The 115,343-nt window shown below is 41.4% G+C and carries 116 protein-coding genes, 1 tRNA gene and 1 pseudogene (1 of these 118 running past the window's edge); 23 read left to right on the top strand and 95 right to left on the bottom strand.

Annotated features, from left to right (window positions below; genetic code table 11):
• The 3 genes and pseudogenes from CWC28_RS01230 to CWC28_RS01220 form a co-directional block, all read left to right on the top strand.
• Positions 1-1,059 carry the 3' portion of a BatD family protein gene (locus CWC28_RS01230; protein ID WP_138624600.1) on the top strand. 591 nt of this gene lie to the left of the window's left edge, so only the last 1,059 of its 1,650 coding nucleotides appear in the window; the start codon falls outside the window, past its left edge; it ends in the stop codon at positions 1,057-1,059.
• Between the two features lie 335 nt (positions 1,060-1,394).
• Positions 1,395-1,949 (top strand): annotated as a pseudogene (locus CWC28_RS01225) (sigma-70 family RNA polymerase sigma factor); the annotation flags it as partial.
• Positions 1,949-2,698 (top strand): DUF3379 family protein, encoded by a 750-nt coding sequence (locus CWC28_RS01220; protein WP_063706668.1) that lies wholly within the window; start codon positions 1,949-1,951, stop codon positions 2,696-2,698. The pseudogene CWC28_RS01225 and the gene CWC28_RS01220, both read left to right, overlap by 1 nt.
• A 69-nt stretch (positions 2,699-2,767) precedes the next feature.
• On the opposite strand, the gene CWC28_RS01215 is transcribed toward CWC28_RS01220, so the two are convergent.
• The 4 genes from CWC28_RS01215 to CWC28_RS01200 form a co-directional block, all read right to left on the bottom strand.
• Positions 2,768-3,958 carry an amino acid aminotransferase gene (locus CWC28_RS01215; RefSeq protein ID WP_063706666.1) on the bottom strand — a complete coding sequence of 397 codons (1,191 nt, stop codon included), beginning with the start codon at positions 3,956-3,958 and terminating at the stop codon, positions 2,768-2,770.
• A gap of 74 nt (positions 3,959-4,032) precedes the next feature.
• Complete coding sequence (locus CWC28_RS01210) at positions 4,033-4,692, bottom strand: GAF domain-containing protein (RefSeq protein WP_138624599.1); 660 nt, start codon at positions 4,690-4,692, stop codon at positions 4,033-4,035.
• Between the two features lie 45 nt (positions 4,693-4,737).
• A complete protein-coding gene (locus CWC28_RS01205; protein WP_138624598.1) occupies positions 4,738-6,408 on the bottom strand; it encodes an ATP-binding SpoIIE family protein phosphatase in 1,671 nt (556 codons plus the stop codon).
• Positions 6,408-6,713, bottom strand: a complete 306-nt coding sequence (locus CWC28_RS01200) for an STAS domain-containing protein (protein ID WP_054562148.1) — start codon at positions 6,711-6,713, stop codon at positions 6,408-6,410. The genes CWC28_RS01205 and CWC28_RS01200 overlap by 1 nt, the downstream gene beginning before the upstream one ends.
• Before the next feature lie 133 nt (positions 6,714-6,846).
• On the opposite strand from CWC28_RS01200, the gene CWC28_RS01195 reads away from it, so the two are divergent.
• Positions 6,847-7,176, top strand: a complete 330-nt coding sequence (locus CWC28_RS01195) for an SUI1 family translation initiation factor (RefSeq protein WP_058586369.1) — start codon at positions 6,847-6,849, stop codon at positions 7,174-7,176.
• 12 nt (positions 7,177-7,188) lie between these two features.
• Here the strand turns inward: CWC28_RS01195 and CWC28_RS01190 are convergent, their stop codons facing one another.
• Positions 7,189-10,185, bottom strand: a complete 2,997-nt coding sequence (locus tag CWC28_RS01190) for a bifunctional diguanylate cyclase/phosphodiesterase (RefSeq protein WP_138624597.1) — start codon at positions 10,183-10,185, stop codon at positions 7,189-7,191.
• Between the two features lie 334 nt (positions 10,186-10,519).
• On the opposite strand from CWC28_RS01190, the gene CWC28_RS01185 reads away from it, so the two are divergent.
• The 3 genes from CWC28_RS01185 to CWC28_RS01175 all read left to right on the top strand — a co-directional run bounded on the left by CWC28_RS01185 (position 10,520) and on the right by CWC28_RS01175 (position 12,621).
• Positions 10,520-11,671, top strand: a complete 1,152-nt coding sequence (locus CWC28_RS01185) for a chorismate mutase (protein ID WP_138624596.1) — start codon at positions 10,520-10,522, stop codon at positions 11,669-11,671.
• A 129-nt stretch (positions 11,672-11,800) separates the two neighbouring features.
• Positions 11,801-12,319 carry a disulfide bond formation protein DsbB gene (dsbB, locus tag CWC28_RS01180; RefSeq protein ID WP_063706656.1) on the top strand — a complete coding sequence of 173 codons (519 nt, stop codon included), beginning with the start codon at positions 11,801-11,803 and terminating at the stop codon, positions 12,317-12,319.
• Positions 12,319-12,621, top strand: coding sequence for a DUF6170 family protein (locus CWC28_RS01175; protein ID WP_063706654.1), 303 nt, complete (start codon positions 12,319-12,321; stop codon positions 12,619-12,621). The genes dsbB and CWC28_RS01175 overlap by 1 nt, the downstream gene beginning before the upstream one ends.
• Before the next feature lie 28 nt (positions 12,622-12,649).
• Here CWC28_RS01175 and CWC28_RS01170 read toward each other — a convergent pair whose 3' ends face one another.
• A complete protein-coding gene (locus tag CWC28_RS01170) occupies positions 12,650-12,943 on the bottom strand; it encodes a ComEA family DNA-binding protein (RefSeq protein ID WP_119853479.1) in 294 nt (97 codons plus the stop codon).
• 246 nt (positions 12,944-13,189) lie between these two features.
• Here CWC28_RS01170 and CWC28_RS01165 point away from each other — a divergent pair, with 246 nt between their 5' ends.
• Positions 13,190-13,492 (top strand): YebG family protein, encoded by a 303-nt coding sequence (locus CWC28_RS01165; protein ID WP_063707201.1) that lies wholly within the window; start codon positions 13,190-13,192, stop codon positions 13,490-13,492.
• Positions 13,493-13,554: 62 nt separating this feature from the next.
• On the opposite strand, the gene putP is transcribed toward CWC28_RS01165, so the two are convergent.
• Positions 13,555-15,066 carry a sodium/proline symporter PutP gene (putP, locus tag CWC28_RS01160; protein WP_105175233.1) on the bottom strand — a complete coding sequence of 504 codons (1,512 nt, stop codon included), beginning with the start codon at positions 15,064-15,066 and terminating at the stop codon, positions 13,555-13,557.
• Between the two features lie 371 nt (positions 15,067-15,437).
• On the opposite strand from putP, the gene CWC28_RS01155 reads away from it, so the two are divergent.
• Positions 15,438-16,661: an EAL and HDOD domain-containing protein gene (locus CWC28_RS01155; RefSeq protein WP_063706650.1), complete on the top strand. Its 1,224-nt coding sequence runs from the start codon at positions 15,438-15,440 to the stop codon at positions 16,659-16,661.
• Between the two features lie 65 nt (positions 16,662-16,726).
• On the opposite strand, the gene CWC28_RS01150 is transcribed toward CWC28_RS01155, so the two are convergent.
• Genes CWC28_RS01150 through ccmA form a run of 10 tightly spaced genes read right to left on the bottom strand, consistent with a single transcriptional unit; the run spans position 16,727 to position 24,442 of the window.
• Positions 16,727-17,458, bottom strand: coding sequence for an MlaA family lipoprotein (locus CWC28_RS01150; RefSeq protein ID WP_063706648.1), 732 nt, complete (start codon positions 17,456-17,458; stop codon positions 16,727-16,729).
• A 9-nt stretch (positions 17,459-17,467) separates the two neighbouring features.
• Positions 17,468-18,730 carry a c-type cytochrome biogenesis protein CcmI gene (gene ccmI / locus CWC28_RS01145; RefSeq protein WP_063706646.1) on the bottom strand — a complete coding sequence of 421 codons (1,263 nt, stop codon included), beginning with the start codon at positions 18,728-18,730 and terminating at the stop codon, positions 17,468-17,470.
• Positions 18,731-19,192: a cytochrome c-type biogenesis protein gene (locus CWC28_RS01140; protein WP_063706644.1), complete on the bottom strand. Its 462-nt coding sequence runs from the start codon at positions 19,190-19,192 to the stop codon at positions 18,731-18,733. It abuts the gene before it with no gap.
• On the bottom strand, positions 19,192-19,761 hold the full coding sequence (locus CWC28_RS01135) for a DsbE family thiol:disulfide interchange protein (protein ID WP_063706642.1): 570 nt from the start codon (positions 19,759-19,761) through the stop codon (positions 19,192-19,194). Before CWC28_RS01135 ends, CWC28_RS01140 begins: the two co-directional genes overlap by 1 nt.
• Positions 19,758-21,713: a heme lyase CcmF/NrfE family subunit gene (locus CWC28_RS01130; protein ID WP_105175234.1), complete on the bottom strand. Its 1,956-nt coding sequence runs from the start codon at positions 21,711-21,713 to the stop codon at positions 19,758-19,760. The genes CWC28_RS01135 and CWC28_RS01130 overlap by 4 nt, the downstream gene beginning before the upstream one ends.
• 1 nt (position 21,714) lies before the next feature.
• Positions 21,715-22,194, bottom strand: a complete 480-nt coding sequence (ccmE, locus tag CWC28_RS01125) for a cytochrome c maturation protein CcmE (protein ID WP_063706638.1) — start codon at positions 22,192-22,194, stop codon at positions 21,715-21,717.
• Positions 22,191-22,394: a heme exporter protein CcmD gene (gene ccmD / locus CWC28_RS01120; RefSeq protein ID WP_063706636.1), complete on the bottom strand. Its 204-nt coding sequence runs from the start codon at positions 22,392-22,394 to the stop codon at positions 22,191-22,193. The genes ccmE and ccmD overlap by 4 nt, the downstream gene beginning before the upstream one ends.
• 2 nt (positions 22,395-22,396) lie before the next feature.
• A complete protein-coding gene (locus CWC28_RS01115; protein ID WP_063706635.1) occupies positions 22,397-23,134 on the bottom strand; it encodes a heme ABC transporter permease in 738 nt (245 codons plus the stop codon).
• A gap of 1 nt (position 23,135) precedes the next feature.
• A complete protein-coding gene (gene ccmB, locus CWC28_RS01110; protein WP_054553246.1) occupies positions 23,136-23,822 on the bottom strand; it encodes a heme exporter protein CcmB in 687 nt (228 codons plus the stop codon).
• On the bottom strand, positions 23,822-24,442 hold the full coding sequence (gene ccmA, locus CWC28_RS01105) for a cytochrome c biogenesis heme-transporting ATPase CcmA (RefSeq protein WP_105175235.1): 621 nt from the start codon (positions 24,440-24,442) through the stop codon (positions 23,822-23,824). The genes ccmB and ccmA overlap by 1 nt, the downstream gene beginning before the upstream one ends.
• A gap of 102 nt (positions 24,443-24,544) precedes the next feature.
• Between ccmA and fliK the strand changes: the two genes are divergently transcribed.
• On the top strand, positions 24,545-27,328 hold the full coding sequence (fliK, locus tag CWC28_RS01100) for a flagellar hook-length control protein FliK (RefSeq protein ID WP_249324933.1): 2,784 nt from the start codon (positions 24,545-24,547) through the stop codon (positions 27,326-27,328).
• A gap of 5 nt (positions 27,329-27,333) precedes the next feature.
• Positions 27,334-27,642, top strand: coding sequence for an EscU/YscU/HrcU family type III secretion system export apparatus switch protein (locus tag CWC28_RS01095; RefSeq protein WP_063706630.1), 309 nt, complete (start codon positions 27,334-27,336; stop codon positions 27,640-27,642).
• Between the two features lie 26 nt (positions 27,643-27,668).
• Here the strand turns inward: CWC28_RS01095 and CWC28_RS01090 are convergent, their stop codons facing one another.
• The 31 genes from CWC28_RS01090 to CWC28_RS00940 form a co-directional block, all read right to left on the bottom strand.
• A complete protein-coding gene (locus tag CWC28_RS01090; protein ID WP_055020709.1) occupies positions 27,669-28,073 on the bottom strand; it encodes a DUF2802 domain-containing protein in 405 nt (134 codons plus the stop codon).
• Between the two features lie 15 nt (positions 28,074-28,088).
• Positions 28,089-28,586, bottom strand: coding sequence for a chemotaxis protein CheW (locus CWC28_RS01085; protein WP_063706628.1), 498 nt, complete (start codon positions 28,584-28,586; stop codon positions 28,089-28,091).
• Positions 28,587-28,607: 21 nt separating this feature from the next.
• A complete protein-coding gene (locus CWC28_RS01080) occupies positions 28,608-29,366 on the bottom strand; it encodes a chemotaxis protein CheW (protein ID WP_063706626.1) in 759 nt (252 codons plus the stop codon).
• A gap of 2 nt (positions 29,367-29,368) precedes the next feature.
• Positions 29,369-30,139, bottom strand: a complete 771-nt coding sequence (locus CWC28_RS01075; protein ID WP_063706624.1) for a ParA family protein — start codon at positions 30,137-30,139, stop codon at positions 29,369-29,371.
• An 11-nt stretch (positions 30,140-30,150) separates the two neighbouring features.
• Complete coding sequence (locus tag CWC28_RS01070; RefSeq protein WP_138624595.1) at positions 30,151-31,110, bottom strand: flagellar motor protein MotB; 960 nt, start codon at positions 31,108-31,110, stop codon at positions 30,151-30,153.
• A 6-nt stretch (positions 31,111-31,116) separates the two neighbouring features.
• Positions 31,117-31,881, bottom strand: coding sequence for a flagellar motor protein (locus CWC28_RS01065; protein ID WP_063706620.1), 765 nt, complete (start codon positions 31,879-31,881; stop codon positions 31,117-31,119).
• On the bottom strand, positions 31,874-33,037 hold the full coding sequence (locus CWC28_RS01060) for a protein-glutamate methylesterase/protein-glutamine glutaminase (protein WP_063706618.1): 1,164 nt from the start codon (positions 33,035-33,037) through the stop codon (positions 31,874-31,876). Before CWC28_RS01060 ends, CWC28_RS01065 begins: the two co-directional genes overlap by 8 nt.
• Before the next feature lie 63 nt (positions 33,038-33,100).
• A complete protein-coding gene (locus CWC28_RS01055) occupies positions 33,101-35,398 on the bottom strand; it encodes a chemotaxis protein CheA (RefSeq protein ID WP_138624594.1) in 2,298 nt (765 codons plus the stop codon).
• Positions 35,399-35,413: 15 nt separating this feature from the next.
• The gene (locus tag CWC28_RS01050) at positions 35,414-36,181 is read right to left on the bottom strand and encodes a protein phosphatase CheZ (RefSeq protein WP_063706616.1); all 768 of its coding nucleotides are present in this window, start codon (positions 36,179-36,181) and stop codon (positions 35,414-35,416) included.
• 17 nt (positions 36,182-36,198) lie between these two features.
• Entirely contained in the window at positions 36,199-36,582 is a 384-nt protein-coding gene (gene cheY / locus CWC28_RS01045; protein WP_016708035.1) for a chemotaxis response regulator CheY, read from the bottom strand.
• Positions 36,583-36,622: 40 nt separating this feature from the next.
• A complete protein-coding gene (locus CWC28_RS01040) occupies positions 36,623-37,333 on the bottom strand; it encodes an RNA polymerase sigma factor FliA (protein ID WP_138624644.1) in 711 nt (236 codons plus the stop codon).
• 26 nt (positions 37,334-37,359) lie between these two features.
• Positions 37,360-38,220 (bottom strand): MinD/ParA family ATP-binding protein, encoded by an 861-nt coding sequence (locus CWC28_RS01035; RefSeq protein ID WP_036970099.1) that lies wholly within the window; start codon positions 38,218-38,220, stop codon positions 37,360-37,362.
• A complete protein-coding gene (gene flhF, locus CWC28_RS01030; protein WP_105181448.1) occupies positions 38,213-39,691 on the bottom strand; it encodes a flagellar biosynthesis GTPase FlhF in 1,479 nt (492 codons plus the stop codon). Before flhF ends, CWC28_RS01035 begins: the two co-directional genes overlap by 8 nt.
• Before the next feature lie 20 nt (positions 39,692-39,711).
• Positions 39,712-41,823 (bottom strand): flagellar biosynthesis protein FlhA, encoded by a 2,112-nt coding sequence (gene flhA / locus CWC28_RS01025; RefSeq protein ID WP_063706611.1) that lies wholly within the window; start codon positions 41,821-41,823, stop codon positions 39,712-39,714.
• A 71-nt stretch (positions 41,824-41,894) separates the two neighbouring features.
• Complete coding sequence (flhB, locus tag CWC28_RS01020) at positions 41,895-43,025, bottom strand: flagellar biosynthesis protein FlhB (protein ID WP_063706609.1); 1,131 nt, start codon at positions 43,023-43,025, stop codon at positions 41,895-41,897.
• A 9-nt stretch (positions 43,026-43,034) separates the two neighbouring features.
• Entirely contained in the window at positions 43,035-43,814 is a 780-nt protein-coding gene (gene fliR, locus CWC28_RS01015; protein ID WP_063706607.1) for a flagellar biosynthetic protein FliR, read from the bottom strand.
• Entirely contained in the window at positions 43,815-44,084 is a 270-nt protein-coding gene (fliQ, locus tag CWC28_RS01010) for a flagellar biosynthesis protein FliQ (protein ID WP_063706606.1), read from the bottom strand.
• 40 nt (positions 44,085-44,124) lie between these two features.
• Positions 44,125-44,865, bottom strand: a complete 741-nt coding sequence (gene fliP, locus CWC28_RS01005) for a flagellar type III secretion system pore protein FliP (RefSeq protein WP_063706604.1) — start codon at positions 44,863-44,865, stop codon at positions 44,125-44,127.
• Between the two features lie 4 nt (positions 44,866-44,869).
• On the bottom strand, positions 44,870-45,253 hold the full coding sequence (gene fliO / locus CWC28_RS01000; RefSeq protein WP_063706602.1) for a flagellar biosynthetic protein FliO: 384 nt from the start codon (positions 45,251-45,253) through the stop codon (positions 44,870-44,872).
• A complete protein-coding gene (gene fliN, locus CWC28_RS00995) occupies positions 45,250-45,651 on the bottom strand; it encodes a flagellar motor switch protein FliN (RefSeq protein ID WP_063706600.1) in 402 nt (133 codons plus the stop codon). Before fliN ends, fliO begins: the two co-directional genes overlap by 4 nt.
• 22 nt (positions 45,652-45,673) lie before the next feature.
• Positions 45,674-46,765, bottom strand: coding sequence for a flagellar motor switch protein FliM (gene fliM, locus CWC28_RS00990; RefSeq protein ID WP_063706598.1), 1,092 nt, complete (start codon positions 46,763-46,765; stop codon positions 45,674-45,676).
• A gap of 9 nt (positions 46,766-46,774) precedes the next feature.
• Positions 46,775-47,296 carry a flagellar basal body-associated protein FliL gene (fliL, locus tag CWC28_RS00985; protein ID WP_063706596.1) on the bottom strand — a complete coding sequence of 174 codons (522 nt, stop codon included), beginning with the start codon at positions 47,294-47,296 and terminating at the stop codon, positions 46,775-46,777.
• Positions 47,297-47,368: 72 nt separating this feature from the next.
• Entirely contained in the window at positions 47,369-49,795 is a 2,427-nt protein-coding gene (locus tag CWC28_RS00980; protein ID WP_138624593.1) for a flagellar hook-length control protein FliK, read from the bottom strand.
• 112 nt (positions 49,796-49,907) lie between these two features.
• Positions 49,908-50,363, bottom strand: a complete 456-nt coding sequence (fliJ, locus tag CWC28_RS00975; protein ID WP_063706592.1) for a flagellar export protein FliJ — start codon at positions 50,361-50,363, stop codon at positions 49,908-49,910.
• On the bottom strand, positions 50,363-51,697 hold the full coding sequence (gene fliI, locus CWC28_RS00970) for a flagellar protein export ATPase FliI (RefSeq protein WP_138624592.1): 1,335 nt from the start codon (positions 51,695-51,697) through the stop codon (positions 50,363-50,365). The genes fliJ and fliI overlap by 1 nt, the downstream gene beginning before the upstream one ends.
• A gap of 17 nt (positions 51,698-51,714) precedes the next feature.
• Entirely contained in the window at positions 51,715-52,533 is an 819-nt protein-coding gene (fliH, locus tag CWC28_RS00965) for a flagellar assembly protein FliH (protein WP_063706587.1), read from the bottom strand.
• Positions 52,534-52,536: 3 nt separating this feature from the next.
• Positions 52,537-53,577: a flagellar motor switch protein FliG gene (gene fliG / locus CWC28_RS00960; RefSeq protein ID WP_063706585.1), complete on the bottom strand. Its 1,041-nt coding sequence runs from the start codon at positions 53,575-53,577 to the stop codon at positions 52,537-52,539.
• Positions 53,570-55,285, bottom strand: coding sequence for a flagellar basal-body MS-ring/collar protein FliF (gene fliF / locus CWC28_RS00955; RefSeq protein WP_063706583.1), 1,716 nt, complete (start codon positions 55,283-55,285; stop codon positions 53,570-53,572). The genes fliG and fliF overlap by 8 nt, the downstream gene beginning before the upstream one ends.
• A 20-nt stretch (positions 55,286-55,305) precedes the next feature.
• Positions 55,306-55,638 (bottom strand): flagellar hook-basal body complex protein FliE, encoded by a 333-nt coding sequence (gene fliE / locus CWC28_RS00950; protein WP_063706581.1) that lies wholly within the window; start codon positions 55,636-55,638, stop codon positions 55,306-55,308.
• A gap of 170 nt (positions 55,639-55,808) precedes the next feature.
• The gene (locus CWC28_RS00945) at positions 55,809-57,212 is read right to left on the bottom strand and encodes a sigma-54-dependent transcriptional regulator (RefSeq protein ID WP_063706579.1); all 1,404 of its coding nucleotides are present in this window, start codon (positions 57,210-57,212) and stop codon (positions 55,809-55,811) included.
• Complete coding sequence (locus CWC28_RS00940; protein WP_138624591.1) at positions 57,209-58,321, bottom strand: sensor histidine kinase; 1,113 nt, start codon at positions 58,319-58,321, stop codon at positions 57,209-57,211. Before CWC28_RS00940 ends, CWC28_RS00945 begins: the two co-directional genes overlap by 4 nt.
• Before the next feature lie 128 nt (positions 58,322-58,449).
• Here CWC28_RS00940 and CWC28_RS00935 point away from each other — a divergent pair, with 128 nt between their 5' ends.
• Positions 58,450-59,040, top strand: a complete 591-nt coding sequence (locus CWC28_RS00935; RefSeq protein WP_063706575.1) for a DNA-3-methyladenine glycosylase I — start codon at positions 58,450-58,452, stop codon at positions 59,038-59,040.
• 28 nt (positions 59,041-59,068) lie between these two features.
• On the opposite strand, the gene CWC28_RS00930 is transcribed toward CWC28_RS00935, so the two are convergent.
• Both CWC28_RS00930 and CWC28_RS00925 read right to left on the bottom strand, forming a co-directional pair.
• Positions 59,069-60,508: a sigma-54 dependent transcriptional regulator gene (locus CWC28_RS00930; RefSeq protein ID WP_063706573.1), complete on the bottom strand. Its 1,440-nt coding sequence runs from the start codon at positions 60,506-60,508 to the stop codon at positions 59,069-59,071.
• A gap of 142 nt (positions 60,509-60,650) precedes the next feature.
• Positions 60,651-61,436 (bottom strand): flagellin N-terminal helical domain-containing protein, encoded by a 786-nt coding sequence (locus tag CWC28_RS00925; protein ID WP_138624590.1) that lies wholly within the window; start codon positions 61,434-61,436, stop codon positions 60,651-60,653.
• A 193-nt stretch (positions 61,437-61,629) separates the two neighbouring features.
• Here CWC28_RS00925 and pseB point away from each other — a divergent pair, with 193 nt between their 5' ends.
• Genes pseB through CWC28_RS00900 form a run of 5 tightly spaced genes read left to right on the top strand, consistent with a single transcriptional unit; the run spans position 61,630 to position 66,980 of the window.
• Complete coding sequence (pseB, locus tag CWC28_RS00920; protein WP_138624643.1) at positions 61,630-62,631, top strand: UDP-N-acetylglucosamine 4,6-dehydratase (inverting); 1,002 nt, start codon at positions 61,630-61,632, stop codon at positions 62,629-62,631.
• A 9-nt stretch (positions 62,632-62,640) separates the two neighbouring features.
• Positions 62,641-63,804 (top strand): UDP-4-amino-4,6-dideoxy-N-acetyl-beta-L-altrosamine transaminase, encoded by a 1,164-nt coding sequence (pseC, locus tag CWC28_RS00915; RefSeq protein WP_138624589.1) that lies wholly within the window; start codon positions 62,641-62,643, stop codon positions 63,802-63,804.
• Positions 63,801-64,685, top strand: a complete 885-nt coding sequence (locus tag CWC28_RS00910; protein ID WP_063706567.1) for an aldo/keto reductase — start codon at positions 63,801-63,803, stop codon at positions 64,683-64,685. Before pseC ends, CWC28_RS00910 begins: the two co-directional genes overlap by 4 nt.
• 60 nt (positions 64,686-64,745) lie before the next feature.
• Positions 64,746-65,894 carry a Gfo/Idh/MocA family protein gene (locus tag CWC28_RS00905; protein WP_138624588.1) on the top strand — a complete coding sequence of 383 codons (1,149 nt, stop codon included), beginning with the start codon at positions 64,746-64,748 and terminating at the stop codon, positions 65,892-65,894.
• A 3-nt stretch (positions 65,895-65,897) separates the two neighbouring features.
• On the top strand, positions 65,898-66,980 hold the full coding sequence (locus tag CWC28_RS00900; protein WP_138624587.1) for an FkbM family methyltransferase: 1,083 nt from the start codon (positions 65,898-65,900) through the stop codon (positions 66,978-66,980).
• 46 nt (positions 66,981-67,026) lie between these two features.
• Here the strand turns inward: CWC28_RS00900 and CWC28_RS00895 are convergent, their stop codons facing one another.
• From CWC28_RS00895 to CWC28_RS00760, 28 genes are all read right to left on the bottom strand, one after another.
• Positions 67,027-68,535, bottom strand: coding sequence for a class I adenylate-forming enzyme family protein (locus tag CWC28_RS00895; RefSeq protein WP_063706560.1), 1,509 nt, complete (start codon positions 68,533-68,535; stop codon positions 67,027-67,029).
• 4 nt (positions 68,536-68,539) lie between these two features.
• Positions 68,540-70,102, bottom strand: a complete 1,563-nt coding sequence (pseG, locus tag CWC28_RS00890; RefSeq protein WP_138624586.1) for a UDP-2,4-diacetamido-2,4,6-trideoxy-beta-L-altropyranose hydrolase — start codon at positions 70,100-70,102, stop codon at positions 68,540-68,542.
• Positions 70,089-70,340: a phosphopantetheine-binding protein gene (locus CWC28_RS00885; RefSeq protein ID WP_240494388.1), complete on the bottom strand. Its 252-nt coding sequence runs from the start codon at positions 70,338-70,340 to the stop codon at positions 70,089-70,091. The genes pseG and CWC28_RS00885 overlap by 14 nt, the downstream gene beginning before the upstream one ends.
• 5 nt (positions 70,341-70,345) lie before the next feature.
• A complete protein-coding gene (gene pseI, locus CWC28_RS00880; protein ID WP_063706555.1) occupies positions 70,346-71,383 on the bottom strand; it encodes a pseudaminic acid synthase in 1,038 nt (345 codons plus the stop codon).
• A gap of 1 nt (position 71,384) precedes the next feature.
• Positions 71,385-72,152, bottom strand: coding sequence for a cytidylyltransferase domain-containing protein (locus CWC28_RS00875; protein ID WP_267894591.1), 768 nt, complete (start codon positions 72,150-72,152; stop codon positions 71,385-71,387).
• A 4-nt stretch (positions 72,153-72,156) separates the two neighbouring features.
• Positions 72,157-72,645 carry a GNAT family N-acetyltransferase gene (locus tag CWC28_RS00870; RefSeq protein WP_063706554.1) on the bottom strand — a complete coding sequence of 163 codons (489 nt, stop codon included), beginning with the start codon at positions 72,643-72,645 and terminating at the stop codon, positions 72,157-72,159.
• A 1-nt stretch (position 72,646) separates the two neighbouring features.
• On the bottom strand, positions 72,647-73,966 hold the full coding sequence (locus CWC28_RS00865) for an aminotransferase class III-fold pyridoxal phosphate-dependent enzyme (protein ID WP_063706552.1): 1,320 nt from the start codon (positions 73,964-73,966) through the stop codon (positions 72,647-72,649).
• A 135-nt stretch (positions 73,967-74,101) separates the two neighbouring features.
• Positions 74,102-76,180, bottom strand: a complete 2,079-nt coding sequence (locus CWC28_RS00860) for a motility associated factor glycosyltransferase family protein (protein ID WP_063706550.1) — start codon at positions 76,178-76,180, stop codon at positions 74,102-74,104.
• 7 nt (positions 76,181-76,187) lie between these two features.
• The gene (locus CWC28_RS00855; RefSeq protein WP_063706548.1) at positions 76,188-76,487 is read right to left on the bottom strand and encodes a hypothetical protein; all 300 of its coding nucleotides are present in this window, start codon (positions 76,485-76,487) and stop codon (positions 76,188-76,190) included.
• Positions 76,477-76,905: a flagellar export chaperone FliS gene (gene fliS, locus CWC28_RS00850; protein ID WP_063706546.1), complete on the bottom strand. Its 429-nt coding sequence runs from the start codon at positions 76,903-76,905 to the stop codon at positions 76,477-76,479. The genes CWC28_RS00855 and fliS overlap by 11 nt, the downstream gene beginning before the upstream one ends.
• Before the next feature lie 38 nt (positions 76,906-76,943).
• The gene (gene fliD / locus CWC28_RS00845; protein ID WP_063706544.1) at positions 76,944-78,350 is read right to left on the bottom strand and encodes a flagellar filament capping protein FliD; all 1,407 of its coding nucleotides are present in this window, start codon (positions 78,348-78,350) and stop codon (positions 76,944-76,946) included.
• A gap of 25 nt (positions 78,351-78,375) precedes the next feature.
• Positions 78,376-78,798 (bottom strand): flagellar protein FlaG, encoded by a 423-nt coding sequence (locus CWC28_RS00840; RefSeq protein WP_063706542.1) that lies wholly within the window; start codon positions 78,796-78,798, stop codon positions 78,376-78,378.
• A gap of 86 nt (positions 78,799-78,884) precedes the next feature.
• On the bottom strand, positions 78,885-79,856 hold the full coding sequence (locus CWC28_RS00835) for a flagellin N-terminal helical domain-containing protein (RefSeq protein WP_105175247.1): 972 nt from the start codon (positions 79,854-79,856) through the stop codon (positions 78,885-78,887).
• A 162-nt stretch (positions 79,857-80,018) separates the two neighbouring features.
• The gene (locus CWC28_RS00830; protein WP_063706538.1) at positions 80,019-80,993 is read right to left on the bottom strand and encodes a flagellin N-terminal helical domain-containing protein; all 975 of its coding nucleotides are present in this window, start codon (positions 80,991-80,993) and stop codon (positions 80,019-80,021) included.
• 431 nt (positions 80,994-81,424) lie between these two features.
• The gene (locus tag CWC28_RS00825) at positions 81,425-82,396 is read right to left on the bottom strand and encodes a flagellin N-terminal helical domain-containing protein (RefSeq protein ID WP_063706536.1); all 972 of its coding nucleotides are present in this window, start codon (positions 82,394-82,396) and stop codon (positions 81,425-81,427) included.
• 347 nt (positions 82,397-82,743) lie between these two features.
• Entirely contained in the window at positions 82,744-83,976 is a 1,233-nt protein-coding gene (flgL, locus tag CWC28_RS00820) for a flagellar hook-associated protein FlgL (protein WP_063706534.1), read from the bottom strand.
• Positions 83,977-83,978: 2 nt separating this feature from the next.
• Positions 83,979-85,988, bottom strand: coding sequence for a flagellar hook-associated protein FlgK (flgK, locus tag CWC28_RS00815; protein WP_063706532.1), 2,010 nt, complete (start codon positions 85,986-85,988; stop codon positions 83,979-83,981).
• A 13-nt stretch (positions 85,989-86,001) separates the two neighbouring features.
• The gene (gene flgJ, locus CWC28_RS00810) at positions 86,002-86,970 is read right to left on the bottom strand and encodes a flagellar assembly peptidoglycan hydrolase FlgJ (protein WP_063706530.1); all 969 of its coding nucleotides are present in this window, start codon (positions 86,968-86,970) and stop codon (positions 86,002-86,004) included.
• 193 nt (positions 86,971-87,163) lie between these two features.
• Positions 87,164-88,258 (bottom strand): flagellar basal body P-ring protein FlgI, encoded by a 1,095-nt coding sequence (locus tag CWC28_RS00805; protein ID WP_054553304.1) that lies wholly within the window; start codon positions 88,256-88,258, stop codon positions 87,164-87,166.
• Positions 88,259-88,270: 12 nt separating this feature from the next.
• Complete coding sequence (gene flgH / locus CWC28_RS00800; protein ID WP_063706528.1) at positions 88,271-88,954, bottom strand: flagellar basal body L-ring protein FlgH; 684 nt, start codon at positions 88,952-88,954, stop codon at positions 88,271-88,273.
• Between the two features lie 15 nt (positions 88,955-88,969).
• Positions 88,970-89,758 carry a flagellar basal-body rod protein FlgG gene (gene flgG, locus CWC28_RS00795; protein ID WP_063706526.1) on the bottom strand — a complete coding sequence of 263 codons (789 nt, stop codon included), beginning with the start codon at positions 89,756-89,758 and terminating at the stop codon, positions 88,970-88,972.
• Between the two features lie 21 nt (positions 89,759-89,779).
• Positions 89,780-90,544: a flagellar basal body rod protein FlgF gene (locus CWC28_RS00790; protein WP_063706524.1), complete on the bottom strand. Its 765-nt coding sequence runs from the start codon at positions 90,542-90,544 to the stop codon at positions 89,780-89,782.
• Positions 90,545-90,704: 160 nt separating this feature from the next.
• Positions 90,705-92,072: a flagellar hook protein FlgE gene (flgE, locus tag CWC28_RS00785; protein WP_063706523.1), complete on the bottom strand. Its 1,368-nt coding sequence runs from the start codon at positions 92,070-92,072 to the stop codon at positions 90,705-90,707.
• A gap of 52 nt (positions 92,073-92,124) precedes the next feature.
• On the bottom strand, positions 92,125-92,808 hold the full coding sequence (locus tag CWC28_RS00780) for a flagellar hook assembly protein FlgD (protein WP_063706521.1): 684 nt from the start codon (positions 92,806-92,808) through the stop codon (positions 92,125-92,127).
• 13 nt (positions 92,809-92,821) lie between these two features.
• A complete protein-coding gene (gene flgC / locus CWC28_RS00775) occupies positions 92,822-93,253 on the bottom strand; it encodes a flagellar basal body rod protein FlgC (RefSeq protein ID WP_063706519.1) in 432 nt (143 codons plus the stop codon).
• A 2-nt stretch (positions 93,254-93,255) separates the two neighbouring features.
• Positions 93,256-93,666, bottom strand: coding sequence for a flagellar basal body rod protein FlgB (gene flgB / locus CWC28_RS00770; RefSeq protein WP_105181426.1), 411 nt, complete (start codon positions 93,664-93,666; stop codon positions 93,256-93,258).
• Between the two features lie 135 nt (positions 93,667-93,801).
• Complete coding sequence (locus CWC28_RS00765; protein ID WP_063706515.1) at positions 93,802-94,632, bottom strand: CheR family methyltransferase; 831 nt, start codon at positions 94,630-94,632, stop codon at positions 93,802-93,804.
• A gap of 21 nt (positions 94,633-94,653) precedes the next feature.
• Complete coding sequence (locus CWC28_RS00760) at positions 94,654-95,586, bottom strand: chemotaxis protein (protein WP_063706513.1); 933 nt, start codon at positions 95,584-95,586, stop codon at positions 94,654-94,656.
• Positions 95,587-95,728: 142 nt separating this feature from the next.
• Between CWC28_RS00760 and flgA the strand changes: the two genes are divergently transcribed.
• The 3 genes from flgA to flgN all read left to right on the top strand — a co-directional run bounded on the left by flgA (position 95,729) and on the right by flgN (position 97,256).
• Positions 95,729-96,433, top strand: coding sequence for a flagellar basal body P-ring formation chaperone FlgA (flgA, locus tag CWC28_RS00755; protein WP_105175248.1), 705 nt, complete (start codon positions 95,729-95,731; stop codon positions 96,431-96,433).
• A gap of 78 nt (positions 96,434-96,511) precedes the next feature.
• Entirely contained in the window at positions 96,512-96,832 is a 321-nt protein-coding gene (gene flgM / locus CWC28_RS00750; protein ID WP_063706509.1) for a flagellar biosynthesis anti-sigma factor FlgM, read from the top strand.
• Complete coding sequence (flgN, locus tag CWC28_RS00745) at positions 96,825-97,256, top strand: flagellar protein FlgN (protein WP_063706507.1); 432 nt, start codon at positions 96,825-96,827, stop codon at positions 97,254-97,256. Before flgM ends, flgN begins: the two co-directional genes overlap by 8 nt.
• Before the next feature lie 130 nt (positions 97,257-97,386).
• On the opposite strand, the gene CWC28_RS00740 is transcribed toward flgN, so the two are convergent.
• Positions 97,387-97,845 carry an LPP20 family lipoprotein gene (locus CWC28_RS00740; RefSeq protein ID WP_063706505.1) on the bottom strand — a complete coding sequence of 153 codons (459 nt, stop codon included), beginning with the start codon at positions 97,843-97,845 and terminating at the stop codon, positions 97,387-97,389.
• 110 nt (positions 97,846-97,955) lie between these two features.
• Here CWC28_RS00740 and CWC28_RS00735 point away from each other — a divergent pair, with 110 nt between their 5' ends.
• Positions 97,956-99,146: a flagellar assembly protein FlgT gene (locus CWC28_RS00735; protein ID WP_063706503.1), complete on the top strand. Its 1,191-nt coding sequence runs from the start codon at positions 97,956-97,958 to the stop codon at positions 99,144-99,146.
• Here CWC28_RS00735 and CWC28_RS00730 read toward each other — a convergent pair.
• Positions 99,129-100,028: a LysR substrate-binding domain-containing protein gene (locus tag CWC28_RS00730; protein WP_063706501.1), complete on the bottom strand. Its 900-nt coding sequence runs from the start codon at positions 100,026-100,028 to the stop codon at positions 99,129-99,131. The two genes, CWC28_RS00735 and CWC28_RS00730, sit on opposite strands and share 18 nt — an antisense overlap.
• 109 nt (positions 100,029-100,137) lie before the next feature.
• Between CWC28_RS00730 and CWC28_RS00725 the strand changes: the two genes are divergently transcribed.
• Together CWC28_RS00725 and CWC28_RS00720 are read left to right on the top strand one after the other, a co-directional pair.
• Positions 100,138-100,869 (top strand): glutathione peroxidase, encoded by a 732-nt coding sequence (locus CWC28_RS00725; protein WP_063706499.1) that lies wholly within the window; start codon positions 100,138-100,140, stop codon positions 100,867-100,869.
• A gap of 207 nt (positions 100,870-101,076) precedes the next feature.
• Complete coding sequence (locus tag CWC28_RS00720; protein WP_063706497.1) at positions 101,077-102,141, top strand: zinc-binding dehydrogenase; 1,065 nt, start codon at positions 101,077-101,079, stop codon at positions 102,139-102,141.
• A gap of 24 nt (positions 102,142-102,165) precedes the next feature.
• Here the strand turns inward: CWC28_RS00720 and CWC28_RS00715 are convergent.
• The 15 genes from CWC28_RS00715 to CWC28_RS00645 form a co-directional block, all read right to left on the bottom strand.
• Positions 102,166-102,240 (bottom strand) — tRNA-Arg (locus tag CWC28_RS00715).
• A gap of 153 nt (positions 102,241-102,393) precedes the next feature.
• On the bottom strand, positions 102,394-103,059 hold the full coding sequence (locus CWC28_RS00710) for a FlgO family outer membrane protein (protein ID WP_138624585.1): 666 nt from the start codon (positions 103,057-103,059) through the stop codon (positions 102,394-102,396).
• Positions 103,060-103,062: 3 nt separating this feature from the next.
• Complete coding sequence (locus CWC28_RS00705) at positions 103,063-103,737, bottom strand: FlgO family outer membrane protein (RefSeq protein WP_054562231.1); 675 nt, start codon at positions 103,735-103,737, stop codon at positions 103,063-103,065.
• A 14-nt stretch (positions 103,738-103,751) separates the two neighbouring features.
• Complete coding sequence (locus CWC28_RS00700; protein WP_055020737.1) at positions 103,752-104,345, bottom strand: FlgO family outer membrane protein; 594 nt, start codon at positions 104,343-104,345, stop codon at positions 103,752-103,754.
• Positions 104,346-104,399: 54 nt separating this feature from the next.
• The gene (locus CWC28_RS00695) at positions 104,400-105,002 is read right to left on the bottom strand and encodes an SPOR domain-containing protein (RefSeq protein WP_063706494.1); all 603 of its coding nucleotides are present in this window, start codon (positions 105,000-105,002) and stop codon (positions 104,400-104,402) included.
• A gap of 13 nt (positions 105,003-105,015) precedes the next feature.
• Positions 105,016-107,973, bottom strand: a complete 2,958-nt coding sequence (locus CWC28_RS00690) for a fimbria/pilus outer membrane usher protein (RefSeq protein WP_063706492.1) — start codon at positions 107,971-107,973, stop codon at positions 105,016-105,018.
• A gap of 20 nt (positions 107,974-107,993) precedes the next feature.
• Positions 107,994-108,785: a fimbrial biogenesis chaperone gene (locus tag CWC28_RS00685; protein WP_063706490.1), complete on the bottom strand. Its 792-nt coding sequence runs from the start codon at positions 108,783-108,785 to the stop codon at positions 107,994-107,996.
• 8 nt (positions 108,786-108,793) lie between these two features.
• Complete coding sequence (locus CWC28_RS00680; RefSeq protein ID WP_063706488.1) at positions 108,794-109,261, bottom strand: DUF4402 domain-containing protein; 468 nt, start codon at positions 109,259-109,261, stop codon at positions 108,794-108,796.
• A gap of 19 nt (positions 109,262-109,280) precedes the next feature.
• The gene (locus CWC28_RS00675) at positions 109,281-109,874 is read right to left on the bottom strand and encodes a DUF4402 domain-containing protein (protein ID WP_063706486.1); all 594 of its coding nucleotides are present in this window, start codon (positions 109,872-109,874) and stop codon (positions 109,281-109,283) included.
• Between the two features lie 111 nt (positions 109,875-109,985).
• A complete protein-coding gene (locus CWC28_RS00670) occupies positions 109,986-110,594 on the bottom strand; it encodes an SPOR domain-containing protein (RefSeq protein WP_082874106.1) in 609 nt (202 codons plus the stop codon).
• Between the two features lie 73 nt (positions 110,595-110,667).
• Positions 110,668-111,054 carry an SPOR domain-containing protein gene (locus tag CWC28_RS00665; RefSeq protein WP_063706482.1) on the bottom strand — a complete coding sequence of 129 codons (387 nt, stop codon included), beginning with the start codon at positions 111,052-111,054 and terminating at the stop codon, positions 110,668-110,670.
• Positions 111,055-111,664: 610 nt separating this feature from the next.
• Positions 111,665-112,546, bottom strand: a complete 882-nt coding sequence (galU, locus tag CWC28_RS00660) for a UTP--glucose-1-phosphate uridylyltransferase GalU (protein WP_105175267.1) — start codon at positions 112,544-112,546, stop codon at positions 111,665-111,667.
• Positions 112,547-112,572: 26 nt separating this feature from the next.
• Positions 112,573-113,424, bottom strand: a complete 852-nt coding sequence (locus tag CWC28_RS00655) for a thymidylate synthase (RefSeq protein ID WP_054562236.1) — start codon at positions 113,422-113,424, stop codon at positions 112,573-112,575.
• A gap of 13 nt (positions 113,425-113,437) precedes the next feature.
• Complete coding sequence (gene lgt / locus CWC28_RS00650; RefSeq protein WP_063706476.1) at positions 113,438-114,241, bottom strand: prolipoprotein diacylglyceryl transferase; 804 nt, start codon at positions 114,239-114,241, stop codon at positions 113,438-113,440.
• A gap of 14 nt (positions 114,242-114,255) precedes the next feature.
• Positions 114,256-115,065 (bottom strand): sulfite exporter TauE/SafE family protein, encoded by an 810-nt coding sequence (locus CWC28_RS00645; protein WP_138624584.1) that lies wholly within the window; start codon positions 115,063-115,065, stop codon positions 114,256-114,258.
• Positions 115,066-115,343 lie beyond the last annotated feature (278 nt).

Genomic DNA, 115,343 nt, shown 5'->3' with positions numbered 1-115,343 from the left:
ACCCGTGAGTACTTAGTACAGCCACAAAAAAGTGGCGTGAATACTATCACGGCTCCTGTGTTCAATGGCCGTATTCGTCAAAACTACCGTCAAATGGCTGTCTCAGCGATGGGCGAAGATGTTGATGTGGAAATTAAACCAATTCCAGATAACTACACAGGCGCTTGGTTACCGAGTGAGTTGGTCAATCTTGATGAGCAATGGCAGCCAAAAGATGACACTGTTGAAGTTGGCACCCCTATCACTCGCACCATTACTTTGACTGCGTTAGGTGTGACAAAAGAGCAACTTCCAGATATCGATATGCCACAGGTGCAAGGCTTTAGAAGCTACCCTGATGCGAAAGAAAATAACCACTTAGTACGTGATGGTCGTGTTATTTCTCAGCAAACAGCTTCTTATGCTTTATTACCGCAAACACCGGGTACTTACACATTGCCTGAAATAAAGCTGCCTTGGTTTAATACTAAAATCAATCGTATTAGCTATGCCACCATTCCAGCACGTACATTAACCGTTGTGCCAAGTACAAATCCACTTACTCCCACAGCCCCTGCCATCACTGCCCCGCAAAACAATAGTTCAAGCATGGTGAGTGAAGGTCCTGCGGATGTACAAACCGTTACGCAAGTCACTACGCCTTTATGGCTTATTATCGTGGCAATTGTCGGCTATGGACTTTGGTTAATCACCTTAGTGCTTTACATTAAAAAGCGCCCTCAACAATCGACCTCGGAAGCATTACCTACGAGCGTGTCGTCGGCGTCATTAAATGAGCTCAAGCAGTTAGCAAAACAAAATAATTGCTCAGCGTTTTATAATGCCTTAAGTCGTTATGCTAAGCAGCAAACAGGTAAAAATGCTGCGGCCATCGAGTGTTTGCAAGCATCACTCAAAAATACACAACTTAATGATGAAATTGCTAAATTACGCACTAAACTTTATAGTTCAGCAGAAGAACACGTTGATTTAAGTTTAATCGTCAACTTGCTAAGCCAAGCAACAAAGCACGCTAAATCGACAAGTAATGCTACTGAATTAAAAAATCTTTACGATTAACTAGGGCGTGCTGACCTTTTATGATTGATTTTGCAGCAGTGTGTTTGGTATTTAGGCAAGGCAGAGCCTATGTAGTGTGGTTGTTCCACATAAATAGGTGATAACGCAGCATCAATGCCAAACACGCGCTGCCCTTCGGGTTCTTCCTAGGGGCGATTAACTCTTTGTTGCTCGATTTTTACTTAGCCCACTAGGTTACAAATCTCGCGCCGCGATTAAATCGCCCCTAGAGTGAACAAATTTCAATCAACATAGGTCAGCACGCCATAATCTAATAGATTGAATATAAACGGCTAATCTTGAATTAGCCGTTTTTTTAAGAAAAAAATAATAATTTCAGAAAGTTTTTTTCTGATAGGCAGGTCTTAGTTACTATGACAGAAAAACAAAAGCGATATGAAGCGCTGGTTCATGTCTACCACAGTGAGCTTTTTCGCTTTGCATATTGGTTGTGTCGTGATCAGAACATTGCTGAAGACTTAGTGCAGGAAACCTTCCTGAGGGCTTGGCGTGCCCTCGATTCACTGCAAGATCAACAAGCGGTAAAACCTTGGCTGTTGACGATTTTACGCCGTGAAAATGCACGCCGCTTTGAACGTAAACAATTTGATTACGCCGATGTTGAAAACGACACCCTTGTGGATGAACAAAGTACAACTCTTGATGCTGAAATGGAACAAACAGTGATTCAACGACAAATTGGAAAGTTATCTGAAGAGTATCGAGAGCCCTTGCTGCTGCAAGTGGTAATGGGTTGCTCTGGCGATGAAATCGCCCAGATCCTCGATTTAAATAAAAATACTGTCATGACACGACTTTTCCGTGCCAGAAACCAGCTTAAAGAGGCTTTAAGCAGTGATGATGACCAACTTAGAGGAGCATCAAATTAATGGATGAACTCGAGTTTCGCCGCCGCATCCTCGCCGAGCCAAGCACTATTGATAAGGAACTTGAAGCGTTTGCCGAGCAGGACACAGATAAACAGGCGTTTATTGATGATGTACGTGCCTTTGACGATGATCTTAGCAAGGCACTTAACATTCCTGTGCCTGAAAATTTAGCGAAGCGAATTATTGATAATACTTATGACGCTGAAGACGCGCCTTCAGAGCAGCCGCTAGACACCATTATAGAGGCTAAGTCGCGCTTTGCCTTTAATCGCCTGTATTTAGCCGCTGCAGCGTCGTTTTTAGTGGCAATTAGTGTGTTCTTTGTTACTAACAAACAACATACGTTATACAGTGTCGGTGAGCATGCTTTTGCGCACCTTTACCATGAGATTGGCTCGCTGGATAAACATGAAGCAATAGACCTTGCCTATGTGAACGAAAAGTTTGCCACCATTGGCGGACATTTAGATGAGCTACCAGGTAAAGTAACTTATTTAATGTTTTGTGACTTTCAAGGCAAAAAAGGTCTGCACTTGGTGTTTGAGTCTGATTTTGGCCCGATGACGGTATTCATTGTGCCTTCTGACGAGCAACCATTTGGTACCGGCTCTGACGATTTCAATGATGAGCGTTTCGCGGGTCACATCAACCGCGGTGAGCGAGCGGATACTATCTTAATAGCGAGTATTGGCGCTCCGCTTGATAGCTACAACAGTATGATCAATGATGCCATTCGCTGGCTGCATTAATAGCAACCGTAATAATACAGGCATAAAAAAACCGCAGTCACTGCGGTTTTTTTATCGCTATAAAGCAGGTTACTTACAAACGTCTGCTACTGCATTTGCAAAGTAATCAATGTTTGCATCACTGATACCCGCTACGTTTACACGGCTAGAACCAACAATGTAGATTGAGTACTCTTTTTGTAAGCGTTCGATTTGCTCTTTATTAATACCTAGGAATGAGAACATACCATTTTGACGGTCAATAAATGAGAAATCTTGGTCAATGCCTTTTGCTGCTAAGCTTTCTTTGATTAAAGTACGTAAACCATTAATACGGTTACGCATTTCATCAAGCTCGTCATGCCACATTTGCGTCAGCTCAGTGCTGCCTAAAATCGTGCTTACAATGTCAGCACCGTGTGCAGGCGGCATTGAGTAGATGCTACGTACAACGCTTAATAATACTGAGTTAGAGATATCAGCAGTTGCTGCATCTTTAGCAATGATTGAACATGCACCGATACGCTCGCGGTATAAACCGAAATTCTTCGAACATGAAGAACAGATGATTAACTCATCAACCGCTGCTGCTAATTTACGTAGACCCGCTGCGTCTTCTTCAAGGCTTGAACCAAAACCTTGGTATGCAATATCAACAAGTGGTGTGAAACCAACTTCAACAGCAAGATCAGCAACTGTGCTCCATTGCTCAGCGTTTAAATCCATACCGCTTGGGTTATGACAACATGCGTGGAATAACACAACATCACCTTTAGGCACTTGCTTAAGGGTGTTAATCATGTCATCAAACAAAAGGTCTTTATTTTCGTAATCGTAGTAAGGGTATTCTTTTACTGTTAAGCCTGCCGCTTCAAATAAGCTAATATGGTTTGCCCACGTTGGTGTTGTTACCCATACCGTCGCATCTTTGTTGCAACGCTTAATGAATTCAGCTGCAACACGAAGTGCACCTGTACCACCTGGTGCTTGTGCAGTGCGAACACGGTTTGCTAATAACGCAGGATGCTCACCCAGTAATAGGTTTTCCATTTTTTGACAGTAATCAAGGTTACCTGCCAAGCCAATGTACGATTTACTGGTTTCGTTTTCTAAACGAAACGCTTCCGCTTTTTTAACCGCTTTTAATACCGGCGTATTGCCTTGCTCATCCTTATAAACACCTACACCCAAATCAATTTTCTTTGGGTTTGTATCTTGTTTAAAGGCCGCCATTAGGCCAAGAATTGGATCTGTTGGTAATGGTTTTAATTCTGAGAACATTGACTATCTCTTTTTTATAGGGGTTGGCGTTGCCACTAGCTTAACATAAAAACCCAGCCTGATTACTAGTTAAATTAGACCAAGAGTTGAGGAATTTTAATACAACAAGCCACAAGTAATGCAAGGGTTTGCTGATCAAAGAAATCATTATTAAATGCTTCTGCATCTATAATACCTAAGCATTCATTTTTGTCTGACAACAGTGGTAAGCACGTCTCTGCTTTCACTTTAGGATCGCAGGTATAATACTCACCACCTTGTGCAAGGTAATCGGCTACGTTATTAATCACGCGGCCTTGCTTAGAAAGCGCAACTTGAACATTGTTACTGCCTTTAGCAAACGCTTCAGTAAGCGGGAATAAAGGACGACTCGGTGCACCGTGATAAACCAATTTTAGTAACTGACGACCTTCCTCTGTCTCTGTTGCTTGATAAATGCCGAACCAATCAACGTGAGTCTGAGCAACAACAAAATCGATAATTTGTTGAAGCTTAGCCAGTTTTTCAGTATTGGTAGCATCATCGGCAACATAATCATTTAATTTGAATGGTTCATCTTGTAAGTAGCCAAACAAGCTACACGCACCACCCTCGCCTAGCTCAGGAATTTGATACTCCCAACGCACTGCTGGTAAAGCTGACTCTGCAAGATAATGTTCAAGGTTTGATAATTGCTCAGCAACCAAATTTTCTGGTAATTCAAGCTGAGCTGTCGATAAGTAGTTAGAAATCATTTAGCCATCCAAACATCTATAATGCCAGAATGATAACATGCGATTTTAGTGTGAGCTAGTACTGCTTGCTGTTAATTGATAATAAATTTCGACTTGGTTGCCTGCACTATTGAAGGTCACTTTTGAAGCTACTTCCCCAAGCAAACACAAGCCTCTACCATGCTCTCTTGCAAGGCTTTGTTGATTTGCCTGTTCTTTGCTAAAACCATTTCCTGAGTCGCAAACAGTAAAATATAAAGCAAGTTCTTCTGGGCAATAGCGAATATCAATAATAATTAAGGCATCGGTTAAATTTGCGAGTGCCTCTTCACGCTGCTGATAATAAATTAAAAAGCCATCTTCTTGATTTTTTACCTCTGAGTCGAGGCCTAACACCCCGTGGTCTAAGGCATTATTGTAGGCCTCTGAGAGTATCAAAAAGATATTAGCGCGATGTGCATTTAACCCTGCTACTTTGCTTATTACATCAACGACTTCCAGCACCGGATCGGTGCTTTTGATTTGCTTTGAGTTCAGGCTCAATGAAAAATTAAAAGGTAATGCGGATAGCGGCTCTGATTTTTGCTCAGGCTCGCGCATTGGTAAGCAATTTAATAATACGAGGCTCAAGTCGTCTTGTTGTTTATTACCACGGGCAAATTTATTGACTCGTTCAAGTACTTGCTCAGTAGAAATAGCCGGTTTTGAAGCAAGCACTTTTTTAAAGCGATGCTCACCAAAGTACTCGTCATGTGGACTAGTCGTTTCAATGATACCATCGGTTGCCATGACAATACGGCATGTGTCTTCTACTTCAATATGAATAAGTGCACGTTCGAATTCATCTTCTTCTAAAATACCCAGTGCCATGTGTTGAGATTCAAGGGTACGAATAACTTCACCGCTTTGGTTGATGATATAGGTATCGGGTAAGCCCCCTAGCCATGCCGAGATACTTTTTCCGGTACTGCTAAGCTCTATGATGGTTGCAGCACAAAACATGTGCCCTGGTAATAACTTACCTAATACTGAATTGATTTCTGCGGCAATATCACTCACAGACATGCCCTTACTCACCATGGTATAAAATACTCTTGAAGCAGGGAGAGCTCCGACTGCAGCGGCTAAACCATGACCAGTAAAATCACCAAGCATGCAATATAAGCTACCTAATGGGCTTTGTGCGACCAAAAACATATCGCCATTAAACATAGCCGCAGGCGATAAATGAAAATCTAAATGCTTAGGAAAAGATTGTTGGTTCTCAAGAGCATTATTAAAAATATGTTCGACTATTTCATGTTCGCGTTCGACTTGATTTTGATGATATTCAAGTTGTAGATTTTGCTCTCTTGCCTTTTGGCTTAAATTTCTGATCCGGCTATGCGCTTTAATTTTCGCGTTAAGAATCACTTCTTGAAACGGCTTATGCAAAAAGTCATCACCACCAACCGCTAAACAACGCTCAAAGCTCGCTTCGTCTTCTAATGAGGTAATAAAAATAATCGGTAAGTAAACTTGGCTAAAGCGCTCTTTGATAATCGCTGCGGTTTCAAAGCCGTCCATCACAGGCATAATGACATCGAGTAACACAATATCAATGGTGTGTTCTTCGAGCAGATTTAAAGCAACAAGACCGTTCTCAGCGGTATAAACACGGTAGCCCTGCTGCTCTAACATCACGGTTAATAAGCGACGATTTAAGGCAAGATCGTCTACAACCAGAATATTAAGCATCAATCAATATCGAACTTTTTATCAAAACGTGAGATTTGTAGGATTTTTTTCAGTTGCGGTTGGCAGTTACTAATTTGAATTGTTTCAACCTTGCCTGTTAGGTTTTTTTTCATGTTCAGCAACATGCCTAACGCTGAGCTGTCCATGTAATCTGTTTCTCTAAGGTCTATAACCACTTTATCGATATTGTCGTTGAGATCGGCATACGCCTGACGAAAAGATTGCACCAAATTAAAATCAAATTTTCCTTTGATTTGTACAGTTAATATAGCGCCATCAGCAGAAGTGCTGCGCGTTAAACTCATAATAAACTCCTAATAAACAAATCTTTCCTGATACTTAACTAAATATAACCGCTTAAAACAAATAAGCCAAAAATTAAAACACTTAGGATGAAATTTGTTATCATTTAGCCAAGCTTCTATAACGAGATCTACCATGAGCGATAACAATCTAGTTTATTCAACTGCAACGGGTCGCATTGAGCAACCTAAAGAAAGTAAACCAAGCCAAGGTAAAGTTTTTAAAGACGGCTTTTTACGCATTGAACGTCAAACCAAAGGACGCAAAGGTAAGGGCGTGATGTTAGTTGTTGGTATCGACAGCGAGCAGCACGACTTAAAAAAATTAGCCAAAACCATTAAAAGTAAAATGGGCCAAGGTGGTGCAGTAAAAGACGGTATCATCGAAGTTCAAGGTGATGACAGAGATAAGCTAAAAGCGATTCTCGAAGGACTAAAGTTTAAAGTTAAAATTGCAGGGGGCTAATCGCCCCCCTTTTTAGTTCTTTAATTTTAAGCGCTCAAATAGTGCTGGCAGTTCATCTTCAGACACCGGTGGGCTGTAATAAAAACCCTGCACGATATAGCAATTATTGTTTTGTAAAAACTCAATCTGCTCAATGGTTTCTACACCTTCTGCAACAACATTAAGCTTCAGCTTTTGTGCCATAGCAATAATCGCAGCGGTAATTTCCATATCATTACTGTCTTGTGGAATATCTTTCACAAACGAGCGGTCAACTTTCAAAATATCAACAGGGAAACGTTTTAGGTAACTCAGTGACGAGTAGCCAGTACCAAAGTCATCAATTGAAATTGATACGCCCAACGCTTTTAACTGATGCAGTTGTAAAATCGCAGCTTCAACATGCCCCATTAACATACTTTCTGTTAATTCAAGGTGTAAGCGCTTAGGCTCAACCCCAGTTTGCTTGATGATTTTATCAAGTGTAGACACCAAGTTCGCATCTTTAAATTGACGTGCCGATAGATTGATTGAAATATTATTCTTTAAATCTTGGCTTGCTAGACGCGCTGCAAACTCACACGCTTCTTGCAAGATCCACGCACCTAACTCAACAATTAAGCCGGTTGCTTCAGCAATAGGAATAAACTTAGTCGGTGGGATCATCCCTTCATTTGGGTGGAACCAGCGAATAAGCGCTTCGTAGCCAACGACCTGATTATTGCGACAATCAACTTGTGGTTGATAATAAACTCTAAACTGCCCTTCGCGGATACCCGTACGTAACTCATTTTCAATAAATAAGCGCTCGTTTGCTGCGGCATTAAGTTCTTGGCTATAGAAGTGGAAGGTATTGCGCCCTTTCGCTTTTGCTTCATACATAGCAAGGTCAGCATGTTTAAGTAGCTGATCTTCTTCTTGGCTATCAAACGGTGCCATCGTGATACCAATACTGGCACTGATGATCACTTCATTGTTGCCTAGTTTGATTGGTTCATTAAGCGTGCGCTGAATCGTATTCGCTACTTCCATAGCATGAGTTTGATGTTCAATACCACTTAACAAGACCGCGAATTCATCGCCGCCTAAACGCGCTATTGTATCTTCGGTACGCAAACGCTTTTTCAAACGGTTGGCTACTTCAACTAACAATTGATCGCCTGCATCATGCCCTAGCGTATCGTTGATACGTTTAAATTCATCTAAGTCAAAATAAAATAGGGCAAATGCATAATGACCACGTTCAGCAAGTGCCATTGATTTACGCAGCTGCATTCTGAAGAAAGTTCGGTTAGCAAGCCCAGTTAAGGTATCAAAGTAAGCCAGTTGCTCCATCTTACGCTGACTTTCTTTTACGAACGAAATATCTTGAGCTGATGCCACGTAACTGGTGATCTCACCACCATCTTCACGAATTGGTGAAATACTTAGCGAAACCCAAACAGATTGACGTTCATTGGCTTGTAATAAGGTATCCCCGCGCCAGTAATTTCGGCTGCGTAAGTCGATATCAATGTCATCGACCAAAATCGCCATTTCCTGCGAGATAATGTTCATCAATGGTGAGCCAATAAAGTGACGCTCCTCAAAACCGGTCATTTCAACCATTTTCGGGTTCACGTATTTGATCTCAAAATCTTGATTGGTGATCACCACACCGGTGCCAGAGAAAGCCACAGCTTTAGATAAGCGATTCGCCGCTTTTTCAGCAATTTCTTTTTCACTAATGCGCTGGTTCAAGCCATCAATCAACTTTCGAATTTCAATAGCCATATCTCTAAATGAGCCATTTAGCGTGCCAATTTCATCTTTATTGGCCTTTGGAAACTCAGTTTGCAATTGCCCTTTGCCAAAACTAACTACGGCATTAACCAATGAATGAATACGACGCAGTACCAGTTGATAAAGTGCTTGATGCAATAACAAGGCAACTAAAATAGCGTACAAGATAAACAAGCCGAAGAATTTTACTTTTAGCTCTTCAAGGGCTGAAAGTGCCGACGAGCGCTTTTTATAGATACCAATATACCAATTGAGGTTTTCCACTTTACGGATATTGATAATGTGGGTTTCACCATCTTGTACGAATGAATTTGCCGACTCAGGTAACTTTAAACGAATGGTTTCAGACACGAGTTTTTGCAGATCAGGGTTTACAAAATCTTCGGTCAGTAATTTTTTACCTTCACGACCATATTGCTCAAGCGTTGTTTTATCTAAATCTGGGTGAGCTAATAGCTGACCTTTTGCATCAAACACCAACAAATGCTGCTCTCGGTCGCCAATTGGCAGCTGTGCCAATAAGGTTTCAAGCGCGATATCACTGCCCGTGACACCAAAAAATTCGTTATCAAGGTAGATTGGCACAAGCACACTAACCACCCACTTATGCCAAATAGTGTCGTAATACACTTTTGACCACACCGCTTCTCGGCTTGGGTTAGTCGCCGCTTGAGCATAATTAAATGTCTCGCCTTTGGTAAAATCAAAACTACCAGGTACATTGAGTGCCCAGTTAGGTGGTGCGATACGAATAAAGTTATCTTTGGTGACAAGGTAAAAATTAAAGAAATCTTGAATTAAGGTCGGTGAAACGATTTTCCAGAGTGACTCAGAATCGTTTATAAGCTGTTTATAAAATTCAGAATATTTATCTTGAGGGAGAAACGCAGCCGATAAGCCATCTTCTGAGGTACTACGAATACTACCATCGAGGGCAAATTTGAGTTCTGCGCTGCGTTTACTTTGTAAATGCGATTCGTTGTGAAGGAGTTGGCTGCTTACGACGTTATTCGCCTGCTCAGCAATATTGATTTTGGTTTTAATCAAGCGGTTAAACTGACGACTCAAGCGTTCACTAGAGTGCTTTAAAAGCTCATGCTCTTCAAAAACAAGCTGTTTTTCTTCAGATTTAAGCATTAAAGCCGCAGCACATATACCCGCAATCAAACAGATCGCAGAGATCAGCAGCGACAATTTCATACTTAATGAATTCACACCAAAACGTGATGGCGGTCGTCGATACACCACAGGACTACCTTATTAATAATTGTTATTATTTATTGTGCAAAAACAAATATACCAGAATCATTTTTATATTTATAAATTTTTTATAAATATAAATGAATTTTCTGAGTAAACACCTATGTTTTCTAAATTAGCTGCGATCGGCGGTTGACTTTACGTACAAGTGTTTTTACATTAATCCAATGAAACAAATTATCTCTCGCACTTACTTTTCGTTTTTTAGCTTCTTTAGATAGAGGAGGCTTAACTGTTTGCGAGATAAATTCACCGAATAGCTAAAGCCTCCCACTTGGGAGGCTTTTTTGTTTGTGTACTGTTTTGGAATGAGGAAACCAACATGAGCATTGATACATTAAATGCGTTACGACACGATATTAATGAAATAGATTCCGACTTACTGGTGTTACTGGCTAAAAGACGCCGTATTAGCCACAGCGTAGTTGAATATAAAATTGCTAATAACAAACCAATCCGCGATGAAGCTCGCGAACAAGCATTACTCGAAAAGCTTATCAATTATGGTAAGTCGCTAGGACTGGATGCGTACTACATTAATAATGTGTTCCAAACCATTCTTGAAGATTCGGTTTTAAACCAACAAGCCATGCTACAAAAGAATCTTAACCCAGAAGCGATGAGCGAAACGCACCGCGTTGCTTATTTAGGTGGTCAAGGCTCTTATAGCCAATTAGCCTGTCATAAATATTTCAGCCGCCGCCCTGGCAAAGTCATTGAAATGGGCTGCTCAAGCTTTGAACAAATCACTGGTAAGGTTGAAAGTGGTCAAGCTGATTTTGGCTTACTACCAATTGAAAACACCAGCTCAGGAAGTATCAATGAAGTTTTCGATTTATTACAACATGCGCAAGTTTCAATCGTTGGTGAAGTAACTCACAGTGTTGAACACTGTTTATTAGCAATGCCAGGGACTGAGCTTTCTCATATTAATAAAATCTTTGCTCACCCACAGCCGTTTGCTCAATGTAGCCGCTTCATTCAGGGTTTAGGTGATATTCAACATGAAACCTGTGATTCAACTTTCCATGCATTACAATCAGCGGTAGACACGGCAAATAGCGCCGCTATCGGTTCAGCGCAAGCAGGTAAAAACGTAGGATTAGAAGTCGTTAAGTCAGGCCTTGCAAACCAAAGCGAAAACCACAGCCGTTTCATTGTTGTCGCACGTAAACCGCTGCAAGTATCAAAGCAAATTCCAACTAAAACCAGTTTAATTATGGCCACCAAACAACAAGCAGGTTCGTTGGCTGATGCCTTAATGATCTTTAAGCATCATCAAATCAACCTAGTAAAATTAGAATCTCGCCCAGTTCCAGGTAACCCATGGGAAGAAGTGTTTTATGTTGACCTTGAAGCAAACCTTGATGACTTACATGTTAAGCAAGCACTTGAAGAGTTGAAAGAACACACCCAGTACACACGTGTATTAGGCTGTTATCAAAGTGAGTCTTTGCAAGCTGTTAGTGTGTAATAGGAAGCCTAGATAAGATGAATGAAAAGGAGCTGGTTGGCTCCTTTTTCGTATAATTTCATCTTAGATACTTGCACCCACTGCCCTGTCTAAGCATAATCTTGAAAACAATTAGACATTGGATCTTTCATGAATTGGTTAGCAGAATTAGCAACTAAAAGAACACCTTGGTTATTATTAGCCTTTATCTCCCTCGCTTTCGAAGTCACCGCGTTATTTTTCCAATACAACATGGGGCTTGAACCCTGCATTATGTGTATTTATCAACGTACTGCTGTTCTAGGCTTACTTGCTGCGGGTGTTATCGGTGCGATTAACCCACAAAATATGGTTCTTCGACTCGTTGCATTTGCCACTTGGGGTGTCTCTGCAATTTGGGGTTACTTTATTGCTAAAGAACATATTGCAATGCAAAACAATACCGACCCTTTTGCATTTAGTTGTGCATTTGAACCTAACTTCCCAAGCTTTATGCCACTGCATGAGTGGATCCCTAGCTTCTTTGCAGCCACAGGTGATTGCGGCAACATCGATTGGCAGTTTGCTTCTATGAGTATGCCGGCTTGGATGGAAGTTATTTTTGCGGCGTTTTCAGTGGTATTTATAGCCGTAGTAGTTAGCCGTTTAGTGAGCAAAAAGTCGTTGTAATGATTTATTTTTTTACTAGTCAAATCCCCGCTTTAAAAGCATTTAAAGTAAGGCAACGCCAGCAAATTATTGCCCTTGCTTTGGCTCATTTAAGCCCGAGCAAAAAAATTATTTTATCGGTGTGCAAGCTTGCCTTTTTAGCACCATTATTTTTAGGTTTAGCTTACTTTGAAGGCTGGATGCTCATCCCTTGGTTGTTGTTAGCAGGTTTAAGTTACCCTCTTATCACAACACCTATCGAAAACATGTTCGCGTTAGCGCATTTAGACAAAGCTATCGATGAATTTAAACAGGGCGAATAACGCCCTGTTTAGGTGTATAGCCTGCTGTTTATAATGTAATTTTCCCCTCAAGTTTAGCAAATAGCTTATCGCCAATTCCTTTTACTTCTTTTAATTGTTCAACCGATTTAAACGGACCTTGCTTAGTACGATGTTCAACAATCGCCTTCGCTTTTGATTCACCGATTCCTGGTAACTGAGTTAACTGCTCAATGCTGGCTTTATTAATACTCAGCTTTTGCATTTTAACTTGTGTAGCTTTGGTTGGTGTGTCGGCTGATGCCTGTGTCGTTGGCAGTAATGCAAGACTAGTGGCAAGTAAAATACTTGATAGTAGTTTCATAATTTCCTCCATGATGTCCATCTTGGACAGATAGTTAGCTGTTACCCAACACTCACTCCATCGCTTGTGTTTAACTTTGGGTAACATTTTAAATAAAGCTAATGTCCCTATTATTGTCAAATTTGCTGAATAAATATTTTCGCTTGCTACTTGCAAAGTAAAGCGCGAAGCATTACTGTATATAAAAACAGTAATCAAGGTGGCGATTTTACGCTGCAAATGCCACGCTTAAATGCAGGAGAAATCATGGCTGTTGTTGTTAAATATGTTGTAGAAAGAAACGGAGTCGAGCGCATGACGTTTACTACTAAAAAAGAAGCTGATGCGTATGACAAAATGCTCGACATTGCTGAGTCATTAGAACTAATGCTTGAAAAAGTTGATGTACCATTAAGCGAACAACAAATTGAATCGCTGGCACTTGAAATGGCAAAAGAAAAAGATCAGTTTATGGCGGTGCTTAAAGGCGCTAAAGAAGTAGAGCCGAAACCTAAAAAAGCTAAATCTGCAGATAACGTATCAGATATAAAAGAAAAAGCGGCTAGCTAAAAGCAAATTTAGATCATAAAAAAGGGCAACATCAGTTGCCCTTTTTTGTACTCAATCAAAAATTACAGTGATGATTCAACTTCATCAAATAAATCTGTGATTTCTTTTTTCGGCTCAGCCGTCATCAGGCTCACTACGACAATTGCAATAGTCGATAAAACAAAGCCCGGGACAATCTCATAAAGGAGTGCACTCAGCGTTTGACCATTAATAGTAATTGGCGCGTAAATCCAAAACAGGACTGTTGCAGCACCGACTACCATACCACTAATCGCACCTTGCAAGTTCATACGTTTCCAGTAAAGACTAAGCAGCACTAATGGGCCAAATGCAGCACCGAAACCTGCCCAAGCATTACTAACCAAATCTAGAATCGAGCTATCACGGTCATAAGCGAGGTAAATAGCAAGAATTGCTACCAGCATTACGCTGATACGGCCGACTAACACCAGCTCTTTTTGCGATGCATTGCGATTTAAGTAGATTTTATAAAAGTCTTCTGTAAGTGAGCTTGAACACACCAATAACTGCGACGAGATGGTACTCATAATGGCGGCTAAAATTGCTGCCAATAAGAACCCTGCAATTAAAGGATGGAAGATTAGCTCAGACAACACTAAGAAAATGGTTTCTTTATCATCAATTGGCATTTGGTTCTCAAGCATATATGCCGCACCAAAAAGACCTGTTAATACAGCACCAATTGCTGAAAGTGTCATCCACGACATACCCACACGACGCATAGTTGGCATATCTTTAACAGAACGTACCGACATAAAACGCACAATAATGTGTGGTTGACCAAAATAACCAAGGCCCCATGCCATAGCAGAGATAATGGCAATCGTTGAGCCACCGGCAAACCAATCCATCATATTCAGGGCGTGGATCTCAGTGTCTTTCGGTGAGCTTAGCAGTAAGTCATAACGTGCATTTGCTAAGGTATCCATAAACGGTTGATCAAGCATGGTATAGGTTGCAATCGGCACTGCCAGTAGCGAGATAAACATGATACAGCCTTGTACAAAGTCTGTAAGGCTCACTGCTAAGAAGCCACCAAACAAGGTGTAAATAACAACAACACCCGTTGTAATGTACAGACCCATCTCGTAACTCATATTAAATGAATTTTCGAATAACTTGCCGCCAGCAACAACGCCTGATGAGGTATACAAGGTAAAGAAAACGATGATTACAATCGCAGAAATAACACGCAGTATATTTTTATTATCATCAAAGCGGTTAGCGAAGTAATCTGGAATGGTGATTGAGTCATTTGCTTTTTCTGTGTACACACGTAATCGAGGTGCAACTAAAAAGTAGTTAGCCCAAGCACCTAATACGAGACCTATAGCAATCCAAACTTTGCTTAAACCAAACAAGTACATTGCACCAGGTAGGCCCATCAGCAACCAACCACTCATATCTGACGCGCCAGCTGAAAGCGCTGCAACACTTGGTGATAAATTACGACCACCTAGCATATAACCTGATACATCATCTGTGGATTGCTTATAAGCATATAGCCCAATCCCCAGCATAACGATGAAGTACAATGCTAACGAAATTATCATTCCTGTTTCCAAATTAGCCTCCAATAATTGATTAATGTTGGCTTTTAATCCGAATAATGACTCGCAAGTTATTTAATTTAAAGACATTATTGGGGTAAAAACCGATATCACCCATGACTATAACACGCTTCCCCCCTACAACTCCAATCAAGCCGTTGAGTGACATGGCACAGAATTACAACCTTTTCATAACAAAAATGTGATATTTAATCGCAAGTTATAGAATTTCATCACAATTTATCCTAGTCTTAAGATCAAAACAAAATCAGTATTTATCCTCAAATACGCGCATTTAATTAATGCTATTTCAGGCTTAATGGCATATATTGCTCATGGATAAATGAATTAACCGAAGTGGACATGCTAGGACTATGTATTTTTACGCTGCACGCCAACCTATTTTAGATAAGGAAAAGAAACTTGTCGGCTACGAACTCCTGTTTAGGGATGGCGTAGATAACGTGTTTCCAGACATTGATGGCGATGAAGCAACATCACGACTCATTGAAGGTAGTCAGTTCAATTTTGGTTTAGAAGATTTAACGGATAACAAACCAGCGTACATTAATTTCACTTTAGAGACACTCCAAAAAGGCTACCCACTTTTATTGGGTAAAGAACAAGTCGTTGTCGAAATTCTTGAAACTATTCAACCTGGTAAACGTTTACTTGCGCTGGTTAAAGATCTAAAAGAGCGAGGCTATACACTGGCACTTGATGATTACATACACCAACCTGTATGGCGTCATTTTTATCCGTATATCGATATGATCAAAATTGACTTTTTAACCTGCGATCAAGAGTCAATTGAAGCGGTTATTGAGGCAATCAAACCTCATCCGCATATCAAGTTGCTTGCCGAAAAAGTGGAAACATACGAGAAATATCAGCTGGCTCTAGAAATGGGCTTTAGCTACTTTCAAGGCTTTTTCTTTTCGAAACCTGAGATGGTACAAAGTAAAACTTTACCACCTTCTGAGATGGCTCTTGCCGAGCTTCTATACGAAACATCGAGTATTGATTTAAACCTCAGAAAAATCACTGAGGTGTTTGAACGTGACGTTAACTTGTCTTATAAGTTGCTACGCTACTCAAACTCAGCGGCCTTTAAACGTCGCGCTGAAATCAGCACTATTAAACAAGCACTTATCGTATTAGGTAGTGAAGAAATTAAACGTTTCTTGTCACTGCTATTTGCAGCTCAAGTTTCAGCGGATAAACCTGCTGAGCTTATTCGCCTTTCGTTAACCCGTGCTCGGTTTGCTGAATTACTCGCAATCAGCCACGGCAAATTGCGAGATACAGGTATGGCATTCTTAACGGGTATGATGTCGTTGATGGATGCTATCTTAGATGAAGACATGCCAAGCGTTATGAATAAGCTACCGCTAACCGTCGAAATAAAAGATGCGCTGCTTAAAGGTGAAGGCTTACTCGCTACCTATCTAAACCTTGTAAAATTTTATGAGCAAGCAGATTGGGAAAAAGCGAAAGAAATCCAACAGCAGTTGGGTCTTAAGCCTGAAGAAGTACCAGACGCTTACCACGATGCATTAAGTTGGTCTAATGACCAAATGAGTGTGTTTGGGGATTAATACCAATTCGCTTAAAGATATAAAAAATGCCAGCAATTGCTGGCATTTTTTTGATTTGAATAATCTTAAAGATTCTCTAAAAAGTCTTCATCGAAGTCATCAGGCTCTTTTTCTACTGGCGGATTGCCGTCATATAGCTCATACAATTGACGCTGGAAGTAGATATCCTTCATAAAGATATATGGGTCAAGCGACTCATTTAATAAGCTCTCTTGCGGCATTAATGAAGCACGTGCCTCAACTGCTTTCAGTGCAAACACCAATATAGTCTGTGGCGTCGTTAAGGTGATTTCAGGTAACACAAAGTTATCGACCACATCACCGGTTAAGTTTCGTGCAGTACTTGGCCCCATACCTGGGATCATTAAGTAAGCACCATCACCCACTCCCCATACGCCGAGGGTTTGACCAAAGTCCTCATCAACGATTTCTAAACCCAATGATGAAGCAACATCAAAAAAGCCGAGTAAGCCCACCGTAGAGTTCACTAAAAAACGCGCAAAGCTAATGCCCATATTACCCGGTTTACCCTGTAAACCAGCATTAACCATGTCAGTCGGTGCAGTGATGTTATCGGTAAAATTAACAATACTGCGTCTAACCGGTGCGGGGGTTACTGTGATGTAACCAACGGCTGCTGGGCGAAGAATATACGCATCAAGTACGTCCATATTAAAATCATACATAGGACGGTTAAATGATTGCAGAGGATCTCGTTCATCCACTTTTTCTTCTGGTATCTGTGCGCATCCTGCAAGCACTACAAAAAAGATAAAAAATATACTGTGCCTAAACATCGGCTATCCTTACGGTATTAACTCATTAATTAGCAGCGAATATTCTTTAACGTTTGCACGCTCTAAGACATCCGACTTGCCTTCCAACTCGCCGCTAGAAGTTACCACAGTTGCATCTTTTGATAAACGCGCAGTTAAAATAATTTTATCTACACTCGATAGATTCAAGCCATCAACCATGGCATTCGTATCACTTAACGTCACGGTTAGCGGAAAACTGTATTCGGTCATTTTAACCACAGCCAATGGCATTTGTGGGCCACTGGCTGCTTTAGCAAAAACAAATAACGTACCGTTTTGTGGCTGTGAATCAACCAGTGCCGGGTCTAAATCAACTGTGATGCTAATTTCACTGTTTGACGCTTTTGCTAACTCTGTATTCGTTGTTTGCTGCTCATTATTTAAGTGGGCATCAATTTCAGCAATACGCTCTGCAATCATGCTATAACGCGGATCGTTTTGCTGCATACTTGCAAGCAATACTTCAAATGCAGTTTTAGCTTGTAGCCAATCTTTACGTTCATACGCAATCAAGGCTAATAATGAGATTGCATCAATATTAGTTGGCTCGGCTTTTAACACTCTTGATAACATCGTCGCAGCACGAGACATATTCGCATCACTGCCTTCCATTAACAGAACTTGCGAGTAGCTGATCAGCACTTGCTTGTTATCTGGGTTCATTTTAAGAACCTTATCAAATGACTGCATTGCCATATCAAATTCATTTAATGACATTGCAACTCGACCAAGTAGCATCCACGCCACTTCGTCATCACCACTTTGATCAAGCTTAGTACGCAGTGCTAACGCAAACGCTTGTAGCTCATTTGGTGTTAACGGCTCACCTTCTTGCATCACGGCACGCTCGCCATATGACTTAAGATTTGCCATCGCGTCATGCCAGCCTTTAATTTGCTGCTGGCTACCCGTATAACCATAAAAGATGGCTGTTAAAACAATTAAAAAGCCTGCGCCAGTAAGTGCAAAAATACGGTTATTACCTTTACTGTTTAACGCTTTTTCTGGAGACAACTCATTGAGCAAACGACGCTTTTGTTCGATAACTGACTCATCGTACATTTGTGCATCAATACGTTGGTTATCTAGTTCAGTTTTAAGCTCATCTAAACGTTGATGATAAATTCGGATTAATTCCGAGTTTGCATTGTGATCAAGGCGTTGAATACGTTCGCGTTTAAAAAACGGTACGACAACAAATAGCAATGCAATCAGTGTGAGTAAAACAAAAGAAGCCCACATTAATGCCATCTAGCTTTGCTCCTGACGTTGATTTTGTTCAATTAACTTTGCAAGTAACGCTTCGTCTTGCTCTGTCCATGTTTGTTTTACTGATGCCTTACGTTGGCGTAAAACGATAAAGCCAAAGCCAAGTACCACAATCAATACTGGCAATACCCATAACACTAACGTTGCTGGCGTTACAGGTGGGTCGTAATGTACAAAGTAGCCATAACGGTCAATCATATAATCAATGACTTCATCTTTGCTTTTACCATCTTTCACCAGTGCCAACACTTTATCGCGTAAGTCTTTGGCTACAACCGCGTCTGAGTCGGCAATGTTTTGGTTTTGACATTTAGGACAACGCAGCTCCTTGGTAAGCTCACTGAAGCGTACGGCCTGCTCTTTATCATCAAATTGGTATTTGTCTTGCTCTGCAAATGCGCTAAACGTGATAAGCAAACTTGCTAAAAAAATCACGAGTCTCATTACTGTAGCTCCTGCATTAACGGTGCGAATTTAGCTCGCCATACACGTGGGTTAATATCACCGGTATGGTGCAGCAAAATGGTGCCTTGCTTATCAACTAAGAAGGTTTCTGGCGCGCCAGACACCCCTAAATCAAGGGCTAATGTGCGTTTTAAATCTAAGATATTGAATTGATACGGGTCGCCAGCACGATTAAGCATACTGGTGACATCTTCGCGTAGTGCGTTAATATCAAACTGGCCATCAAAGTCTGGGTCGTAGCCTTGCTCGTAGTATAAGCCAACAATCTTAACACCCTGCTCTCTTAGCTCAGTCAAGTAACCTAACTCAGCTAAACAGGTCGGGCACCATGTGCCCCACACATTAAGTAGGTACACTTCACCCTTTAAGTCGGCATCTGTCCAACGTTTTGACTCATCCATCAAATCGGGCAAATTGAATGCAGGCATCGCGTGTCCAATACGCCCTGTTTGTAGCTCACGCGGATTAGCAAACAAACCTTGGTATAAAAACACACACAGTAAAACAAAAACCAGTAACGGTGCTAGCGCGAGTAGTTTACGGTTCATGCTGATGCCTCCTGCTTAGTCGATTTCTGGCGATAACGTTTATCACCAAGCACTAAAAAGCCAGCCAATGAAATTAAAATACCACCGAGCCACATCCAACGAACATACGGTTTATGGTAAATACGTAACGACCACGCACCTTGGCTTAATTGCTCGCCTAGTGCTAAATACAAGTCGCGTGTAAAACCAGCATCCACAGCGGCTTCTGTCATAAATTGCATACCGATGTCATAACGACGTTTCTCAGCGTGTAACACGGTTACTTGTTTATCGTTTTTCAGTACGGTGACAACACCAGCATGGCCGCTATAGTTAGCGCCACGAATTGTTTTAACACCATCAAAGCGGTACTGATATTCATTTAATGCCACGGTTTCGCCTGGCTTCATTGATACATCACGCTCAACTGAGTAAGCAGAGGTTAGCGTTACACCTGCAATCACAAATGCTAAACCAATGTGACCTAAAACCATCGCCCAATAACTTAACCCTAATCGTTTAAAGCCTTCACCTAAGGTTTTATGAATAGTTACTTTTGCCGCTAAATCAACCAGAGTAGTAACAAAAATCCATACCGCTAATGTTGTTGCAATAAAGGTAATAGGTGCAATCACATCGTAGCTTGAATATAACCATGCTGCTGTTGCTACTAGGCTTACGACGGCCGAGAGTGCAAATTTATTTTGCAGCATCGACCATTTGTTTTGTTTCCAGCGTAATAGCGGGCCCATGCCCATTAATATGGCAAACGGTACCAGTAGAATTGCAAACATCTTGTTGAAGAATGGTTCACCAATCGAGATACTGCCTAAGCCAAGTTCTTTGTGGATCATTGGCAATAATGTACCCAACAATACAATCAGCGTTGCCACAACTAAGAAAATATTATTTAGCCAAAGCGCAACTTCACGCGAAGCAAACTTATAACGGCCTTCACTTTTCACCTGTGATACACGCAGTGCATAAAGCGATAAACCACCACCCACAACAATGGCTAAGAAAGCTAAAATAAACATTCCGCGATTAGGATCTGAGGCAAATGCATGCACAGATACAATGATACCCGAGCGCACAATAAAGGTACCCAGTAAGCTCAAAGAGAATGCTGCAATAGCGAGTAATACCGTCCAAGACTTAAAGACACCACGCTTTTCGGTGGTTGATAATGAGTGCAACAATGCGGTTGCCACAAGCCATGGCATTAATGATGCGTTTTCAACTGGATCCCAGAACCACCAGCCACCCCAGCCAAGTTCTGAGTATGCCCACCAACTACCGATGGTAATACCGAGTGTTAAAAAGCCCCATGCAGTCATTGTCCAAGGACGAGACCACTTAGCCCAGGTATTATCAAGCTTTCCGGTAAGTAGTGCCGCAATAGCAAATGAGAACGACACAGATAAACCCACATAGCCCATATAAAGCAATGGCGGGTGAATAATCATGCCAGGGTCTTGCAATAACGGATTTAAATCGCGACCTTCAACTGGGAAATACGGTAATAAGCGCTCAAATGGGCTCGACATTAATAAGGTGTAAAGCATAAAGCCAACGCCTAAAAAGCCTAGTACACCGAGTACTCGGGCACGTAAAACCCAAGGTAATGATTGGGAGCGCATTGCAACAACCGCTGTCCAACCCGCTTGCATCACTAACCAAAGTAAAATTGCTCCCTCATGGCCACCCCATGTCGAGGTAATTTTGTAGTACCAAGGTAAGGTGCTACTTGAGTGATAAGCAACATACGAAACGGTAAAGTCATCGGTTAAACTGGCATAAATAAGTGCTGCAAATGATAAAAGCACAAAGACGAACTGACCAATTGCCAGTGATGGGGCTGCGCGCATTAAACGTAAATTGCCGGTATGCGCCCCCCACAAAGGAAAAATACACAGTAAAACACTGAGCACCATGGCCAGTGTTAAAGAAAAATAACCGAGTTCTGGGATCATATTAATTGCCGCTATCTAAGTTATACGTCGGTTTCTCGTGTTTGATACCCTTCACAGCTTCAGCAACCTCTGCTGGCATGTATTCTTCATCATGCTTTGCAAGCACTTCAAAGGCATCAATTTCATTGGCTTTTACTAACACGCCCTGTGCCACAATCCCTTGGCCTTCACGGAATAAGTCCGGCAATATCCCTTGATAATTAATTGTCACCATAGGGCCTTTATCGATCAATTTGAAGCTCACTTTCAAGCTTGCTTCGTCACGTACAACTGAGCCAGGTACAACCATACCACCAATGCGGAGCTTTTGACCGACATGCGGTTTTTCTTTGTTCGGGCCTTTACCCTCAACAAGTTCGCTTGGGGTATAGAACAAATTAATGTTTTCTTGCAGTGCGTACAGCACTAAACCAATGGTTGCACCCACACCAAAAATAATGGCTACAACAGCTAATAAACGTTTTTTACGTCTTGGATTCATTGCCCTGCCTCTTGCTTCGCTTTCTTAATGCGCTCTTCACGTAGTGCTTGCTGCTTTACTGAAGAGAAAATACGTTTTGTATCGTTTAACGAACTAAATAAAATACCGAGTAAAATTAATGCACAGCTGCCAAAAGACAACCAAACATAAAAGCCATAGCCACCCATGGCAATAAAATCTGCAAAAGAATCAAACTGCATGATTAACCTCGCTCAAGCATATCACGCACCCACGGGCGGTGCTTTTCACGTTGTAAAATTTCGTTTTTAAGGCGAATTAAGGTCACCACACCAACAAAACCTGCAAACGCAACAATGTTCACCATTAATGGCCAAAACATACTTGGATCAATGGCTTTAGTATCAAATTTTGTAATAGTTGCACCTTGGTGCAAGGTATTCCACCACTCTACCGAGAAGTGAATAATCGGTAAGTTGATAACCCCAACAATGGCTAAAATACACGCTGCGCGACCCGCTGCTTTTTTATCTTCAAAAGCATGATAAAGCGATAAAACGCCTAAATACAAAAATAACAGAATAAGCTCAGAAGTAAGGCGTGCATCCCATACCCACCATGCGCCCCACATAGGTTTACCCCATGCTGCACCGGTGATTAATGCTATCGCTGTCACACATGCCCCAACGGGTGCAATTGCAATCACAGCAAGCTCTGCATTACGTAATTGCCATACTAGTGCGATCACTGCTGCAATCGCCATAGAAGAGTAAGCGCCCATAGATAAAATAGCTGAAGGCACATGGATAAAAATAATTCGGTAGCTGTCTTTCTGTTGGTAATCGGCAGGGGCATAAGCAAGCCCCCAGACCCATCCAACAATCATACAAACCACCGTAACGACGGCGAAATAAGGCAGTAAGGTGTTACACAATTGGTAAGCACGATCTGCTTTTGCGTAGGGATGTAACCACTTCCACATATTAACTTACACTCACTTTCAATGCTGACGATATGGCAATTGGCGCCGCTATAATCGCTACGATTAGCATGGCACCAAGGATTGCAAGCTGTCCGCTATAGGCAAGCTCCATAGAGCTGGTATCAATAGCCGAGGTTGCAAAAATTAGTACAGGGATATACAAAGGCAAAACAAGCAAACTCATCAAAATACCGCCTTTTTGCAGTCCCACAGTCAGTCCAGCGCCAATTGCGCCAATGAAGCTAAGCAATGGCGTACCCAACAATAATGTTAGAACGGTTGCTAACAGCGCTGAACTTTCTAAATTCAATAACAAAGCAAATACCGGCGTCATCAGTACTAATGGCAGCCCCGTGATCACCCAATGAGCAGCCACTTTTGCAAGCACTGTTAACGGTAATGGATATGACGACGCGATTAATTGCTCTAATGTTCCGTCGTGATAGTCATCGCGAAATAGCTTATCAAGGCCTAACATGGTTGACAGTAACGCAGCGACCCAAATAATGCCTGGCGCCATACGAGCAAGTAGACCGGGCTCAGGGCCAATTGCTAACGGAAAAAGTGTAATAACAATCAGAAAAAACAAGATAGGGTTAACGATTTCAGCACGCTGACGAAACGCTAATTTAAGATCTTTAGAAAAAACCGCAGAGAATAATTGCCAATACGAATGCTGTTTTACCATCAGTGGCGATACTCCAAAGTCACTGTTTTTAGATCACTAAATTGTGTTGTTAAATCTTGGTGAGTGGTTAAAAGAATCGCCCCACCTGCATTTAAGTGCTCGACAAAACGTTCTTGCAAAAATGCAACACCGCTTTTATCAAGTGCAGTAAATGGCTCATCAAGGATCCATAGTTTGGCGCTATTTAACCACAGTCTTACTAAAGCGACACGGCGCTGTTGCCCCGCAGACAGCATACGAACAGGCACATCTTCAAGGCCCACCAAGCCTATTTTTGCTAAGATTGGATACAAGTCTTGCTTGCTGTCGTAGCCATTAATTTTCAGCCAAAATGCGACATTTTCTAGGGCGGTAAGCTGTGTATTTACACCCGTTTTATGGCCAATGAACAGCAGCTCTTGTGCATATTCATCATAGTATTTTGAAATAGAACGCTCTTGGAAAAATACATCGCCTTCATCCGCCATAGCGAAACCCGCGATAATACGCAATAATGATGTTTTACCAGCCCCATTCGGACCAGCTAATTGCATAATTTGTCCCGATTTCAAGCTGAAATTAAGATCCGCAAACAAACAACGATCTTGCTTGATGCAGGTGACGGCCTTAATGTGTAACAAGATGACGATTCTCTATACCCAAAATTAGGCGTTATTCTACCATAATGATAGGGTAATACGAATATTGCTTTAAAACGATTAACTTATATTTGATCTAAAATAATGAATAAACAAAGCCAGTTGACTCTCAGCACTCAGCTTAACCTTGATCCAAAAGCGATAAGCAGCGCATCACAGCATTCATCCAATGATGCCTTAAAAATGCTGGCTGAGCAGAACGTGACTGCCCGTAATATTGTGATTGGTAAGCAAAGCGTGCAAATGGACGTGCTAATCAATAACTCATGGCAAACACTGCGCTTATCAACAGAGCAAGAAAACCTCAAAACTGAGCGCTTTCTAGCGGCCAATATTCAATTAAGTAGTGATGGTAAACAACTGAGTATTACACCAGCACCGCTGACGATTACACTTGGCAAAAGCCAGCAATTACAAGCACTACTGAACTTGCTAACGCAAGGGAGTGCAAATACAAATATGCCGCACCCAGCTCAGATTGCGCCAAGTAAACCTTTACTACAACTACCAACATTAAAAGCTGAGTTTGCTCTTAACAATAGCCTGGTTGCTCTTTTAAAAGCTGAAGCACCACTTAAAGCCATTTTGCTCCCAGCGACCAACCAACAAAATAGCTTTAATTTAAACATTATTAATCGCTTTGGGGACTCTCTCCATCAGCAAAGTGTTAGCCAACAAAAAGTGGCTGAGTTGGTGGCAAAGCTAACCCCCGAAATGAACTTAAAATTAGCTGGGCAACAAGTGCAGCTGAGCGTTGCCAGCAAGCAAAGCAACGAATTAACATTGCCGCTATCAACTATTTCACCAAAGCAAGCTAAGCAAATTCAAGCGCAGTGGCAATTTCATCCGCACGCACTAAAAGTAACCCCTCACTCAGTTAAAGAAACATTAGAACTAGTAAATAAAATGCCAGTTCAGCAAGTGTTGTTGAAGAACTCGCTGTCAGAGACATTCATTCAAGCGTTAAAAAGCCAAGCAGTTGAACCTAAGAGTGCGTTGCTTGCGCCATCGAGTAGCTCACACTCTCCAATCAGCTCCTGGCTAAAAGACAGTTTTGCTGATTTAAAAACGCGTATTAGTGATGCTGTACGCTATTTTGAAAAGCTCCCTGCCACCACAAAAGCAGCAGTTAACCAGCCAACAAACCAGCTGATTGAGAGCAAAAACACAATTAGCCAACTTGGCTTTAATGCTAATAAGATCAATATAATAAAGTTTGCCGCTGTTCAGCAAAGCGCACTCCAACAAGCAGCGCCTCACATATCCCCAAGAGCCAGTGATTCAATTGCAACGAATGGACCATTACCTGCAACTAAACAAGCAGACTCACCATTAACAACCACTCAGTCGGCAAAGCAAGTGAGTTTACCCGTGAGCTATAATAATGCGCCGCCTTTAATACAATTATTGCAACGCATAAAAGTCAGTTTAGAGCCGCTTGTCAGCGCGCAGCTCCCTGTCACACAAATAGCAATCAATAGTAAAGCGCAGAATCCTGCTTTGAAAACTGTTACGGCTTTGCAACAAACACCTGCAGACAACAAAGCGGTTAACAGCGCTGTTACTGCCATAAAACCTGACAAACCAGCCTCAGAGCAGCTCGCCCAAGTTAAAAGTAACTTTGCTAATTCAGTACTCAACAATGCCAGTGAGCCGGCCTCTCAAACTAAACAGACGCCATTAAGCACAGCACCCAATTCGCTGACGCTAAATGTAAAGCCAGAGATAAAAGGGTCATCATCACCTTTGCAGCAACACGCTGAGCAAGTTATAAAAACTGTGGCTAAAAACCTTGTAGCAGGACCTAATGAGCCAATAAAACAAACCGCATTAGCGACTCAAGCAATTAATGAACAAGCTCAAGGGTTACAAAAAGTTGCTCAGCAGCAAACTCAATTGCATGCCCCCTTTTTAGCAGCGAAAGAGCCAAACTTAGCTCAACCCTTATTGCCGATAAGGCCCATTGAAGCCGCGTTGATTGCTAAGTTATTACCACTTCCGGAAAGTAAGCCGTTAGTAAGTACGCCACTGCCAGTGCAATTAACAGAAAAACTTGTAGCCCTGAGCGAGCAAAACTCGTCGTCTTCGGTAGATTTAAATCGACTCGTGAATCAAGCATTTAATCGCATGATCTCTAGTCAAAACATGCACCCGACAACAATTGAGCGAGAGCTTTTAAGTATTCTCAGACCAACCGCATTACCTAGCCAAACTCAGCAAGCGAGCTTTAGCCAAGGTTTAGAGCAATTAGCGGTGGCTTCACTGGCAGCACCCATTATCAATCAAGCACCAACGAGTATTAGCTTCAATAATCAAACAGGTCTTGATGCATTACTGCAAGTGTTAGTGCCCAATTTTAAAGCCGTTAACGGCAGCAAGTTACTCGAGCAATTGCAACAGCCAACGATGCAAGCAATGGCCGCTGAAGTATCTCAACTCAAACAGACTCTGACCCAAGTGCAGACAACGCCCATCAATCAGCAACAAGATAACAGTGCTTTGGCGCAGTTTTTCTTGCCGATGAAGTTACCTCCTGAAACAGGGCAAACAGAAATCAGCTTAGGACAGTATAAAAAGCCAAGTAAAAATAAACTCGAAGCAAAAAATGTTTGGTTTGTGCGGTTAAACTTTGACTATGCACAGCTTGGCAAGTTACAAATTACCGCAGAGGTGATGGATAAAGCGGTTGATTGTCAGTTACTTGCTTCTTCGCAAGAAGTAACCGCACTCGCTCATCCGCACTTAGAAACGTTACGTCATAAGCTTGCAAGCCATGGCTTAAATGTGGGAGAACTAAACCTGCAGCAAGGTGTGTCAAACCATCAGGCTTTTTATAAATCGCATGCGATTATCAACATTAAGGTGTAATTTTTATGAGTGAACACGCGATGCATAAATCTGCGATAGGCCTACTCTACGAAGCTGGCAGCTCGCCAAAAGTGACCAGTAAAGGCTTTGGTGAATTGGCTGAAGAAATAATCAAGCTCGCCGAGCAAAAAGGTATTCTGATACACCAAGATGCTGATTTAGCCCAAACTCTGTCTCATCTTGAGTTAGGTGAAGAAATACCGAAAGAGCTTTACTATGTCATTGCTGAGTTAATTGCTTTTTCGTACGTATTGCGGGGTAAATTTCCGCCGGGTTGGCACGATTTTCAGGGTAAGCTCAACATTCAAGCCTAGTGCTCAGATTCAAATAAAAAAGCGCCTTATTGGGCGCCTTTTTGTTTATGAAGTGACATGAGTAGCTCAGCTTCGGCTCTGGGTAATTCGCATTCACGAATTATTTCTTCTAAATCAGCACCTAGCTCAACCATTTTAACCGCTCGCGAATAAATTTTCGCATTCGGATCATCATATTTCTGTGCATCTTGCAGCTGTTCAAGCTCTTTACTTTTTTCTTCAACAGCGACAACACGTTTGCCAATACTTAGCATGCCGGCACGCATTTCAGCCACTTCGCTACGAAGAATACTCAATTGCTGTTGAGCTTCTTGCAGCTGTTTTTGCTTGGCCTGAATTGCCGCCGCTTGTTTATTGTTATTGACAAAAATAAGCCCCAAACACACTAATACAAGTAAGATTGAGGCACCAAACAAAGAGTATAACAGCATATAATTTCCAAACGCTTATAGTGCGCTTAGCTCGTCCCACTCATCGTCATTTAGTAATTTATTAAGATCAACCAAGATCAATAGCTCACCATCACGGTTAGATACGCCTTGGATAAACTTAGCACTTTCTTCTGTGCCGATATTTGGCGCACTATCAATTTCAGAGCTACGTAGGTAAACCACTTCAGCCACACTGTCGACCAAAATACCGATCACTTGCTTTTCAGCTTCAATGATCACGATACGTGAGTTATCAGTGACTTCTGCACCCATTAAACCAAAACGTGCACGCGTGTCGATTACCGTCACAACGTTACCACGTAAGTTAATGATACCTAACACATAAGACGGTGCACCTGGTACAGGAGCAATTTCAGTATAGCGAAGTACTTCTTGTACTTGCATTACATTAATGCCGTACGTTTCTTCTTCAAGTTTAAAGGTTACCCACTGTAACACTTCATCGTTGCTATCAGCATTTTTATTAGCTGACAGTAGTCTTTCTCCACTCATGCTATTACTCCGTAAAAATAGTTACTGCTCACGGCTGTCTAAGCCCTGCTCTAGCAATTGATATAAATTTTCAACGTCAATCAAGGCGCACATTTTCTCTTTGATGACACCTGCAAGCCAAGGCCGCTTACCTGATTTAGTTCGCCATTTTACATCTTCTTTTCGAAGCGTAATATTATTGACGAGCTTTTCAGCCAACAATCCCCATTGACTGTCACCTAAGGTGATTAAATACTGATAATTTAATGATTGTTCTAATTTTTCATCATATTTTTCTGGCATAACCCAACGTGCAGTATCAACAACATTCAGTTTTTCTTCACGGTTCAGCATCACGCCTTTAAACCATTTAGGCTTACCAAATAATTGGTTAACCTCTGCCAGCTGATGAATTCCCCCTAATGCTTTTAACGGCACGGCGAGCGTTAACCCCGCCACTTCGAAGAACAATGCCTGAAATTCACCATCAAAATAGTCTTCTTGGCGATCAGACGATGTTTTTGCAACCAGTTCTGCTTTAGGTTCTTCAACTATATCTTTGATATTAGCTTGGTTCTCGGTTTTCTCAAGCTCTTTAGTCGGTTCAGGGGTTGGTAAAACAGGTTCTGGGGTAGGCAGAATTTCCGTCAGCTTTTCTTCTGTCTTTGTTTCTGGCTCTTTAACCTGCTCTAACAGCTTTGCGACAGGCTCAAGGTTTTGGTCTGTAGGCTCATCTTCACACAACAAAGCGCCCAAATATTGGGTCATCACTTTTTCATTGGCAAATAAATGCTTACTCATCTCTAACCTTGTGCAACTAAGTAATCAAGCAGTGCGCGATAGGCAAATACCCCACGTGAACGCGGGCAAAATTGAATCGGCACTTGTTGTGCTAAACTAGCATCTCTAAATTTTGTATCGACAGGCACGACACCTGACCATACTTTGTCTTTGTAATTATCCTGCAGAGTCTTATAAGCTTCAAGTGATGCTTTAGTGCGTTTGTCATACATTGTTGGAATAATCGTATATTGATACTGTTTGGCTTGTGATGTTTGCATCAGCTCCATGGTGCGCATCATACGATCAAGCCCTTTTAAAGCCAAAAACTCAGTTTGTACTGGCACTAAAATTCGTTCGCTTGCTGCAAGAGCATTGACCATCAAAACGCCTAAAACAGGCGGGCAATCAATAATCGCGTAATCATAATGCTCGCTAATTTTGGCGAGTGCTTTTTTCAGTATTAAGCCCATGCCATTTTTATTACCCATGCTTCTATCAAGCGTCGCGATTGCCATAGTCGCAGGTAAAATATCAAGATTTTCAAGTGTTGAAGGGCATAAAGCCTGTAAAATTTCTTCACTTGCCATACTGTTGCCGCGTGCAAATATATCGTACACACTGACTTCAAGATCTTCAGAATCAATACCAAAGTAATAAGTGAGTGATGCATGCGGGTCGGTGTCAATAAGTAACACGCGCTTCCCTTGTAAAGCGAGAATGCCAGCAAGGCTAACGGCTGTGGTGGTTTTCCCTACCCCACCTTTTTGATTCGCTACGGTCCAAACTTTCACATCACACCTTATTATTGTTCATTGCGCGTGGTAATCCTAATACCACCATGTGGTAATTGAATCACTTTAATGGTGTTATCATTGCTTGGCAACTCAATTTCAGTTGTATCTTGTGCTTGATTTTGTGGCTCTTGCTCTGAGCTTTCTGGCTCTTTAGGTGGTAGGCCATACTTTGACAAGGCGACCACCACTTTACGGTTTTCAGCACGTCCTTGCTCGGTATCATTACTCACAAATGGTGAGTATTGTCCGTAACCTTCAATGGCCATACGCGCTGGATTGATACCCAAACTTTCAAGTTCGACGAGTACCGATGTAGCCCGCGCTACCGATAACTCCCAGTTAGAACGAAACATCTCATTGCGAATACCTTCATTATCGGTATAACCACGCACGCGAATGTAATTGTCAACAGGGGCAATAATATCTTTTACTAAGCCAACGACTTGCTTGGCTCGTTGCTGTGCAACGGCACTGCCCGATGAAAACAGCATCCCAGAGCTTAGTTCAATGATAAGCCAGTCTTGATGTAACTCTAAACTCGCTTCGCCATCACGAATTTCATCAATCAGTGCAGACTGCAATTTCGTGAGTAAGCTGTCGAGGGGCTTGCCAAGATGCTTTTTCTCAATATTACTGGTTTCGCTTTGCCCATCGAGTAGCTCAGGCCCTTGCTCTTCTTTACGAATGCTCTCACCGTACAAAATATCGTTCTCGGTGCTGACTCTGTCAGTTAATATGCCCGTGCCATTAACGCCTGTGCCCACCTGCTGTTGCTGACGAGCAGACTTTTCAAACACCTGTTCAAGAGAGTCTGAGAGAATTTGAAAGTCTTCATTCTTACTAATTGCGATTGCATACATGACCACAAAAAAAGCAAACATGATGGTCATGTAATCGGCATAAGAAACTAGCCAGCGTTCGGTGTGTTGGTTTTTTGACGTGTTATGACGCAAGCGACGGCGCATCATGTTAAATTACTCGTCAACTAAGCTTGGACGCTCTACACGATACGCCTCAAGTTTTAGTTCGATATTTAGTGGGCTCTCACCTTGCGAGATAGCAATAATGCCTTCAGCAAGTAATTCATGATACAGCATTTTTTGTTCAATTTGCTGCTTAAGCTTATTCGCCATTGGCAAAAAGAGTAAGTTAGCTAAACCAACACCATAAATGGTGGCGATAAAAGCAGTTGCTACACCCGCACCCAGTTTTTCAGGATCCGTTATAAACTGCATGGCCTGAATCAAACCTAACACGGCCCCTAAAATACCAATTGTTGGACTATAGCCGCCCATTGCTTCATAAACACGACTTACCTCGAGTAAGCGTTCGCGTTCTAGCATTAAATCAATCTCAAGGGTATCTCTGAGTTTTTGTTCATCAATCCCATCAACAAGTAGACTCAAGCCTTTTGCCGCATACGGGTCTGAATGAGATAATGCTTCAGATTCTAGTGCTAAGTAACCTTCTTGACGTGCCTTGTGTGACCAACGCTTCACTTGTTCTATAGCAGCTTCAATATCATGATACGGAGGGAAGAACACCCAATGACTGATCTTAAGCGTTTTGGTAAAGACACTACCAGGAGTCTGTAGCATCACAGCCCCGAGTGTCCCACCTAAAACAATGATCAGCGCCGGACCATTGAATAATGCACTGACAACACCGCCTTCAAGTGCATAACCAAAAGCAATGGCGCCTAAGGCAACGATTAAGCCAAGAAACGAGAGCTTATCCACAGCCAGTCTCTCGAGTTAAGCGCGCTGCAACATCATTGAGTGCGAGGCTTTCGCTCGCTAATCCTGCGTTTGCAACAGCTTGTGGCATACCGTACACCACACTGGTTTTTTCATCTTGCGCCCAAATGGTTGCACCCACTTGCTTGAGCATGCGTGCACCATCACGGCCATCTGCGCCCATACCAGTTAAGACTACCGCCAGCACATCACCGGCAAAGGTTTTTGCGGCACTCGCAAAGGTGACATCGACGCTAGGTTTGTAGGTAATACGCGGGCTGTCATCTTCAAACACACGTAGTGTGCGAGAGCCGCCGCGCCCTTCAATCAGCATTTGTTGACCACCAGGTGCTAAATAAGCTGTCCCTGGCACTAAACGGTCACCATTTTGCGCTTCTTTCACATTGATTTTGCATAGGCCATTAAGCCTTGCAGCAAAGGCTGGCGTAAACGCCGCTGGCATATGCTGAATCAGCAAAATAGGGTGTGGGAAGTTAGCTGGCAACTGAGTCAAAATTGTTTGCAGTGCCACAGGCCCACCAGTTGAAGTACCAATCGCAACCAACTGATATTTTTTACCGGAGGCACGCATACTACTCACTGATGAAGACGATCCAGCAGATGAACTAGCAGGCGCTGTCGCAGTACGACTAAAGCTACGATCAGGCTGAACAATACCGCTGCTGGTCGTTGTGCTACGAGTTGGCGCAGATGTCGGTGTTGTTCTGGTCACTGGCGCTGGACGCGTAAAGCGAGAAAGTCGACGACGACCAATTTCTTTTACTTTATTTTGTAAAAGCGCAATTGCATCTTCATTATTGCGGGCAATATCTTCGAATTTTTTCGGTAAAAAATCTAACGCCCCAGCATCCAGTGCATCTAGGGTTGCTGTTGCGCCATCACGGGTGAGTGATGAAAACATTAAGATAGGAGTCGGTGTTGCTGCCATTATTTCTTTCACGGCACTAATGCCATCAAGAACTGGCATTTCAACATCCATAGTAATTACATCAGGTCTTAATTCACGGGCTTTATCTACCGCTTCACGACCATTTACGGCAAAACCAATTACCTGAATATTGCTGTCTTGCTCTAAAATTTCGCTCACTCTACGGCGAAAAAAGCTTGAATCATCAACAACTAATACTTTGACTGCCATTGGCACTCTCTTGTTTTATTTCATTGAAAGTGCAGCTTGAGCGCTGCACTTTACTATTTATTATTAGCCAACGTAGTGCTTCAGCATGCTAGGTACGTCTAAAATAAGTGCGATACCCCCATCAGACGTGATGGTTGCACCAGCCATACCCGGTGTGCCTTGCAATAATGCATCAAGAGGTTTAATTACCACCTCTTCTTGACCAATTAACGAGTCAACCACAAAGCCCACTTGTTTAGTGCCTATTTGAACAATAACCACGTGACCTTCTGCTTTGCGCTCTTGGCGGTTGGCTCCTTTTACTAACCAATGTTGTAAGTAGAAAAGCGGTATCGCTTTTTCACGTACAATAATTGTCAGCTGACCATCCACTACGTTTGTTTTCGTTAAATCAAGATGGAATATTTCGCTTACACCAGCAAGTGGTAAAGCAAATGTTTGCTCACCAACAATAACCATTAAGGTTGGTAGAATCGCAAGCGTCAACGGCACCTTGATTTCAAGTGCAGTCCCTACACCTAATTCAGACTGAATATTAACTGAGCCGTTTAATTGGGTGATTTTAGTTTTCACTACATCCATACCCACGCCACGGCCTGAAATATCAGAGATTTCTTCTTTCGTTGAGAAACCTGGCGCAAAAATTAGATTATATGCTTCTGTATCTGATAAACGGCTTGCTTGGTCATGGTCGATAACACCTTTGGTGATCGCAATTTTCTTCAGTTTCTCTGCATCCATACCCGCACCATCATCGCGGATAGTAAGTAGGATGTGGTCACCTTCTTGCGAAGCCGACAGGGTTACAGTACCTGTACGCGGCTTGCCTGCTGCTTCACGCACATCAGGCATTTCAATACCATGGTCAACCGAGTTACGCACTAAGTGCACTAAAGGATCGGCCAGAGCTTCTACTAAGTTTTTATCTAAATCGGTTTCTTCACCAACTAATTGTAAGTTGATGTCTTTTCTTAAGCTACGCGCTAAGTCACGAACAACGCGTGGAAAACGACCAAAGACTTTCTTGATTGGCTGCATGCGGGTTTTCATAACCGCACCTTGCAAGTCAGCTGTCACCACATCTAGATTAGAAATAGCTTTACCCATTGACTCGCTGTTGCTGTTATTAGCAAGGCTTACCAAACGGTTACGAACCAATACTAACTCACCCACCATATTCATGATTTCATCAAGGCGTTTTGTATCAACACGTACGGTTGTTTCAGCCTGTGGTGGTGGCGCTTTCTTTGGCGCTGCTGCAGCGACGGGAGCTTTTTCCGGTGCTTTTGCTGGAGCTGGCGCTGGTTTACTTGCTGCTGGTGCAGGTTGAGCCGCAGGTTTTGAAGCTGCTGGTTGAGCTGGTTTTGCAGGCTCCACTTTAGGCGTTTCTGGCGCTTTTTCTGGCGCAGCCGTTTCTAAAGACTGTGGCGCACTGCCTTTCCCATGTAATTCGTCAAGTAAGGCTTCAAACTCGTCATCGCTAATTTCATCGTCTGAACCACTACTTGTTGCTTCTGCAGCAGGTGTTGGTGCAACAGGTTCAGCAGCTTTAACAGGTTCTGACTGAGCAACTTTATCTTGTTTTACTTCACCGAAATTGCCAACGCCGTGTAACTCATCTAATAAGCTGTCAAATTCGTCATCAGTGATGTCGTCACTGTCGCTACTAATTACATCTGGCGTGGTTGAAGCAGGACCTTGCCCCTTGCCATGAAGCTCATCAAGTAGGCTTTCAAATTCATCTTCGGTGATTTCGTCAATGTTCTGTGATTCAGGCTTGCTATCTGCAAGACCACCGCCATCAAACAACATGTCGAAAGCAAATGGGTCATCTTCATCAATATTATCTGTCGCGATATCAGCTGTAACGTCAGGCGTATCGACAACTGGCTCTTCAATAACAGGCTCTTCAGGTGCAACTGCAACATCGCCTGCTACAGAAATATCTTCACCAGCGAGCTCTTCTGCTGTAGGTGGCTGGCTTAATTTATGAAGAACATCTAATAGGGCTTGATCTGCGGGCTCTGGTTGTTCGCGATTTTGAATCGTAGCGAACATTTCATTGATAGTGTCGAGGGCCTGTAGGATTACATCCATCAGCTCAGGTGTAACTGTACGCACACCTTGACGTAATAAATCGAAAACATTCTCTGCACCATGACACGCATCAACAAGCTCTGTCATGCTCAAGAAACCTGCACCACCTTTTACAGTGTGAAAGCCTCTAAAAATGGCGTTTAAAAGATCTTTGTCTTCTGGGTTATTTTCAAGCTCGACTAATTGCTCTGACAAAAGCTCTAAGATTTCCCCTGCTTCAACAAGGAAATCCTGTAATATATCTTCATCGACTTCAAAGCTCATGCAGCTACTCTCCTCTTAGAAGCCCAGACTTGATAATAGGTCATCGACTTCATCTTGTCCTGAGACAACATCATCGCGAGACTCACTATCAATAATCGGCCCTTCAGGACCTGCTAGTGTATCACTGGTCGCAGGTGCTTTTTCTATGGCCTGTTTTTCTTGTTGTTGATGACCATCTTCTTGACTGCCAAACACAGTTAAGAGATTAATTAAACTGTCTTCTACTTCACGCACTAATTCGATAACTCGGCGGATAACCTGCCCCGTTAAGTCTTGATAGTCCTGAGCCATCAACACATTAGTCATCAAACCTTGTAATTCGTCGGTTTTGGTGTGCGAGTTATTCATGAACTTATCTAAGCTATGACATAACGATTTAAATTCACCGAGTTCAATTTCTCGGCTCATTAAACGATCCCAAGTGGGTTTTATTGTTGCGATTTCATCAGCAAGTTGTTGTGCAATCGGTAAACTTGCTTCAACCGCATCCATGGTTTTATTTGCGGCGCTTTCTGTCATTTCCATAACATAATTTAAGCGCTGCTTAGCGTCTGGGATCGCTTCGGTAGTTAAATCGGCGAGACGAGTATCTAAGTCAAAGTTTTTTAACGCTTCATGAAGCTGACGCGTCAATTTACCGACTTCAGCAAACAACTCTGATTGTTCTTTTGATGCAGCTTCAAGAATCAGCTTATCGGCTTTTTCTTGTTCACCATTTTCAAGATACTCAACAAGTTGACGAGCTTGCTCTAAACTTATTTGAGGCGCAGCAAGTGCTGACATAAGCCTCTCCCCTTAGATTAACCTAAACGTTCGAACACTTTTTCCAATTTGGTTTTAAGTGTCGCAGCAGTGAATGGTTTAACGATATAGCCATTAACACCTGCTTGAGCAGCAGCAACAATTTGTTCTTTTTTCGCTTCAGCTGTCACCATTAATACAGGAATATGCTTAAGGCTATCATCAGCACGAATTGCGCGTAACAAATCAATACCTTGCATACCAGGCATGTTCCAATCTGTTACAACAAAATCAAATTCTTGATTTTGTAGCATTGGTAATGCTGTTGAACCGTCGTCAGCTTCCTGCACATTGGTAAAACCTAAATCCCTTAATAGATTTTTAATGATACGTCTCATTGTAGAAAAATCATCAACAACAAGAATTTTCATGTTTTTATCCAAAACATCCTCCGGTGAGGTTTGAACCTTTATTTACTTACTACTAATTAATCCAGTCATTGATTTTTGCTTTGAGCTTAATCATCGCCTGACCATGTATTTGACTCACACGCGACTCGCTAACATCGAGTATGTGTCCTATTTCTTTTAAGTTCATTTCGTCGTTGTAGTACAAAGACAAAACAAGAGCATCTCTTTCTGGTAACGATTGGATTGCCGTTAATAGAGACAGGTTAAACCGCTCATTTTTAACGTTATTAAACGGTTTGTCTAGTCCTAAATCCTGACCTACTGGTGTGATGACGTCTTCATCTACGCCTAAGTCTTCTATACCTAATACTTTACTCGAATTTACATCATGTAGAATATGATGGTACTCATCCAGTGTAATATCAAGTTTTTCAGCTACTTCAGTGTCTTTTGGTTCACGATTTAGCGTACTTTCTAATTCAGATATGGTTTCAGCCACAAGGCGGGCATTGCGGTGAACTGAGCGTGGCGCCCAATCACCTCTACGAATTTCGTCTAACATCGCACCACGAATACGAATACCTGCGAAAGTTTCGAAGCTTGCACCTTTGCTAGCATCAAAGTTTTTTGACGCTTCAATCAGGCCAATCATACCTGATTGAATTAAATCATCGAGTTGCACACTGGCAGGTAAACGAGCAATTAGATGGCACGCCACTTTTTTAACTAAAGAGGCATGTTTTTCAACAATCGCATTCAGATTCTGTGCTGATTGATATCCCATCGCTTTATTCACCGATGTTGTCATAGTTAGCCGTTTACTAGTTTTTCAATAAAAAATTCTAAATGGCCAGACGGTTGATTAGGGATCGGCCACTTAACTGCTTTTGTTGCTAATGTTTTGAACGCTACCGCTGCCGGTGAGTTCGGGAATAATTCAACAATCACTTTTTGACGACGCGTTGATTTACGCATGTTCTCGTCATAAGGAATGGTTGCTACTAACTCCATTGAAACATCTAAAAAACGATCCGTTACTTTTGAAAGTTTAGCAAATAATTCTTGCCCTTCACGCATACTGCGCACCATATTGGCAACAATTTTAAATTTGTATACGCCATGCTCACGGCTCAGGACTTTAATAAGTGCGTAAGCATCGGTAATTGAGGTAGGTTCATCACATACAACCACAACAACATCTTGGGCTGCACGAGAAAAGCTTAATACCATGTCAGAAATACCCGCAGCGGTATCGACAATTAAAATATCAAACTCGGTGTTTAACTCGCTAAAAGCGCGAATAAGGCCTGCATGCTCTGAAGGTGTTAATTCCACCATGCTTTGTGAGCCAGACGTTGCTGGTACAATTTTAATGCCTGCAGGGCCTTCAACAAGTATTTCATCAAGCTCACACTCGCCTGATAAAACATGAGATAAGTTACGTTCAACACGAAGGCCAAGCATTACGTCACAGTTTGCCAGACCTAAATCGGCATCTAATACTAATACACGATTACCTAGCTGACCTAATGCGATTGCGGTATTGAGTGAAACGTTGGTTTTACCCACACCACCTTTACCGCCAGTAACAGCGATAACTTTAACGCCACTATTATTATTTTGATTCATTTTGCGCAGGCCGCTTGCTTGATCTAATACTGTGTTAATCATACATCCCTACTGTGTTCGACGCTACTGCTTGACGTCTTGAATGTTGTGCTTTTGCTCGTTTTAAATACAATTGTTCAGCTTTTTTCACTAGTTTTTCAGCATTCGCTACGCGAATATCCTCAGGAACGCGCTGACCGTTAGTAAGATACCCTATTGGCAGACGATTTTGAATCGCTATGCTAATAATCTCACCTAAACTTAAAGATTCATCCAATTTAGTGAAGATACAGCCACTTAGGTGAACCTTTTTAAAGTGTCTTACGGTTTCTTGCAAGACATTAATCTGTGCTGTTGCACTTAATACTAAATAACTACGAATATCAACACGCTGATTACGCATTAGGGTGTTTAATTGCTCAGTTAAACGTAAGTCGCGTTGGCTCATACCCGCTGTGTCTATTAATACTAGACGCTTATTACGTAAATGGTATAACACTTCTGCTAATTCATTCGCATCTTTTACTTGCTTTACGCCACAGCCAATAATACGACCATAAGTCGCCAATTGTTCGTAGGCACCAATTCTGTAAGTATCAGTAGTGATCAACGCCACTTTATCGGCGCCATATTTTTGCGCACCTAATGCAGCTAGTTTTGCAACTGTAGTAGTTTTACCAACGCCTGTTGGTCCCACTAACGCAAATACACCGCCTTGACGCAATATTTCGTTATTCGTTGTATGCATTTGGTTTTCAACCATTTGCAGTAATGCTTGCCATGCTTGTTGGCGAGATACATCGTCAGGAATGAAACACGCCATTTGCTCTGCTACATCACGCTCAATGCCCATACCAGCTAAGCGGTCAATCATACACGCACGAGTCGGATCGCGACGGGCCATGTCTTGTTGCATTAAGCCAGAAACTTGGTGTTCAAGTAATTGACGGATCGCGTTCATTTCTTCGCGCATGGTCGTCATTTCTGACTGATTAGCTGGCGCAGCGCTTTTGTGCTCTGCTGGTGAATCTAAATCATCAAAACCAGAATCTAAGTCGTCATCAAAACCTAAGCTATGCGCTTGAGTTTGCACACGAGGCGCTGCTTGTTGTTGAAAACGAGGAGCGTGTGCATACTCAGGTTGTTGTTGCTGATAGCTAGGTGCTTTAGGCTGATAGTGTTCACTGGTATCGATACCAGATTGGCTAAACATTGATGCAAGCTCTGGCGAACGAGGGCGTGGGGCTTGACGCTCAAGTAACGCTTGTAGGCTATCAGCAACTTTCGCTTGCGGCTCAGGCTTGGCACGCATTGGCTCTGGCTTAACAAAGTTATGCTGTGGTGCAGGTTTTGCTTGCACCACAGGTGCTGCTTCGGCTTTCGGGGCTGCTTTGTCATAGTCAACTGCTGCAACGATTTCAACACCGTTAGCAAGCTTTTTGTTCGACATAATAACCGCATCAACACCTAGTTCATCTTTCACTTCTTTCAGTGCTGTGCGCATATCTTTAGCAAAAAAACGTTTAATTTTCATGGTTCAACCCCTTTACTATCCTATTGTTGGCCTACTGAGCTGACAATCTTAATCTGTCTTTCGTCTGGTACCTCTTGGTAAGACATCACCCTTAAACCTGGGATGGTGTACTTAACGAATCGAGATAACACAGTACGTAACATTCCTGACGTTAACAGTATCGAAGGTTCACCGGCCATTTCTTGGTTTTGATGCGCTTCATTCAATGATTGTTGAAGTCGCTCTGCAAGGCCTGGCTCTATTCCGGCACCTTCGTCACCTGCATTCTGAAGTGACTGATGCAACATCTGTTCCAACTCAGGCGCCAAGGTTATGACAGGGATCTCAGAAGACATACCAACAGCGTCTTGAACGATAAGTCTGCGCAGTGAAATTCGCACTGCAGCCGTTAGTACATCAGGGTCTTGGCTACGCGGGCCATACTCAACAAGGGTTTGAACAATTGAACGCATATCGCGAATTGCTACCCCTTCATTGAGTAAGTTTTGTAGCACTTTAACAACAGTAGTAAGTGGTAATACGTCAGGAACCAGACCTTCAACAAGTCGAGGATGGCTCTTCGCTAACATATCTAATAAGTTTTGAACTTCTTCATGACCCAGTAGTAAAGCTGCGCTATTAGTGAGTAACTGACTAATATGAGTTGCAACCACAGTCGCTGAATCAACCACAGTATAGCCAAGTGACTGTGCTTCATCTTTTTGATCTGGTTTGATCCAAACCGCATCTAGACCAAATGCAGGATCTTTTGTTGCAACCCCTTTGATTGGACCAAATACTTGGCCTGGGTTGATTGCTAACTCATCACCATGTTTCAACTCACCCTCACCGCTTGAAACACCCATCATAGTGATTCTGTAAGCATTCGGATCAAGTTCTAAGTTATCGCGAATGTGCACAGGAGGTACCAAGAAGCCAAGCTCCTGAGACAGTTTCTTACGCACACCTTTGATACGATTTAACAGTTCCCCACCTTGAGATTGGTCAACAAGTGGAATTAAGCGATAACCTACTTCTAAACCAATAACATCAACTTGCTGTACGTCATCCCAGCCAAGCTCTTTTTGCTCTTGTTTATTAGCAACACCTGTACCTGGCGCACCACCATTTGCTTCTTGCTCTGCTTTTTCTGCTTCAGCTTTGGCTTTTTGTTGTTGGGTGAAATAAGCAAGGTAACCCAGTAATGCACCTAAACTTAAAAATGCGATATGCGGCATACCTGGTACTAGACCCATGATGATCAAAATACCTGATGCGATATAAAGAGACTTTTCGTTACCTAACTGGTTCTTAACTTGATCGCCCATATTGTGCGATTCATTTTGACGAGTAACGACGATTGCAGTACCGATTGACAGTAACAGTGAAGGTAGCTGTGCAACAAGACCATCACCAATGGTTAGTAAAGTATACACTTCCATCGCACGGCTGAACGATAAATCATGTTGGATCATACCAACAAATAAACCACCAACGATGTTAATCACTAGAATAACGATACCCGCTATTGCATCGCCTTTTACGAACTTACTCGCACCATCCATTGAACCATAGAAATCGGCTTCGCGGGTCACTTCTTCACGGCGTTCACGGGCTTGCTCTGCACTGATAAAACCAGCGTTTAAGTCAGCGTCAATCGCCATTTGTTTACCTGGCATTGCATCAAGAGTAAAGCGAGCTGATACTTCTGAAATACGGCCAGCACCTTTGGTGATAACCACAAAGTTAATAATGATTAAAATCAGGAAGACCACTAAACCAACAGCATAGTTACCGCCGATAACAACCGAGCCAAAGGCCTCGATAACTTTACCGGCTGCATCTCCACCATTATGACCTTCGAGTAATACTACACGGGTACTCGCGACATTCAGCGCTAAGCGCATGATAGTTGCAATCAGTAGTACCGCGGGGAACATACCAAATTCAAGGGGTTTCATGGTGTAAACCGTGACCAGCAACACCACCAGTGCTAACGCGATATTAAACGAAAAAAGAATATCTAAAAGAAATGGTGGCAGGGGTAAAATCACCATGCCCAGCGCTGCAAGTACCATTAATGGCGTGCCGATACCCTTCGCATATTCTTTTTTATCTCTGTTAAGTTGTTGTAATACCGCTTTAAATTCCATAATTCAACAATTTCAAAAAATTGACACTACACGGAATTTGCAATAACTATTCCAAGTTACATTGCTACTTATTAATATTTATAAGCATCGGGTATTGGGAGCTTTTTATTGAGGGGTACAGGGCGTTTTCCACGTCCTTTTTGGAAGCGTTTTAACTGGAAGACATAAGCCAGAACTTGCGCAACAGCAGTGAATAGCTGATCGGGTATTTGATGGCCGACATCGGTGGTGTGATACAGGGCACGTGTAAGCATTGGCGATTCAACAATGGGGACATCATTCCCCTTACCTACTTTACGAATTTGCATGGCAAGCTCATCGACCCCTTTGGCAATCACAATTGGTGCGCCAGCCTTGGCTGTGTCGTACTTAAGCGCGACTGAGTAGTGCGTCGGGTTGGTTACGATAACATCAGCATCGGGTACATCTTGCATCATCCGTCTTTGCGACATTTCACGCTGTGTACGACGGATACGGGCTTTTATTTGCGGATCACCCTCAGAGTTTTTATATTCGTCTTTCACCTCTTGTAGGGTCATTTTAAGCTGTTTGTGGTGCTTATGGCTTTGATAAGGGGCATCAATCGCAGCAATGAGTATCAAAGTACAAGTCAAACCTAAGAACATCCAAGATAGGATTTCGAGAGCATGAATAAAATTACCCGGCGCGCTTTCAATACTTAAATGCAGAATTTCATCGAAAAAGGTATTAATTAAGAACACCGCAAAACCGGCAACCACAACAAATTTTAAAATTGACTTAACCAGCTCTACCCCTGCTTGCGGGCCGAGCATACGTTTAATGCCTTTTGCAGGCGACATTTTACTTGCTTTTGGTGCTGCCGCTTGCCAACTGAAGTTATAGCCTCCTAAGAGCGTATTACCAATAAATGCAGCTATTACGATGATCAATACGAACATAGCCATGGGGAATAATAACGCATCTGCGACTATGCCCCACACTGAAAACATCTTAGTGGTATCGTAGGTTTCATTGCGATTAAGGCTTAATAAACGCCCCATCACATTATACAGACCTTTGCCAATTTCAGGGCCATACAGCAATAGCGAGACTGCCGAGAAGATAAGTACGAACATGGTGCCTAGCTCTTTCGAGCGAGCAACCTGACCCTTTTTCTTGGCGTCGTCTATTTTTTTCCCGGTGGGTTCTTCGGTTTTTTCTTGACCTGAATCTTCAGCCATGGCGTGCTCCTAAGGTGTACAACCAACAAGGCTGCACATTAACTCAACCATTTTTAACCACTGAAACTCAAATTGAGTCATGAAGTTACCTAGCGTTGCCCAAATAATCACGAGCCCTGCCACTAAGGTAAACGGAAAACCAATCGAAAAAATATTTAACTGCGGTGCTGCACGGGTCATTACACCAAACGACATGTTAATCACCAGCATGGCTGTCAGTGGTGCTAAAGCAAGTACCAAAGCGGTAGTGAACATCCAGCCACCCCACGTAACGATATCCCAGTAGTGATCAACTGACCACCAATTACCATCGATTGGTAAGACTTCAAAACTATGAATGACCATTTGGATCATCATTAAATGACCATTAAAAACAAAAAACAGTAAGGTCGCCAGAATCAAATAAAACTGACCAACTGCTGGCACGTTTAAGCCATTTGATGGGTCAACAACAGACGCAAAACCAAGACCGGTTTGCATCGCAAGTATTTGTCCAGCAAGAACAAAGGTATTAAGGAGTAAGGTTGATGCGAACCCGATTGCCACACCAATCAGCATTTGCTGAATTACCACAAGAACCATTTCAAACGAGAACAGATTATTAAAAGTTGCTTGCGGTAGCATAGGCACAGCGACAAAGGTTACCACCACAGCTAAACCTAGCTTAATACGGGTTGGTACATTCCTGGCGCCAAGCCCTGCCATGATCATAATCATGGAACTAATACGCACCAAAGGCAGCAAAAAGTCGCTGAGCCATTGAATGATGACAGCAAACGGAAATTCCATTTAGCCTGCAATCTCCGGTATCGACATCACTAATCGAATAAAATAATCCATGAGTTCTTGGGTAAACCAGTGACCGCCAACAATAAGCGCACTGATAGTGATTAGTAAGCGTGGTAAAAAGCTTAATGTTTGCTCATTGATTGAGGTTGCCGCTTGGAAAACAGCAACAACAAGACCAACTAACAAGCCTGGCACCACAATAGCCGATACTAATTTAATGACTAAAAACAAAGCATCACTGAGTATATCGACAAAAATTTCTGGTTCCATTTTGTGCCTCCGACCTAATTAAGTGCCTTGAATTGCATCGCTATACCCCAAGCCCAAAACTCTTCGCAAGCGTGCCCATTACTAGGCTCCAACCATCCACTAACACAAATAGCATGATCTTAAAGGGTAACGACACAATCATTGGTGAAAGCATCATCATACCCATTGCCATTAATACCGAAGCGACGACTAAATCCACAATCAAAAATGGGATAAAAAACATAAAGCCAATGATAAAGGCTGTTTGCAGTTCGCTGGTAACAAACGCAGGGATCAACACAATAAGCGGCGTGTCTTCTGGCGAATCGAGTTTGTCGTAACCGGCTATTTTCGCGAAGGTTTCTAAATCTTTAACCCTAACTTGCGAAAGCATAAACGCCTTCATTGGCTCTTTGGCAAGCTCTAACGCTTGCACGGAGGTAACCTGTTCATTTAGGTAAGGCTCTATAGCACGCTCATTCACCTGTTGATAAATTGGCGCCATAATAAAGATACTTAAAAACAGTGACATACCTAACAATATTTGATTCGATGGAGTTTGTTGCAGACCGATTGCCTGACGCAAAATAGCCAATACCACAATGATCCGAGTGAATGATGTCATCATAATGACCGCAGCTGGGATAAAACTCAGCGCTGTCATTATCGCTAACACTTGTAGCGTCACAGAGTAATCTTGAGAACCATCAGGGTTGGTGGTAATGGTCAGTGCTTCTATACCCTCAGCATTAACTGATGGCAGAAATAACACACTTGCTAAAATAAGTATCCACTTGATCATAGCGTTAATTCTTTTTATTTGAAGGTGATTGTGGGTTCAGTAACTTACCAAATTTTTTAGCAAGCTCTGGCAATTCTTTTTCTTGTAATGGTGTTTCTAGCTTGTGCAGGTAATTAATACTGTGCGGGGTCACACCAATTAAGTGCTGAGCGTTATCAATTTCAATGACCATTAAGCGTTCACGAGAGCCCAAAGGCAAACTACGCACAACTTTAAACTCATCACTATTGGCAAGATTTGGGTTTAATTTTTTTACCAAAAAAGCCAATGCAACAATAACGACCAACACTAAAAGCAAAGACATCACCATAGACAGTAAATCTGCCGTAGGTGATGCCGTTGGAAATGCAGTGCTCGACGCACTCGCTAAAGCGATTAACACATTCATCGTAACTTTTTAATACGTTCAACTTGGCTAATAACGTCAGTTAAACGAATACCAAACTTATCGTTTACCACAACGACTTCACCGTGAGCGATAAGCGTCCCATTAACCAACACATCAAGAGGCTCACCAGCAACACGGTCTAGTTCAACCACTGAACCTTGGTTTAGCTGTAGTAAGTTACGAATATTGATTTTTGAACGACCCACTTCCATCGAAATAGTGACGGGAATGTCTAAGATGGTATCGAGTTTGCGTTTTTCATCGCCAGAGAGCTCATGTCTCTCATCTTTTAATTCATCAAGCTCTGCCACAGCAGCATCGCTTGAGGCATTTTCGGCTTCCTCAGCTTCGGCTAAGGCCGCTGCCCATTCGTCCATTGTATCTTGATCATCACTCATTATGTTTAACCTTATAAATCGACTACCAGTCTAAATCTACACCTTCAGATAAATGTAGATCTTCTTCTAGTTCTGCTAATTCTGCATCTGAATCCAGTTTTTTGCCACCTTTTGTGAACACATGTAGTTCTGACTTAACTGATTCAGGGCGTTTAATTTTTTCGCTAATTTGGAGTGCCACATTGTCACGAGAACGACCCATTTTCGCTCTAAAGGTCGGCAGCTCTTCAATAAATACGGTGATATGTTCTGGCATTTCAACAGGGATAATATCGCCAGCTTTAAGCTCCATGATTTGTTGCAGCGTTAAATCAACTTCAAGTAATTGCGTTGATAAATCCACTTCAACATCCATGATTTCATCACGCAGTGCCTTACTCCAACGCAAGTCGGTATCTTCAGTGTCTGATTGCACACCAGCATCGAGTAATTCACGAATAGGCTCAAGCATTGAGTAAGGTAATGCGATATGGAAATCACCACCCCCACCGTCAAGCTCAATATGGAAAGAGCTAATAACAACGACTTCGGTCGGACTTACGATGTTAGCCATTGCAGGGTTTACTTCTGAGTCAAGGTACTCAAAAGACACGTCCATAACTGGTGCCCATGCTTCTTTATAATCTTCAAAGATGATTTTAAGCAGCATTTGTACGATACGGCGCTCTGTTGGGGTAAATTCACGGCCTTCAATTTTTGCATGATAACGGCCATCACCACCAAAGAAGTTATCCACCAAAATGAATACTAAACGCGCTTCCATGGTAATTAAGCCAGTCCCTTTTAACGGACGAAAACGGACCATGTTTAAGCTGGTTGGCACGAATAAGGTATGGATGTATTCGCCAAACTTAATCATCTGCACGCCGTTAATTGACACCTCAGCGGTGCGGCGCATCATATTAAATAGGCTAATTCGCATATGACGGGCAAAACGTTCATTCACGATTTCCAAGGTCGGCATACGACCACGGACAATACGATCTTGTGATGAGAAGTCATACTGTAGAGTATTACTGTCTAAATCATCACCGTCGTGAATATCTTCCTCTTCGACTTCATCAACGCCGTGTAAGAGCGCATCAATTTCGTCTTGAGATAATAAATCGCTCACGCTGACCCCTTATTGCATCACAAAGCCGGTAAATAATACCCGCTCAATCACTTTGCTGCCTTCAACATCATTTAATGCTGATTGCACTTTTTCAAGTGCTGCTACACGCACTGATTCTTTACCTTCGCTGGTACCTAATTCATCAGCTGTCGTGGTAGAAAGTACGCTTAACAATGTACTTTCGATAAGTGGAATATGCTTTTTCGCAGTTTCTTCATTTACTTCACCACGCACTAGCAACTGTACTTTTATCTGCACGATTCGGTCGCGGCTAGCGCCTGGCACGTTAAAAACAAATGGACGAGGCATGGCTACATAAAGGGCTGAGCCAACTTGTGCCGAACTTGATGGTGCAGCAACCTCAGCAGCGGTTGTTTCATCTGCCAAACTCTCTTCCGGAGCATCACCACCCATAAACAAAAAGTAACCTGCTGCTGCACCAACAATCAACACTACAGCAGCAATGATGATAATCAGCTTCTTTTTGCCTTTACCTGTATCTTCTATTTCTAAATTTGCTTCTTCGGCCATTGTTAATTCCTTCAGCGTTACAGCTATTAGCCCATCATGCTGTAACTATTTTATTTCTTATAATAGCAGGACTTATGCATAGTAATCTATTGATGATGAAGATTGTTGTCGAGAAGTTTCTGAGCTTTGCGCTGATACTTCTGGTTGTTGCTCATCTGTTTGTTGATTTCCAGCGAACTGCCCCTGCCCTGACTGCCCATCTTGTTGCTCAGGGCTACCTTGCTGAATACTGCTCTCACCCAGCTCAATCCCTTGTTGTGCTAACATTTCTCTTAAACGTGGCATTGACTGCTCTAATGCCTCTTTAGCCTGCTGATTTTGCACTACAAAATTAATTTGAGCTTGCTCAGCATCACTACGTATACGAATTTGCATACTGCCCATTTCTGGCGGGTCTAAGCGAATTTCAGCTTCTTTATTATTAATATTTAATAATGCACTCACGCGCTCTTGAAGCATCTTCGCTGCATCACTTTTTATGATGTTTATCGCTTGCATTACACCAGGGTCAACGCTCACTGATTTGGATTGAGCCTGCGTTTGTGCTGTGGTTTGCGTATGCATTGTTTGTACATCAAGCGCTTGCTCATATTGCTGATGCGCCACTTCATAAGCACCAGTTTGAGTCGCCGTATTCAAAGGCGCCGTTAATTGATTAAATAATTGCGCCACACGGGGCGTCACAGCTTCTTGGGTGCGTTCGCTATTGAGCTTAACCTCTTGCTCTGCAATGACGTCTTCACCAGCAATCGCTTCACTCACCTGCGCTGCAACTTGCGCTGTGTTATTTTGTTTCGCTTTATTATTTTCAGCATTGACCGTTACTGCACTTACTGGCATCGCTGCACTGGCTGTTGCAGGGGTATTAATTGCCTCAGTAAGCACCGTTTGTGCCGCAGATAATTTTTCGTACTGAGCTGTGCCCGGCGTTAGCGTTTGTAACTGAGTATTCACTTTGTTTAACAGTGCTTGCTGTTCATCTTTACTAAGAGCAGTAAGCTGCTTTTCTACGCTTGCAGGCAGTTTGCTATCAAGGGCTTTATTATCTGCGAGTTTAACGTCTTGCTGCGTCTGACTGTCATCAGCAATTTCTGGCTCTACAGCTTGTTGTGATACAACACTCTGTGTAGTTTGTGTTGTAGGCTTACTACTCATCACATCAGTCAATAGCGACTTGATTGTTGCCACCTCATCAGCACCAAGCTTGTTATCAGCTTTTAGTTGATTTATTTGTTGCTCAAGTTGCTTTTGTTGTTCAGACGTTAAAGATAACCCCTTAGCGAACTCACTTACCGCTTGTCCATCACCACTTTGCACTTTTGCAAATAGGCTAACGATTGACTTATCTGTTACTGGTTTTTCTGTAAATGCTAGTTCTAACTTGATTGCTGCGTCAGTTGGTTTGTCTGATGTTCTCGCTGCGCTTGCTGCATCGCTTTTTTGAACTACCAACTCATCAGTAGCTAGATTTACCGCTGACTTATCACCGTTGTTTTGTGCTTGCTTTGCCGTCACATCAGCCGTTTTCACATCACTTTGAGTGCCATTATCTGTATCGCTAAGTAGTTTGTTTAAAGCAACTTTGCTTGTCTCATTTGCATCAGGCACTTTTTCTTCAGATGATTTTAATGTGTCTACATTCGCTGATTGTTTTTTGGCGCTATTTAAAAGAGCGTCTACATCAACTGCTGTTTCTTTACTGTCAATTACTTGTGCTGCACTGGCAATGTTAGCCACCTGAGGTTTTGTATCAGGCGTATTAACAGCAGACACACCCTGCTTTTCTTTATCGGTTAATGGGCTATCAACAATGGGGGTCACGCTATCTTTTGGCGGTAAATCACCCATCGCTTTTAGTTGGCTATCAACCGCTGTCGCAACTTTTGACTTGTGTAATAAGCTTGATACAGAATTGTCATCTTGTGCTACGATTTTTGAATCATCGGTCTTTGCAACCTCTGTCATCGGTGACGGTATAACCGGTGTAATAGTATCGATTGGGGTTGGCTTTTTATCAACAACCACCGGACTAAACTCATTATTTCCAATCAGTTTATTAACTTTCGTACTCATTGCTTGAGCTGCATTTATTTGTGAAAGTAATGAATTTTCTTCGTCTTCGACAAGCGCGAGTTCATCGCCTTGCTCTTTAGTTACAGCTTCATTACGAATATCTGGACTTGTTTTAGATTGCTGCTCTGTAGACGTGGTAGCAGTTGCAACTTTAGCATCACTAGTTGTGTTCTCATCACCTAATTTGGCATCTGATTTAGGCTCTTCAGAAAGACTAATAGCTTTAGTTTCATCAACAGAGTCGGTGTCGGTATCACTTTTTGGTTGAGATTTGGTACTTGCATGCGCGTTTGCCGCTTCACTTGCTTCTGTGAGTGAAGTTAAAAAGCTTAATCCCGATGCTTTTTCGTTAGACTCTATGTCTTTGCCTGAAAAACCAGTACCTTGCTCAGTTTTAACCTGCAAATTGATATCACTGATCGCCATAATTCACCTAACCTAGTAACCTAAAGAAATGAGGCAATTTGCCGCCGCAAGTGCCAAAATTAATGCTTCTGATTAAGTAAATGCAATTAACATGCCTAAAAAGGTTAGAATTTTAGAGAAGTGCGTTTTTAAGCTGACGCTGATAAAACTGATTTGAAGCAAATTCGTCTAACATTTTTTGCTCTGCTTTCGCCACCAGCATCGCTTGCTTTTCAGCTTGCTTTTCAATCAACTTCGCCACTGCTTTTGCTTTAACTTGCTGTTTTAACCACAAGGCTTTTCGCTGAGTGACTACTTGTTTTGCAGTATTCACAGTACTTGCTTGCTGGCGTATGGCTTCTTCAATTTTCGCGATAAACGCATGATATTGACTAAACCCGGCACTAGACAAACCAGAACGCCCTTTCAAATGTAACTGCTGAGAATACTCCATGCGAAAGTTATTCAACCCTTGCAGTTTTTGTTGATTACTTTGTAAGTGCTGCTGCGCTTTTAAGTAATCCATACGTAATGATTCTTCTTTATCGCTCTCAAGTTTTAACAATAAATCAAGTTTACTTTTAGCCATTAGCCTTGTCCTAATAACTGCGCAAGACCTTGCAGACCATCATCATAACTAATAACGTCTTTCATGCCTTGCTGAAGGAATTGATTGACTCGCGGCATCATATTGATTGCTTGGTCGAGCATAGGGTCGGTGCCTTTTTGATAGGCCCCTAACGTGATCATGTCTTTGTTCTGTTGATACATTGAATACACTTGCTTAAGCACTCGGGCTTGTTGCATATGCGCTTCTGAAACAACCTGTGGCATAACACGAGAAATCGATTTTTCGATATCAATGGCTGGATAATGACCACTGTCGGCTAAATCTCGAGATAAAACAATGTGACCATCTAAAATAGCGCGGGCCGAGTCAGCGATTGGGTCTTGCATATCATCGCCCTCACTAAGTACAGTGAAGAACGCTGTAATGGCACCTTGCCCTTCACCACCATTACCAGCACGCTCCACCAGCGCAGGCAATTTAGCAAATACTGAAGGCGGGTAACCTTTGGTTGCCGGAGGCTCGCCAACCGCTAAGGCGATTTCACGTTGTGCCATGGCATAACGGGTAACAGAGTCAAGTAATAACAACACGTTAAGGCCTTGATCGCGGAAGTATTCCGCAATCGTCACTGCACTTTCACAGCCTTTTAAACGCATTAATGGCGAAGCATCGGCAGGAGCAGCTACGACCACTGAGCGCTTACGACCTTCGACGCCAAGGATTTCTTCAATGAACTCTTTTACCTCACGGCCACGCTCACCCACAAGCCCTACCACGATCACATCCGCTTCAGATCCGCGGGTCATCATCCCCAGTAACACTGACTTACCGACACCAGAGCCTGCAAACAGACCCATACGCTGGCCTTGACCTACGGTAATAACAGAATTGATGGCTCGTACCCCCACGTCCATAGGCTGACTAATTGGACGTCTTGCTAGTGGGTTAATTGGGTTTTGCGCAAACTTTAGGTGATGCTCAGCATTAATGGCACCTAAGCCATCAAGTGGGCGACCAAGACCATCCACCACTCGGCCAAGTAAGCTCATGCCAACCGGCAACCCGGTTTCGTTTACTTTTGGGATAACTCGCGCACCAGGCAGTACGCCAGAGATGTGATCATTTGGCATTAAATAAAGTGTTTGGTCGTTAAACCCCACAACTTCAGCATCAACAAAGCCGTTTATCGTCTCAATTCTACATTGACTGCCAACGGGCGCTCTAAGACCTTTTGCTTCCAGTGTTAAACCGACAACACGCGTCAGAATACCGGCAACAGCCGGTTTAGGAGCCTTGATATGTTTTTCATAGCGCTGTAAGCGTTCGCTAAGAGTCATTGATTGAGCACTCATGATGAGCCTAAAAAGTGTTAGATACCACTACTATGCAAAAAGTTTTCCAACGTTTCTTTGACGCGGGTTTTTATTGTCATATCGAGCGATGATTGCGGGGTTTTAATTTCACAACCACCACGCTCTAAGGTTGGCTCAGCCACTAACTGCCAATGGTTATCTGCAATGGTTTGTTCGCCATAACTTTCGGTAATTAAAGCGATGTCATCAGGATGTAAGTGAATACGTACTTTCGCTTGCTCTTCACCTAATGCGTCAATGGCTTGCTTTAATGCATGCAAAATAATCTCTGGGGAGGTTTTAATTTCTTGGTAAACTAAGACCTCTGTCAGCATCACTGCTAACTGCACTAACTGCTTCTCTGCACTTTCATCAACTTTTGATAATGGCTGAGATAAGCTATCAAGTAAGCTTCTTAACGTGGTTAGTTGCTCTTCTAAAATTGGCTTGATTTCTTCTTGGCCTTGTTCTTTACCAAGTTCAACGCCTTCTTTAAAGCCCGCTTCTTTACCTTCATGAGCGCCCTTTTCAAAGCCATCAATGTAGCCTTGTTCATGGCCTTGCTTTAACCCTTCTTCAAAGGCATCTTGACGAATTCGCTCAAGCTCTGCCATGGTTAATGCTGGGATCTCAGGCTCTTCAGGCTGTTCTTCAACCTGTTGTTTTTGCTGCTCTTTGCGGTATAGGTCAGCTAATGGCGTGCCATACGCTGTAGAGCGCCCTGCCAGTTTTCGGGTATCTTGTGCAACATCAGGAATCGGCCAGTTTTCCAGTAATTCATCGACTGCTTCACTGGCATGCACAGGACGTCCGGTATGAAACGAAGGCTTAGTCATGGTTTACAGGAACTCCTCACCACCACCGCCACCAAGCATAATTTCGCCTGAGTCAGCTAAACGACGTGCCGTTGAAAGAATTTCTTTTTGTGCTGCTTCTACTTCACTAATACGAACAGGGCCCATCGCCTCTAAATCATCAGCAAGTAACTCTGCGGCACGTTTCGACATATTACCCAAGATTTTCTCTTTCAGGGCTTCATCTGTACCTTTGATTGCTTTCATCAGTACATCTTGCTGTACTTCGCGCAGGATCGCTTGAATACCACGGTCTTCAACGTCCATTAAGTTCTCAAATACAAACATAAGGTCTTGGATTTGCTGCGACATTTCTTCATCGTGTTCACGGATTGAATCCATTAACTGACCTTCGATATTGGTATCTAGGTAGTTCATGATATCAGCAGCCGCTTTTAAGCCGCCCATTTTCGCAGCTTGCGCACCTGCTTGGCCTGCGAACTGTTTCTCCATGATTTCGTTCAGCTCTTGCAATGCTGCAGGTTGAACTTCTTCAAGGTTAGCAATACGCATGGTTAAATCTAAGCGCACTTTTTCTGGGAATTGCGACAAGATTTCAGCTGATTGCTCAGGTTCTAAATAGGATAAAACAATGGTTTGAATCTGCGGGTGCTCATTACGAATAATATTCGCTACTTGTTTTGAGTCCATCCACTTCAATGAATCAAGACCTTTCGCTCCTGAACCCATAACAATTTGGTCGATAAGGCTGGCAGCCTTATCTTCACCAAGAGCTGCAGTAAGCGCTTTTTTGATAAAGTCTTCAGATTGGAAACCAATGGTACTGAAGCTTTGAATTTGCTCAATAAACAAATTATGTACTGCGCTAATTTTCGCTTGCGATAAATCATCTAGCGCAGCCATTGCCATACCCACTTTTTGCACTTGCTTTGGCTCTAAGTGTTTAAGGATTTGCGCAGCATCTTCTTCTGATAAGCTCAGCAATAAGATTGCCGCCTTATCAACACCGTCTAATTTATCAACATCAAACGCCGGTGGTAGTTGTTTTTGTTCTTGATCAGTCATCTTCTGTTAACCACGCTTTCACTACTTGAGAAGACAGTTCTGGTTCATTTGCAACCAATGCTCGAACTGCTTTGAGTAAATCTTCATCGCCATGTAAGTCTGGCAGCTGTAGTGTACCATCACTTGAGAATCCTACAGCAGCAGAGTCAAATTCTTTATTTAGCATATCTAGCGTACTATCACCAATATCTACACCTGCACTTAATGCATCTTCATCATAATCTTCAAGTGTATCGTCTGGGTAGATTAGACGTTTCAGCATTGGTCTTACTACGAATACAATCAGTACGATGATAACCAGTGCACCTAATGCTAAGCGTAGCATCTTCATGAACCAATCTTGTTCCCAAAGCGGCACTTCGGCTGCCATTTCTGTGTCTTCGCGAACAAATGGCACTGTGACAACTTCAAGTGCATCACCACGTTGCATGTCAAAGCCTACACCACCTTGTAGTAAACGACGGATATTTGACAATGCTTCAACAGAGCGAGGAACCATGGTCGTTTCACCGTTTTCACCTACTTGTGGTACATAATCAACGGCAACTGACACACTGATGCGACGAATAACCCCTGTTTGCTGACGTTTATGTGAGATTGTTGTATCTAGCTCGTAGTTGCGTGTTGCTTCTTTATGCGAACGACTAGGATTTGTTGCTGAACCCGCACTGCCTTGGCCTGCAATTTCAGGAATATTAGAATTTACTGGCGGCTGATTTGTGAGTGCTCCTGGAATACCCACAGCAAGACCACCAATGTTATTTTCTTCGAATGTCGTTTCACTGCGCACAGCAGGTAGGTCTGGGTTATAACGTTTTTGTGTTTCTTCTACGGCGCTAAAATCCATATTTAAATCAACTTGCGCTGTATAGTTACCTAAGCCCACAACAGGAATAAGGATGCTGTCGATTTTATTTAAGTATTCTTCTTCACGTTTACGCTCAATTTCATATTCTTTGCGAGAGCGAGCAGCAAGTGAATTTTGTGAACCTGAGTTAAGTAAGCGACCATTTTGATCAGTCACAGTAACGCGCTCTGGCGATAGGCCTTGCACCGCTGATGCAACAATATCAACCACTGAGTCAATTTCTTCACCATCAAGTGTACGACCACGTTTTAAGGTCAATACAACAGTTGCTGAAGGTTGCTTTTCACGGCGAGCAAAGACGTTTTCTTTTGGAATAGCTAAAAGTACTTTGGCGCGAGTAACATTTTTTAGCTCTTCGATGGTACGCGCAAGCTGTTGCTCACGACCATGTTTTAAACGTTCACGTTCAAGGCGTTGGCTTACACCAAAACCCATATCTTGCATGATGATGTCAGTACCTGAGCTTGGCGCTTGCTCAAGGCCTTCACGAGCCATCAATAATTTAATGTTTTGGTATTCACCTTCTTCAACAGAGATGACATTACCATCAAGTTCGTAATCAATCTTTTGAGCGTCTAAAAAGTCCAGCGTTTGAATAAGCTCTTCCGTTGGCATTTTACCAAGCGGACGCATATCTGGCTGACGAGCCCAAATAATAATAAAAATTGCGATAGCCAAACAGATTGCCAAAGCAATCACTAAAGTAACCTGGCGTAAAACGTCTACACCGTTTAAGGCACTTAAGTAGCCTGACTTTTGCTCTTGATGATCATCGGTATCGTTTGAATCGATACCACCGCCGGCTAAGGCTAGATCAGTTGATTGATTAGATTGCGCCACAATAATTCTCCACTACCTAGTTAAACAGGCATGTTCATGATTTCTTTATAAGCTTCAACAAGCTTATTTCGAACCTGTACCGTTGCTTCAAAAGCGACTGATGACTTTTGCGAAGCAATCATAACGTCAGCAAGAGAAACACTGCGGTCGCCCATTTCCATTGCCGTTACTTTTTGTTTTGCTTCTTGTTGTAAGCCATTCACTGTATCAAGTGCATTGGTAAGTAAATCACCAAACTGTGCCGATGATGTTGGCTGAGTTTGTGTTGGTAAATTATTAATTGAGTTACTACGACCTGCTTCTAAGGCCATAGATTGCATTTCTTGAAATAATGCGCTGTTTTGAACTTTCATAATACTCTCTGACAATGCAGTTTACTTATGCACTGACAAAGCACAAATCATGCCACAAAATAAATCAATATATATCAATAATTTAACGTGTTTATTTTGTTTGTCAGAGTTTTGACAGCAAACAAGCTCACAAAAATGTGAGCTTGCTAAACTAACTTTTTGGTGGGAGTTTATGCAGGTAAGGCAATACCCAAGTCACGCATTTGCGCCAATTTATAACGTAACGTGCGCGGACTAATACCTAAGGTTTCTGCAACCTCTTTACGCTTACCATTACAGCGCGCTAAGGTTTCTAAAATAATACGATGCTCTTTGTCTTTAAGCTCGTCTTTGTAGTTACCCTGCTCACTCATTTGTGGCACAGTATCTAGATTAACGTCAACAGGCTGTTCTTGATAAGCCGGTGCATTGTGTGGTGGCGTAGCGACTGGTTTTATATCCACCGTGAGTAATTCTTCAATAAAGACATCATCTTGATGAATACTGTTACCATCACATAATATCAACGCACGTTGAATAACATTATCAAGCTCGCGCACATTACCCGGCCAAGCATGCGCTAGCAGCTTTTGCTTAGCTCCTTCGGTTAATAGCGCAATAGGCTCTTTACTTTTCAGGCAATGGCGCTCAATTAAATGCTCGGCCAATACAATAATATCACCCGGACGCTCTGCTAATGGTTTCCACATTAGCGGGAACACATTTAAGCGATAATATAAATCTTCTCTGAACAGATTCTCGCTCACCGCTTCTTTTAAGTCGCGGTTACTTGTAGCCAGTACGCGTACATCAAGCTCTATGGTTTTACGGCCACCTAAACGTTCTACTTCGCGCTCTTGCAGTACACGCAGTAATTTAGCTTGTAAGCCTAAATCCATCTCCGTAATTTCATCAAGTAAGATGGTACCACCTTGAGCTTGCTCAAATTTACCAGGACAGGCTTGAATAGCGCCAGTAAACGCCCCTTTTTCGTAACCGAATAAAGTTGCTTCAAGCATATTTTCAGGAATAGCAGCACAGTTAATAGCCACAAAGGGGGCATCGCTACGGTTTGATTTATCGTGGATAAAACGAGCCAACACTTCTTTACCTGACCCACTTGGGCCAAGCACCATAACACTGGCATCTGAGCGCGCTACTTTACTGGCAAGTTCTAATAACTTAATGCTCGATGGATCGGCAACAATTGGGCCATCGGTTTCTTTTTCCTTTTCAGGCAAATAACGACTCACCATGTTAAGAAGCACTTCTGGGGCAAACGGTTTTGCCATGTAATCAATCGCGCCTAAACGCATTGCCTCTACAGCATCATCAATGGTGGCATAGGCTGTCATCATTAATACTGGCAGCTCAGGATAATTAAGTTTAATGCTTCGTAACAGGTCAAGGCCGCTCATTGCGCCCATTTGCACGTCGCTAACAACCAATGAATAGCTATTTTGCTTAAGTAAGATCATCGCTTGTTCAGCGCTATCTGCAGCAACGCAATCAATACCCGACATTTCAAGGGTATCGATCAGTGCTTCTCGTAAGCCTGCGTCGTCTTCAACGACTAAAATAGAGTTAGTATTCATTTTGCCTCCGCTGACATTGGTTCTGCACTAATTGGCAAGATCAAACTAAAACATGCTCCCCCATGAGCATTATTAGTTACTTCAACCCGTCCTTGGTGCGCATTGGCGACTGAACTTACAACAGCAAGTCCAAGCCCCGTGCCTTGGCTTTTGGTAGTATAAAAAGGTTCGAATAATTTGTTGGCATGGCGTAAATCAACACCTGGGCCATTATCACTGACACTAATGCGAACACAGTTTTCGCTAGTTTCGTCACGTTCAGCACTCAGGGTTACCACAGCCTCAGAGCCAATAATTTGAATACTGTTGTGGATCAGGTTTTGAATAGCACTTGCCAGAGCTGTTTTATTACCCATAATTTCAATATCTGGCTCTGGTAAGTTCACGCTTAGTTCACTGTTATTTTGCGCAACCATCGCATCAGCACCGGCTTTTACTTCATTAAGTAACTGTTGCATTGAAACGCTTTCGACTACTTGTTGCTCACCACTTTTGGCAAATAACAGCATATCGTTCACTTGGGTTTCTAAATCTTTTAAACGCGACATTAATTTTGTATGAAAGTTACCACGCGAGCTTTCTGGCAATCGCTTTGAGCCTAAATTTGCGGCATAAAGCATGGCAGCTGATAACGGTGTTCTGACCTGATGAGCAAGCGAAGCAACCATTTTGCCAAGCGCACTTAAGCGCTGCATATGTGCAACTCGCTTTTGTAAGCGTCTGGTTTCAGTTAAATCTGTCATTAGAATTAACTGCCCAGGCTCTGGAGCAAGCGCAGTAATATCAAGCTTAATTAATCGACCATCTTTAAGTGATACTTCATGTCCATCGTCTTGCTTTGGTCGAAATGAACGTTGAATAACGCTAAACCACTTTTCACCTTCAAGCGGCTCACCTAGCATATCAATGGCAATTTGATTGGCTTTTGCGATCATGCCTCGGCCATCTAAAACCACCACACCCGCAGGCATGGTATCAACCAAGTGGCCTAACCAACTGGCTTGTTGGCGCAGCTCACTCAATTCACCCACATACTCTTCTTGCTGTAAGCATGGGTTATATTGTTTGGCTATGATAAATTGTGGTTTTAGGACATTTGCTAAGGCCATAATCGATACTCAAAAAATCGTGTCTACCTAGTCAAATGCACAATCCGTACCAAATTTATTTTTGTTTTATTTCAATAGATTAAAAACAAAAACAACACTGACAAAAAAATGACAATCGCGAGGGAATAATGCAAAAAGAACACCATTGTCGTTGCCCATGGCTCGATACCAGCAAAGAAGATTATGTGGCCTATCATGACCAAGAATGGGGGGTGCCATTATATGATGATCACCGCTTATTTGAGTTTATAACCTTAGAGTCAGCACAAGCGGGACTGAGTTGGTATACCATACTTAAAAAGCGTGATGGCTATCGCAGTGCCTTTAAAAACTTTGTTGTTGAAGAAGTTGCCAAAATGACCGAAGACGACGTCGAACGGTTAATGCAGTTTGAAGGCATTATTCGTAATCGCGCTAAAATCGCTGCCACTATCAATAACGCGCAGCGTTTTATTGAAATTCAAAAGGAGTTTGGCAGTTTCTCAAACTACCAATGGCAGTTTGTGGGTGGCAAGCCACTGGTAAACGACCTTGATAAATTAGCAGACTATCCGGCTATTACTGAAGCCTCAACAGCATTTGCCAAAGATTTAAAAAAGCGTGGCTTTAAATTTTTAGGCCCAACGACTGTGTATGCGCATATGCAAGCCTGCGGTATGGTCAATGACCATAGCAATGATTGCTTTAGAAAAGCTGAGATAATCAGTGAATACGAATAGATAAAACCGAGCAAGACACCTAACGCGGCTAGTCGCGCGTTAGGTTGTATTTCTTCATTTTTTCGACCAGTGTGGTGCGCCTCACACCTAAAATTTCTGCAGCACGTGCAACAACATAATCGTAGCGCTCTAATGCTTGGCTGATTAAGCTGATTTCAAGCTCAGCAAGATACTCTTTCAGCTCAATCCCTTCATCAGGTAATAAACCCGAGTCTACCGTTGTAGCTGGGGTATCAAGCTCTTCCTCATCGTAATCACTAAAGCCGGTACTGAAAATATCGTTGAAAGCATCTCGCTCCATCAACTCTTCAGGGTACTCAGGCTCATAAGCCTCAACTTCGATATAACGATATTTAGCTGGTAAATCTGGCACATCAACTACTTTATCAGGGAACATGATCACCATGCGCTCAACTAAGTTAGCAAGCTCACGAATATTCCCCGGCCACGCATGCTCTTTTAAGCTTTGAATCGCACGCTCAGTAAATTTGGCCGTTGTGCCACTTTGCTCGTTCACACGACGCATTAACTCTTTTAAAAGCAGAGGAATGTCGTCAGCACGCTCACTTAGCGAAGGGTTTTCAATTGGAAACACGTTTAAGCGATAAAAAAGGTCTTCACGGAAGTCGCCCTTTTCAATCATCTCTTCAAGGTTGCGGTGAGTTGCAGCAATAATGCGTACATCAGCTTGAATAGGCTTAGTACCCCCTACTCGCTCATAGCTACGCTCTTGCAACACACGTAGTAGTTTAACCTGCATTTGCAAAGGCATATCACCTATTTCATCTAGAAACAGCGTGCCGCCTTGCGCTAATTCAAAGCGCCCTTTGCGTGCAGAAATAGCGCCCGTAAAGGCCCCCTTTTCATGGCCGAACAGCTCACTTTCAAGTAGTTCACCAGGAATAGCACCACAGTTTACCGGCACAAATGGCCCTGTATTGCGTTTAGAGAGTAAATGAACGTTGCGTGCAACAACTTCTTTACCTGTGCCTGACTCACCTAAGATCAGCACATTGGCATCGGTTTTTGCTACTTGCTCAATTAAAAAGCGCACATCTTTTACAGCTTCGGTTTCACCGACTAAACCATCAAATGATTTGTTAGATTTCGCTTGTTTATGGTCACCCGGTAGCATGCGTTGATATTGCTGACAATCATGCAATAGCTGAGTAGTTACATCATGGTTAAACGGTTCACAAATTAAACCAACTACATTAGCAATGCTTAGCAGCGGTTTGAGTGTTTCACCAATTAATAAAAACGGAATGGCAGGAAACTGTTTGATCACAGCCTCGTGGTTTAGCTGCTGTAAAGCACCAAGAATGACCATGCATTCTTGCTGTTGATGTTTTTCACAAAAAGACTGTAATGAAGTCTCATCAACTAATTGTGCAGTTTCACCAATGAAGGTAAGTGCTGCATGTAAACCTATCGCACGATTATTATTATTGTCTAAAATTAAGATCATTATTGGCGAACCACAGTTACCACGAGGTTAGTTAATTTCTAAATTGTAAGCGAGTTTAGGAGGGATGCAAGCGCTAAGCGGCAATTTATTGACATCAACGCCAAAAAATAGTCACTTAGCACTAAAATTTAATACTAAAGAATTAAAGTAAACCTAATATAGACTCGGCTGAACGATTAGCCTGACCACGTAAGGCAACCGATGCTTGCGATAAAATATCATTAGCTACTTGATCAGACACGGCTTTTGCATAGTCAGTATCTTCTATTCGGCTTTGGCTCGCAGCAATGTTCTCTCGCTGGTTACCTAAACCTTTTATCGTACTCGTCAAGGTGTTTTGAAAAGCGCCTAGCTCAGCTCTTTGGGTGTTAATTTCCTCTGCTGCTTGGTCGCTAATATCAATGGCAGCTTGAGCACCTGCTTGGGTTGAAATATCGATTCCCGCAATAACTGAAGCAATACTACCATCAGATGGCGTCACTGATTGTGTGGTGTTGGCATCAGGACCAAATTGAAACGACACTTGCTCACCATCAAATAAAGGTTTACCACCGAATGTCGCATTTTCAAACGTTTCTGAAATTTGCGTTTGTAATTGCGACACTTCTTCTTGAAGTGCTGCCCTATCACTGTCTGTGAGCGCACCATTACCCGCTTGAATAGACAGCTCTCGTATGCGAGAAACAGCATCATTCACACCAGATAGATTTGACTCTGTTACTTGCGAGTAAGAAATGCCATCGTACGCATTGTTAATTGCTTGGCTGTAGCCATCTTGTTGCGATGTTAATCTATCAATAATTTGCAATGCAGCGGCATCATCTGCCGCTGAGTTTACTTTTTTTCCTGACGCTAGTTGCTCAGCAAGCTTATTACTCGTTTGCTGAGTTTGGTTTAAAAACCCAGTATTGGGTGATTGAATTTTCATGGCGGCCTCCGACAAACCGATTGCTTAAATTATAGCTTAATTTGCCAAATTTTGTACTTTGTACCATGGTTTAGATAAATTAACTTGGCATCTGACTTGCTAGTGTATTAGTTAATAGTTAAATTACTGAGAATTGTGTCAAAATTCTCACTTTGCGTATCAAACGCCAATGAAAAATAACTCGGGTAACGCTATGTTCGACAATAAAACAATTTTAATTACCGGTGGTACCGGTTCATTCGGTAAAAAATACGTCAAAACGCTACTAGAACGTTATAAACCTAAGAAGATTATTATCTTCTCACGGGACGAACTAAAACAGTTTGAAATGCAGCAAGAGTTTGACCAACCGTGTATGCGATACTTCATTGGCGATGTTCGTGATAAAGAAAGACTTCGTCGAGCTATGCGTGGCGTTAACTATGTGATTCACGCAGCAGCATTAAAACAGGTACCTGCCGCTGAATACAACCCAATGGAATGTATCAAAACCAATATTAATGGTGCTGAAAACGTCATTGATGCTGCCCTTGATAATAACGTAGAAAAAGTCATTGCACTGTCAACTGATAAAGCCGCGAACCCAATCAATTTATATGGTGCGACTAAACTTGCATCAGACAAATTATTTGTTGCTGCGAACAATATTGCTGGCGGTCATAAAACAACCTTTGCTGTCGTAAGATACGGTAACGTAGTGTGTTCGCGTGGCTCTGTTGTGCCTATTTTCCAAAAGTTTATCGACCAAGGCCGCGACCATATACCAATTACTCATGAAGAAATGACTCGCTTCTGGATTAGCCTGCAACAAGGTGTTGATTTTGTTCTAACTAACTTTGAGCGTATGTTAGGTGGTGAGATTTTCGTGCCGAAGATCCCTTCAATTCGCATCACTGATCTTGCCAAAGCCATGGCGCCTGACTTACCAATTAAAATAATTGGTATTCGCCCAGGTGAAAAGTTACACGAAGTTATGTGTCCTGCCGACTTATGCTTTGAAACGTACGAATATAGCGATCATTTTGTTATCGCTCCGGGCATAAAATTCAGTAGTCGTAGCAATGATTTTACTGTGAATGCACTGGGTGAAAAAGGCGAGCAAGTTGCTCAAGGTTTCGAGTATAACTCACTCGATAATCCAAATTATATGAGCATTGAACAGATTAAAAACTTCAACGTCCAAGCGTTACTGTAATACTTCATTATGACGAATAAGGTAATTCCTTACGGCAAACAAAGTATTTCACAGGATGACATCAATGCCGTAATTGATGTATTAAAGTCTGACTGGCTAACGCAGGGACCTGCGGTTCCTGCATTTGAAAGTGCCATTGCAGAATATTGTGGTGCCCACTATGCCTGTGCCACTAACAGTGCGACTTCAGCGTTACATATTGCTTGCCTTGCTTTAGGCGTAGGTAAAGGTGACATTGTATGGACGTCGCCAATCTCCTTTGTCGCATCGAGTAACTGCGCCCTGTATTGTGGCGCAGACATCGACTTTGTTGATATCGACCTTGAAACAGGCAACATGTCTGTTGCAGCACTTAAAGAAAAACTAACATTAGCCAAACAAAACCAGCGACTCCCTAAAGTCGTGATCCCTGTTCATTTAGCTGGTCAGTCATGCAATATGGCTGCAATCAATGCACTTGCCAAAGAGTATGGTTTTAAGGTTATTGAAGATGCCTCGCATGCTATTGGCGCAAAGTATAAAGACAAGCCAGTTGGCAGCTGTGTTTATTCAGATATTACTGTGTTTAGCTTTCATCCAGTCAAGATAATCACATCTGCTGAAGGGGGTATGGCAGTTACCAACTGCGCTGAGCTCAACAAAAAAATGAGCCGCTTGCGAAGCCATGGTATTACTAATATTTCTGAAGAAATGACCGAGCCAAGTCACGGCCCTTGGTATTATCAACAGCTAGCGCTTGGTTTTAATTATAGAATGACGGATATGCAAGCCGCTTTAGGACTGAGTCAATTAAAGCAGCTAGACAACTTTGTATCAGTGCGAAACGACATTGCAACAACATATAACCATGCGTTTGCAAATTCAACGGTAGCTCATTTGACACAATCGGATGAGTGTTACTCTAGCTACCATTTATATATTGTTCGTTTAACACAGTGTGATGTAGAAAAACATAAGTCGGTCATCACAGGCATGCGCGAGCAAGGAATTATTGCTCACTTGCATTATATACCGATCCATTTACAGCCTTATTATCAAGCTTTAGGCTTTTCGGACGGTGATTTCCCTAATGCAGAAAGCTACTATAAACAGGCTGTTACTATTCCTCTGCACCCAACTATGACAGCAGATGAGCAGCAATTAGTTATCGATACATTGATTGGTTTAGTATGAAGCTTGCTCTAGGTACAGTGCAATTTGGCTTGAATTACGGTGTCAGTAATAAGCTTGGTCAACCAAGCATTGCCAAGGCTCATGCCATTTTAGATATTGCAAAAGACGCAGGCATTACAACATTAGATACCGCACTTGGTTACGGCGAGAGTCACCAAGTGTTGGCATCCTATCCTTCGATTAATGACCGCTTTAACATAGTTACTAAGTTACCTCCTCTACAAAAAGAGCAATTTTCTAATCAGGATGCAGATAATTACATTGCATTAATTGAGCAATGTTTTTCAGATTTTAAAACTCAAAAACTAAATGCAATCCTATTTCACCAAGCAAGCGACATTGAGAAACAAGGTGTAGCGCCCGTTTTAGCGTGTTTAAAACAACGACAATTAGAAAATCAATTAGCGAGTAAAGGGGTTTCTTTGTATTCAGGTGCAGAGGTGGATAGCTTCACACAGTTGAGCGAAATTAACCTTGTGCAAATACCTTACAATGCATTTGATACCTACTTTAAAGACACTGGCGCTCTTTCATTACTAAGTAAAAACAACACTCAAGTGCACGCTAGATCTTGTTTTTTACAAGGCTTGTTATTAATGCCCATCAATGAGTTAGCTAGTTACTTTAAACCTTGGAAGCAAAATTTAGAATCATTTCATCAGTTAGCGCTGCATCTTGGTGTATCGGCACTAACACTCAGCCTTGCATATGCTTTAAAAGAAGATGAAATAGATAAAATAGTTGTCGGTGTGAACTCAGAGTCCGAGTTAGAGCAAATTTTAGAGGCCTATCAAAGCAGCATCAAAATCTCTCACGACGTGCTCAAAGAAATGACGGTTAATGATCCAAGACTCACCAATCCAGCAAATTGGCAACTATAAATAGTTTAGAAAAATGATTGATTGCCGATAAATGGCTATGATCAAAAAAGGCAGATATATATGAATGACAATAATAAACAATTAAAACTTGCCTTTATTGGCGGTGGCAATAACTCAGCTGTAGGCTATGTTCACTTCGCCGCAAGTCAACTCGATAACAAGTTTGCAGTAGTTGCAGGTGCCTTTTCAAGAAACCCCGATGAAAATAGTGCAACAGCGCAGAGATGGGGAGTTTCAGAAAAGCATTTATACAACGATTGGCAAGAGCTTATAGAGCAAGAGAAAAACCATGTTGATGCATTTGTTATACTGACACCAACCCCCCATCATATTGAGGTAATAACCACGCTTCTAAAGGCGAATTTACCGATTATTTGCGAAAAAGCACTTGTTACCGGCCCTGCTGAAGTCGCTGAAATTGAAGCCTGCTACGATAAAAATAAACACTTTCTAGCTGTTACATACAACTACAGTGGCTATGCGATGGTCAGAGAGTTGAAACACCTAGTAAAGCAAGGTGCACTTGGCACTATCCAAAAAATTCACCTTGAAATGCCACAAGAGGGATTCAGAAGGCCGCCAGATATTGCAGGTAAACCATCGATGCCACAAGCGTGGCGATTAAAAGATTTTGAAGTGCCAACCATTTGCTTGGATTTAGGGGTGCATTTACACCACTTATCAACATACTTACTTGAAATGGAGCCAACGGAAACAATCGCACAGTTTACTAACCATTCTCAATACCCAAATTTAATTGATGATGTAAATATGTTGCTGAACTACCCAAGAAACATAAAGGGTAGTATGTGGATGTCAAAAACGGCTATTGGCCACCGCAATGGACTTCAAATCAGAATATACGGTGATAAAGGAAGCGCGCGTTGGTTCCAACTAAACCCTGATGAATTAGAGTTAAACTACAATGACGGTCGCAGAGAAATCTTAGATAGAGCCGGACAGTGTGAGTATGCTAACCAATTTAGATATAACCGAATGAAGCCAGGTCACCCAACAGGATTTGTTGAAGCCTTTTCTAATTTATATACAGATATTTACGAAGAACTTTGCTGTTACTTAGCTGGTACAGACAAAAAAAATGACTATGTATTTGGCTTAGAGCAAGCAAAAGACGGCTTGAACTTATTTAAAGCAGCGCAAGAATCAGTCGAGTCAGCGCAGTGGATAAAGCTTAAAAGAGGTAATTAAATTATGATGAATAACCTTCCTATAGCAATCTATGGCGCCGGTGGTAATGGGCAAAAAATCTATCATGCACTTTCAGAACATGGAATTAAAATAGAATTTTTTGTCGATTTATACACGCAAGAAACTGAGTACCAAGGCTGTCCAATTTACAAACCTGACAATATTGCCAATAAAAATGTAACCATGCTTGTATCGGTATCTTGTACAAGTGAAGCTATTAAGCAGGATCTAATTGGAGTGGGTGTTCAAGAATGCCTAAACATGAATGAAATCATTAATAGCTACCCATATGTTTTAGAACGTTTTATTTCAAAGGATTACCGAGCAAAACTAATCTCTAGCACACAGAACGACAAAGAACAGTTAACTTGGCTTAAAGAAAGACTAAGCGATGATGAGAGCAAAAAGTGTCTTGATGATATCATCGCATTTCGTAGCTCACCCTCTAGTGAAAGCTATGTTGAAAACGACTGGCAAACCCAATACTTTCCACCTTGGTTACTGAAACTTCCTCTTTGGAAAAAAGGGATTAACTTTATTGATTGCGGTTCATATATCGGCGATACACTTGCAAGTGCAGCACAAGTATTAAAAGAAGCAGATATACAGTTAAACACAATGCAGTGTTTTGAACCTGATCCAAAGAACTTCCACTTATTAAACAAAACAGCGAAAGAATTAGTCTCTCAAGGTATTAAGACTTATTTATTTCCATGTGGTGTATGGGAAGAAAATACAATATTGAGCTTCAGTGCAGACCTTTCACAAGGCAAGTTTGCTGACTCACAGCAAATCACAGACAACAATTTACTTCTGCCTGTTATAGCGTTAGATGATACCAGCATAGCCTCTGCGGTTAATTTCATTAAAATGGATATCGAGGGCGCAGAGCCACATGCATTGAAGGGCGCAAAAGAAATTATAACGCACCAATCCCCGCTACTCGCTATTTCCGTCTATCATGAGCCTGCTCATCTTTGGCAAATAGCTCAGCAAATTGAAAGCTATAACCCTAATTATGAGTACAAACTTCATTGTCATGGCGATTTCGGTCTAGAGATAATACTGTACGCAATTCCAAAATAAAAAACTTTATAAAGCAGCCTTCATAGGCTGCTTTGCCAACTTATGGCTATTGCGAATACTTTTCTTTGACCAACTGACGAAGAATTTTGCCTAAACTACTTCTTTCAAAACTATCAATTTGCTCTAACACTCTAGGCTGTTGATAATCGGTTAATTGCTGTAAACACAGTTTCTTTAATTCTGTTTCATTTACTGACGCCGAAAGCGTCGTATAAACAACTTTTATTACCTCACCAAACTGAGAGTCTGGAATTGAAAAAGCCACGCAATCTTCAATGTCTGGATGCATTTTTATCACGGCTTCAATATCTTGAGGGTATACATTGATCCCCCCACTTGAGATCAACTCTTTTTTACGGCCGACATAATATAAATAGCCTTGCTCATCGAGGTAACCTAAATCTCCGGTTTTGAAAAAATCACCAAGATAATAAGCTTCTCGCGTTTTTTCCGGTAATTTATGATACCCACTAAACCCGGTTGTTGTTTTACAACAAATTTCTCCAACTTCTGTTGCAGCTAATTCTTGGCCATGCTCATCGGTAATTTTCACAGTCACAAATGGTAAAGCATTACCTACACTGCCGCTCAATTCAGGGTGTTCTGATACCGCGAAATCAGTCACAACACCAACCTCTGAAGCTCCGTAACACTCGTGTAAACGGCAACTAAGCAAAGAAAGTAAGCTTTGTTTACTCTCTTTATCTAATACCGCCGAAGAGGATACTAGGCAACGTAAAGAGCTCAAGTCATGCCCTTCAACACCGTTTTGAATTAAGCTTACTAATTGAGATGAAACGGCAAATAGAAAACTCACTTGGTGCAGTTCAATTGCTTGTAGCCATAGCTTCAAATTAAACTTTGGTAATACAACCGTTGTTGCACCAAGCATCAACGGCATGAGCACACCACGCTGAGCTAGCGAGTGGTACATAGGAGTCGCTACGAGAATAACGTCATCGGACGTTAATCCGTAGTAGTTTATGGTCGCATCAAATGCTCTATTTACTTTACAAGCTTGGCTCAACACTATTGGCTTAGGTTGACCGGTAGAACCAGAAGTCATGGTCAAGATGTAAGGTGCTTGCGTATCAATTGCATCAGTAAAAAAGCATTCTGCTTCAGCTTGTTGAACACAAAGCCAATTTGTTTCATTAGCAACACTTTGGCCTAATGTTATTAAATTTTCAGCTTCAATAAGGTTATCTGCAAGAAGTGATTTGCTAATGGTCGGCCAAGCAATCACCTTAGCAACGGGGGTTTTCTTAAGAGCAACCGTCAGAGCAAGTCCTTTTAAGCTAACAGGTAACGGCACAGCGGCTAAACCTAATTTAGCGATTGCCAGCAGCGAAACAATAAATTCAATACCGTTAGGTGCAAATATTGCAACACGTTGGCCTTGCGTAACACCTTGTTTTAAAAAGTGGCTAGTAAGCTTAATAACTTGCTGATTTAATTCATCATACGTTACGCTTTGCTGTTGAAAAACGACAGCTACCTTAGTGGGAGTGTTAGCGACATTCGTAGCAAATAACTCATAAATACCTTTATCCACCTACTCACCCTTTTCCTACAAAATTAAAATCATCAATCGAAGCATTTGGAAATAAATGTTGGGTCACTGCCATTTTTTTCGCATCCCCTGCAATAGATTTAAATCCTGCTCGCTGATTAAGCAAATTTACAAACTTATTTTCTTTATTAATAACGGCTACCCATATTGCATCTGGGTATGTTTGCTCAGTCTCTTTTAGTTGCCAATCTAATACTAGTTGAGCATGGGCAAAATTAACATCGTCACTTGCTGCAAACCAGCCACCAATTAAATAATTTTGCTGTTCTATTTCATATAATTGATGCCAAACGTAAAGTAGCGGCTTACCTTTAACTTCCATAACATAAGAATCGCGACGATTAGCAAACCACCAGCAATAATGATCAAGTTGGTCGATATCTTTTGTGATCGTCATTCGCCAAGCATTGTTCGGTAAGTTTCTCGCTGCCAAATAGCGGTTTATGTCCTGATCAACCACTCGCCTTAACGTGATTGTGCCGGTTAAATATTGATACTGGCTTTCAATTAAGTTGCTATTGGCTTGAGTAATCTGGCTAGAAGCAAGCTCTGAAGTAATTAACTTAGCAACACGACTTGCGCCTTCGCCATCAATTTTTACAGCAACGTTTTCACGCATTAGGTGGATACGTTCTATATTTTGTAGCATTGCTAAAATTAACTTTAAAACCTGTTCTGGTGGATAGTCAATTAAGTTTGGGATATGAAAATAATGCCCCAAATCATCTAATGCAGCTTGTTGATTTTCTTGATTCTTTGCGATTGAGAACGTTAACGCAGGGGTTTTAGTCGCAGCCAGCTCATACAAGGACGTGCCTAAAGCGCCAACAAACAAGGTGCAGCTTTTATAGTAGTTTGCTAAACAACGAGGTGCTTCAATTAAATTTAATTGCGAGTGACCTAAAGCTAACTCATGTAGCTGAGTAACGGATGTAGCATTAGGGCCTATAATTAGATTAACTTTATACTCTGGCGCTGTTTCAAGAATTAATCGTATGATTTCAATAAGCTGTTTCCAGTCGCCACCACCGCCGAGAGAAAACATAAGCTCTTTATTTGAGCGATCTGTTTGCACGCAGTTTCGATAAGCTCTAGACAGCATCGAAAAATCAGGACCAAGTAAAAATTGTTGTGATTCAAGTGCAGTACTTTGATAACGTGACGAAGTCTTTTCAGCATTCCATTTACTATCGATAACCAGCACTGCTAAATGCTCTCTTTCAAGATCATCAACCGCAATAATTGATGGCACATGTTTAGCCATCTCTGATTCCCATTCAATATCAAAACGATAGCTATCAATAATTAATTTATCAATAATGAGCTGTTGCTCGTTGAAAAGCTGAACACAGTTAGCCGCATCTTCTATCTGTGTTTTTGCATAGGGTAATAAATGTATATTTCCGAGTTCTTTAGTTAAATGATCCGACAATTGTGTATCGACTAATAAAACAACTTCTTCACCTAAACATTGCAACTCTAACGCGAGCCATTTACAACGCATAAAGTGACCCAAGCCACATAGTGTATCGACTCTAATTGCTATCATTTAACTTCACTAACGCAGTCGCTAAATTTCCTACCTTTGCATTTTCACCGTCGACCATTAACTCTGGAGGAACCGCGATACCATATTCAGTTTCTAAGCTCATAATAAGGCTCAGTATCTCAAATGAGTCTAACGCTCCCGCAGCTACAAAGTCATATTCAGCAATGTCAGCATCTTCAACAAATACACCGCGTTCTAATAAAAATTGCTGAACCGATTGAATTAAATCTTGTTTCATATCGCTCACTTTAGGTCACTCCAAGACAATTGAGTGCCACAACGTAATTCTTTATTAACTGTTCGTCCAATAAGGTTTGGCAGCTCTTTTGGCATAATTTCGCCGCCCCCAGGACGCATTTGTCTCAAATGCTCAGGGCTCAGCTGCTCTCCAGCTTTAATATCTTTAATAATGTAAACACAGCGACGTGCTTTTGAGGCAACGGATGGATAATCAACTTTGCCCAGTGCTTTTTCAATTTGTCTCACACCATGAACAAGAGCCTGAAGCTCCGATGGGGTCATTGAAAAAAAGCTATCTGCAGTATTATCTGTTTTGTCTAATACAAAGTGCTTTTCTATCATGCATCCCCCGACGGCAACTGAAGCCAGTGGCACATCATTTCCCAGTGTGTGATCAGATAAACCAACCGGACATTGAAAAGCCTGTTGCATATGAGGGATAGTTCGCAAATTAATAGTCTCTGCAGGAGCAGGATAAGTGCTTGTACACTTCATCAATGCAAGTTCAGTAACACCCGCATCTTCTGCGACTTTTACCGCCTCAGCAATTTCAACTAACGTCGCACCACCTGTAGACATAATTACGGGTTTACCAGTAGCGGCAACATCACGAATTAATTGGTGGTCAATTAGTTCAGGTGAAGCAATTTTATAGGCTGGAGCATCTAATTGTGCTAATAAATCGACTGCCGATTTATCGAATGGTGATGAAAAACAAGTAAGTCCAAGTTTTGCTGATAGTTCAAACAGTTCCGCATGAAAATCCCAAGGCATATAAGCTGTCTTGTATAAATCATGTAAGTATTGACCTTGCCATGGACCCGTCGCTTCAAAGTGTGGAAGTTTACAATCCATGGTTAAAGTATCTGCGGTGTAAGTTTGTAGCTTAATCGCATCAGCACCGGCTTCATGAGCGGCATGAACTAACTCTTTAGCTTTATTTAAACATTGACCATGGTTAGCTGACATTTCAGCGATGATATAACAAGGGTGATCGTGCCCTACCCATGTATCAGCTATTTTAAATTCTTTCTTAAACATATTACCCAACTTGAACTTGTTCTACGTGCTCATTGATCTTAAGTATATCAGGATGAGAGCTTAGCATTTGTTTTAATTCATCAAATGTGAAATCAGTACGGTAATCGAATAAGCTATAAATGGCTTTAATTAACTCATAATCAGCTGGCTCATCTAAAGTTAAACGCCAATGACTGAAATCATCAACGTTCTTATAGTCAGCCACTTTCATATTTCTGCAAATATATTGCGTCATATGTTCTTTTTCAAAATCTTCTGTTGCACATTCAAAGGCTGATTTAAGCGCCTCAAAAGTAAACACTTCTGTATCAAAACCATTAGGAAAACCACAGTGAGGGCCAGCCGAAATATAATCATACTCACTGCGCACACTATAGAAGTGGTCTATAACACGTGCGGTTTCAGTTAAATCAATGAGAGGACAATCACTGGTACAACGAACAATCACAGTATCTGAGTTTGCATTTACAGACTGTGCAGCTAGGTAATAGCGACTTAATACATTGTTAGTGTCACCTTCAACGTATTTCACACCCAGTCGTTCACACAACTCAGTGATCGGTCGTTGAGTGCCATCATCTGTTGTCGCGATAATGATCTTCTCTTTAAAAGGAGCCAATCTTTCAAGCATCACTTCTAATACAGGCTTTGTTCCAAGAGGCAGCATTACCTTTTTAGGTAAACGAGATGACGTCATTCTAGCTTGAATTACAATATAAAAATCGTTGTTCAGAAGCTTTGAAACAAGCTGTTCAGTAAAAGTATTCAACAACTTAAAACTCCCATAACATTGTTAGACCGCCATCATTTCGACCATCATCTACAACTTTAAAACCTATTTTATAATAAGCCGAAACGGCAGCAGTATTAGCTGAGTCAACACCAAGCTGCATTTTAGTAATACCTAATTGCTGCTTTGCATGGCGTGCAAAACATTCAATTACTTCCTTTGCAACCCCTTTGCCATGCCACGCTTTTTCACCAATCAGAATACCCATTTCAACACAATCGCGGCTTTTTCCTTTGATGATAAACTTAATATTTCCAATATGCTCATCACAATCAAGAGTAAAAATGCCATAAAAATACACATCTTTATCTGCAAGCTGCTCTTCAATATATGCAACAAGGCCACTGTTAGACTCTGGTTTATTTAGGATGAATTCGCTAACACCTGAATTCAACCAGTTTAAATACTTAGCCGATGCATCCGCTGCTTCTAAGTATCTTAGTTTAAACCTATCTGAAGTCAGTAAGTTCATCTTAATTCAGCCTTTTAAAGCCCGAGGTTGATGGAATAACATGTGCCAGTAACTCTGGGTTTTCAATCGCATCGGCTATGGCCGAAAACGCATTATCAACCGCTTTTAAATAAGTCTCAACGTGGTGCTCTTTGTGCGCATACATGCAGTAAAACATATTAGTTGCTAATACACCTTGCTCTAACATTTTCTCAATAAAGTAGGATTTAAGCGTCAAAAAGTTTTCATTCTTTAAACTAAAGTGGCAAAGGGCATCAATACCAGAAACATGAATTTCAAGGCCATGCTTTTGCGCTAAACTTAGCCAGCCATCCTTAATTTTTGCACCGATTACGGCTAGATGCTCATGGACTTGGTGTTGCTCGTAATAGTTGATCGTTGCTAATGCAGCTGTAGGCCCTACTCGTTCAGTCCACATAGTGCTAGATATAAAACTAGTTTGTGCTGCATCCATCCATTTAGACTTGCCTATGACGGCAGCCATAGCATAGCCATTAGCCATTGCCTTAGAAAAAACTGCAATATCAGGATTAATACCCAGCTTCAAATGCGATCCGCCACAGTTGATCCTAAAGCCCATAGATATTTCATCAATAATTAATGGGATATTTAATCGTGCTGCAATGGCCTCAACTTGCTGCCAGTATTCTTCAGATGGGGCAAAATTTCTCATTGGCTCCATCACGATAGCTGCAAGCTCTTCACCATTTTCAGCAACTAACTGCTCTAGCGCTTCGATATCATTAAAAGGAAAAGGGAGTGCTGTTCCTGCTAGCGCCTTTGGAACACCTTTAGGTGAAAGGCCAGGAATTAAATGGTCGTTAAGATTACTATTACTTGTAACATTGGCTGATAAGTACCAATCATGCCACCCATGATAACCACTAAAAGCAATTTTATCTTTACCTGTTGCTGCTCGTGCAATACGCACTGCGACAGTCATTGCTTCACCGCCACAACGGGCATATCTAACTTCTTCAGACCAAGGGTGTAATTCTAATAACTTCTCAGCAAGCTCAACATCCTCAGGGCAATTTAAGCTAGAACTAACCCCATTGCGAATAGAGTTAATAACCGCATCATCAACTTCATCTACCGCATAACCAAGAATATTTGCACCGATACCCGAAATAGACATATCGAGGTACTCATTACCATCAAGATCCCACACTTGGCATCCTTTTGATTTAGAAAAATACCCAGGCCAAATATTGGTACTAAACATATCTGGTCGCTTAGAAAGCAATTGGGTTAATCCTGGGATGATACTTTTTGCCCTTTTTTGAAGAGCAATGCTGCTTGTTGTTTTTTTTGCGGTCATAATCTTAAATTCTTCTACTGAAGGGAGTGTATTATCCATTTGATATATTCAAACATTTGACTGGATGAATATATCAAGCCCAAATTTTTATCGTGAACCTATTAGATATAAAGATAAATTCTATTAAAAATATCTTTATTTACATAGTCGTACATTTTCTTTGTAATAGTCAGGAGCACCTTCAATAAATGAAATCCAGCAGTCAAGTGCTTTGTTGTAGTACTCTAAAATTTCCGTTTCATTACCATAGTTATAAAGTAATGATACTAATAAAGACGTGGTATAAAGCACTTCACCTTCAAACAGCAAAAATACGTTTAAATATTTCGCTGAATTTTTAAAAGAATATAAATAACGAACACTTTTCAGTAGGTTGTTGAGTGCATCAGAGCGAATAGCCGTTTCTTCTTTTAGCATTTCTGCCATTGTTTTACAGAATTCTGTAAACTCTTCGAAATGAAGTAAAGGCTCAACCTCACCTAAATCGACTCTCGTAGAGAAACGGTGCTCCTTCACATACTCAACGACTGCTGATTTACTTAATGAAGTAGGTTCTAAGTAGATATAGTCAGAATGCAGAGGTGTGGCACCTTTAATTTTTGCACCGTTACTGCAGTTATAAAAGTTAATCCCCTGATTTTGGAATGAATTTATTAACTTTTCCATTTGAATGTTGCCTACACTCATAAATTCATCAGTGAGTATAGTAGGAACAAAGTTTCCTGGCAGTGCGATTTGTTTACCTATCTTTAAAGGCTTATGTTCTACCTGACCTTCTTTGTTGTAATAAAAGCTCGATTTAGAGTGATGATAATCCTCATCAACATAGCCGTTATCTACACCAAAGAGGTAAATATTCTTAAAACCAAGATGACATGCATAACTCAACGCAGTGTTACCAACCAATGGGTTACAGTAAGAAAGCACCTCAGTGATTGGTTTTCTATTAATAAATTGAGCTAAATGTACTAACTGAGTTGCAGATTCATTCCCTTTAAGACCAAACCCCGTCCAAGGAAATAAACTAGAAACTGTTGGGTGCATCACATTCGTAACAAGCAAATTCATTTTCTTACGAGCAGACTCAGGCAAAAAGTCCCGTAAGAAATCATGGGTCATCTCTGTTCTTTCTAAAGCAACATGAAAGTCAGGAATAATTCCCTTTTTGACTAAAGCCGTTGATGCTGAATTACAAGATAGAATAACGACTTTGTCTTGCAGTTTTTGTAGAAATTCTATTTCTTGGTCGAGAGATGGTCCATTCGCAATGATAACTACAGGAAATTCAGCCATCTCTTTGTTCATTGGCTTTTGCACGCTCATTAGATTAAATTCATTTTCTAAATTACCAAGCGTGTGTGCGATGCCCATCATAGCGTCATCAAAAAAACCAAAACCGGTAAAAAATTGATGAAAATTAGTTTTAAACTCATCAATCCATTTATTCATTTTTTGAGATGGGTAATGTTGATAGAACCAAGTATAGCTAACAGACGCGATACCTACATTACGGCTTCTGTCATAGATATTTTTGAATACTTCGTCTTCAGATTTACCAATACCTAGGTAAAGAAAGCTACCATTTTTATCAATACTTTCTAAGATACTCTTCCATTCAGCTACAAATAAACTTGCAAAGAAGTAATCTTCGTTAGGCTCAATGATATTTATAAAACTAATTTCACGTTTTTCAATGAGTTCAGGTAAGTGATAACCAAGGCCAATACCAAACAACATTAGACTTGGCAGTTTCTCATCTAATGAGTTATTGACAGGTAAATTGGCCTTTGCTTCACCAAAAAGCTTCCCTAAATTATTCATCAAATCGATATGAATAAAATCTAACGGATTCTCTACAGATGAAATAGCTGAGTGATCGGTTTTGCCTAAAATTGGATTTTCGAGGTTTTTATGAACTTGCTCAACAGCTTGCTTAATAGGATCTGAAGAGTACATAGGCACTCTTGTTTCATAATCAATAATATTCGCAGTGCCATTGTCGTTTAGAATAAATTGAAAGTGTTCACTTGGTTCGTATTTAAGGAATTTTTCAAAAATTTCAGGGAAATATTGCTTAAACGCTAAAAGATTTTCTTCAAACTTAGAATTTGCCTTATCCGCGAACTCTTGCTCTCTTCTTTGCTGCTCAATTGTCTCATCGATTTTATTTGAAAGGGACTCGATTTGAGCCTCAACAGAGGGGAGTTTGGTCATTTTTTACCTACTTGATACTTTTATAAACATCGAGCTTCTTTTTGGTACGTAACTGGGACGCTATCGTTTTGGCTAATGTTTTTTTTCGGTTTTCTAAATTAGTCACTAAATCAACGAACTTATCATAAAATACTTGATAAACCTCAACATTAGAATCAACTAAGGGAGCATTTTGATCAAAATAAGTTCTAATGTCATGGTCTAATTTTTTAAAAGAAGATTCGCATTGTTCAAAATCTTCCTTGATTAATGATGAGTTGATTTGATCAATTTGCTTCTCAAAGTCAGCTAATTGATTATCCAACATTCGCGTCTACACCATTATCTAAAAGTGTTTTTTCACGAACATCATGCGGAATGGCATCCCACGCTGACTTAATTTCTTTAAGAAGGTTAGAGACCTCAGTCACTATTTCAGGATCATTCTTAATGCTTGCATCTAACAACCGGTCAATCATGTACGAATACAATGCATAAAGGTTTTCAGTAACCTCTCCACCTACTTCAAAATCTAAACATCCTCTTAGCGCTTCAAGAATCGCTGATGCTTTTGATAGATGCTCACTTTTGGCTTCAAGGTGTCTTTTTTCAATTGCCACTTTCGCCAGCACCATCTTTTCAATAGCGCCAGCCATTAGCATTTGAATGATTTCGTAACGGTCAGCACCTGCAATGCGAGTTTTAAGTGCTTCCTTTTGATAATTTTTAACTTTTGCGTTGTACATGGTTCACCTATATGCCTAAACAAAGAGAAAAATAACTTTTATGATGATGACTTAGTAAATCCTGGAAGACTAGATAGTTGTGCACTTAAGTACGTTTGCGTTGACTGCATTTGCGCTAACAACACATCTAAGCCTGCATATTGCTGGCGAAGTCTTGCTTCTAACTCTTCCATTCTATATTCATGATTAATAACATCATCTTCTAGGTCATCAAGTTGAGAATTTAAGTTAGTTTCTCGTTGATTCATGATTCCTTTAGAGTCTAAATAATTGTCAAAAAGAGACTCTAATTGTTTTGCTATCCCATTTTCACCTGCAAAAGCCTTGCCAATATCATCATAATTCTCATCCATAGCTTCATTTAAGCTACGGACTAGGCTAGATTTTTCCAAGTAACCATCTTTATCAACACCTAAACCAATATCAAAGATACTTGAAAACGGACCTGCATCCGTAATAGGTGTTGAAAGAGCATTAATTAATTGAGAATCGAATGAACGAATTGTTGAATCTGCATTTAGAGGTTTACCTACACGCGTTTGTAGGCCTATTTGACCTATTAGGTTATTATAGTTCGCGATAAACTCATCAACTAGCTTAGTAACACTTTCAGTGTCAACGTTTACAGATAACTTTGCCGTTTCACCGTCAACACTTTGTCGCTTTGCAACAATTGTCATGTCTTGTACAGCATCTTTAAATGTATTGGTATCATTAACAATTGAAATACCATCCACTTTAATTTCTGCACTTTTAGCTTCATCACCTGAAGCAATTGCAATACCGCCTGCAGTAACGCCATCATTAGCAAGTGTTGAAACATTATCAAGTTCGGCCGTATCGTTGGTAATAACTAAATCATTACCTGCACCTGATACATTTGATGTGAGAACTAACTTTGATTCAGTCCCCGTGTTAATGATATTAGCAGTAACACCAAAGTTATCGTCTGAATCATTAATTGCATCACGTAAATCAGCAAGCGTTGCACCCGCATCGAGTGTTAAGTCAAAGCTCTTGTCACCTGCAGAAAAAGACAATGTACCACCAGAAGCAGTAACAACATCATCTGTTGAGGTAAATAGGCCAGCATTAGATGTCGCTCGACTACCTTGAGCAAGCTCCACCACTTCAATATTGAAGTCCCCAGGTGAAATATCTGAAGTTGGTGTTACTGATATGAGGTCGCCATCATCACTGGTCGGTTGCTTAATGTTCGCAATTCGCTTGTTAAAGTTATCTATATCAGCTAACTTTTCAATAGTATCCTGAAGCTTTGACATTGCAGATTTAACTTCGCCTAAAGACGAAAGCTCTACCTGTAAAGACTCTTCTTTTTCAGCGAGCGCATTTAATTTAGGGGTACTCTCAGCTGATAGTGTCGCACTGATGATGCTTTCCAGATCAAGTCCAGAACCAACCCCAGCAGATGTAATTAATGCCATAGTAATACTCCTAAAATACTAATTGCTATGCCGTTCTATCGAACAACAAACCTTTATTGCTTAATTTATCGGCAAACTCTTCTAAAGCTTTAGCCACTTCACGAAATTCTTCTGTTGGAATTTCTCGAATTACTTCGTCATTTTCTTTATCAAGAACTTTGATAATGGGTGGATCTCCCTTTTCATCAAATTCAAAAATTAAATTTGTTGATGTAACTGGGATATAGCTATTGAGTTTTTCAAGGTTTTGTTTTACTTCGGCAATTAGATCGTTTTTGTCTTTTTGCTCATTTCTTTTTGAAACTTGTTCAATATCCACGGGCTCTCTACCAGCAATTTCTGTGCCTTTATTTGCTTTAATATCATCTATTTCGGCTTTTAAATTTGCAGAATTTCCACCGGCAGTAAGGTTATCATTAGACCTTTGCGTTGAATTAAGATCTATCATAGTAACACCTCTTAATATCTTACTCGGTAAGTATAAGCCACTTCGAAGCAAATTTCCTGAGCCTGAAGTGACTTATAAAACAAATATTAGCCTAGTAGTGAAAGCGCTACTTGAGGGCGTTGATTTGCTTGGCTTAAGATTGATTGGCTAGCTTGTTGTAAGATTTGCATCTTAGTTAAGTTAGCTGTTTCAGTCGCGAAGTCTGTATCTTGGATACGTGATTTCGCAGCACTTAGGTTTTCAGAGATATTAGATTGGTTACGGATTGTTGATTGGAAACGGTTTTGAACCGCACCTAGCTCTGCACGCTTTTTATCAACTACTGCAATCATCGCATCCATACCAGCTAACACGTATTGTGCATTTGTCTGAGATGAAACACTGATAGATGTTTCTCTGAACTTAGTTTGGAAGTCACTTGTTGCGCCGATAGCAGAACCCGCAATATCAGATACACCAGCAGCTAGCGTTGTTAAACCTTTACCGCCAACAGCACTCGCTACACCAGCAATACCAGATAACGTGAAACCGCCATTTGTAGAGATACTGTTTGTTGCAGCAGTACCACCTACGTTTTGCATACTAAAATCGATAGTTTGCACAGCATCAGCACCTACTTGGAATTTAGCATCGTATGTGCCATCAAGTAAGTTTTGACCACCGAACGTTGTATCTTCAGCAACACGGTTAACTTCTGCAGAAAGTGAACGAATTTCTTCTTGAAGTGCTAAACGATCTTCATCAGTATTCGAACCATTCGACGCTTGTTGTGCAAGAGTACGAATACGTTGGAACATTGACGTTACTTCGTCTAGTGCACCCTCAGCTGTTTGCGCTAAAGAGATACCGTCATTCGCATTTCGGTTACCTTGCGTTAAACCATTAACTTGGCTTGTTAAACGGTTAGCGATCTGCATACCTGCAGCATCGTCTTTTGCACTATTAATACGTAAGCCTGATGAAAGGCGTTGGAAAGAAGTATCAAGTGAAGTACCTGATTTACTTAACTGTCTTTGTGCGTTCAAAGAACTCACATTAGTGTTTACATATAAAGCCATATTAGCCTCCGCTTTATCATTTTATAGCTAAACAGCGGGATACCCCTACCCTGCTGTTTAACCGACTTAGAGTCCTAGATTGATAGTTCTCTAACTCGTTTATCGGACGATAAAGCGAAAGCTTTAGCTTTATTTGTAAATTTTTTTAACTAATTTTTAATTTTAGCCTTGTAACAAGCTTAAAGCCGCTTGAGGTCGTTGATTTGCTTGACCTAAAATTGTTTGGCTTGCTTGTTGTAAAATTTGGTTTTTAGTCAAATTAGCTGTTTCTAAAGCAAAGTCAGCATCTTTAATTCGTGATTTTGCAGCAGATAAGTTTTCTGAAATATTTGACTGGTTACGAATTGTTGATTGGAAACGGTTTTGCACAGCACCTAGCTCTGCACGCTTCTTATCAACGACCGCAATCATCGCATCCATACCCGCTAAAACATACTGTGCATTAGTCTGTGAAGATACACTAATACCTGTTTCTGTAAATTTGGTCGCGAAATCACTTGTAGCACCGATAGCTGAACCAGCAATTTCTGATACACCTGCAGCAAGTGTTGTTAAACCTTTACCACCAACAGCTGAAGCAATGCCCGCGATACCAGACATAGTGAAGCCACCATTCGCTGAAACGCTGTTTGTAGCCGCTGTACTGCCAACATTTTGCATACTAAAGCCAATAACCTGAACAGCGTCAGCACCTACTTGGAAGCTAGCTTTATAAGTACCATCTAATAAGTTTTGACCACCGAAAGTAGTATCGGTTGAAATTCGGTTTACTTCTGCAGACAGTTGACGGATCTCTTCTTGGATTGCCAGTCTATCTTCATCAGTATTCGAGCCGTTAGCGGCTTGTTGAGCTAGAGTTCTGATACGCTGAAAAGTCGATGTAATTTCATCTAATGCACCTTCAGCTGTTTGAGCAAGTGAAATACCATCATTCGCATTTCGGTTACCTTGATTCAAACCCAAAATTTGTGATTGTAGACGGTCAGAAATTTGTAAACCAGCCGCATCATCTGCTGCACTATTAATACGTAAGCCTGATGAAAGGCGTTTAAACGAGGTATCTAAATCGCCACCTGTTCTATCCAACTGTCTTTGTGCGTTTAATGCACTAACATTAGTATTTACATATAAAGCCATAATAAACTCTCTTCTTATCTGTCAAAGTAAAGTCACTTATTTAAAAGTGAATTTGACAAAGTGACCCTTACAGCGGCAAATCTAAGTCGCCTGGGGCAAAAAACTGCCACTTTGCTTGTTAGTTAATTAACTTGAAGTAAATAGAGCAATTAATAGGCCAACTATTAATTAAGATTAAAAAAGGAATGAAAAAAGGCTCCATTTAGGAGCCTTAAGAGAGATAAGTTTAAGAGTGGGTTTAATAACACAAATTATGGCATAATCTGTGCTTTATATTTTATGTTCTTACAAATGTTAGAACACTACTGTCAGGATTTTGAGCGCCTCCGCTTTATAATCCTATCTTAGCGCCTTTGTTAATACCCCATTAGACAAAGGCGCTTTTCTTTAAGTCAAAGTTTTGACTTCACTTTAACTCAAATTCCCAACTATTAACCTAGTAAGCTTAATGCCGCTTGAGGACGTTGGTTAGCTTGGCTCAAGATTGTTTGGCTAGCTTGTTGTAAGATTTGCATCTTAGTTAAGTTAGCTGTTTCAGTCGCGAAGTCTGTATCTTTAATACGAGACTGAGCTGCACTTAAGTTTTCAGAGATATTAGCTTGGTTACGAATTGTTGATTGGAAACGGTTTTGAACCGCACCTAGCTCTGCACGCTTTTTATCAACTACCGCAATCATCGCATCCATACCAGCTAACACGTATTGTGCATTTGTTTGAGATGACACACTGATAGATGTTTCTCTGAACTTAGTTTGGAAGTCACTTGTTGCACCGATTGCAGAACCAGAGATATCAGATACACCAGCCGCTAGCGTTGTTAAACCTTTTCCGCCTACAGCACTCGCTACACCAGCAATACCAGATAACGTGAAACCGCCATTTGTAGAGATACTGTTTGTCGCAGCTGTACCACCTACGTTTTGCATACTGAAGCCGATAGTTTGAACTGCATCAGCACCAACTTGGAATTTAGCATCATAAGTACCATCAAGAAGGTTTTGACCACCGAATGTTGTATCTTCAGCTACACGGTTAACCTCTGCTGATAATGAACGAATCTCTTCTTGAATCGCTAAACGGTCTTCATCAGTGTTTGAACCATTCGACGCTTGTTGTGCAAGAGTACGAATACGTTGGAACATTGATGTTACTTCGTCTAGTGCACCTTCAGCTGTTTGCGCTAAAGAGATACCGTCGTTCGCGTTACGGTTACCTTGGTTAAGACCGTTGATTTGTGATGTTAAACGGTCAGAAATTTGTAGACCAGCCGCATCGTCAGCTGCGCTGTTGATACGAAGACCTGATGATAAACGCTTGAATGAAGTATCAAGTGAGTTACCAGAATTCATTAATTGTCTTTGAGCGTTTAATGAACTAACATTTGTATTTACATAAAGTGCCATGATATTTCTCCCGAAGTAAACTTATCATTTACTCTCAAACTTACTCTAATTAAGCGGTAACTGTTATTTGTTACTCTGCTTGGTTAATTAAGTTATCGGTCCGCTCAAAAAATCCTTTAGTGAATTTTTAAACAATTTTTCATTTTTTATTTAACACACTGTATTTAAATGAAAAATATTTAATATTTTTAACTAAACATAGCTTCTGGTTGTCATTAAAATCGTTACTGTGAAGTATTGCTGAAGCTCAAAACGCGACAAAGAGTGCGTTAAAACAGCTGTTTAAGTGGAAAGCTTAAGGTAGGTTTTATAGGTTAAGCTCATAAAATGAGCTTAACCTAGATAAATTATAAGTAATCAAATAATGATAGGTTAGCCAAACGGCCAAATGTTGCTTGTGCAGCTTGCAGTGATGTTTCTTGTTTGGTCAGTTCAGTAATCGCTTCAGCCATATCAAGCTCAACGAGTTCCGCTTTTGCTGCTTTATTACTGGTATCTAAGTCACTATTAGATTGTTCGATTTTCTTGGCCGTATTTAACCGACCACCTAAGCCAGCCTGAACAAGAGAAACCTGATTTTTGGCATTATCGAGTTGTACAATGGCATCCGCTAAAACCTGATCAAACTCATCTTGGGTTAAATTAGGATTTGTGAGTCCTGCAATCAGATCGTCCAAGGTATTTAACGCATTTTCTTTTTGTGGTGCTTCAAGGTCTACATCGATTTGGCCGTTTGCAACAGGCGAAACAGAAATTTCCATACCTTGATATTCGATTTTACCGTTTTCAAAGCTGCCGCTGTCAATTGTTACACCCGCTTGTTGTACCACATAAGTATTAGGTGTACCTGTAGTGGTAATAAAGCTTAATGTATTGGCATTTGCAGCCGCAGCAGGATCAGCGTTGTAATTAGCTTGGTGGAATTTATCGAAATCTGCTTGCTCAGTAACATAAATTTTTGAGCTTGTAATACCGCCTGAAACAGTGCCGTCGTTTGAGGCCACATTTAGACGTGCATTTACTTTTTCGAACGTATCAAAACCATTGTCACTTGATTTGATTTCTACACCTTCAGCCACTTTGATTTTATGTTGCCCCTGATCGCCACCATATTCATAGCGACCAGACGTACTATTGTAACTATAAGAAGGAGTGTTATCTTGATAGCCCGAAAAGATAAACTTACCGTCTTCGGTCTTTGCATTCATTAGATCAAGTACAGTGCTTTGCAGTGCCTTAACTTCTTCAGCGATCCCTTCACGGTCGATATCACTATAGGCACCATTACCTGCTTGAATAGATAACGTATACGCAGACTCAAGTGCACCTTTAATATTTTGCAGTACACTTTCTTCTGTCGTTAAACGGCTATTCAACATAGTGATATTTTTTGTGAACTGCTCGTTGCCTTGAATGCGATCGTTATAAAGTAAAGCCCGAGCCGTGGCAGAAGGGTCATCAGCAGCAGTTAATACGCGCTTTTGAGTATTAACCTGTTCTTGTGCCTTATTAACATTTTGCTGTGAGTTAAGAATAGAATTAAGGTTATTCTTATACATCATGTTATTTGAAATACGCATAATTACCTCGCCGCACTTAATAAGGTGTCAAAAATAGTACGTGCTGTTGCAAGTACCTGTGCTGATGCTGCATACGATTGTTGAAAACGAAGTAAGTTAGCAGCTTCTTCATCAAGGTTTACACCTGATAGCGATTCATACCAAGCTTCAGACTGATCAGCCAATGCTGTAAAAGCCGCACCATTGGTTTGAGCTTGACTGGTCACAACACCAATATCAGTGACAATGGCCGAATAAGCTTGATTAAAGGTTTTATGATTATCAGCAGTACTACTTGCTTCAACATTTTGACGCACTAGCTCACCGTTTTGTAAATTAGCTAATAGCAAGCCATTGCGGTTATCATCAAAACCCCCGGTGTTAAACTCAAGTGTGAAGGTGTCCCCTGTTGCAGGTGAGCCTTCAATATTGAAGTCAAAACCGTAGGTATCATAAGGTGCCCCAGCTTGAGCAAGAATATTCTCAGCAGGCGGTGTTATGGTAAACGTCGATGTACCGTTGCCGTCTGTGATTTGATATTCGTTAGCATTCGCCGTTTTCACGAGTGTGATATCACCATTCGCCAAACTCGGTGGTGGACCAACCGTGATCCCCGTTGAGTTATCAATATCAGACACTGTGCCAGCAGAAATACTTGCATCGCTGGTATTATTGATATCGTTCGCAGTTCGAATAGGTGATGCTAACGCTAGGTCTTCAGGGCGCTCAGTTGCAAGCTCTAGGGTCGTTGCAGCTTGTGAATTTAGCTTCACCATAAATTGGTCACCAGTATTTGCTGTGCCTGATACATTAAGCTGTAAGCCAAATGCCTCACCGCCAGTGATGGTTGATGAGTCAATCACTCCTGCCGTTACATTGGCTGTTGACGCAGTGCCAATAGGTTCGCCTTTGTTATCGATTGCCTGAATTTCAACGGTGGTTGCACTGGTATAGGTAATAATAAAATCACTCGCTGGCAATTCGCTGCCTTTACCTGGTTCCACCGTTGCCGTCATTGTTGATGTGCCCGTATTAGCTTGATAGCCAAACGCATCAACGGTTGGAATTGCAAATATATCACCACCAATTTCACCATTAGCGTCCATACCTAAACGGTTTTGCTGATTAAAGGCATCAGCTAACGCTAATCCCATTTGACCAAGTTGGTTTTGCGCTGGCACTAAAATATCGTCACGAAACGCCAACAAGCCGCCAATTTTACCTTTTAACTTACTCACATCGACATCAAGCGGCACAGCTTTGCCACCGTTCACATCGAGTCTCAGTTCTTTAAAATTAGGATCAGGATCGCCACTGAATGAAAATAGGTTAAATGAGCCACTTTGCATGACAAGTGCTTGACCAGAGCCTAAATACACTTGTTTTTCGCCGTTATTACCATCGAGTGTTTCAATATCAATCAGCTCAGATAAATCACGAATCGCTTTATCTCGTTCATTGTATAAACCACTTGATACTGACTCACGATCAGTACCGTGAACTGAGGCAATCTTAGTATTTAGATCACTGATATTTTGGATCAGGTTATTGGCTTCTTCAGAAAAAATTTCTAGCTGCTCATTCACCACCGCTTTTTGGTCGACCACAATGCTCGATAATCTGTCCATTTGATCAATCAAGTTTTGTGCATCTGTCATTACTAATGAGCGTGCAACTGTTGATGACGGTTGATTTAAGCTTTCTTGTACATTGTTAAAAAACGAGTTGATACTAGTTGATAAGCTGTTTGACTCTTCTGAGAACAAGCTATCTACACGGCTTGCTTCTGTCACAAACTGATCAAAGAATGCTTTATTTGAGGTATCTCTATTTAATTGCTTTTGCGCAAATTCATTCAGTAAACGATACGTTTCACCACGACCTACTTGGTTATCGATCATGGTTGTGAACTCAGTGCGCTCACGTACATAGCCCTCGGTATTAACGTTGGCGATGTTCTTACTGGTGGTTTGTAAAAGCTCAGAGTTAGCTCTTACACCGGCATTTGCTATGTCATATAAGCTAAATGACATGAGGGTCTACTCCTTAACGTACCAATGAAGCAGCGACGCTTTGAAGCTCAACACGCTTCAATACCTGCTTAATTTTATCGGCATAATTTGGATCAGTTGCATAACCTGCTTTTTGTAACGAATCTAAAAAGGCAGCAGGCTCTGCGGTATTATTAAGTGCTTCTTGATAACGTGGGTTTTCATTTAAGAAATCCACAAAATCGTTAACACTGTCTTTAATCGATTGATAAGAGCGGAAACTAGCTTGCTTTTTAACAGGCACGCCTTGTTCAAATTCAAGCGTGACTTTACTCGCTTTGTCACCTTGCCAGCTTCTATCCGATTTAATATTGAATAAGTTGTTACTACTTGTGCCATCAGCTTTGCTGATGATGTGTTTTCCCCAGCCTGTTTCAAGGGCTGCTTGAGCCACCATCACTGCAGGGTTTAAACCAATCTTCTGTGCTGCATTTTTTGCGTGCTCCCAAATAGAGCTAATGAATGACTCAGCATCTTCAAAACGATTATCTGTTTGCTCGTTTGCTGATGTATCTGCAACAGGCTGTGACTCAGATTTAATGTCGTGGCTGTCATTCGCTACGCCGCGGGCGCGTTTATCACTATCAAACTCAGCCGTCGTTCTAAGCACAGACCCCGGGGTAAACTGTTTACCATCTGGCGAGAGCTGCTGAACAATTAAATCAGCTAAGCCGAGCGAACCTTTTGATGAAAGCTCAACCGACATCTGTTGGTCATGCATCTCTTCAAAAAACTTAACACCGCTTGAATTAAATGGGCTGTCTTTATCTTCAAACGCTTCATTTGCCTTACGCATACTTTTAAGCAGCATTTGAGTGAAAATAGATTCAAATTGTGCCGCCGCTTTTTTCAGCGCCTCTTTTGACGCATCGCTAGAGGCATCACTTTTTAGCGCACTTTGACGTAACGAGTCTAAGTTGCCTAAATCAAAAAAGTTTTGCTTGTCGAGATGATTAGTATCCATCAGCTTTTTGACACAATAGTTAATAATGAAAATTAAAATGCAAAAATTGCGCCAATAAAAAACTTTATAAATGAATGGCTAATAAAGGATATAGGAGTGGAGTAACTTCAGGGTCAAGGTTTTGACTGATATTTATACACTGAAGGATTAAGAGGTATAAAAACAAAAAACGCGCCCGAAAGCGCGTTTTAATTTAAATGATAACCAGTTGCCCGTTTATCGCCCCCGCTTCTTTTAAAGCTTCAAGGATTGCCATTAAATCACCCGGCGCGGCCCCCACTTCATTGATTGCGCGAACGAGGTCATCTAGATTAACACCCGGATTGAAAACAAAAGCACGTGAGTCATCTTCATTGACATCAATAATGCTTTGATTGGTAACCGTGGTTTCACCATCACTTAAGGCATTTGGCTGTGAGACATTTTGCTGCTCAGCAATGGTGACCGTTAAACCACCATGGGTAATAGCTGCTGGCTGTAGCTTCACGTTTTTGCCAATCACAATTGTGCCTGTTCGCGAATTGACAATAATTTTTGCTGCGGTATCTGCCGGTTTAAACTCTAAGTTTTCAAGGGTAGACAAATACGCGACACGTTGAGATGCATCACGCGGTGCCAATACACGCACAGAGGCTGCATCTATTGCCTGAGCACTGTCAGGACCCACTAAATCATTAATGGTTTGCTCTAAGCGTTTTGCCGTTGTGAAATCTGGACGATTTAAATTGAAGGTAATGTAGTCACCTTGCATAAACGGGCTCTTAATAGCACGTTCAACAATAGCACCATTTGGAATACGACCCACTGTTGGCGTGTTAATAATTACACGGCTACCATCAGCCCCTTCAGCACCTAAACCACCAACCACTAAACTACCTTGCGCAATTGCATAAGTATTGCCATCAACCCCTTTTAGGAAGGTTTGTAACAATGTACCGCCACGTAAACTGCCCGCACTACCAATAGACGACACGGTAATATCAATGGTTTGACCAGGCTTTCTGAACGCTGGTAACTCAGCATGCACTGCCACAGCAGCAACATTTTTAATTTTAGGTTTTAAGCTATCAGGTAAAGTGATACCAAAGCCATTCAGCATGGCTTTAAAGCTTTGTTGTGTAAATCGGCTTTGCTCACCAGTGCCAGGTAAACCAACCACTAAACCATACCCCACTAATTGGTTTGAGCGCACGCCCTCAACCATAGATACATCTTTGACTCGCTCAGCCTGTGCAGAAAACTGCAGGCTAATTAAGCAAAGAGCGATGATGTATTTAAACCCATTCATGACTTTATTCCTCTAAAATGGGAAAAGCGAACTACTAAAGAAACGAGACAGCCAACCTGCACTTTGCGTTTCTTGAATTTGCCCTTTACCTGAATATTGAATGCGCGCATTGGCAATACGATTTGATGTGACCGTGTTATCTGCGGCAACATCTTCAGGGCGAACCAAACCTTCTAAGCGAATAAACTCTTCACCTGTGTTCAAAGTAAGCCATTTTTCACCGCGAATAACCAAGTTGCCATTGGGTAGAACACGCATCACATTGACAGAAATATCACCAAATAAGCTGTTTGATTGGTTAGACTTTGAGTCACCTTTAAATGATGCCCCAGAACCAATACCAAATTGAATGCTGTCACCACCAATGTTGACCGGATTACCGCCAAGGCCTATAACAGGGTCTAAACTGGCGTCCGTTTCTTTGTCGGTCTCGGTTTTAGCGGCTTTGGTGGCTTGCGTTGATTCTTGCAATTTAACCGTAATGATATCGCCAGCACGCAGTGCCTTTTTATCCGAGTACAAATCATTTGATGAGTAACTATCAAACAACGACCCTGTAGGTACCATCGGCTCTGTTGTTGGCTCAGGGTACATAGGCGCATAGTAAGGGTCATCCTGAACCACATGATGATTTTGCGTTGTCATACAACCACCCAGCATTAATGCTGCCGATGTGACTAAGATAATATTACGCATGCTGCCTCCTACCCATTAAAGCTGTTGATTAATGTAACTAAGCATTTCATCAACCGCTGAAATCACTTTTGAATTCATTTCATAAATTCGTTGTGTTTCGATCAAGTTAACAAGCTCTTCAGTTACATTCACGTTAGAGGTTTCAAGGGAACCTTGAACCACCGTACCTAAACCATCGATACCTGGGTTACCTTGCACAGGCGCACCACTTACAGCGGTTTCTGTGTATAAGTTTTGTCCCATAGGCTCAAGACCCGATGGATTAATAAAATCACTAATCGTTAGCTGACCAATGACCACGTTGTCTGGTTGCCCTGAAATACGCACTGACACTTCACCGTCTTGTGAAACAGTAATTGATTGCGCATCGTCTGGAACATTCATTTCCGGTTGCAAAGGAAAACCCGCGCCCGATGTTACAATGCGGCCATCTTCGTCAGTCGTGAATTGACCGTTACGCGAATAGGCAATGTTGCCATCCGGTAATTGCACTTCAAAAAAACCAGGGCCTGAAATCATCCAGTCCAGTGAATTTTCAGTGGTAAGCATGTTACCTTGTGAAAAGTTCTTTTGGTTGGCAACCACTTTGGCACCCGCACCAAGCATTAAGCCTGATGGCATTTCAGTGTCTTGTGACGAACGACCACCTGGTTGGTTGATGTTTTGATATAGTAAATCTTCAAATACGGCGCGGCTTTTTTTGTAACCGACCGTGCTGGCATTCGCGAGATTATTTGAGATCACCGAAATATCGGTTTGCTGGGCGTCAAGCCCGGTTTTACTGATCCATAATGCAGGATTCATAACTCTACCCTCTCAGTCATCTTAAACAATGCGTAACAGCTGATCTTGACGCTCATCGAGCTCTTCGGCTGTTTTCATCAATTTAACTTGTAATTCAAATTGGCGTTGATTGCTGATCATGTCGACCATTTCATGCACCGGGTTTACGTTTGACATTTCAAGCGTTCCCGATAGTACTTTCACATTTGGCGAAATATCACAAAAACCACACAGGTCATTGATCAGCATGTCTTCTTTTGGTCGAAATAAACCGTCATTACCTTTTTCAAGCTGAGTGTTATCAGCCTCAATCACTTTTAAGCGATCAACCACTTCTAAAAAGTTCGCTGGTGCACCTTGCGGGCGAACCTGAATAGCACCGTCTTCACTAAACTCAACTTTCTCGATAGGTAATGGCAGAATGATTGGACCACCTTCGCCAATTACTTGACGGCCATGGCTGGTGATCAACGCACCATCTGGAGTAATGTTTAATGTGCCTGTTTTGGTGTATGCCTCATTGCCTGATGCATCTTGTACACTCAACCAACCACGGTCACTCATAGCAATATCAAGCTCACGGCCAGTTTCTACATAACCACCAGATTGCATGTTAGATCCTGGGCGTTCTTGCATTGCAAACACCCTCGATGGCAGACCTTCCCCGAAGGCTTGCATAGAGCGAGCTTGTGCAAAATCAGCTTTAAAGCCAGTGGTGTTAGCATTCGCAAGATTGTTAGCCTTGAGCTCAAGACCGCGCAAACTTTGCTTAGCACCCGACATGGCAATGTAGACCATTTTGTCCATAACATTGACTCACTAAAAATACGATAACTAAGAAATGCAATAAAAGTGCCAAAGTAAAATTGACGCTGAAATAGGAGAGAAAAATGAGCTGCTAGAATGAAAAAAGGCTGCCAATAGAGGGAGCAGCCTTCGTGTCGGATTATGCTTAGAGCCGTTAAGATTAACGGATCTGTAGGATGTTTTGTTGTAGCGTTGAGTTAACCTCAAGCGCACGTGAGTTAGCTTGGAAGTTACGCTGCGCACTAATCAAATCAACAAGTTCATTCGTTAAGTTAACATTTGATTGCTCAAGTGCTGATGAGTTGATTGAACCTAAAGTACCTGAACCTGGTTCACCAGCAATTGGCTCACCTGACGTTAAACTCTTCTTCCAAGAAGTATTACCTACTTGCTGTAAACCTTGTGAGTTCGAAAAACGAACCATTGCAACTTGACCTAAGAACGAGGTATCACCATTACTATACGATGCAACAATTTTACCATCAGAGCCGATATCAATACCCGATAGACGACCTACCGTCGCACCGTCTTGCTCAAGTGCTTTCACTTCAAAGTTACTTGCATATTGAGTTGGTACTTTATTCGCTGTTGCCGCTTCATCACGCCAGTTCATTGTTACATCATCTGGGAAGCTCGCACCATTAGAAAGTAAATCAGATAGACCTGTTGCAGCACCGGCACCATTTGGTAGGGTTAAAGGATTAAAAGTTGTATCTGTATTTGCTACACCATCCGTGCTAAGTGGTAAACCGCTCGCATCAAATTGGAATGTAGTTAATGGAGTATAAGGTGTTGTTGTTTGCTCTACACCACTAGAGTCAAATGGCTTTTCATCAAGTGTTGCATACACTTCCCACTCATTCTCATTACCTGTAGTCGCTGAGTCAGTTTTCACAAAGAAGAATTGTAAAATATGTGGCTCACCTAATGAATCATATACAGTTGTCGACGTTGAACTGTTGTAAGTCGCACTTGTTTCAGGATCAAATGGTGTCACTGTTGGCGCAGAGGCACGCGAATCAAGGTTAAATGATGAGTAAACATTCGTCGTTGCACGCGGTGAACCTGAAGCATCAGGAATTTGTAGTGCAGATGAAGTACTTAAACTAACAGAGGTTGTATCACCGGTTGCTTCATCAACAGGGAAACCTTGTAAGTAATTGCCGCTCGCATCAACAATAAAGTTATCTTTATTAAGTTTGAACGCACCAGCACGCGTATAAGTAAAGTCTTGTGCACCTAAGTCATTAGCCATTGCGAAGTAACCTTCACCCGTAATCGCTAAATCTAAAGAGTTATTTGTGAATGATAACGAACCTTGGTGGAATTGCTGTGCCACCATGGTTGTTCTTACACCGTCACCATTTTTTGTTTTACCAGAGCTAAATACTGATGATGCGTACACATCAGCAAACTCTGCACGAGACTCTTTGAAGCCCGTAGTATTCACGTTCGCAATGTTATTTGCGGTAACGTCTAAATCTTTTTGCGCGGCTGCTAAACCTGTTAATGCAATATTGAAGCTCATAACTCACCTCTAACCTATCTCTTAGCCTAAGCTAACCCAAACCTTTTTTTACTTATGCGATTTCAGCTATATCAGTCAGCCTAACCGCACCCTCTTTTGTATTTACGATAATGCCGCTGCTACCATTGATATTGACACTTTCAATATTTTTAAAGGTCGCCATTGGCAGGCTGCTGTAGTCACCATTTACATAGCCTTCAGCACTGATGTCATACTCACCTTCAGGGAGTACATTGCCATCGTTATCTTTGCCATCCCACTCAAAACGCAGTGCACCTGCTGACTGAGAGCCTAAATCAATGGTGCGTACTAACTGGCCTGATGAATCTGTAATTCTCAGCGTCAGTGTTTCAACCGCTGTTTCTGCAACCACCGAGCCTTTTGCTGCATTTTCACCATCAAAATCAATGGTGTCAGATTCAAGCAGTGCTTGTTTTCCCACAAGTGTTGAAGCTTGTAATGCAGAGTTCGATGTCATTGACGCAGTGAGTGAATCAAACTTTTCATTTAAGTTTGAAATACCTTCAGCCATAGTGAAGTTCGTCATTTGCGCAATCATTTGATCGTTATCTGCTGGATTACTCGGATCCTGGAACGACAACTGCTGTGTTAACAACGAAAAGAAATCTTCCTGAGAAAGCGTGTTGTTGTCTTCTTCAGTTGTTTGCGTATTGCTTTGATTCCAACGCAAGCTATCCAAATAGGATGATGATGCAGAGCTGATGTCGTTACTCATAACTTATCCTCGATTACCGTTGTCCTAACAACAGTGTTTTACTTAACATTTGCTTAGCTGCATCAGCAACTTGCACATTTGTTTGGTAAGAGCGAGAGGCAGAAATCATATTTGCCATTTCTTCTACGACATTAACGTTAGGTTTGTAGATATAACCGTTTTCATCCGCACTTGGGTGGTTCGGGTTATATTCAATTTGTAGTGGCTTATCGCTCTCTACAATGCCTAACACTTTAACGCCTACAGAAGAGCCCTGAGGATTGCTTTGTGATGATGACGCTTTAGTCAACTCAGCGGCAAAAACAGGATGGCGCGCTCGGTACGTTTTGTCTTGGCTAGAACTAATCGTATTCGCATTCGAGATATTACTGGCTGTGGTATTTAGGCGAACATTTTGCGCGGTCATACCGGTTGCTGAAATATCAAAAACATTATACAAACTCATGATTAAGCTCCTTGACTACCGAGGGCTTTTTTAAGGCCTGAAATTTTACTACTCATAAATTGCAGGCTTGCCTGATACTCTAATGAGTTTTGTACATACAAGTTTCGTTCCACTTGTATATCAACAGAGTTACCATCACCTGTATCTGCTTGATTTGGCGTACGAAACATTTCTGCACTACCAACAAAACGACTGCCTCCGGCAATATGTTTTGCATCGGTTCGAACCATGCTGTTGCCGCCCTGTTGGTTGCTTTTTGCCGCTTTTAATGCCGAGGCAAAATCGATATCTTTCGCTTTGTAGCCCGGCGTATCAGCATTAGCGATATTTGTCGCTAATAACTCAGCGCGTTGTGAACGGATCAACATCGCATGAGGATGAACACCAAATGCTTTATCAAAACTGATAGCCATAACCATCTCCAAAAAATTGACTCTACAGGGGATAATGCAAAAGGTAAGCCAAAAATAAAGAGTGATTTTTAATTATATAAGATGTTGAAAAATAAGTTTATTTAGCAACCTAAGAACTAGGTTGCTAAGGAGAGTTTACTTTTTCTGATAGATGATACCCGGGTTACAACGAACCATATCAAAGCTATCACTTAAGCCCGCCATTGACTCTGACGCACCTAAAAACAGGTAGCCTTTTGGGTTTAAAGCTTGCGCAAACTGTGCAATGATTTTCGCTTTTACTTCCGGTGAGAAGTAAATCAACACATTGCGGCAGAATATAATGTCAAACTTGCCCATTAAAGCGTATGAATCCAATAAGTTTAAATGTCTAAAGCTGACCATTTTTCTTATTGGGTCAATAACCTGAGCCATTCCATTGCCGCTGTCTTTAAAGAATTTTTGACGTCTTTCCATCGACAGACCGCGAGCAAGTGCCAAGGCGTCATACTCAGCATTTTTACACATATCAAGCATGGTATTAGAAATATCAGTGCCAATTATTTGCGCACCCATTTTTAATACTCCCGGATTTTTAGACTGAAACTCGGCAACCGACATGGCAATTGAATACGGCTCTTGCCCTGATGAACTTGCCGCTGACCATATTTTAAGTGGCCTACGCACATCTTTAAGCTCAGGAAACAGCTTAGTTTTCAATAATTCAAACGGGTATTGATCACGAAACCAAAGCGTTTCATTGGTGGTCATCGCATCAACCACAGCGGCACGAAGCTGCCTCTCGTGAGGACTTAAAGTTTTACTTACCAACTGTGATAATGACTCAACATTAAAGCGAGCCATCAGCGGTGCAAGACGACTTTTAACTAAATACAGTTTGTTGTCACCAAGCACGATGCCACATTGTTGCTCTAAGAAAGAGCGGAATTGATCGTATTCGCTTTGTTGTAAATGCTTATTTTCCAAAGTAATACCACCTATAAATAATTAATCACAATGAACCCACTTTTTCACAGCTGTTGCTAATTCATCTGGGTTAAATTTTGCAATAAAATCATCGGCACCTACTTTTTCGATCATTGCTTGGTTAAATACCCCACTTAGAGAGGTATGCAAGATCACATGTAAAGGTGATAATTTTGGATCTGCTTTGATTTCGGCGGTCAGTGTATAACCATCCATTTCTGGCATTTCTACATCTGATATCAATAAGCCAACGCGCTCAGTGATATCATTTTTACAATCCAGCTGAGCAATCTCGCGTAAACGTAGTAATGCTTCTTTACCGTTTTTAGCAAGCTCAGTTTGCACACCTAACGGTTCAAGCGCTCGTTTCACTTGATTTCGAGCGACCGCAGAGTCATCTGCAATAAAGACGATACGCTCACCTAAATCACGCTGAATTTCGCCATCACCAACAACCTCAGCACTCACTTCGGTGTTCACTGGGCAAATTTCATTTAAGATTTTTTCAACGTCAAGAATTTCAACTAACTCGTTCTCAATTTCTGTGACTGCTGTTAGGTATGAATAACGACCAGCACCTGATGGTGGCGGCATTATTTTTTCCCAGTTCATATTAACGATACGTTCAACACCGCCAACTAAGAAACCTTGCACTGAACGGTTATACTCGGCAATGATGATAAAACTGTCTTTAATGTTTTCGATTGCAGGGCCACCCACAGCCATCGATAAATCAATCACTGAGATAGTCTGACCACGGATATGCGCAACACCACGAATGTACGCATTTGATTTTGGCATGTTAGTAAGTGGTGGGCATTGCAGAACCTCTCTTACTTTAAACACGTTGATACCAAAGCGTTGTCGCCCTCTGAGTTTGAATAATAGTAATTCAAGGCGGTTTTGCCCAACCAACTGAGTACGCTGGTTAACTGAGTCTAAAATGCCTGCCATTTCAATCTCCTAAAGATAAACAATCAGAGCTGGAACAATAATTGCCTTCTTTGTGTTAAAGCTACATAAGGTTACGAAGCGTCTGTTTTTTGACGCAAAATATTTATACCTTGTTTTCAACAATAAGCATAGTCGAAACAATATGAGTTTGTTAAAAAAAAGCCGAAGATACAGTGTTTTTTATTTTCTTACTAGCCTGTTGTTTGCAACACAACTACAGGCTGAAGTTTATAATAACGAGCAACTTCAACAAATCGCTGTCGATTTTGTTAGTGAACAGCTCCCTGATCTGGACACCACACCGCAAATTAGTGCTTTACCATTAGATGGTCGCATTCCAGAGAGACTGTGTGAGTCACCAATAAACAAAGAGTTACCGACAGAGCCTCCTTTTAATCGGCAGGTAACTGTACAACTTAAGTGCCAAGACTTAAATAGTTGGACCCAATACGTTCACGTTCGCATTATAGAGCTCGAACCTGTGGTTGTTGTTACCACTAATTTAGCACGTGGCGAGGTTATTCGAGCAGAGCACTTGCGCCTAGAAATGAAACCTAAACAATTTGTCAGAACGCAATATGTACAAGATGAGACTATACTCATTGGTAGTCGCAGTAAGCGCAATTTACGTGATGGCACACCTATTGTTATGAGCCAGGTTTGTATGGTTTGTAAAGGCGATAACGTTACTATTTATGCTTCGTTAGGCGGTTTGAGAATTAAAACCACTGGAATTGCTTTAGAAGATGGTACGTTAGACGAATTAGTACGTGTAAAAAACAAAAAATCAGGTAAAGTATTAAATGCACGTGTGGATGGGGTCGAGTCTGTACAAGTAAATATTTAATTTTTTATATTTATGCTAAAGTATCCGCTGTGCCCGCCGATATAAAGGCATATGTTGGGTAATGTATAGGTCAAAATTATGGTAAGCAATGTCAATAATGGTCAACAACAAACTTCTGTGTTGACAAATACCAAGCAAAAAAAGCTTGATTTACAAAAAGATAATGCTAATGCAGCCGCTGCGAAATCGGCCGCACCAAAAGCAAGTGCAGATTCTGTGAGCTTAACTCCTCAAGCTAGACAGCTTAAATCTTTGCAAGAAAAAGCTGAGCAGTCATCAGGCTTCGACAGCAACAAAGTTGCTGAGCTGAAAAAAGCAATCAGTGAAGGTAAATACCAAATTGATGCTGAAAAACTAGCGAAGAACATCGCCGCATTCGAGTTTGATGTGTATGGCTGATCATAATCATTTAATTGCTAGCAAACTAACACAACAAGTTTCGTGCTTGGAGTCTATTGCTGCGCTTTTAGATGATGAACTGACAGCCATTGCTGCAAAGCGTGGCGAAGGATTAAAGAGTATTGCCCAACAAAAAATCTCTTTGCTCCAGCAAATTCAAACAATTGATAAAGACGTCCAAAAACTTGTTGCACACAACGAATCGCAAGATGACGAAGTAAGTGCACTTATCAAACAAGTAAACACCCTACTGACTAGCTGCAAAAAGAAAAACGATGTAAACGCCCATGCGGCTCATCAAGCACAGCTAAGTGTCAAGCAACTTAAAGATATTTTAATTGGCGCTCCATCATCGATGACCTACGACCAAGGTGGCAGCGTAATTCAAGGCGATAAGAAAATCGTACACAACTTGAAAGCCTAAATGTCATTTCCATTAAAAAAGCGCGACAACTAATGAGTTATCGCGCTTTTTTAATGATAGCAGAATTTGCTGAACTTATGCTTTGAACTTACGTTGCAAGCCAATAGGTTACAGCTAGACTAAGTTGCACCTAATAATACGTTACTTTTTTCACTTGGCGTGGCTTTACTTCACCAATGTATAAGTCGTGTACTCGTTTCATATCAAGCTGTAATTCAGTTGCGTAGGTATCCCCTACTGCGTAGGTTTTAATAACCTGCGCCCCTTTGATCACACCTTGTACTTGGCTTTGTAATTGATCGTTATGAGCAACACTGTTTTGTACTGTGGTGCCTGCGGAAATTTTTTGCCCGTAAACTTGCTCAGCAAGCTCGCGATACGCTTCAAGCTTTGAGGCTTTAATCGCAAGTAAAGTACGCTGCGATTCATTGCTACCTGGTTGAGCACTAATTGGCGCATACCCCACCGCTTTAAGCACTGGGTAGCTATCTGGCTCAATGTAAGTGTATTCTACATGTTTATCAAAAATACTACTGCAGCCGGTTAGTGCTGCGCAGGCAACCAGCCCACCGAATAGAAGTGCTCGCATAATTTGCTTCCGCTTAAAACTCTTTGGCTACAAATATGCACGTTTAATGCCACTGTGGTACAGTCCTTGCTCATTTAGGTTATTCATTGGTTTTAATGCTAGGTGTCAGCATGAAAAATAAAACAATAGCCAGCTTAAAAGGTCTTGGCTTAGCCTTTACAATTTTGTTTTCTAACAATAGCTTAGCTCAGTGGTTTGAGTCTACAGGCCATGCGGTAGTGAAAAATGGCGATACAAGCCAAGCCAAATCTGCCGCTATTAAAGATGCCATAACTCAGGCTTTAGTGTTTTCTGGCGCTCGTGTGAGCTCTGTTCAGACTCTAGTTGACGGGGTTTTGACACAAGATCAACTGAAAATAAGCAGCCACGGTGAAATCCAAAAAATAGAATTGATCAGCGAAGACCGCCATAACGACACCTATGCCATCACGCTTCGCCTCGATATTTTTGCTCAAGCTGAAGAATGCCCAGCAAACCAATACACCAAATTTATTGCCGTAACACAAAGCCAACTTGCCAATCGCGAGCAAGCGCGTATGGGCCAAATTTTTGACGTAAATAAAGCCATCAGTGAGCACTTATATGCCAGCTTAGGTAATACCCAAATGGCGGCTAAACCGACAGCCTATTACAATATGCCGCTGCGAGTAGACCATTTTTTCACTCAGCAATACGATTACAGTAATGCGCTACTTGAGGAGATCACTAGCCGCAGTAATTCGCAATATGTATTACTGAGCCGTATTCGTGATTTATCGGTTAATCATAAGATCAACAATGACTATGCATTTTGGCAAGATGATAGTTTCAAGCGTGCGTACAAAGTGGATTATGTATTATTTGATGGCACCACTTACGAAAAACTTTGGCAGAAAAGCTATCAAACAGAAGGCATTTGGCCATACAAAAAAACCGAGATCATCGATGTTTACAGCGACCGATTTTGGGCAACCGATTATGGCCAAGCTATTAGTGATATAAACCAAACCCTAACCTATGACTTACAAGCCGCCATGGCCTGCTTGCCCACGCAAGGTAAGATACTGCATATCGAAAACGATAGACTGATCATTAACCTAGGGAAGGCTCACGGCCTTGAACAGGGAGAGGTTTTAAACATTGCGCATCATAACTACTTAACGGATGCACAGGGTAATAAACTCCCCCATAAAATCACTACACTTAATCAAGTAAAAGTGACTCAGCTTTATCAGCAATCAGCAGTGGCCATGAGTATTGATAAGCAACCACTGCCTAATATTCAAATAAACGATATTGTTGAATTAGCTGCTAGCAAGTAAATGAGCTTGTAAGCCTTCATGAGCATTTAGCCAACGGGCTAATTGCTCTACACCGGCTATGTGCGGGTAATGCTTGCGTGTTGCAATAACAACTTGGCGTTGCTGGTTTGGTGAGATAGCTAAATACTTCACCCCTTCACGTGGTGTGCATGCCAGCTTAGGAACAAAAGTTACCCCATCATCCATTGCCACCAGCGCGAGTAAGGTTTCTATACTATTTCCTTTATATTGGTTCGAAACTTCAACCCCAGCAGAAAAGCAAAATTGCTCGGCTTGCTCTTTAAAACAATGCCCTTCGTTTAACATTAATAAATCACATTCATGCAATTGAGCTAAAGCAACTTCAGCGTGTTTTGCTAAAGCATGCTGCTCAGAGACTGCGACTAAAAAGTCTTCTTTATAAAGTGGCGACACATGATACGGTGCCAAGCCCGCCACATCTGCAACAATTGCAATATCAATCTCACCATTATCCAGCGCCACCAGCGTTTGCGCTGTTTGCATTTCAATAAATGAAAACTGGGTTTCACTAAAGGCCTGCTTCATCGAGGTTAGGAGTGTTGGCAGTAAATAAGGTGCAATAGTTGGAATAATACCCACATTTATTTTCCCTTTTAGAGGGTCGTGTGAGCTTGCGGCAATTTCTTTCAGCACTTGAGTTTGTTCTAGGATCAGCGTGATTTGTTTAAGTAATTGCTCACCTTGCACAGTCAACGTAACCTGTTTTGTAGAACGGTCAAAAATGATCACTCCCAGCTCTTGTTCAAGCTTTTTAACTTGCCCACTCAGTGTCGGCTGGCTGACATAACAGGCATCGGCTGCTTTTCTGAAGTGCTTATATTGTGCCACCGCTTTTACATATTCGAAGTCTTTTAAATTCATACCACACCACCAATAGCTTTTACCTATCATACTAATACAAACAAACGATTGGAGCTATCATAAATTAAATCGCATAATGGCAATCAACAAATCAAGAGGAATTAAAACAATGTTAAACAATATCGAAGGCCAAAAAGTACCAAACGTTACATTCGCAACACGTGTAGACGAGCAGTGGAAATCAATAACCACTGACGAAATTTTTAAAGGTAAGACGGTTGTGCTGTTTGCATTACCTGGCGCATTTACACCAACTTGCTCATCAACTCATTTACCACGTTATAACGAGCTAGCTGCTGTATTTAAACAAAACGGTGTTGATGAGATTGTTTGTATTTCTGTAAACGATACGTTTGTAATGAATGCGTGGGCACAAAACCAAGAAGCGCAAAATATTACCCTATTGCCAGACGGCAACGGCGAATTTACTGACGGCATGGGTATGCTAGTCGATAAAAACGACTTAGGTTTTGGTAAGCGTAGCTGGCGCTATTCTATGCTTGTAAAAGATGGCGTTATCGAAAAAATGTTTATTGAGCCGCAAAAGCCAGGCGACCCATTCGAGGTGTCGGATGCAGATACCATGCTTGATTACATCAACCCTGCGCAAGTAAAACCAGAATCAGTGAGCATTATTACCAAACCTAATTGCCCATTCTGTACAAAAGCTAAAGCGCTACTAGATGCAAAAGGGTATGTGTATGAAGAAATCGTATTAGGTCAAAACGCATCATTAACGAGTTTAAAAGCGATTTCAGGTCGTGAAACAGTGCCGCAAGTATTCATTGGCGGTGAGCACATTGGTGGCTCTGACGATTTAGAAAAGCACTTTGCAGCTTAAAGAAAGGGAGCCTTGTTGCTCCCTTTTGTATTTTTGGCCAATTATTAAAAGCGCCTCAACTTAATAACCCTTAGCCCCTGTATAAGCCTCTCATTGGCGCAATTTGTTCTATTTCTGTCGTAAAAAGTCAAGATATTCACTAGCACTATGACTTAGTGTAGAGAATACCGATGAAGGACTTCCTTCACATTCACAGAGGACACACATATGAGCCAAATGAATTCTGTTGCCATGCAAAATGGCAAGCTGCATGTAAAACAAATTGATATCCCTACTCCTGGACCCGGTCAAGTACTGGTAAAAAGCCTAGCGTGCGGTATTTGCGGTTCAGATATTCATATTACCCGCCACACCAGCGATGTATTCGATATCTATAAAAACCTCGGCATCATGGCAAAAGATGCTGGCGATGACCAAGAAGTGTTATTAGGCCATGAATATGCGGCTGAAATCGTTAGCTACGGCCCCAATACAAAAGGCGAATTAGCGACAGGTACTCGTGTCACCTCAGTGCCTATTTTACTTTCAGCTGGCGGCGCTGGCGTAGGTGTAACCCCTGGGCTATATGGTGCCTATTCTGAATACTTTATTGTTGATGAAGCCTTGCTATTACCTATTCCTGATGCTGTTCCATCAGAAGCAGCAGCCATTACAGAGCCTCTTGCCGTTGGCCTACACGCAGTAAACCGCGCACAAATGAATAATGATGATGTAGCCATTGTCGTTGGCTGTGGCCCAATTGGCCTTGCTGCAATTGCCGCGTTAAAGCTTCAGGGCGTAAAACACATCGTTGCCTCCGATCCACAAGAGAGCAAAAAACAAATTGCCCTTGAATTTGGCGCTACAGAATATGTTAACCCTATGGTTGATGATGAAGTCGCTAAAGCCGCAGCACTTGCGGGTAATAACAAGGTGGTTATTTTTGAATGTGCCGGTGTAAGCCGTTTATTAAACGACTACATTTTACGTGCGCCAGCAAAAGCAAAAATCATTGTAACAGGTGTACATACCGCGCCACTCAACGTTAACTTTGCCTATGCCACAGTAAAAGAGTTAGACCTTATTTTCTCTTATTACTACCAGCCAGAAGAGTTTGCACAATCACTTGAGAACATCGCGTCAGGCAAAATTGCATGGCAAAAAATGCGCACTGGTAAAGTCGGCATCGACGGCGTACAAGGTGCCTTCGATACGTTATTTAAACCAAACGACCACATCAAAATCATCATTGAACCATGGCGCACAGGTGAGCTTGAAAAAGTAACGGGTTAATTTAATTGGGGTTGCTGAGAAACTTGGTAGCCCCTACAGGAATCGAACCTGTAACTGCCCCTTAGGAGGGGGCCGTTATATCCATTTAACTAAGAGGCCACTCGAAAGCTGAAGTAAAGCTTATAGCTTGTAGCTTGTAGCTTGTAGCTTGTAGCTTGTAGCTTACGTAAAAATTATAACGGTCTAAGGCTTTGGTAATCAAGAGAATAAACCAATCGACTTGTGAGTAAGCCGATTGGCAAAATAATGAGGCTAGTTAACGCGAGCTGTTGCTGATTGGATTGACTCATGTTTTAGCACAAAATATGGGATCACTTTTTGTGCGCTGGCAATAACCAGCTTTGAGTTTAAATTAATTACTCGGGCATTCACTTCAACTCCATTAGGGCGGTATATCAGCGTGCCTGTGAGTACATGGCTAGCAATGCGACGCTCAGCTAACTCTTCTACATCACGCGACATCACAAAATCACCATGTGAGGTTACAGTAATGACATCCATCGCTTTAAAATCCACAACGCCAAAGCCAAATTTTTGCAGCTGATACATCATTGATTCGGCAAGTTGGTTACCAAGCTGAGAGCTGGTTTTTAAGCTCGCATCTAAATCCACAAAAGTGGTAATGGCAATACCTAAATCGCTTTCTTGTTGCATGGTATCCACTAACTCAAGCGCCATTTGCTCGACATAATTAACAACGGTTTTATGATGTTGATAAGGCACAAACAGGCGATGGTTAGCGTTATCCTGCTGCATATCTTTTTGTTCAAGCACTTGCAGCATAGCAACGTAATCGACTTGAGAGCTTGCTGATGCCGGTGCATGTTGAGCTGTATTTTGCGGCTCTGCTGATTGCTCTGGCAGCAATTGGCAGCCAGAAAGCACGAGCGTTAACGATGCGAAGATAAAACCTTTCATAGCTTACTCACTTGCTTGTTTTAGTGTAATGCCATCACTTCGATTAGTACTATCCAGGGCATCAACCACTGACTGTGGGATAAAGCCTTGCGCCGACCCAACAACCGCTTTGCTTGCTAAGCCAACAATACGCGCATTCACGAGCACACCACTTTGATGATTAACCAAAGTACCTGCCAAAACATAATTGAAGTTTTGATCTTGGCTTAGCTCTAAATAATCACGACTGAAAACATAATCACCACTAGGCGTGACACGCATATAATCCGTGGTTTTAAAGTCAATGACAGGCACACCAAACGCGTGAAGTTCATGAATAAAACTTTCGGCAATTTGATTACCCAGCAAATTTGTTGAGTTGTAATCTGCATCAAGGTACACAAAGCTTGAAACAGCAACTGGCGTGTTATCACTAACATATTGCAAGTTTTCAACAAGATCCTGCATGATGCCACGCACATAGTGATTGATATTCTTACGTGTTGGGGCTGCTGTAAAAGTGCTGTTATTCATTACCGCCTGATTGGTTTGAAACACACTGTCATTACTATGCGGCGCGGCAACTTCTCTTTGCGCAGCTAACTGAGGATCATTTTCGTGTTGTGTTGCATCACCAGTTAACATTGATGAGCAACCAAAGCCAAACGGCAAACATAAAGTTAAAATTAAACGTTTCATTAAATGAGTTCCTCTTAATATTCGCTTCGATACAACTGGCCATCACGTTGCTGAACTTTTTCAGCGCCCCACATTACATTGATAGGGATCTCAGTGCTTGCTGCTGACACAATTCGCAGATCTTTGGTATTCACTAATCGGGCATTTACTATGTAGGCATGTTGTTGCCGCGTCAGTGTGCCGGTAATAACAAAGTCAATATTCTGACGTTGACGTAAGGTATTTACATCACGACTAAGTACACTATCGGCCGATTGCTGCAAATTTAAAGTATTTTCTAATCGATACTCAATGGTATGAAAACCAAGCTGAGTAAATTGCGTTAATAAACTTTCTTGAATTTGCTGACTCAAGCCACTGCCCTGATCTTCTGCTAAATCAGTACCTAAGCCATCAGCCATATAAAAACTGGTCACAGCAATACGTGCATTGCCTTTGTAAGGGCCTTGAATACGGCTCAGCTGACTACTTAAATCAGCAACGTATTGATGCACCGTATAAGGTGCCATCGGCGATTTTGGGGTTTCTCTAGGGGGCGTTTTTTGTGGCTCTTCAGTTAAGCTACAACCCACCAACACTAAAAAAACTGAATAAAATAACAGGCGCATAATTGCCATCCTCACTAAACTTAGTAAGTACAAAGCAATAATTATGCCTAAGTATTATTGTTGATGGGATAAATCAAGTGGATTCTGCACATAATGTGATACCAAGCATGCCACACCGACTGATGCTAACTTTTTACAATCATTAGTTGCTTGCTGCTTTTGTTGATATGCACCTATTTTTAAGCGATGGAAAGTGCTGCCGTTCACTGTTACGGACTCTACATTAGCAATAAACTGGCCATTAAATAGCGCTGGGGCTTGTTTTTTAATTTCAGCAAGGCGAGCTGTTAGTCGAGGTATCTCTGTTACGGAAGCAAGTTGTAGTGCAAACTTAGCTGTAGGCTCGGCTATAAACTGAGGAGCGGTTACTGGTGACTTTTTTGCCTTTACAGGCTCTGCTTGCTGCGCATTTAATAAAGTAAGTTGTTCAGTGAGTAAGGTTAACTCACTTTCAATTGAGAGCAAACGTTCTAGCTCTGGCTTCATTGCTTGGAATTGCTGATGCGATTGCCTCAGCTCCAGAAGCTCTTGTTGGCTAATTTTTACTAAGTTTTCTTCACTCACTTTTGGCTCTGTCACGCTTTGGCAACCAATGATAGGAGTCACCAGTAAGACTAACCATACTTTCTTCAGATTTTGAAAAGTAGTAAAAACCATAATTTGCTCCTTGCTAGTGTTGAACTTGCTGTTCAGTTACGTGGCATTTAATTGCTTGTGATATTAGCTGCGCACATTGCTGTTCAAGCTCATTTGCAGATTGTGCGTCAAAGCCAACTGCAAGCGTGTAGTGTGCATTTTCTTTATCGTGAATGTAGAAAGCGCTCTGAAAGCCTTGTTGTGTTAAACGCTGTTTCACCAATGAGTAATACACCTTTAATATTTTTAGTGAATTAAACTTGCCAATACTCGCAATGTAGCCCTGACGCTTTTTAAGTGGCCGCAAAGTAATATCAACCCCCACCAGTACATCACCTTTGGGCGATAATTCTATTTTGTGTGTTTGATTACTTACCAGTGACTTTTGGCCTTGGTATTGTTTATCAACAATCGCCTGATACTTACCGGGTTTAATATCAGTAAACAAGTAATAGCCATCATAAGCCGCTTGTGTAATTGCTACATCATTGCCTTGTTCATCCACTAAGGTAATTTTGGCATAGGGTTGAACATTCGTCCCTTGCTCTGTCTGCTGATAAACGGTGCCTTCGATTTCGCTAGCATTATTTACTGGATAATCCATGTACTCAACGAAACCAGCTCGTGGTGTTATGGAGAAACCATCGTGGGCGGGTATCATAAAAGGGTCAGCAAAACTGTCACGATCGAGCACGATATCTGTTGTGCGATTAGCTGGCATAGCTGAAAGAATCGCAATACCTTGTTCATCGGTAATAGCTTGGCGATAATTTTGTAAGCCTTTTACTTTAACACCCACCAAGCCCTTTTCATTGCCATCTTTAATGCCATTATCATTTTCATCTAAAAACACATTAACCATCAAACTACCAGTATTGGTCAATGTTCTATTACTCATAAATGGCTGATTATATTGACTATCAAAACCAAAACTAAATCGACTATTTAAGCGAATTTGCCACTGATCATTACTATCGTAATTAACATTACTGCTTAAGTTAATCCTGTCATTTTGCCACGTTAAACCTAATTCAGCGGACTGAACATCGTAATCTAGAGAGTCCCTTAAAGTTAGCTCTGCTTGTAGGCTTGGGCCCAAGCTTCTGCTAAACTCAGCTTCATAACTTGCTATTTCACTAACGGGAGAGAGTCGATAATTAACCCCAAACCGACTATACACTCTGCCCAGTCGTGTTTGTAAACGCGTCGTACCATCAACACTTTCTTGCCCAACACTTAAGTCTTGCCACTGCAATAAATTATTTATAGAGACGTTTGCATAGCTGTAATTTAAACGATTATAAATTTGTTTTAAATCAACGCTTTGTGCATGTTGAATCAGAAAGTTGTTTTGATAATTGAGCCGCCCAAAATCATTTTTCATCAGCTCACCTGACATATCAAACTGATAGCTCTTGAGCGTTATATCTCGACCATTCTGATTATCAGTACGGTTCGTTGCGCTAAATAGCAGAGACTGATCAGCCAATTTAGTTCGTGTTGTTAATTCAAATTCGCTTTGTTGTTGATTATTTTCTTCATATTCAAGATTAACCAATAACCTGTCTAACAGGCTAAGGTTCGTTCCAAGAGCAACATGATACAGCTCATCTTGCTCTCGTTTTTGCGCCATGAAGCCTGAATACATGGCAATGTTATCACTCACACCATATTGGTATCGCCCCGCAGCAACCCAGCCCTGATTTACACTATAGTTACTGTTGCCCAATAACTGCTTGCCTTGCTCTGAAACAGATAGCTCATAGACTGCTTCCCCTTGTTCAAGCTGCGTGCCATCAATGTAGTAATATTCAGTTTTCCGCTCTACTTGTCCTTGTGGACCATAAAAAATCAACTCAAAGTTGTTTTCACCGAATAGTAAATCAACATCAGCAAAAACATAGCGTCCATCGGTCAAACTCAACTGCTGTTCAATTAAAATACCATTACGATATAATTCAACATCCCAACCAGGCTGCACTGCACCGGTTAGATTCACCCGATTATTATCAATAGCTTGCCCAAGTTGATAATTCGATATTTTAACCCCACGACCATATTGGTTGTTATAACGGCTGCCAACTTGCGTAGCTGTTACATCCCCTACTTCAATAAGACTTGCAGCAAGTGGACCTAACAATTGATTATTCACATCTTGCCTAGAGAAAGTTAACCTTGAGTTGTTCAGCAAGTCATTCTCACGACCCGCTAAAAAGTATTCCATCGTTAAGTAAGCAAAGTCTTGCGAGCCAAGTAATGAGTAACTTGTCTGGCTGTTATCATTATCTTGGGTATAGTTCAATTGTAAGTCAGCCACAGGGACAGATAAGGCCTGATATGGGCTTGGTTTCCAAGGTAAAGTTGCTTGCTTTTGGCTACTGTAGCTTTGCAGTTGTTTTTTATGACGCTGCGCTTGCGATGCAACAGGATAAACAGACTCAGTTTCAATATGTAACTCTAAGCTTGCGTAGTCAGAGCTGTGCTTAAATTCAAAAGCATCAGCAAGTACTGCAGCTTCTATATAAATATCATCGTCAACACTAATTTGTTGCTCAGTAAGCTGCCACTTCTTGTTATTTGTAATCAGCTCTTTTTGTGCTGTTAATTGAAAAGTGTTATTACTATTGATGAACCAACCTTCTGCACTCTTGGCCGATAAATCGACATTAATTGCTAGCTGTAAGATATCAACTAGCCCTGAAAGCCCCAATAAAATGTCTTGATCAGACTTAAGGGCAAAAACCTCACCGAGGTAATTTTCATTTAAATAAATTGAAAATAGCAAAAACTCCCCAGTCGCAATTCGCTGCTGGGTGACTAAGGTGTGTGCAGAATTATGTGTAGGCTTAGATTGTGAAACATGGAGCTGTTCGCCATTTAACTTAGCTTTTATGGCATTGAGTCTAGCTAGTACATCCTCTGTACTCACAGTCGAATTAGCAAAGCTGATAGGACTTAATAGCATAAGCCCTAACGCAAATAAGCGATTCATAAATGTTTTCGAATTAATCCCTAATGTCGAATAGACAATGAATATGAGCCAAAATCGACGCCTTCATACTCATCTGCACCTTCATATTTAAGCTCAATATTCCCTTGTTTTGGCAGCTGTTTGCCAGAGAACAAATCTAACAATACTGTCGCTTGTTCAATTTCAGGATATAAACTTAGATTCCCGATTTCAGCGATTTTTTCTTGTTTTCCCGCCGAATTAGTGACATACGCGCTAAGTCGACCATAACTACTAAAACCTTGTTTTTCAGTTAATTTAACAGCAATTTTTGGTGTTTTATTTACCGAGTCTTCAACTATTTCTGCAGTTTGAAACGCAACTTTTGGCAGCTCACCTTGCTCACGATATACAATTGGAATACTAAAACTCAAAATCATGTTCACTTTGAGCCCGGCCTTAGCTGCCTTATCTTCATTTGGTAAGGCTTGAAATAATAAGTGAGAACGATATTCCCCTTTAGCCAAATCCTTAGGCTTTCTAATCGCTATTTTAATCGTTTGCCTTTCGCCCGGTGCTAAACGAATTTGCTTTGGTGATAAGCGCGCCATAGGAGAAAGACTCGTTGCTACTGGTTCACTCAGTGTTTGGTATCCCCCACCAGGAAGCGCTAATTTTTCGCTCCATACAACTCGGTATGTACGGTACTCTTCTGAGCTATTAATAACGGTGACTTTTGCGCTTCGTTGGCGCTCATCAAATGAAACTCGCGTTGGTGAAATAAGTAAATTTGCCGTTGCACATTGACTGAAAAAAACAAAAAAAAGTCCACATAAAAGACGTTTTGCGAACATATCTATCCTTAGTAATTGACTGAAATTTCTAAATAAGTTGAAGAAGAATACTGACCATCCGCGTATGGTTTAGCACTACGATCTGTCGTTAAAGTACCGCCAATAAATACTTTTGCCTCACCAAATTCATTGGTAATCACATATTTAGGAAAACCATTAAGACGTACAGAAAATTCAGCACTTGTACTGCTATCTACATCATGTATTAGCTGAGTTGTCGAAAGTGGCTTTAGCTCTAACTGAGTTCTGGCTGGTAAGCCAGTGAGTAATAATTCTGCTGGGCGGCCATTTTTAAGTACATACACAGAGCCCTGTGTATTGATACTGCCATCATCTTTGACAATTACAGAACTAATATTTGTATTAGCTAGAATAACTAGAGTACCAAAATCAAGCGCTTGCTGCTCTGTACTCGCAGCTTGCAACGGCGTTGAGAACACTGTAAATAGCACGCTGGCTAAAAGCAAAAAGCGCATGATAAATTACCTAGAAATATTAGTAGGCAACTTCTAGTTGGAAAGTACCAGTGTATTCAGTATCACGATAGGGTTCAGATGATTCTGTATTTGCGGTAGATAAATTAGCACCAATGTTAAACTCAACACTGCCATCTGCATCAGCCGTTAGGTTTGGCGATGCTGTATTGTAATAAGCATTTGCATTTGGCCCAGAAGTAATAAAATATCTCCAACCATCAACAATAAAGTTAGGCTCATTTAAACCTTGGCCACTTGACTCTAATGTATTTGCTGTTGGATCGGTAATAGACAAACGCGCATTTGGCACCGCCTCTGATACCGTAAATGAAGCTGGTGCTCCTTGCTCTATAATTGAAATAATCGCAGGAGATAAATCTATTCTTGTCGAAACAGGGCTTGCATCAGGTTCTGGATTAATAGTTAAAACTGCTTGTGCAACACCTAAAGGGTCCGCTACAGCACGAATGGTACCAAAATCTAGATCATTTCCTTTTGTTAAAACAACTGAGTTTTGAACCTTTACTGTGGCGCTGAAAGATTCTGTAGTGGCGAAAGAAGAAAAAGCAGAAAATGCTAATGAGCATGCAATTAAAGAAAGAGGTAATTTCATATTAAGTCCTTATAATTAAATGGCTAAGCCATTTTTCTGTATCTTAAGCTTTATCGACCACTAGAACAAATACTTTAAGATTAATTACCTAATTTTTAAGAGGAAAGATGCTTAAAGCATCTCTCCAATAAATGGTGCCGTCACACAGGTTTGCCCCATTCTTTTCGCTATCTCACAAAATGCTGTCGCCTGAGTATAATTTTCAAATGGACCAGCCCTTAATCCATACAAAGTTACGCCTTTTTGCTCTCGTGTTTTAAAACGAAAATCAAGGCCATTTAAAGCAGCAGGATAATCACGTTTGAGCTTTAAGACCTGATAACTAACTTTTTTCGGCGTTAAATATAAACCTAATTGTACGCCCGCTTCAGCGGCTTTATTTGCTGCAATAATCGCCTCAAGTGAATCTGTTGATGATGTTTGCTGCGCTTGCGTTTGTTCGCTTTGATGAATAATCACATCATTTTGTGGCTCAAATTGTGATGGCTTTACGGTTAAATCACTATTAGCTGACAGCACTTCGATTAACAACGCAAGGTCTTTTTCCATGGCTGAAAGGCGCTCAATGCTCGGCTGTTGGTTTTGCCACTCGGCAGCAAATTGCTGTACTTGCTGCTCAGTATAAGCTGGCTGGGTTTGCTCTTGGCTCATCATACATGCTGTTAAAGCAGTTAAGCTGATGGTTATCAATAGATATTTAGAAAAAATAGAAAAATGCATGGTGACGTCAATTCTAAAAAACAGACTTAAATGGTAGCAATAAAAATGCCACCTTTAGCGCGAATATTTGACGCTAGAAATAAATTCGGTTGTCAGTGTAGTTGCTAACCCAGCAATCAATGCCTTGTCGCTTAATCGCTTCACAGTCAGCTTTGGCATTCTTCAAATATTTATAGCCACCAAATTTAAGTCGATAATAGGTATGCTCATTTACATCTGCGACTTCGACATTGAGTATCGGTTTTCCCTGAAAAATACTGGGTGCTCGTTTAGCCATTTTTTTTAATGTTGAAGCAAGGCCTTGCTCAGAATTAACCGATGCTAACTGTAGAGCAAATGCATAATCGGGTTTCACAACGTCTGTAGAGTCGTTTGACAATGCTTGCGACGTGTCTGCTTGATCAAGCATTGTACTGACAGGTTCATTTTGGGTTTGTGCCAATAAGAATGAGTTTTGCATTACCTTATTATTACTTAGGTACTGAAAAATATTGAAAACAGAAAGCGTGTTAAAGGAGATATTTGGAAGTGCCTTATTACTGCAACCAGACACAGTCAATAACACCAATAGGCATATACTGTAACGCAAAGGTTTTGAGCAATATTTCATAAGTAGGATTCTTAAACGTACCATTAAAAATTTGCTTCTTTTTAAAGAAGTCTATCTGTTAGCACTTGCCTATACAAAAGCCATAAACATCATTTGAGACGTTGCATAAGAAAACTCTAACACATTATTTGTTATTATAATATTTTCAGTACAGTGCTTAACTTACTGCAATAAAAACTTAATGACACCCTACTACTTAAGTTTTCATATTAGACAACCTAAAGCAATAAAAATCCGTTTTTACATAGGTATTTTTATAAGTATAGCTAAGTTTAACTATCCTACAGGGATATATAAGCATCTCACTGATCTTTAATCTTAACAATGCGTTAAGAGCTAGGTATATCAGAAAAATCCTTTATTGGGTAATAATCGACAATTGTGGGGATCATGTAAATAACAAAAAAGTGCCATATAGACACTTTTTTTACATGATTTTCAACTAGGTAATTAGAATTGATTATTTAACCAGCGACTTTATGAAGTCTGTAAGCTCGTCTTTGAATTCATCACGGCGTAGTGCAAATTCAACAATAGCTTTTAAATAACCAATTTTGCTGCCGCAGTCATGGCTTTTGCCTTTCATTGAGTAGGCATCAACTATTTCTTTTTCCATTAGCATAGCAATGGCATCAGTTAATTGGATTTCGTCGCCAGCGCCTGCTGGGGTTTTTGCAAGTAACGGCCAAATATTTTTGCTCAGTACATAACGACCCACAACAGCTAGATTTGATGGAGCTTGATCAACTGGAGGCTTTTCAACCATGTTTAAAATAGCTGCGCTCTCACCTTGATTAATTTTTACATCACCTAAATCAACGACACCAAATTTATCCACTTCGCTTTGAGGCACAGGTTCAACCATGATTTGGCTCTCACCGGTGTTTTCAAAACGCTGGATCATTTCAGCTAAGTTATCTTTTTTAAGGTCGCTTGCCACATCATCAATGATCACATCAGGTAAAATAACAACAAATGGTTCATCACCTATGATAGGTGCAGCACAGTTAATAGCATGACCAAGGCCTTTCGCTTCACCTTGACGAACATGAATAATTGTTACATCTTTCGGACAGATTGATTGTACTTCTGCAAGTAATTGACGCTTTACACGCTTTTCTAGCGTTGCTTCTAGCTCAAAACTGGTATCAAAGTGGTTTTCAATTGAGTTTTTACTTGAATGTGTCACTAAAACAATTTCTTTAATTCCTGCTGAAATTGCTTCATTTACAACGTACTGGATCAGCGGTCGGTCAACAATAGGAAGCATTTCTTTAGGGATTGCTTTAGTCGCAGGTAACATGCGCGTGCCAAGACCAGCAACTGGGATCACTGCTTTCATTGATTTCTCCTTAAATTTTATTGTTGTTACACTGAAAACGGATACTTAATTGCATCGTGACACTGATAACCTACTACTTCAAAATCGTCTTTTGTAACCCAGGTTTCAATGTCTTCTAGTGATTTAATATTTGGGTTTATTTTTAATTCTGGTGACGCGAATGGCTCACGCTTGAGCTGCACATCACGCATCAACTCAAGTTGGTTTTCATAAATATGCGCATTTGCTATTTTATGATATGCCTTACCCGGTTTATGCCCGGTGATTTGTGCAACTAAAGCAAGTAACACAAAACATTGAATTTGATTAAAGTTTAAGCCTAGCGGTACATCGCAGCTACGTTGGTATGATGTTAAGTATAAAGTATCACCCAGTAATGAAAAAGTGTGTGTATGCATACAAGGGCGTAAACAACCTAGTTCAAACTCACCCGGATTGTAAAAAGTCACAATTTCACCACGGTCATCAATCCCTTTAGATAAGTTATCAATGACTTTTTTTAACTGATCAAGGTGACTGCCATCCGGGCGTTGCCAACTGCGGCCTTGCACACCATATACACGGCCCATATCATCTTCACCACGACGATGTGGGTTTTCAAGCCAAGCTTTGTTTTCGTTTGCGTTTGCATTCCAAGTCATGCAGCCGATATCACGAAACTGTGCAGCGCTGTCGTAACCACGTAAATAACCTAATAGCTCCGCTATCGCCGCTTTGTAAAAGCTCTTACGCGTGGTGATGAGCGGAAACTTGTTATTTGCCACATCATATTCAAGATCGGCATTTATAACGGTTAAACATTTGGTTCCTGTGCGCTTGTTCTCAACCCACACACCTTCGTCAACAATGCGCTGACATAAATCTAAATACTGTTTCATTGATTTGCTCTTGTTATGCTTTGCTTGCCACGCTGTGTTGCGGCTTTTTATAGGCCCATATTAACAAACCAAGGCCACCAATTACCATCGGCAATGACAGTATTTGCCCCATTGAAATTATGCCTGCAAATAAACCTAAATGGGCATCTGGCTCACGGAAGTATTCTACGGTAAATCTGAATACGCCATAACCGAGTAAGAACACACCTGCAACACTGCCCGCTGGACGTGGCTTTTTGATAAACCATTGTAAGATTAAAAACAGCACTAGGCCTTCTAAAAAGGCTTCGTATAATTGTGAAGGATGGCGCGGCTCTGGGCCACCTGATGGGAAGATAAATGCCCAAGGCACATCTGTGACTCGGCCCCATAGTTCACCATTAATAAAGTTACCAATGCGACCTGCTAATAAGCCTAGCGGCACGAGTGGCACTACAAAATCACCCACTTCAAGTAATGACTTTTTACGTGTCCAAGCAAACACCACAATAGCGGTGATTACACCTAGCGTACCACCATGGAACGACATACCACCTTGGTCAATTCTGAACAAATACAATGGGTTTTCAATAAAGTAACTAAACTGATAAAACAATACATAGCCAATACGACCACCGAGTATCACCCCGAGCATGCCGTAAAAGAGCAAGTCACTGACTTGTTCTTTTGTCCAACCTGAATTTGGTTTTTCTGCTTGACGATTAGCAAGCCATAGCGCCAAAGCAAAACCAATTAAATACATTAAGCCGTACCAACGTACGCTGAGCGGGCCTACCGAAAAAATAACCGGATCGATATCTGGAAATTGAAGAGCCATAAAAATAAAAACCTTTAACTAAACACCATTTTAAGCGCAATTATGACAAGTAATAGCGCGAATACTTTTTTTATTGTTGCCACAGGCAAATAGTGCGTGGCTTTGGCACCTATTGGCGCAATGAGCGACGAGGTAACCACAATCCCTACTAACGCAGGTAAATACACAAATCCGGCAAATCCATCACTGAAAGATGTTAATTGCCAGCCAGCAGATACGTAACCCACCGAGCCGAACAGGGCAATGACAATACCACATGCAGCGGCACAACCAATGGCCTTTTTAATATCAACAGAAAAATAATGCAGTAGCGGCACAATGAGTGCTCCACCACCAATACCAATTAATCCTGACAGTGCCCCCATTATGGCACATAAAAAGCCAAGAATTGGTCCTGATGGCAGCGGCTTTTCACTGGCTGCTTTTGTACGTGTCGATAACACCATTCTGAGTGCGATAAACACCACACTACCGGCAAAAACAAAGCGCAGTAGCTGCTCTGGGATAAAGCTTGCCGCAAAACCACTGATTAAGGCCCCAAGGCCAACGCCAGTCATAACCCACGGGGCAATTTCCCAAGGCACGTTAGCATTACGATGATGAGCAAGGGCTGAAGAAGTCGAGGTAAAAATAATGGATGCTAACGAGGTTGCTATCGCGATAACTAATACATGACTTGGGTCGGCAACATTGAACGATACTAATAACGCACTAAGTACCGGCACGATAATCAGACCGCCACCAATGCCTAATAACCCTGCTAAAAATCCAACCACGCTGCCCAAAATTGCGCAGTACACCATTAAAAGTATTACGTCATGCATAGCACACTCATATATTCAATTTGTTATATACATATACTAAACTAATATATATACCCAAACCACCTCAAGATGCGAGTTTCAGTTGGAATTAAAAGCGATTTAGGCAAGGCATTGATTGCAAGTAATAGTGGTTCTATTGTTAAGATCAATAACGCAGTATAAATCGCTTTTAAACCAACCCTTTGGGCGTTTCACATGCACTTAATATCATCGTTGTTACTTCTTAAAAGGGACTACAATTGTTGCAAAGTAACGCCTTGATATTAAGCACCTGTTAA

This window comes from Pseudoalteromonas sp. S4492 (assembly GCF_005886115.1).
GTDB classification, from domain to species: Bacteria; Pseudomonadota; Gammaproteobacteria; order Enterobacterales; family Alteromonadaceae; genus Pseudoalteromonas; species Pseudoalteromonas gelatinilytica.
The sequence above is the reverse complement of the archived record's forward strand: the minus strand, read 5'-3'. Positions and strand labels throughout refer to the sequence as shown.

Coding starts and splice junctions, on each gene's coding strand:
- CWC28_RS01220 (WP_063706668.1), top strand. CDS start 1,949: ATGGATGAACTCGAGTTTCGCCGCCGCATCCTCGCCGAGCCAAGCACT.
- CWC28_RS01215 (WP_063706666.1), bottom strand. CDS start 3,958: ATGTTCTCAGAATTAAAACCATTACCAACAGATCCAATTCTTGGCCTA.
- CWC28_RS01210 (WP_138624599.1), bottom strand. CDS start 4,692: ATGATTTCTAACTACTTATCGACAGCTCAGCTTGAATTACCAGAAAAT.
- CWC28_RS01205 (WP_138624598.1), bottom strand. CDS start 6,408: ATGCTTAATATTCTGGTTGTAGACGATCTTGCCTTAAATCGTCGCTTA.
- CWC28_RS01200 (WP_054562148.1), bottom strand. CDS start 6,713: ATGAGTTTAACGCGCAGCACTTCTGCTGATGGCGCTATATTAACTGTA.
- CWC28_RS01195 (WP_058586369.1), top strand. CDS start 6,847: ATGAGCGATAACAATCTAGTTTATTCAACTGCAACGGGTCGCATTGAG.
- CWC28_RS01185 (WP_138624596.1), top strand. CDS start 10,520: ATGAGCATTGATACATTAAATGCGTTACGACACGATATTAATGAAATA.
- dsbB (WP_063706656.1), top strand. CDS start 11,801: ATGAATTGGTTAGCAGAATTAGCAACTAAAAGAACACCTTGGTTATTA.
- CWC28_RS01175 (WP_063706654.1), top strand. CDS start 12,319: ATGATTTATTTTTTTACTAGTCAAATCCCCGCTTTAAAAGCATTTAAA.
- CWC28_RS01170 (WP_119853479.1), bottom strand. CDS start 12,943: ATGAAACTACTATCAAGTATTTTACTTGCCACTAGTCTTGCATTACTG.
- CWC28_RS01165 (WP_063707201.1), top strand. CDS start 13,190: ATGGCTGTTGTTGTTAAATATGTTGTAGAAAGAAACGGAGTCGAGCGC.
- putP (WP_105175233.1), bottom strand. CDS start 15,066: ATGATAATTTCGTTAGCATTGTACTTCATCGTTATGCTGGGGATTGGG.
- CWC28_RS01155 (WP_063706650.1), top strand. CDS start 15,438: ATGTATTTTTACGCTGCACGCCAACCTATTTTAGATAAGGAAAAGAAA.
- CWC28_RS01150 (WP_063706648.1), bottom strand. CDS start 17,458: ATGTTTAGGCACAGTATATTTTTTATCTTTTTTGTAGTGCTTGCAGGA.
- ccmI (WP_063706646.1), bottom strand. CDS start 18,730: ATGGCATTAATGTGGGCTTCTTTTGTTTTACTCACACTGATTGCATTG.
- CWC28_RS01140 (WP_063706644.1), bottom strand. CDS start 19,192: ATGAGACTCGTGATTTTTTTAGCAAGTTTGCTTATCACGTTTAGCGCA.
- CWC28_RS01135 (WP_063706642.1), bottom strand. CDS start 19,761: ATGAACCGTAAACTACTCGCGCTAGCACCGTTACTGGTTTTTGTTTTA.
- CWC28_RS01130 (WP_105175234.1), bottom strand. CDS start 21,713: ATGATCCCAGAACTCGGTTATTTTTCTTTAACACTGGCCATGGTGCTC.
- ccmE (WP_063706638.1), bottom strand. CDS start 22,194: ATGAATCCAAGACGTAAAAAACGTTTATTAGCTGTTGTAGCCATTATT.
- ccmD (WP_063706636.1), bottom strand. CDS start 22,394: ATGCAGTTTGATTCTTTTGCAGATTTTATTGCCATGGGTGGCTATGGC.
- CWC28_RS01115 (WP_063706635.1), bottom strand. CDS start 23,134: ATGTGGAAGTGGTTACATCCCTACGCAAAAGCAGATCGTGCTTACCAA.
- ccmB (WP_054553246.1), bottom strand. CDS start 23,822: ATGGTAAAACAGCATTCGTATTGGCAATTATTCTCTGCGGTTTTTTCT.
- fliK (WP_249324933.1), top strand. CDS start 24,545: ATGAATAAACAAAGCCAGTTGACTCTCAGCACTCAGCTTAACCTTGAT.
- CWC28_RS01095 (WP_063706630.1), top strand. CDS start 27,334: ATGAGTGAACACGCGATGCATAAATCTGCGATAGGCCTACTCTACGAA.
- CWC28_RS01090 (WP_055020709.1), bottom strand. CDS start 28,073: ATGCTGTTATACTCTTTGTTTGGTGCCTCAATCTTACTTGTATTAGTG.
- CWC28_RS01085 (WP_063706628.1), bottom strand. CDS start 28,586: ATGAGTGGAGAAAGACTACTGTCAGCTAATAAAAATGCTGATAGCAAC.
- CWC28_RS01080 (WP_063706626.1), bottom strand. CDS start 29,366: ATGAGTAAGCATTTATTTGCCAATGAAAAAGTGATGACCCAATATTTG.
- CWC28_RS01070 (WP_138624595.1), bottom strand. CDS start 31,110: ATGATGCGCCGTCGCTTGCGTCATAACACGTCAAAAAACCAACACACC.
- CWC28_RS01060 (WP_063706618.1), bottom strand. CDS start 33,037: ATGGCAGTCAAAGTATTAGTTGTTGATGATTCAAGCTTTTTTCGCCGT.
- CWC28_RS01055 (WP_138624594.1), bottom strand. CDS start 35,398: ATGAGCTTTGAAGTCGATGAAGATATATTACAGGATTTCCTTGTTGAA.
- CWC28_RS01050 (WP_063706616.1), bottom strand. CDS start 36,181: ATGTCAGCACTTGCTGCGCCTCAAATAAGTTTAGAGCAAGCTCGTCAA.
- CWC28_RS01040 (WP_138624644.1), bottom strand. CDS start 37,333: ATGGGATATCAATCAGCACAGAATCTGAATGCGATTGTTGAAAAACAT.
- CWC28_RS01035 (WP_036970099.1), bottom strand. CDS start 38,220: ATGATTAACACAGTATTAGATCAAGCAAGCGGCCTGCGCAAAATGAAT.
- flhF (WP_105181448.1), bottom strand. CDS start 39,691: ATGAAAATTAAACGTTTTTTTGCTAAAGATATGCGCACAGCACTGAAA.
- flhA (WP_063706611.1), bottom strand. CDS start 41,823: ATGGAATTTAAAGCGGTATTACAACAACTTAACAGAGATAAAAAAGAA.
- flhB (WP_063706609.1), bottom strand. CDS start 43,025: ATGGCTGAAGATTCAGGTCAAGAAAAAACCGAAGAACCCACCGGGAAA.
- fliR (WP_063706607.1), bottom strand. CDS start 43,814: ATGGAATTTCCGTTTGCTGTCATCATTCAATGGCTCAGCGACTTTTTG.
- fliQ (WP_063706606.1), bottom strand. CDS start 44,084: ATGGAACCAGAAATTTTTGTCGATATACTCAGTGATGCTTTGTTTTTA.
- fliP (WP_063706604.1), bottom strand. CDS start 44,865: ATGATCAAGTGGATACTTATTTTAGCAAGTGTGTTATTTCTGCCATCA.
- fliO (WP_063706602.1), bottom strand. CDS start 45,253: ATGAATGTGTTAATCGCTTTAGCGAGTGCGTCGAGCACTGCATTTCCA.
- fliN (WP_063706600.1), bottom strand. CDS start 45,651: ATGAGTGATGATCAAGATACAATGGACGAATGGGCAGCGGCCTTAGCC.
- fliL (WP_063706596.1), bottom strand. CDS start 47,296: ATGGCCGAAGAAGCAAATTTAGAAATAGAAGATACAGGTAAAGGCAAA.
- CWC28_RS00980 (WP_138624593.1), bottom strand. CDS start 49,795: ATGGCGATCAGTGATATCAATTTGCAGGTTAAAACTGAGCAAGGTACT.
- fliJ (WP_063706592.1), bottom strand. CDS start 50,363: ATGGCTAAAAGTAAACTTGATTTATTGTTAAAACTTGAGAGCGATAAA.
- fliI (WP_138624592.1), bottom strand. CDS start 51,697: ATGAGTGCTCAATCAATGACTCTTAGCGAACGCTTACAGCGCTATGAA.
- fliH (WP_063706587.1), bottom strand. CDS start 52,533: ATGACTAAGCCTTCGTTTCATACCGGACGTCCTGTGCATGCCAGTGAA.
- fliG (WP_063706585.1), bottom strand. CDS start 53,577: ATGACTGATCAAGAACAAAAACAACTACCACCGGCGTTTGATGTTGAT.
- fliE (WP_063706581.1), bottom strand. CDS start 55,638: ATGAAAGTTCAAAACAGCGCATTATTTCAAGAAATGCAATCTATGGCC.
- CWC28_RS00945 (WP_063706579.1), bottom strand. CDS start 57,212: ATGAATACTAACTCTATTTTAGTCGTTGAAGACGACGCAGGCTTACGA.
- CWC28_RS00940 (WP_138624591.1), bottom strand. CDS start 58,321: ATGGCCTTAGCAAATGTCCTAAAACCACAATTTATCATAGCCAAACAA.
- CWC28_RS00935 (WP_063706575.1), top strand. CDS start 58,450: ATGCAAAAAGAACACCATTGTCGTTGCCCATGGCTCGATACCAGCAAA.
- CWC28_RS00930 (WP_063706573.1), bottom strand. CDS start 60,508: ATGATCTTAATTTTAGACAATAATAATAATCGTGCGATAGGTTTACAT.
- CWC28_RS00925 (WP_138624590.1), bottom strand. CDS start 61,436: ATGAAAATTCAATCACCCAATACTGGGTTTTTAAACCAAACTCAGCAA.
- pseB (WP_138624643.1), top strand. CDS start 61,630: ATGTTCGACAATAAAACAATTTTAATTACCGGTGGTACCGGTTCATTC.
- pseC (WP_138624589.1), top strand. CDS start 62,641: ATGACGAATAAGGTAATTCCTTACGGCAAACAAAGTATTTCACAGGAT.
- CWC28_RS00910 (WP_063706567.1), top strand. CDS start 63,801: ATGAAGCTTGCTCTAGGTACAGTGCAATTTGGCTTGAATTACGGTGTC.
- CWC28_RS00905 (WP_138624588.1), top strand. CDS start 64,746: ATGAATGACAATAATAAACAATTAAAACTTGCCTTTATTGGCGGTGGC.
- CWC28_RS00900 (WP_138624587.1), top strand. CDS start 65,898: ATGATGAATAACCTTCCTATAGCAATCTATGGCGCCGGTGGTAATGGG.
- pseG (WP_138624586.1), bottom strand. CDS start 70,102: ATGATAGCAATTAGAGTCGATACACTATGTGGCTTGGGTCACTTTATG.
- CWC28_RS00885 (WP_240494388.1), bottom strand. CDS start 70,340: ATGAAACAAGATTTAATTCAATCGGTTCAGCAATTTTTATTAGAACGC.
- pseI (WP_063706555.1), bottom strand. CDS start 71,383: ATGTTTAAGAAAGAATTTAAAATAGCTGATACATGGGTAGGGCACGAT.
- CWC28_RS00870 (WP_063706554.1), bottom strand. CDS start 72,645: ATGAACTTACTGACTTCAGATAGGTTTAAACTAAGATACTTAGAAGCA.
- CWC28_RS00865 (WP_063706552.1), bottom strand. CDS start 73,966: ATGACCGCAAAAAAAACAACAAGCAGCATTGCTCTTCAAAAAAGGGCA.
- CWC28_RS00860 (WP_063706550.1), bottom strand. CDS start 76,180: ATGACCAAACTCCCCTCTGTTGAGGCTCAAATCGAGTCCCTTTCAAAT.
- CWC28_RS00855 (WP_063706548.1), bottom strand. CDS start 76,487: ATGTTGGATAATCAATTAGCTGACTTTGAGAAGCAAATTGATCAAATC.
- fliS (WP_063706546.1), bottom strand. CDS start 76,905: ATGTACAACGCAAAAGTTAAAAATTATCAAAAGGAAGCACTTAAAACT.
- fliD (WP_063706544.1), bottom strand. CDS start 78,350: ATGGCATTAATTACATCTGCTGGGGTTGGTTCTGGACTTGATCTGGAA.
- CWC28_RS00840 (WP_063706542.1), bottom strand. CDS start 78,798: ATGATAGATCTTAATTCAACGCAAAGGTCTAATGATAACCTTACTGCC.
- CWC28_RS00835 (WP_105175247.1), bottom strand. CDS start 79,856: ATGGCTTTATATGTAAACACTAATGTGAGTTCTTTGAACGCACAAAGA.
- CWC28_RS00830 (WP_063706538.1), bottom strand. CDS start 80,993: ATGGCTTTATATGTAAATACTAATGTTAGTGCATTAAACGCACAAAGA.
- CWC28_RS00825 (WP_063706536.1), bottom strand. CDS start 82,396: ATGGCACTTTATGTAAATACAAATGTTAGTTCATTAAACGCTCAAAGA.
- flgL (WP_063706534.1), bottom strand. CDS start 83,976: ATGCGTATTTCAAATAACATGATGTATAAGAATAACCTTAATTCTATT.
- flgK (WP_063706532.1), bottom strand. CDS start 85,988: ATGTCATTTAGCTTATATGACATAGCAAATGCCGGTGTAAGAGCTAAC.
- flgJ (WP_063706530.1), bottom strand. CDS start 86,970: ATGGATACTAATCATCTCGACAAGCAAAACTTTTTTGATTTAGGCAAC.
- CWC28_RS00805 (WP_054553304.1), bottom strand. CDS start 88,258: ATGAATGGGTTTAAATACATCATCGCTCTTTGCTTAATTAGCCTGCAG.
- flgH (WP_063706528.1), bottom strand. CDS start 88,954: ATGCGTAATATTATCTTAGTCACATCGGCAGCATTAATGCTGGGTGGT.
- flgG (WP_063706526.1), bottom strand. CDS start 89,758: ATGAATCCTGCATTATGGATCAGTAAAACCGGGCTTGACGCCCAGCAA.
- CWC28_RS00790 (WP_063706524.1), bottom strand. CDS start 90,544: ATGGACAAAATGGTCTACATTGCCATGTCGGGTGCTAAGCAAAGTTTG.
- flgE (WP_063706523.1), bottom strand. CDS start 92,072: ATGAGCTTCAATATTGCATTAACAGGTTTAGCAGCCGCGCAAAAAGAT.
- CWC28_RS00780 (WP_063706521.1), bottom strand. CDS start 92,808: ATGAGTAACGACATCAGCTCTGCATCATCATCCTATTTGGATAGCTTG.
- flgC (WP_063706519.1), bottom strand. CDS start 93,253: ATGAGTTTGTATAATGTTTTTGATATTTCAGCAACCGGTATGACCGCG.
- flgB (WP_105181426.1), bottom strand. CDS start 93,666: ATGGCTATCAGTTTTGATAAAGCATTTGGTGTTCATCCTCATGCGATG.
- CWC28_RS00760 (WP_063706513.1), bottom strand. CDS start 95,586: ATGGCAGGCATTTTAGACTCAGTTAACCAGCGTACTCAGTTGGTTGGG.
- flgA (WP_105175248.1), top strand. CDS start 95,729: ATGAGTTTGTTAAAAAAAAGCCGAAGATACAGTGTTTTTTATTTTCTT.
- flgM (WP_063706509.1), top strand. CDS start 96,512: ATGGTAAGCAATGTCAATAATGGTCAACAACAAACTTCTGTGTTGACA.
- flgN (WP_063706507.1), top strand. CDS start 96,825: ATGGCTGATCATAATCATTTAATTGCTAGCAAACTAACACAACAAGTT.
- CWC28_RS00740 (WP_063706505.1), bottom strand. CDS start 97,845: ATGCGAGCACTTCTATTCGGTGGGCTGGTTGCCTGCGCAGCACTAACC.
- CWC28_RS00735 (WP_063706503.1), top strand. CDS start 97,956: ATGAAAAATAAAACAATAGCCAGCTTAAAAGGTCTTGGCTTAGCCTTT.
- CWC28_RS00730 (WP_063706501.1), bottom strand. CDS start 100,028: ATGAATTTAAAAGACTTCGAATATGTAAAAGCGGTGGCACAATATAAG.
- CWC28_RS00725 (WP_063706499.1), top strand. CDS start 100,138: ATGTTAAACAATATCGAAGGCCAAAAAGTACCAAACGTTACATTCGCA.
- CWC28_RS00720 (WP_063706497.1), top strand. CDS start 101,077: ATGAGCCAAATGAATTCTGTTGCCATGCAAAATGGCAAGCTGCATGTA.
- CWC28_RS00710 (WP_138624585.1), bottom strand. CDS start 103,059: ATGAAAGGTTTTATCTTCGCATCGTTAACGCTCGTGCTTTCTGGCTGC.
- CWC28_RS00705 (WP_054562231.1), bottom strand. CDS start 103,737: ATGAAACGTTTAATTTTAACTTTATGTTTGCCGTTTGGCTTTGGTTGC.
- CWC28_RS00700 (WP_055020737.1), bottom strand. CDS start 104,345: ATGCGCCTGTTATTTTATTCAGTTTTTTTAGTGTTGGTGGGTTGTAGC.
- CWC28_RS00695 (WP_063706494.1), bottom strand. CDS start 105,002: ATGGTTTTTACTACTTTTCAAAATCTGAAGAAAGTATGGTTAGTCTTA.
- CWC28_RS00690 (WP_063706492.1), bottom strand. CDS start 107,973: ATGAATCGCTTATTTGCGTTAGGGCTTATGCTATTAAGTCCTATCAGC.
- CWC28_RS00685 (WP_063706490.1), bottom strand. CDS start 108,785: ATGTTCGCAAAACGTCTTTTATGTGGACTTTTTTTTGTTTTTTTCAGT.
- CWC28_RS00680 (WP_063706488.1), bottom strand. CDS start 109,261: ATGCGCTTTTTGCTTTTAGCCAGCGTGCTATTTACAGTGTTCTCAACG.
- CWC28_RS00675 (WP_063706486.1), bottom strand. CDS start 109,874: ATGAAATTACCTCTTTCTTTAATTGCATGCTCATTAGCATTTTCTGCT.
- CWC28_RS00670 (WP_082874106.1), bottom strand. CDS start 110,594: ATGCATTTTTCTATTTTTTCTAAATATCTATTGATAACCATCAGCTTA.
- CWC28_RS00665 (WP_063706482.1), bottom strand. CDS start 111,054: ATGCAAAACTCATTCTTATTGGCACAAACCCAAAATGAACCTGTCAGT.
- galU (WP_105175267.1), bottom strand. CDS start 112,546: ATGAAAGCAGTGATCCCAGTTGCTGGTCTTGGCACGCGCATGTTACCT.
- CWC28_RS00655 (WP_054562236.1), bottom strand. CDS start 113,424: ATGAAACAGTATTTAGATTTATGTCAGCGCATTGTTGACGAAGGTGTG.
- lgt (WP_063706476.1), bottom strand. CDS start 114,241: ATGGCTCTTCAATTTCCAGATATCGATCCGGTTATTTTTTCGGTAGGC.
- CWC28_RS00645 (WP_138624584.1), bottom strand. CDS start 115,065: ATGCATGACGTAATACTTTTAATGGTGTACTGCGCAATTTTGGGCAGC.